This is a genomic window from Pseudomonas sp. H1_D05 (assembly GCF_054682705.1).
Genome location: NZ_CP162825.1, coordinates 502,772 through 618,114, shown reverse-complemented (window position 1 = coordinate 618,114; position 115,343 = coordinate 502,772). Strand labels below are relative to the sequence as shown.

The following is a 115,343-nucleotide window of genomic DNA, read 5'->3' as shown; positions in this document are numbered from 1 at the left end:
ATCGGTCCGGGCGAAGTGGAAAAGGTCTATGCCGAACTGCGTCGTCAGACCGGTCTCGCGGCGTCGACGATCGCTGACGTCAAACAGAAAAGCACTGAAAAGATCAACGCCATGCAGCGTCTGGTGCGGGTGTTTTCTGACGTGTTCATGCCGATTCTGCCGGCGCTGATCATTGCCGGCCTGCTGATGGGCATCAACAATCTGCTGGGTGCCAAAGGCATGTTCATCGACGGGCAGACCCTGCTCGATGCCTACCCGAAACTCGATGGGCTGTGGAGCCTGATCAATCTGATGGCCAACACCTCGTTCGTGTTTCTGCCAGCGCTGGTGGGCTGGTCGGCGGCCAAGCGCTTTGGCGGCAGCGAGATCCTCGGCATCGTCCTCGGTCTGATGCTGGTGCACCCGGATCTGCTTAACGCCTGGAACTACGGCAAGGCCGTGGCCGGGCTGGACGGGCAGCAGTTGCCGTACTTCGACATTCTCGGGTTGTTTCAGGTGGAAAAGGTCGGCTATCAGGGGCAGATCCTGCCGATTCTGCTGGCCGCTTACGTAATGAGCGTCATCGAGCAATGGCTGCGCGCGCGCGTGCCCAACGCCATTCAGTTACTCGTGGTACCGATCACCACCATCGTCGTTACCGGCGTATTGGCGCTGGCCGTGATTGGCCCGGTGACCCGCCACATCGGCATCTTCATCACCGAAGGGCTGGTCATGCTGTTTGACCTGGCACCCATGGTGGGTGGCGCGATTTTCGGTCTGCTGTATGCGCCGCTGGTGATCACCGGCATGCACCACATGTTTCTCGCGGTCGACCTGCAATTGATCTCGACCCAGGGCGGTACCTTCATCTGGCCGATGATCGTCATGTCCAACCTTGCTCAGGGCAGTGCCGCCCTGGCGGTGTTCTGGATGACCCGTAATGCACGGGACAAGAGCATGGCGTCGACTTCGGCAATCTCCGCCTACTTCGGTATCACCGAGCCAGCGATGTTCGGCGTCAACCTGCGCTACAAGTTTCCGTTTTATGCCGCGCTGACCGGTTCGGCACTGGGCTGCGTGTTCCTGTCGCTGAACAAGGTTCAGGCCTCGGCCATCGGCGTCGGTGGACTGCCGGGTTTCATCTCGATCATTCCGCAGTACATCCCGATGTTTGTGCTGGGGATGCTGATTGCCATGCTCGTGCCGTTTGTTCTGACCTGTGCATTGAGCATGAAGATTGTCCGGCCCGGTTATCGGGTTGCCTGAACAATCGCTTTCGCGAGCAGGCTCGCTCCCACAGTTGATTGCATTTCAATCTGGGCGCGAGCCGCACGGACTTATTGAAGGAGTTGTGCCATGCAAGACTGGCAGCGTTCGGTGATCTACCAGATCTATCCGAAGAGTTTTCATAGTCACGCCGGTAACCCGACGGGTGATCTGCTCGGTATCGTCGCCAAACTCGATTACCTGAAGTGGCTGGGCGTCGACTGTTTATGGATAACGCCATTTCTGCGTTCGCCGCAACGCGATAACGGCTATGACATCAGCGATTACTACGCCATCGACCCGAGCTACGGCAGCATGGCCGACTGCGAATTGCTGATCGCCGAGGCGGGCAAGCGCGGGATCAAGCTGATGCTCGACATCGTGGTCAATCACACCTCGATCGAACACGTCTGGTTTCAACAGGCGCGCAGCAGCCTCGACAATCCTTACCGTGACTTCTACATCTGGCGTGATCAGCCGAACAACTGGGAATCCAAGTTCGGCGGTTCCGCCTGGGAGTACGAAGCCCAGACCGGTCAGTATTACCTGCACCTGTTCGACCACACCCAGGCCGACCTGAATTGGGACAATCCCAAGGTGCGCGCTGAAGTGTTCCGGATGATGCAATTCTGGCGAGACAAGGGCGTCGGCGGCTTTCGCCTGGACGTGATCAATCTGATCTCCAAGCCTGCGGACTTCCCCGAAGACGACAGCGATGGCCGACGCTTTTATACCGACGGGCCGAATGTCCACGCGTACTTGCAGCAGATGCACCGCGAAGTCTTCGAAGGGCACGACCTGATCAATGTCGGCGAGATGTCATCGACCAGCCTCGAACACTGCATTCGCTATTCGAATCCGCAGTCGAAAGAGTTGTCGATGACCTTCAACTTTCATCACCTGAAAGTCGATTATCCAAACCTGCAGAAGTGGGTGCGCGCCGACTTCGATTTCCTTCAGCTAAAGAAAATTCTGTCCGACTGGCAGACCGGCATGCAGGCGGGGGGCGGCTGGAACGCGCTGTTCTGGTGCAACCACGATCAGCCGCGCGTGGTCTCGCGCTTCGGCAACGACGGCGAGTACCGCGAATGCTCGGCGAAGATGCTCGGCACCGCACTGCACTTTCTGCAGGGCACGCCGTTCGTGTATCAGGGCGAAGAGTTGGGCATGACCAATCCGGGGTTCGAATCGATCGAGCATTATCGCGATGTCGAGACGCTCAATATTTTTCGCCTCAAGCGCGAGGCTGGCAGCAGCGATGCCGACAACATGGCAGCGATTATGCAGAAATCCCGGGATAACGGGCGCACGCCGATGCACTGGGACGCCGGGCCAAACGCCGGTTTCAGCCGTGTCGAACCGTGGATCGGAGTGCCGGCCAATGCTGCGCAGATCAACGTCGCCAACCAGCTCGACGACCCGGACTCGGTGTTGCATCACTACCGCCGTCTGATCGCGCTGCGCCGCAGTGAACCGTTGATCACCGACGGGCTGTACCAGCAATTACTGCCCGAACATCCGCAGGTCTGGGCGTATGTGCGTGAAGGTGACGCCGAGCGTTTGTTGGTGGTGAACAACTTCTACGGGACAACCTGTGAAGTGGAATTACCGGCGACGGTCATCAGTGAATCGATGAGCCAGCGCCAGTTGATCAGCAACTATCCGGACGGCCCGTTGCGCAAGCGCCAGGTGACGTTGCGACCTTACGAGTCCTTCGTCCTGCACCTGATCGATCCCTGACCTTTAACTAAAAAAACAACGTTCAGAAAACACGCAGAGCACTGCGCGGGAGATTTCTGCGCGCCGAATTCATGCAACCAGACAATAAAAACAATGGGGTGGCTTATGAAAACAACAATAAATCGCAGCCTTGCAGTCGCAGGTTTTTGCCTGGCCTTACCGCCAACGTCACAAGCGCTGGAGTTTGGCGGTTACCTGCGCAGCGGTGTCGGCACGTCAGTCAACAGCAGCGGTCAGTCGTGCTTCCAGTTACCGGGTGCGCAGACCAAATATCGCTTGGGTAACGAATGCGAGCAGTACGGCGAACTCGAGTTGCGGCAGGACCTGTACACCCTCGACGACGGTTCGGTACTGAGTGTCGACGGCATGGCCTCGCTGTATAACCGCTACGACCGCAGCCCCACGTTCAAAGACGACAATGGTTCGATCCGCTTGCCGCAGGCCTACGCACAGTGGTCGGCGATGCCCGCGCTCAACGGTGGTTCATTGTGGGCCGGACGCCGTTACTACAAGCGCAATGACATCCATATTTCCGACTTCTACTACTGGAACCAGAGCGCCACGGGGGGCGGGGTCGAAGACGTGTTGATCGGCGATCTGAAATACAGCTATGCCTTCTCGCGCAAGGACAACCTGTACCAGAAGGACTACATCAATCGGCACGACTTCAACGTCGCCGGTTTCAAGACCAATCCTGGCGGTGAGCTGGAGTTCGGCTTGAGTTATATCGACAAACCCGACAGCCGCGATGCCCACCGGGGCTGGGCGATCACCACGCAACATGTGCAGACGGATTTTCTCGGCGGCAAAAACAAACTGGCGCTGCAATACGGTGAAGGGCCGGGCACCGGGCTGGGTTATACCGGCAACGTCAAACTGGACGACAGCAACAAGAGTTACCGGATCGTCGAGTTTTTCGACTGGCAAGTGACGCCGCGTTTCGGTGGCCAGATCGCGGCGGTGTACCAGAAAGACATTCGCCCGGACGGTGTCGACCAGAACTGGATCTCCCTGGGTGTGCGTCCCGCCTATGCGCTCAGCGAACACTTCAAATTGGTCACCGAACTGGGCCACGATCAAGTCGAAGCCCCGGGTGGCACGCGCAAACTGAGCAAATTCACGTTTGCCCCGACCTGGTCGCCCAAAGGCCCGGAGTTCTGGGCGCGTCCCGAGGTGCGGCTGTATTACACGTACGCCACCTGGAACGAGGCGGCCAAACGGGCGGCCAACGAACTGGCCAAAGGCTCGGCACTCTCCGACACCGGCGCCTTCGGTAGCGCTCGCCACGGTGCGAATGTCGGATTGCAGGTCGAATACTGGTGGAAATAAGCGATGCTGATGGAGCGTCGCGCTCCATGGGCACTTCAAAGAACAAAACTGCAGGTGACGTCATGGCCACACCCCAACCATTGCAATTGCTGGCTCCCTTGTCCGGTGTCCTGATCGCGCTTGAGCAGGTGCCCGATCCGGTGTTTTCCGGGCGCGTGATCGGCGACGGTCTGTGCATCGACCCGACTTCATCGACCCTGTGTGCGCCCATGGCCGGCGTCATCAGTAACGTGCAGGCCAGCGGGCATGCCGTGAGCATCACCGATGACCATGGCGTACAAGTGTTGATGCACATTGGCCTTGATACCGTGAACCTCGGCGGACAAGGCTTCACCCGCCTGGTTGAAGAGGGGCAACGGGTTGCCGCCGGACAAGCGTTGATCGAGTTCGACGCCGATTACATTGCCCGGCATGCGCGCAGCCTGATGACATTGATGCTGGTGATTAGCGGAGAACCGTTCACCTGGCGGGTCGCGTCGAGCGGATGGGTCGAAACCGGTCAGCCGTTGCTTGAGCTCGCCCGTACTCAGGCTTGTGGCGTGGATGCTGGCGCGGCAGAAGGTCAGGCCGTGTTCTCTCAAACGTTGAAACTGCCTAATCCCAACGGATTGCACGCGCGCCCGGCAGCGGTGTTTGCGCAAGCGGCAAAGGGCTTCGCGGCAAAGATTTACCTGCATAAACAGCAGGCTCAGGCCAACGCCAAATCCCTGGTGGCGATCATGGCGTTGCAGACCGCGTGCGGCGACAGCGTGCAGGTCAGCGCGGTGGGCGAAGATGCTGACGCGGCAATCGATGCGCTGACTCGATTACTGATTGAAGGCTGCGGTGAAGCGGTGACGGCGGTGGCGCCAGTCGAGCTGGTTGAAACCGAGGTTCTGACCCTGCTGCGTGGCGTCTGCGCGTCACCCGGTTCGGCGTTGGGCCAAGTGGTGCAGATCAGCGAGCCGGTGTTCGACGTCAGCGAGTTTGGCGGCGGCGCAGACGGCGAGCGCGAGGCCCTCGCCAATGCCCTGATCGAAGCTGATCTGGCCTTGCAGCATTTGCGCGACACCGCCGCTGGCGAGGCCGAGGCCGAGATCTTCAAGGCGCATCAGGAACTGCTCGAAGATCCGGGGCTGCTCGATCAGGCCCAGGCATTGATCAGCGAGGGCAAAAGCGCAGCGTTTGCCTGGCGCGCAGCCACTGAAGAAACCGCGGCGATGTTTCGCCAACTGGGCAGTGCGTTGCTGGCTGAACGGGCGGCGGACCTGACCGATGTCGGGCGCCGCGTGCTCAAGCTATTGCTGGGGATTGGCGAGCAGGCGATGGAGCTGCCGCATGGAAGCATTCTGATTGCCGATCAACTGACCCCGTCGCAGACCGCCGGCATCGATACCGGGAAGGTGCTGGGTTTTGCCACGGTCGGCGGCGGCGCAACCAGTCACGTGGCGATTCTTGCGCGCGCTTGTGGTCTGCCGTCGATCTGTGGGGTGCCGGTGCAGATGTTGGCGTTGAGCAACGGCACCCCGGTGTTGCTCGATGCCGACAAGGGCGAATTGCATGTGCGTCCCGATCCTGCGGCCGTCAGTCAATGGCAGGCGCGGCACGCGCAACAGCGTCAACGCCATGAGCATGAGTTGGCCAGTGCATCGCTCGCGGCGCGGACCCGTGACGGCCATCACGTCGAGGTGTCGGCCAACGTCGCCTCGTTAGCGGAAACCGAGCAGGCCATGGCCCTTGGCGGTGCGGGTGTCGGCCTGCTGCGTTCGGAGTTTCTCTACCTGGGCCGTAATCATGCGCCGAGCCATGACGAACAGGCTGCGACCTACAGCGCCATCGCTCGCTGCGTGGGACCTGCGCACAATCTGGTGGTGCGCACCCTTGATGTCGGTGGTGACAAACCGCTGGCCTACGTGCCGATGGACAGCGAAACCAACCCGTTCCTTGGCGTGCGCGGCATTCGTTTGTGCCTGGAGCGCCCGCAGTTATTGCGTGAGCAGTTCCGGGCCATGCTCGGCTGCTGCGAGCTGACACGTTTGCACATCATGTTGCCGATGGTCACGCAACTGTCGGAGCTGCGTCTGGCGCGGCAAATGCTCGACGAGGAAATCCTCGCGCTGGGGCTAACGCAACGGCCGAAACTGGGGATCATGATCGAGGTGCCGGCCGCGGCGCTGATGGCGGACCTGTTTGCGCCGCTGGTGGATTTTTTCTCGATCGGCACCAATGACCTGACGCAATACACCCTGGCGATGGATCGCGATCACCCGCGTCTGGCCAGTCAGGCGGACAGTTTTCATCCCTCGGTATTGCGCCTGATCGCCATGACTGTGAAGGCCGCGCACGCCCATGGCAAATGGGTCGGAGTCTGCGGGGCAATGGCCTCGGAACGTCTGGCGGTGCCGTTGTTGCTGGGGTTGGGCGTGGATGAACTGTCGGTGAGCGTGCCGATGATTGCACCGGTCAAGGCGACGGCGCGCGAACTCGAGCTGGCCGATTGTCAGATCATCGCCCAACAGGTGCTGGGGCTGGAAAGTGCCGGGCAGGTGCGCGAGGCGTTGCAGCTCTTTCACGAGGCAACCGTCGATACTTTACGGGTTCTGGAGAACTGAAGATGTTGGATAAATGGCAGAAGGCATTCTGGAAAGCCCTGACCCCGGATCTGGTGGTGGACACACCCGAAGTCCTCGCCGAGCCGAGCGCCGGATTGAGCGCCGCGATCGTCGCGGCGCTGGGCGGTGTGGATAACCTCCAGTCACAGCAACCGCTGGCGTTGACTCGGGTGCGGGTTGTATTGCGTGATGTGTCGGGTATCGATCAACAGGCGTTGAGCGTCGCCGGGGTCGCGGGCGTGATGCCCTTGGAGGACGGTGTCGTGCACCTGATTACCGGGCTGCGATCTTAAGCCGACAGCTGATGTGCGGCCTCAGGTCGCCCTTACTGTTTCTCAACCGCAGGTGTATCGTATTCGCCTTTTGCAGGCTTTCAGGGTCTGTCGCTGATACGTGAGGTAGTTGAGTTCATGTCCTTTACCCGTCGCCAAATCCTCGGTGGCCTGGCCGGTCTTGTTGTCGTTGGTGTCGGTGCGGGGGGCGCGTCGCGGTATTGGCTGGGAAAAATGGCCGACGCCGAGGCGGGCCACGACTATGAGCTGATCGCCGCACCGCTGGACGTCGAGCTGGTGCCGGGGCACAAGACCGAGGCCTGGGCATTCGGGCCGTCGGCGCCGGGTACCGAGTTGCGGGTGCGTCAGGGTGAATGGCTGCGTGTGCGTTTCATCAACCACTTGCCGGTGGCGACGACCATTCACTGGCACGGCATTCGTCTGCCGCTGGAAATGGACGGTGTGCCGTACGTGTCGCAGCTGCCGGTGTTGCCGGGCGAGTACTTCGATTACAAATTCCGCGTGCCGGATGCCGGTAGCTACTGGTATCACCCGCATGTCAGCAGCAGCGAAGAGCTCGGGCGCGGCCTGGTCGGGCCATTGATCATCGAAGAGCGCGAACCGACCGGTTTCAAGTACGAAAAGACCCTGAGCCTGAAAAACTGGCACATCGATGACGAAGGCAATTTCGTCGAATTCAGCATTCCCCGTGAAGCAGCGCGTGGCGGTACGGCGGGGCGGTTGTCGACCATCAACGGCGTGCCCTTGCCGGTCATCGACCTACCGGCCGGGCAGATCACTCGCGTGCGTTTACTCAACCTCGACAACACGCTGACTTACCGCATCAACATTCCCGGCGTCGAAGCGCAGATCTATGCGCTCGATGGCAACCCGGTCGAGCCGCGGCCTTTGGGCAAGGAATACTGGCTCGGCCCGGGCATGCGCATTTGCCTGGCAATCAAGGCGCCGGCGGCAGGCGAAGAACTGTCGCTGCGCAACGGCCCGGTGCGTCTCGGCACCCTGCGTTCGGTGGCCAACGCCGATGCCCCGACCGACTGGCCGAAAGCACTGCCCGCCAACCCGGTGGCGGAGCCAGACCTGGCCAATGCCGAGAAACTCAACTTCAATTTCGAATGGGTCGGTTCGGTGTCGGTCAACGTCGACAATGGCCGGCCGCCGAGCCTGTGGCAGATCAACGGCAAGGCCTGGGACATCACTGACAAGACCTGTGCCGACCGACCGATTGCCAGCCTGAAACTGGGGCAGAGCTACATCTTCGAATTGAAGAACATGACCCAGTATCAGCACCCGATCCACCTGCACGGCATGAGTTTCAAAGTGATCGCGTCGAACCGGCACAAGATCATTCCGTACTTCACCGACACCTATCTGCTGGGCAAGAACGAGCGCGCGCAAGTGGCGCTGGTGGCCGATAATCCGGGGGTGTGGATGTTCCACTGCCACGTGATCGACCATATGGAAACCGGCCTGATGGCCGCCATCGAGGTGAAGTGATGCGCCAGATTCGCCCTGCCGCGATCATCGACCGCAGCCGTGACCGCGATTTCATGCGCGAAGCCCTGATCCTTGCCGAACAAGGCGCAGCCCTCGGCGAAGTGCCGGTGGGTGCAGTGCTGGTGCAGGATGGAGAAATCATCGGGCGCGGCTTCAACTGCCCGATCAGCACCAGCGACCCGAGTGCTCATGCGGAGATGGTCGCCATCCGCGCGGCCGCTCAAGCGGTGGATAACTATCGGCTGCCGGGCAGCACGCTGTACGTGACGCTGGAGCCGTGCAGCATGTGCGCCGGTTTGATCGTGCATTCGCGGGTGGCGCGGGTGGTGTATGGCGCGCTGGAACCGAAAGCGGGGATTGTGCAGAGTCAGGGGCAGTTCTTCACTCAGGGCTTTTTGAATCACCGGGTGTTGTATGAGGGTGGGGTGTTGGCGGAGGAGTGTGGCGCGGTGTTGACCGAATTCTTTCGCGCCCGAAGAGCAAAAAGCCCCTCACCCTAACCCTCTCCCGGAGGGAGAGGGGACTGACCGAGTTGGATGGGCGAGGTCCGCCGACCTGAGATACCGAGTCGAACTCAAGTTTAGAAAAGCCCAAAGATCGGCCCCCTCTACCAGGGGGAGAGGGGACTGACCGAGCTGGATGGGCCAAGTCCGTCGACCTGAGATTCCGAGTCGAACTCAAGTCTTGAAAAGCTCAACGATCAGCCCCCTCTCCTTGGGGAGAGGGGGCTGACCGAGCTGGATAGGCCAAGTCCGTCGACCTGACATACCGAGTCGAACTCAAGTTTTGAAAAGCCCAATGATCAGCTCCCTCTCCCTGGGGAGAGTGCTGGGGTGAGGGGGGGCTCACCGCGGTGTTTGGGCGATTGGATTATTTACGAGCGACAATCACCGCACGCATCGGCGCCGGCAATCCTTCGATGGTTTTGCTGTGGTCCTCGGGATCAAGGAAGTCGCTCAGCGACTGATACTTCATCCACTCAGTCCCGCGCTGTTCTTCAACCGTGGTTGTGCTCACGTCCACGCAACGAATGTCGGTAAAACCTGCACGCCGTAGCCACAACTCCAGCGCCGGCACCGACGGCAGGAACCACACATTACGCATCTGCGCATAACGGTCTTCCGGCACCAGCACCTGATGCTTGTCGCCTTCGGCCACCAGCGTTTCCAGCACCAGTTCGCCGCCCTTGACCAGGCAATCCTTCAGCGCCAGCAAATGCTCGATCGGCGAGCGACGGTGGTAGAACACGCCCATGGAAAACACCGTGTCGAAGCCTTCTAGGTTTGGCGGCAGGTCTTCGAACGGAAAGGGCAGGTGCCAGGCATTGGGTTCTGACAGATAACGCTGCACGGCCTGGAACTGGCAGAAGAACAGCCAGTTCGGGTCAACACCGATCACACTGTCCGCGCCGGCACCGAGCATGCGCCACATGTAATAACCGTTGCCGCAACCGACATCGAGGATGCGTTTGCCCTTCAAGTCGAGGTGCGGAGAGACACGCGACCACTTCCAGTCCGAACGCCATTCGGTGTCGACGTGCACCCCAAACAAATCAAACGGGCCTTTGCGCCAGGGCGACAGGCCCATCAGCGCGGTACGCATCTGCGCGCGGGTTTCCTCGTCGCAGTCGGTGTCGAGTTTCAGACCGTTGAGCAGGTCGACTTCGCTCGGCTGGATTTTCGGCAGGGCATCCAGCGCACTTTGCCAGCGCTCCAGGTCGCCGTGACCTTTCTCCATTTTCTTGTCGAGTTGCGCTTGCAGGGTGTTGGCCCATTCGGCCAGTGGTGTGCCGGCCAGACGGCGGGCGAGGGGGGACAGATCAATCATGGCAAGGCAATCAACGAGGCAAAGTTAAGACACTGGAACCACGGCACGACTTTCGAGAACCCGGCGGCCAGCAGGCGTTCGCGGTGTTCTTCGAGGCTGTCGGGCTTCATGACGTTTTCGATGGCGCTGCGCTTCTGGGCGATTTCCAGTTCGCTGTAGCCGTTGGCGCGTTTGAAGGCGACATGCAGATCGGTGAGCAGCGCGTGTTCTTCGGCATCGTTGAAGCGCAGCTTCTCCGAAAGGATCAGCGCGCCGCCCGGCAGCAGCGATTGGCGAATGCGCGAGAGCAACGCCGTGCGCTGATCGGGGGCGATGAATTGCAGGGTGAAGTTCAGCGCCACCACCGAGGCTGGCTGGAAGTCGAGGGCGAGAATGTCGCCTTCGATCACTTCGACCGGCAGCAACTCCTGGAACATCGAGTCCTGACCGTTGAGGTATTCGCGGCAGCGCTCAACCATCGCTGCCGAGTTATCCACAGCGATTACCCGGCAACCGTCGGTGCGCACGTGGCGACGCAGGGCTTGAGTGACAGCGCCCAGCGATGAGCCGAGGTCGTAGAGCACGCTGTTTGGCTGAGCGAACTGCGCGGCGAGCACACCGAGGTTTTCGACGATGGTCGGGTAACCCGGCACCGAGCGCTTGATCATGTCCGGGAACACCCGCACCACGTCTTCGTTGAAGGCGAAGTCGGGTACTCTGGGCCAAAGGCTTGGCGAAAATGCGATCGGGTTCTTTGCTCACGGCGGTTCCGGCGGTGTCGGTGGAAAAGGCCGGCATTTTAGCCAAAAGGGCGCGGGGATGCTTGGGTTGTCTGATAAAGCGTGGGAAAGCGGGTTTAGAAAGGCTGAATGACCAGGTTCGCTAGGCGAGCTTGGTCATTCATTATTTAACGCTGATTACCGAGGTTGCAGTAATACGATGTAAGTAGATTTGCCGGCGATTTTCAGTTCCTGACTACGCTCGTTGACACCCTTGAAATCAAAGTCGATTTGGTAATGCAGTTTCTCGGCTGTGGCCTCAATCACCTCTACATTGAACGTTCCGCTTTTTGCCGTGTATTGAAACGAGGTTGTAAAGCCGGGGATGGTACCCGTTTCAAAATAATAGGCATCATGGAAAGGGAAGCCTGGATCAGTAACAGGATAGTTGCCCGATTTAATGGTTTTATCAAATACGAGTACCAGACCTTTTTTACTGCGATGCGAATAATCTTGAGAATTTGCACGGGTCACCAGTGCAATCTGATCACTTGCCGGATCAGCATCGAACTCCACAATCTGGCTGTCGAATTTCACTCGGCCAGACACCGTTGCAAGTGTTTCAGCACTGACGGTAATGATAGGTTCCGCAGTGTTGGAAAGTGTTGCGTTTTTACTTTTGAAAAAGCTCATGAAGTTCTTCCTTGTATTACATGGGATTGGATAACGCCAACGAATACTAGGGAGAACAAAAATCATGAACTACTGTCAGAGTTGACAGGTTTTTATAATATTTCGAGATAAAAGGGCAACTATTGGCTTATAGCGTGCGCTTGAGTTGTTCCACTCTTTCGAATGACGAGGCAGTGATGCCCCATTGGCCCAGCCAGTAGCTGAGGATGATGACATACGGTGCAGCGTGAGATGGCGATACAAACCGGTCAATGCCAATCACGCTGTCGGAGAACACAAACGCCACTGCACCGCCCGCCGCCAGCAACGCCGAGCGTTTCGGCACATCGGTGCCGAGACGAGCAAGCGCGCGCCAGAGCATCGCGCTGATTGCCGTGCCATAGACAATCACCGGCACCAGCAACGGACCTAAGCCGCTGGAAATCAGAAGTCCCAGCAATACCGCGCCAACTCCGAGGGCGAGCACCAAGGGCATCACCGCCAAACGCTTGCAGTCGCTCAGATAAGCCTTCAGGTACGCCAGATGTGCGATCAGAAATGCGCCAAGTCCAAATACAAACAAATCGCCTGGCCATGCCAGCAACACATCACCCAGCAACGAGAAAATCAGGCCGAGACTGATCCAGCGCCGATAGTCGCTGGGCGGTGCGTCATGGAGCCAGCCGAGCAGCGCCAGCACCGGCAATGGTTTGACCAACAGACACAGTAACGCCGCGTGGGTGCTGACACCGTAGAGAAACGTCACCGCGCCCATCAGCGCCAGAATCAGCCAGCCCACGATCAGTTCACCGAAATGGCGCAGTCAAAGGTTTCCACTGGCAGCACTTCCGGTGCCCATGGCTGTTGTGAGGTCAGGCGCAGACGCCCGGTGCCGGGGGCAAATGCTTGAAAGCGCCAGGTCGATACGCCCGCCGCGCCGACGACGCCGGCGTCTTCTGGATTGCTGTAGACCTCGGGGCTCAGTGCACGCAATACGCCGCCAGCCGAATCCTGAATGGCCCAGCGATAGCCGGTGGTCGGGTTGCTTGGCAGCATGATGATGAGGTTTTGCCCGTTAGTCAGCCGTACGGGGCATTCGCTTTGTTTTTCCACGGTCACGTTGTGTTTCGGTTGTGTGGCGCAGGCGGCCAGCAACGAAAGGGCGAGGGGGACAAACAGGCGAGTGGGGGACATAAGGTCAGAGGCTCCGGCGTTTACGACGAACGGCGAGCATAACTGAAGATGAGACAAAGTGTGACAACGCCAAGCCCTCACCCTAACCCTCTCCCAGAGGGAGAGGGGACTGACCGGGGGGATATTCCAGAAGTCCACCGACCTGAAATAGATCATTGAATCCATAATCGACTCGGTGTTTCAGGTCGATGTATAGCGCAAGACAACTCGGTCGGCTCCCTCTCCCTGTGGGAGAGGGCTGGGCGGGCGGCGTTCCGATGAGGGGCTGTTTGTCAGAACAGGATCTTCGCCACATCGGCAAACTTCTTCGCGAAATGCACCGTAATCCCTTCCTTCAGATAATCCGGCAATTCCTCAAAATTACCCCGGTTCGGCTCCGGCAGAATCAACTCGAAAATCTTCTGCCGGCGCGCCGCAATCACCTTCTCGCGCACCCCGCCAATCGGCAGCACATGCCCGGTCAGGGTCAATTCGCCGGTCATCGCTACACCTTTCTTCGGCGGCTGATTGCGTGCGAGCGAGAGCAGGGCGCTGGCCATGGTCACGCCGGCGCTCGGGCCGTCCTTGGGTGTCGCGCCTTCCGGTACGTGCAGGTGGACGAAGGCTTCGTCGAAGAACTTCGCGTCGCCGCCGAATTGTTTCAGGTGTGAGCTGACGTAGCTGTAGGCGATCTCGGCCGACTCCTTCATCACATCACCCAGTTGTCCGGTGAGTTTGAAGCCACGGTTAAGCGTGTGAATCCGCGTGGCTTCGATCGGCAACGTTGCGCCGCCCATGCTGGTCCATGCCAGACCGGTAATCACGCCAGTACCGGACAGCACTTGTTCGTTGCGAAACACGGGATGGCCGAGTGACGCTTCGAGGTCTTTCGGCCCGAGTTTGATCACCGCTTTCGGTTCGTCGATCAGCTTCATCACCGCTTTGCGCACCAGTTTGCCCATTTGCTTTTCCAGCTGACGCACGCCGGCTTCACGGGCGTAACCGTCGATCAAGGCTTTGAGCGCGGTGTCGCTGATGCTCAGGCTGCCCTTGGACACGCCGGCCTTTTCCAGCAGTTTCGGCCACAGGTGACGCTTGGCGATGGCGACTTTTTCTTCGGTGATGTAGCCCGACAGGCGAATCACTTCCATGCGGTCGAGCAATGGGCCGGGGATCGAATCCAGAGTGTTGGCGGTGCACACGAACAGGACTTTCGACAGGTCCATGCGCAGGTCGAGGTAGTGGTCGAGGAATTCGACGTTCTGCTCCGGGTCGAGGGTTTCCAGCAGCGCCGAAGCCGGGTCGCCCTGGTAGCTCTGGCCCATCTTGTCGATTTCATCGAGCATGATCACCGGGTTCATCACCTCGACGTCTTTCAACGCCTGCACCAGTTTGCCCGGCTGTGCGCCGATGTAGGTGCGGCGGTGGCCCTTGATCTCGGCCTCATCACGCATGCCGCCGAGGCTGAAGCGGTAGAACGGCCGGCCGAGTGATTCAGCAATGGATTTGCCGACGCTGGTTTTACCCACGCCCGGCGGGCCGACCAGCAGCACAATGGAACCGCTGATCTCACCTTTATAGGCACCGACGGCGAGGAATTCGAGGATGCGATCCTTGATGTCGTCGAGGCCGGCGTGGTGTTTGTCGAGGATTTTGCGCGCGTGCTTGAGGTCGAGTTTGTCCTCGCCGTAGACGCCCCACGGCACCGAGGTCGCCCAGTCGAGGTAGTTGCGAGTGACCGCGTATTCCGGCGAACCGGTCTCGAGGATCGACAGCTTGTTCATTTCCTCCTCGAGGCGCTTCTGCACCTGCGCCGGCAGGACTTTGCCTTCCAGGCGCTGCTCGAACTGTTCAAGGTCGGCGCTGCGGTCGTCCTTGGTCAGGCCGAGTTCCTGCTGGATGACCTTGAGTTGTTCTTTAAGGAAGAACTCGCGCTGATGCTCGCCGATCTTGCGGTTAACTTCTGCCGAAATCTCTTTTTGCAGGCGCGCGACTTCGACTTCCTTGCGCAGCATCGGCAGGACTTTTTCCATGCGCTTGAGCATCGGCACGCAGTCGAGCACTTCTTGCAGTTCGGGGCCGGTGGCTGAGGTCAGCGCGGCGGCGAAGTCGGTCAGCGGCGACGGGTCGTTGGGGCTGAAGCGGTTGAGGTAGTTCTTCAGTTCTTCGCTGTACAGCGGGTTGAGCGGCAGCAGTTCTTTGATCGCGTTGATCAGCGCCATGCCGTAAGCCTTGACCTCGTCGGTCGGCTCGGTGGGCTGGTGTGGGTATTCGACCTCCACCAGATACGGCGGGCGGTGGTGTTTCAGCCAGGTCTTGATGCGCACTCGGCTCAGGCCCTGGGCGACGAATTGCAGTTTGCCGTTCTCGCGGCTGGCGTGGTGGACTTTGACCAGGGTGCCGTATTGCGGCAGGGCGCCGGTGTCGAAGTGGCGCGGGTCTTCCTGGGGCGTGTCCATGAAGAACAAGGCCAGGGAGTGGTGTTCGGATTTGCTGACCAGTTCGAGGGTCTCGGCCCACGGCTCTTCATTGACGATGACCGGCAGGACTTGGGCCGGGAAGAACGGGCGATTGTGGATCGGGATGATGTAGACCTTGTCCGGCAGGTTCTGGCCGGGCAGGGCGAGGCCTTTGCCGGAAGAGGTGTGTTCGATGTGTTCGGCTTCGGTGTAGTCGTCGGGGTTTTCCGGGAATTCTTGCTGGTCGCTCATGGGGCACCTGCGCAATGGAGTATGGGTCTTAGATGGGGCAGGCCTTGGGTGGTTTCAATGGGGGCAGACGTTTCTGCTTGTGTGTTCAGGGTTTTGACAGGGTTTCTCTGGACCTGGCGACCTCTGTTGTTCGGCGGAACGACGCCCGCAGCCCGCTCGCACCCAATGGGCTGCGCTATTTCGGCAGGGTGCAGAACTGTGGCATTGACGATAAAAAACCACCGGGCAGTCAGCCCGGTGGTTGTTGGCAATGCGCAGTTACACCTGACGCTTATTTCACCTCGGTCATTCTCAAATCACTGACCAGCATATCGATCAAGGTCCCCAGGTATTTGAAACGCTCTTCTTTTTTCTCCCAGCGATCAATGAAAAACAAGCCGTGGTCATTGACCTGAATCGGTGTCTCAACGATGTCGTCGGACCTGGATTTATGCACCAGACGGAGCTCGCCCGTATCCGTGTTTTCGATCATGAACATCCCGGACCGGGTCAGTTTGCTGCGCTCGACGGCCGGCGTCAGGGTTGGTTTTTTCTTGCCGGCGACGGCCACGTCCAGCAGGAAATCGCTGCGCAAGGCCCGGCTATTGGTTCCGCGCTCGCTGGCCACCGCTCTCCAGGTCCCGCGATGGATATCTCTGGCCAGTTCCGGAGCGGTGTCGCGTACGTGGAGACTGACCGCCGAGAGGGTATCCGCCAGACCCGGCACACCCAGGTTGTAGTTAGTGTGGGCATTGCCGATAAGGGCTACCCACTTATGCGGCCCATGTGCCAGTTGGTCGGCTTCGATCACTTGGGTGGCGAAATAGCTGAACATCTCGTTTCGCGAGATATCTTCGTTAAACACACCCTTGAGGTGGTAAGACGCCGTGCAATCGAGGGCCCTGATACGGATGTTGTACTTCGCCGCCGCCTGGAGGACCTCTGTGTAGGTATCGTTACCTTTATAAGTGGGCATTTGGCCACGGTCCTGAACGCGCAGGTAATTCTTCAGTCTGTCCGGCATGCGCTGTGTCCGAAAAAAAGTATCCAGATCGGCCTGGTGCAAATCGGTGAACAGATGTTCCACGTAGAGCGTGTCATACCCGGCTTGCTTGAGCGCCTTCATGTACTTTTTCAGCAACGCTTTGCTCGATACGTGGCTATGGGCCTCGCCGATCAGCAGGTTCAAGCGGCCGTCGGCCACCAGCCGCAAAAACTCCTCGAACTTGATGTCTGAGGTGAGTGTCGGGAGCGCGGCCGCTTCGGGGGGCGTGTAGTGAGCAAACGTGTCCCTGGCCTTTTTCTCCAGACGCTTGCGGTTGGCGATGAACGCATCGTGCGCCTGTTGTTCTTTCGGTACGGTCGGGGTATAGCGTGAGTCCATGGCTTTGGGCTGATGCAACATCCTCGCGATATCGTTACGCATGGCGGGTGGAATATCGTATTCGCTGAAATGCTCGACAGCAGGGGCAATCGATGCTGGCCGGGAGACGGGTTGAGGCGCCTTGTACGCCGTCGGCCGTTGCACACGATAATCGCCCTTGGCGGCCGAATCCCCGGGGATTGCCCCGGCTGAATCGAGGCTGATGCGCGCCGCCTGATCCTGTGCGACATCTTCCACGCGCACGGCGACAGCCGCGTGCAGGTCGGCCAGGCCGGGGGTGTTGTCGAAGGTGCTCATGCGTGATTGTTCGGTGAGGACCACCCAGCGCTCCTCAGGCGCATCGGCGATATCGACGGCCAGCGTCTTGTGCGAATAGAAATTCCTGATGCTGTTGCTGCGAGGGGTCAATGGCGAGACGTCGTCCAGTACCATCACTCCTTCCAGTTGATAGCTGGTCGACGCATCCAGCGCATGGATTTTCAGACCCTTTTCGCGCGCTGCACGCACCAGTGCCAGATAAGAGAATGGCGCTTTTTTCTCATACCCCTGCGCAAGGTCGACGGCTTTAAGATGTTTTTCGATGTGTTTCCAGGTTCCGCCCTTATTCAGTTTTTCCAGCTTGATTTTGAAGACATCGCCCGCCAGGTATTCCACGTAAAGTCGCTTGAAGCCGTTGCTCACGAGTTCGTCCACACCCTCGATCAGCAACTGTTTGCTGGCGATCGAGCCGGGCTGGGCGCCGATCACCAGATTTTTTCCTTTGACGGCGTCGCTCGCCAGTAACTGGGCAAACGACAGGTCGTCGGCGACTGGCGGAACTTCGGCGCGGGCTGGCAACGGGGCAAGTTCGGCGAAATGCGCGGTGGCGTCGGTGCTGAGCTTTTCGACCTGCTTCAGGTAAGCGGTGCGCGCCGGGGCGTGACTTTCCACAAACCCGACAAGGTAAATTTGCGGATCGATGCCGCTGAAGTCCTGACTGTTTTCGAGGATGATCTCCCGGATTTGCGGGTTCATCACCATTTCGATGCGATCATGGTATTTGGACTCCACACCATAGACCTTGTCCGGGCCGGGTGTCTCTGGCACGGCCTCGTACTCGAGCGCACCGCCGGCCACGCCACTGCGCACCAACTTTCCGTCTGCGTTGCGCACGGTCAGGATGGTGCTCGAGGTGAGTTCGCCGGAATCCGGATGGGCTCGGTAAAGCAGAAAACGACCGCTGGAATCAGGATCTTTGTCGATATAGAACAGCTCATTTCTGTACACCACCGGACTCATTTCATTCCGCTTGGGGCCAGGTGCTACTTGATCGATCACGGTCATGACATCGCGTTGTTCGTTGCTGGCACTGACGAGGCTCTGCCGCACAGGCCGGCGCACGGGCTTGAGCGAACGCAGCGCCGGACGCAGGTCGGTCAGCACCGCGCCGGCACTGTTGAACAGATAACCGAGCAGATGCTGGAACGCTTCGCCGTGGTCACCCTGACGGTACGCATGCAGGGCGAGCATGGCGTCCTTGAAAGCCAGTAACAGGCCGGTGCTCAGGCTCAGCAGCGGGAACGGCGCCGTGGCAATGGCGGCGATCCATTCGACACTGGTCCAGACCAGACCGGCGATCATCTCGGCACGGCTGGTGGTGGTGGCGTTAACGTCGTCGATACGACGTTGCAGCCTCATGTCGTAAAGGACAGTGCGCAGGTCACTGACCGCCGCGACTGCGCGGGTCGAGTCGTAACGTGCAGGGCTGGGCGTGGTTTTATTGAGGTCTTTGGGCAGCCCTTTCTTGATGTTTTCAAGGTATGTGCGAACCCGGGTCCGGGCGCTGACGTCGACGCGCAACGTCAGGTATTCGAGCATGCCGGACTGCTGTTGAAGCAGGTAATTGAACAGCCGCGCTTCGCGGAAAGCGACGCCGTCGGGCGCCTCCGGGGTGTAGAGCAGAACCGGGTTGGCACCATGGCTGAACAGCCACGCGTCGAGCACCCATTCGCCGTCGATCATCAAACGGTGGAGTGGATAGGTCGTGCGCGTGGCGCCGGAAGTTTCAGCCATGCTGTCGATACTCTGCTCCAGCCATTGCAGATCATGGCTGGCGATATGGCCCTGCAGCTGGCATTCCAGCGCGGCGCTTTTCATCTGGCGCTGGGTAATGGCCAGGGTCGTGTTGCGCCGAAAGTCATAGCCTTCGCTCGTCGAACTTTGCAGTTCAGCCTTGACCTTGTCGATGTAGCGCTGGCCGATCCACACACCGGTGACCGAGCGCGCGACATTCTGTGCGGTCAGGTTGCTGAGGTCGATGCCCTGCGGGCCTCTGAAGCGCGCCGAGCGGGAAAATTTTTCATCGAGAAAACCGACGCCGTCGGCGTAGCCATCGCGATACAGCGTGGTGTAGTTCAGAGGTTTTGGCGTCCACGAGCGCACGATGGCGGTCGGCGAGTAAGCCCAGACGGTATCCGGATCGACATCGTTGGTGGTGCGCTTGAGCAAGCGGTTCAAGCTGATTTTGGCTTGCTCGTGCACGTAGTCATCAAACGCCGGAAAGCGGCTGCCCGACAAGGCATGCTTGTTGAACGCGCGCAAGGCGCCTTCGGCGTCTTCACTCAGGGTCGTCAGCTTTCGGCGGTTGGCAGCCGTGGTGGAGCGATACCACAGCGGTGTACAGAAATCGTAGTCGTCGATCCGTGTGGCGAGCACATGTTCAGCCATCGTGCGCAGGCAATCGGGATGACTGCCGGTGTGAGCGAACGTGACCTTTTGATGCTCCAGCGCCTCAGGTTTGAAACTCAGTCCGGCCAACACGTGGCGCAGCTTTGCGCGAAAGCGCATGGGCGCACGGCTGATCAGGTAGCCGGCCATGCTGTCGGCGGCATCGCTGTGTTTGGCCCAGCCCAGCAGGTGGGTCTGGCATTCGCGCTCACTGTCGAAGGCCTGGAATTGTTGCGTTCGCGGCGCCTGTGGTGTGCACAGCAACAGCCGTTTGAGCGCGCCGCGGTCATCGTTCTGGCGCAGCACCCACAAATCCTGCAACTGGGCGCCGTGCAGCGACAGGGTGGCGGCGCGCAGGCGCGCATCGCTACCGTCACGCAGGCGCTGGATCAGTTGCAGGTCACTGTCGAGCAAGTGCCCCTGCAGCACCGCCGTGTGAGCGAGGGCGACGATACGTTTGTCGAGCATCTGCTCAATGGCGGGTTTGATTGCGGGCCTGGCCTGCAGCTCATTTTGCAAGTGATTGAAGTCAATCCGAGGCTGCAGCTCCACGGCTTGCCTGATCAGCCACGCCGGCGTCACGTCCGCGTAGGCTGGCGGCAAAGGCGCGTCATCGTAGGTGAGGGTGGTGTACTTCAAAAACTCCGAGCCCGGTAATTCATCGCCGGTGTGCGGGCCGCGCAAGGACAGCTCGAGCAGGCTGGATTGATGCACATAAACGCCGTAGCCCGGCACTCGGCGATCGGTCGCAATGCTTAACTTTGCCGGCTCGAGGTCGTCGATTTCCAGGTCTTCGCTCAGGCGCTCCAGCCATTGCTGGCGGGCCAGTGCCGTCAGGCTGCCGGCCGGCTCCATCAAGTCGAGCAGGTCTTGTCGCGCCTGCTGATAGTTGCGCAGATGCTGCGCCAGTGCGTCTTTTTGCGCGGTGCTGGCGCTTCGAAACCAGTCCGGTGCGCTGTAGCGCAGGTGGCGCTCGAACAAGGTTTGCGCGCGTAATTCCAGACGCGGCGTGAGATCCGGTAGGGCGGCGGCAATGGCGTGGTCCAGCGCGGTGAGCAATTGCCTGGGGTCTTGCTGTGGGTTTTCGGCGAAGCTCAAGGCGCGCTCGATATCCTGCGTGCGTTTTTCGATCAGCGCGTCGTAGGTGTGTTCGAACAACGGTCTGCTGTCGATTGGCGCGAGCAGCAGCGGCCAGATCCCTGCTGCGCCGACGGCGTGATAGCGCGTCGGCAGCATGGACATGAACTCCTTGCTACCGCTGGCCTGGTTCAGCAATGTGCGCAGTTGGTTGTCGAGATCAGCAAGGGAGTTGAAGAATTCGATGCCTCTTGCGGGGGTAAACAGCAGGGCGAAACCCATGCTCTGGTCGGTCAGCAGGTCCTTGACTCGGCGAGTGTCCTTTTCCGTGACCACAAAAGCGCCAGCCAGCTCAACGGTGGTGTCTTGATAGCTGAACTGCAGCGCGTACATGGCCGGACGCAGCACCGGCACCGCATCGAGTTTTTGCAGCAGTTCGCCGGCTTGCGGGTGCAGCAAGCGGTCGGTGACGGCCTGTCTGGCTTCGTGGCCGATGGCGGTGAAGCCTGCGTCATATTTGAGGAAGGTTTTCGCCGGTTTATCGTCGATCCGGTCGCGTTGATCCATGTTGATCAGTTGAGTGGCCAGCCTGACTTTCAGGGTGGCGATCAGTTGTTTGCCTTCGTCGCTCTGCAGATCGCTGTTTTCCAGCGCCTGATACAGCTCGCGGCTGCGTTGCAGGTAGCTGGTGCGATAGGTTTTCAGTTGTTCGTCGAGGCGTTTCAGAAAGGCCTGTTCGGTACTCGGTTTTTGTTCGGGAAGCAGCGGGGTTGATGTATTGAACAGGTGATGGGCGATCGCGTTGAGATCGTTTTTGACCTCTTCGGAGGTGGGGGTTATGGCGAGGTTCATGGGCATTTTTTCCATGCTGAGGGTGAGCGGCCAGCATGGCGAGGGGCAGTGGGAGGCGGGTGGTATATATGTATAGGGGGGTTATTGGTCTGTCGATGTAGAGCTTGGGTTCGACTCGGTATTTCACGTCGGCATGCGTCTGCCCTACACCTGTGACGGAACGGCAGACGCACGTTTAACCTGACGAGTGAAATCCTGACCTGTTTGTTAGACAGGGTAAGTCAGCTCTTGGAGAAAAAAGTATCCGCTACCGGTGAGTTCACGTGTTTCATCACCGTGGCGTGCCTTACCGGAAAGTTGCAAATTATCGAGGGAGTATAAGTACAGGCCGCTATTGAGTTGACTTACAGAAATGTCGGAAGAGGATGTCACTTCATAGTCATAAAGCTGAATACCTCGTTCGGTCACGACATTTTCAAGGTAGCCAGCGATTGCAGGGTCCAGCAGCTTGCGAAGCGAGATGGAGATGGTTCGTTGGCTCGATGAACCGTGGTTATCTTCGAAAGAAAAATTGTAACCGCCGAGCTCGTTGAAAGAGGTGGAAATGCTGGTTGTCGCGAAGCTGGTCAGATTAACCGGCGTACCGCCAATGGTGCCTTTTACATTAACGTTGAGAATACCGTTTACCCAAACTGCTGGGGATGCCTTTGGATGGGTCATGGGGTGCTTCCTGTGCCTGATCTTGGTTGGAGAAGGAAGTCTGATTGAGCGGGTGAAGACAGTGAACTGTCATATCTGACAGGTTTTTATACGTGTTCGCGATGAGCCTTCTTGATAGGAGTTATATAGCAGGCACAGTGTTGATCAAGTGCGGGGCAGGCTTGCTCGCGAAAGCGCTGTGTCAGTCAGTCCAACTGCCGAATGCGCTGACACCTTCGCGAGCAGGCTCGCTCCCACAGAGGGTTAGCTGTGTGTTGGGGATTGGCGGATTTCGTGGTTATCCAGCACGCGGTTCACGGCCAGCTCGGCGAGCATGATGATTTGCTGGATGGCCAGAATCGTGCGCCGCTGCGGCAGGTCGATGTAGGCGGCGATGTCGCTGGTCATGAGGCTGGCCTGGGCCAGCGATTCGCAGGCGTGGACCAGCAGGCTTTCGCTGTCCTGTTCGGGGGCGACCTGGAACATGGTGCTGGGTTTGTGAAAGCGCAGGGTCAAGGCGTTGGGTTTGAGGTAGTGGTCGAGCGCGCGTTCGGCGGCTTCGTGGAAGCGCTTCGAGCCGGGGAATTCGTAGGGGGTGGTGTCTTCGGTTTCGGGTGGATTGGGTGTTGGCTTTTTCATGGTGAAGCTCCGAATGATAAGTGGGGCTGTCACTCTCAATCACCGCGACGCGACGGAGGGTGGCAGCTGTACGCGGGTTCGCGGACCGAGCCATTCGGCAATCTCGGCATACCCGAAGGTATCCCGCGCACAGCCACCATCAAACCAGACAACAAGCACCTGAGCGCTTCAGTTTGGGCTGGCGATTATGCATCAAATCGAATGAACTGCTCGGGCCGCGACGCCCGTTCGCTGAATTTGCAGCGACCCCACGAGCCTATCCAGCCGATTTCCGAGGCACAACCGACGCGACTTGTCGGAAAACTCCGCGCAATTTTCAACGTCTGTAGGACGAACACACTTCCCACAGATAAACACTTTTCAACCTGTGGGAGCGAGCTTGCTCGCGAAAGCGGTGTGTCAGGCACCGTAGATGTTGAATGTGCTGACGCCTTCGCGAGCAGGCTCGCTCCCACAGGGTTCTCCGGTGGGTTAAGGAATGGCGTGCACAAAAAAAGGCGATGTCCCCTGCGGGACATCGCCTTCATTTTTACCGCCGCTAAAACTTATTCCGGCAGTTTGTACGCAATCACGTAGTCACCCATCTTGGTGCCCAGCGAACCGTGACCGCCGACAACCAGCAGCACGTATTGCTTGCCGTCCTTGCCGGTGTAGGTCATCGGAGTTGCCTGGCCGCCAGCGGGCAGACGCGATTTCCACAGCTCTTTACCGCTGTTCACGTCGTACGCGCGCAGGTACTGGTCGAGGGTGCCGCTGAGGAAGCCGACGCCGCCAGCCGTGACCATCGAACCGCCCATGCTCGGCACACCCAGGGTGAAACCGATCGGGATGGGCGAGCTGTCGCGGCTGGTGCCGTTTTTACGTTTCCACACGACTTTGCCGGTGGTCAGGTCGATACCGGCAACGTAGCCCCAGGCCGGTGCCTGGCACGGTACGCCGAATGGCGACATGAACGGGTGCATGATCACCGCGTATGGCGCGCCGGTGTTTGGCTGCACACCAGCGGTTTCGCTTTCGCGTTTGCTGCCGGCGGCGACTTGCTCGCGTGGCACCATTTTCGAAACGAAGGCCATGTAGTTCGGGCTGGTGAACAGCATCTGGCGAACCGGGTCGACCGAGACGCCGCCCCAGTTGAACACGCCAACGTTACCCGGATAGATCAGGCTGCCCTGTTCCGACGGCGGGGTGTACTGGCCTTCATAACGCAGTTCCTTGAACTGGATGCGGCACAGCATCTGGTCGAACGGGCTCGCGCCCCACATGGCTTTTTCGGTCAGTTCCGGAGCCAGCAGGTTGAGGTCCGAACGGGCCTGGGTCGGTGCGGTGTGGTCGCCTTTGACGGCGCCTTGCGGGACCGGGATTTCCTTGATCGGAATGATCGGCGTGCCGTCACGACGGTCGAGGACGTACAGGCTGCCCTGTTTGGTCGGAGCGATCAGCGCCGGTTTCACGCCGTCGGCGGTTTTCATGTCGAGCAGGGTTGGCTGGCTGCCAACGTCCATGTCCCACAGGTCGTGGTGGGTGAACTGGTAGTTCCAGCGCACTTTACCGGTGGCCAGGTCCAGAGCAACTACACCGGCGCTGAATTTCTCGGCGCCCGGGGTGCGGTCAGCGCCCCACTGGTCTGGAGTCTGGTTGCCCAGTGGCAGGTAAACCATGCCGAGTTTTTCGTCGACACTGGCCAGCGACCACATGTTCGCGGAGTTGCGGCTGTAGGTTTCGCCCGGTGCCAAAGGCTCGGTGGCGTCTGGCTTGTCGCTGTCCCAGTTCCACACAAGGTGACCGTCGCGCACGTCGAAAGCGCGGATCACGCCCGATGGCTCGTTGGTCGATTCGTTGTCGGTCACGTGACCGCCCATGATCACCAGATCACGGGTAATCGCCGCTGGCGAGGTGGAGTAGTAGCCGCCAGCGGTGAATGGGCCGATGCCTTGGGTCAGGTCAACCACGCCGTTTTTGCCGAAGCCTTCGCAGATCTTGCCGGTGTCGGCGTTCAGGGCGATCAGGCGGGCATCAGCGGTGGGCAGGTAGAGACGACGCGGGCAAGCCTGCGCAACGGCTTTGCCAGCCTCGGAAATCACCGCCGAGGCAGCGTTTTCAGTTTTCGCGTAAGCGGCTTCGTCGTAGTACGACACGCCACGGCAAGTCATGTGGGCGAAGCCTTTGAAGCCGACCGGGCTCTTGATCTGTGGGTCGAAGCGCCACAGTTCTTTGCCGGTGTCCGGGTCCAGGGCCAACACTTTGCTGTGCGCGGTGCACGCATAGATCATGCCGTTGGCTTTCAGCGGAGTGTTTTCATTGGTCAGTTCGACCGGATCATCTGCCGTTGGCAGGTCGCCGGTCTGGATGCGCCAGGCTTCTTGCAGTTTGCCCACGTTGGCCGGGGTGATCTGCTTCAGCGGCGAGTAGCGGTCACCGAATTCGGTGCGGCCGTAGGCCTGCCAGTCGCCATCGGGCATGGCTGGCGCGGTGCTGGTGGTGTCCGCGGTGTCGCGGCCCAGTTCGCCGAAGGTTTCGCCCGGGTGGGTGAACAGGCTGGCCAGAGCGGTGACGCCGGCCAGCACCACAGCGACGGTCAGACCGCCAGTGCCCATCGGCGCCGGGCCGTTAAGCAGCAGCGGACGACGGAACCACGGCAGCAGCATGACGAAACCGAGGACAAACCACAGCGCCAGACGTGGCACCAGTTGCCACCAGTCCAGACCGACTTCCCACAGCGCCCAAACGGTGCTGGCAAACAAGACGATGGCGTACAGGCCCAGCGCCGCGCGACGGCGCATCAGCATCAGAATGCCGGACAGCGCGATGCCGATACCGGCCAGCAGGTAGTACAGCGAGCCGCCGAGCATGCTCAGCTTGACCCCACCGGCCAACATGGCCAGGCCCATCAGTAGAAGCAGAATGCCGAGCAGGCTCGGTAGCAGACGGCCCCGACTCGAAGCACTTTCGGTGCTCATAGTGTGATTCTCCGTGACGTTTATGTAGTCCCGCGCTGTAGTCACTTTAGATGACGATTTGGCACAGGCATGGTTCAGATAAAAACTTGTGTAGCTAACGAATTTTCCTGTGGGAGCGAGCCTGCTCGCGAAAGCGTTGTGTCAGACGACTTCTTTGGCGAAGTTGAAATTGCTTTCGCGAGCAGGCTCGCTCCCACATTGGATCTCAGTGGTGCTTTAGAACGAGGACTGGATCTTGATCCCGCCGATCAGGGCGTCGTCGACGTTGTTCACGCCACCGGGGTGGCGGATGTATTGCAGGTTCGGGCGTACGGTCAGCCAGTTGGTCACGTGCACGCCGTAATACAGCTCGGCGCTGTATTCGGTGTCTTGCGGCGGCAGGAAGGACGGATCGTCGTAGTCGTACACGGCGTTGGCGCGGTTGCTGGCTTCGGCGTTTTTGCGGAAGGCCGGGTTGACGTGCACGCGGGCGAGGGCGAAACCGATGTCATCCTTGGCGCGCGCATCGAACGGGCCTTTGTAGGTGATGCCGGCCTGCACGTAGTTGTCGATCGCGTTGGTTTTCTTGTCGTGCATCGTGCCGTTGGCGAACACGCTGAGGCCGCGCGAGTTATCGCTGGCCATGCTGGTGATTTGCTGCTGAATACCCAGCCACACGCCGTGTTTGCTCGACGCGCTGCGATAGGCTTCACCGCTCAGGGCCGCCGGTTGGCCGTGGCTGTCTTTATAGACGTCGCTGGCGTTGGCGTTGCTGTAGTAGTAACCGGCACGGTATTCACCCGGCAGGCCGTTGAGTTTCGGCGTCCACACCAGTTCGATCGGCAGGATCGCGCCCTGGGTGCCGCTGCCGCTGAGTTTGAAACCGTTGCCGCGATCGAGGTTCGACGGGTTCTGCTCGTAAGCGCCGACCTGTGCGTACAGCTCTGGGGTCAGGTGATATTTGACGCGCAGCGCCCATTGGCTGACCGGCCAGTTGTACCAGATGCCGCCGACCCAGTTGCCGACCTGCGAGCCGCAGAACGCCAGGTTCTGGAAGTCGCACGGGAAGCTGTTGAAGTCTTCGCCTTCACCGAAGCGACCGACCTTGATGTCGAGTTTCTGATCGAAGAATTTCTGCTGATACCACATCTGCGTCAGGCGCGTGGTCTGGCCACGGCCCCAGACTTCCTGGGCCGAGGTGAAGCCGCCAACGCGCGGATCGTTGATGCGGTCGTTGCTGATGTTGTTGCCGCTGCGCTTGGTGATGGTCAGTTGAAACTCGGCGTCGTCCCAGCCGAGGATCTTTTGCAAATCCAGGTGCGTGCCCAGGCCGAACTGATCGCTATAGCGTGCAGTGCGGTCGTGGTCGTAGCCGCCGTGCAGGTTGCTGCCCATTTCGCCGGTGTAGTCGAGCTTGAAGTCGTAGCCTTTTTCCGAGAGTTCGGTGCGCGTGCCGTTCCAGTCACCGAGCATGTACGGTGATTCACTGTCGAACGCGGGCGCCGCTTGAACGCAAGTGGCGAGGCCGAGGGCGGTAAAGCCGCCAAAGGTGCGCAGGGTTGAGATAGCGCTGTCTCGGGAGAAGGAAAAATCGGGCATGGCTCAGTCTTTTTTTGGTGTTTTCGGGGTGCAATTCGAGCGCTTCAATATGTCGCAGGCAGTGAAGCGATTCAGCGGAAGGGCGGCAGGATAAAGATCTGTTACAAAAAGACAAAGGCCTTTTGTGAACATGCAGCGTTTCGGATTCGGTAACAGTGCGGCAAACGGGCGCATTGTCGGCCGGGTCGTGGCCTGCGATCTTTCCAGGTTGGCCTACATTTGAAGTCAGGCCTTCCACCCGGTCAGCCCCTCGGCTAAGGTGCGCGGCTTCCGCATTTTCACTTCGCCCAAAGGCCTGGCATGAACGAACAAACTCCCGATCCGCTGCACGGCGTCACCCTTGAACAGATCCTCAATGCACTGGTGAGCCATTACGAATGGTCGGGATTGGCCGAGCGCATCGATATTCGCTGCTTCAAGAGTGATCCGAGCATCAAGTCGAGCCTGACGTTCCTGCGTAAAACGCCATGGGCGCGCGAGAAGGTCGAGCGTCTGTACGTGAAATTGATGCGCACCAAGCGACCGCTCTGAAATGCATGCCGGTTGTTGGCGCCGCCGCCTGATCACCTGCGCAGCCATATTGGGCTGGGCGGGGTTGGGCATTCAGCTTTATCTGATTTTCTTTGCGCGTTTAAGCGTCGGCGCCAGCCTGTTGGGCGGGCTGGTGAGCTTTTTCAGCTACTTCACGATTCTGACCAACACGCTGGTGGCGACGGTGCTGACCTGTGCCGTGACCGCTCGCGAATCCGCCGCGCGCCGCTGGTTTTTGCAGCCGTGGGTCAGCAGTGGCATTGCCGTGAGCATTGCTGTGGTCGGGCTTGCCTATAGCCTTTTGCTGCGGCATTTGTGGCACCCGGAAGGCTGGCAATTTATTGCTGACGAGTTGCTGCACGACGTGATGCCGCTGCTGTTTCTTGGCTATTGGTGGCTCTGCGTACCGAAAGGTACGCTGCGGTTGGGGCATCTGCCGGTGTGGCTGATCTATCCGCTGGTGTATTTCATCTACGCCTTGCTGCGCGGGCATCTGCTCGGCGCGTATGCGTATCCGTTCATTGATGTGGCGCTGTTGGGTTATCCACAGGTGCTGCTGAATGCCGGGGGGATATTGCTGGGGTTTGTGGGGATTGGCTTGCTGGTCATTGGCCTCGACCGCTGGAGGCTTGCACGAAGTTAAAGCACCTGTAGGAGTGAGCCTGCTCGCGATGGCGGTGGATCAGTTACAAATTTATTGACTGACACTCCGCTATCGCGAGCAGGCTCACTCCTACAAGGGATATCACTCTTCTTCCGATCCTGCAGCGCGCCAGTAGCCGACGGCTTTGATGAGTTGTTCATCCAGCCCATGCTCATCGATCAGCACCCGGCGAATCTGTCGCGAGACTTTCGTTTCGGTCGCGACCCACGCATACAGATTGCCTTTAGGCACCTGCAATTGCTTCACCGTCGCCAGCAGGTTGTCCTTGCTACCTTCGCGCAGTACCCAGATCACATTGACCTGCGCCGCGCTTTCGAGCACTTGCTGTTCGGCGCCGTTTTCGACTTCGATCACCACCAGCGCCTTGCGGTTGGCCGCCAGGCCTTCGAGGCGGCGGGCGATGGCGGGCAGGGCGGTTTCGTCGCCGATCAGCAAGTAGCTGTCGAAAATATCCGGGACGATCATCGAGCCGCGCGGGCCGCCGATGTGCAGGAATTGTCCTGGCTTGGCTTGCTCAGCCCAGGTCGACGCAGGGCCGTCACCGTGCAGGACAAAATCGATGTCCAGTTCCAGCGCATCGAGGTCGTAGCGACGCGGCGTGTAATCACGCATTTCCGGTTTTGGTCCATCGTCCTTGCCGGCGCCGAGCACCATGGTCTCCAGCGCGGCGGCTTGTTCGGCGTTCTGCGGGAACAACAGTTTGACGTGATCGTCAGTGCCCAGGCTGATAAACCCGGCCAGCTCCGGCCCGCCGAGGGTAATGCGGCGCATGCGCGGGGTCAGGTCGACCACACGCAACACCTCAAGCTTGCGGCGTTTGATTTCGTGCATCACACGGTGAATGGTTTGGGTATCGACTGCAGTCATTCGGCTTTCTCCGGGGCAGGTTGAACGGCAGGGCCGTCGACGATGGCTTTGGCGGTGTCGTTGAGCAGGTCACGCACGCGCAGGATTTCTGCGGCGCTCCAGCGGCCGTGGTGCATTTGCAGGGCATGGCGCAGGTTGTGCACGGCTTCGTGGATTTCCGGCGGCCGATCATGGCCACGTAGTGAGCGTTTGCTGACGTCGATGCGCATACGCACGCCGTCCAGCGCGACCGCTTGCTCACTGAGAGATAAACGACCGGCCTCGGTGACGCTGTAGCGTTTTTTACCGTCCTCGGCGTCGCCAGTGATCAGTTCGCTCTCTTCGAGAAAGGTCAGGGTCGGGTAGATCACCCCGGGACTGGGGCTGTACGCGCCGTCGAACATGCCTTCGATCTGGCGGATCAGGTCGTAGCCGTGGCACGGCTGTTCGGCCACCAGCGCCAGTAGCAGCAATTTCAGGTCACCGGGGGCGAATACCCGTGGGCCACGGCCGCCGCGCTCACGTCCGGGGCGCTTCTCGAAGCCGTCACGGCCGTCGCCGTGTTCGCGGTGGGGGGAATGATGGTCTCTCATTTCGGTCTTCTCTCGTCGTGTTTAGATACAACTTAAGATATATCTTAAGGTCTGTGCAAGACGTTTTTCCCCGCGTCGCGACCTCGGCTGACGAGCGGCAGCCCACCCGCCAATGCAAGCGATGATTTTTCAGGGGGGTGTAAGTCAGCGATAACTTGAAAGTTAAAGTCATCACTCTATTTGATGTAGAGTATATGTTCTAAATGACCCTGAGTTGCCGTACTGTCGGGGCGGAGTTGCTGTATGGTTTTTTAATTTAAACTGTCTGTAGGGGATAACTTACAGTTACTGTTTCGAATATCGTTATTTTGTTCTTTTTTCTGGCGGGTCATGGGGTTGTTTAACTACGAGGTTATCGGAAGTTGCTTGCTTACTTTCCAGAGGCAACAGTCGATGATGCCTAGGCGTTGAACGTTCAAGTTGATCTGGCTCAACTCGGGCAATGATTTACCTGAACTTTCAATGTTTATCCCCCTATCAAGAAAACAGGTACATAACGATGTTCAAGAAACTCGCAATCGCCGCTCCACTGGCTCTTCTGGCACTGGGTTCCACTGGCGCATTCGCCGCTGGTGAAGCGTCGCACTCGATCAGCCTTGTCGCGCATGTGCCGACCAACGGTTTCTATGTGGTGCCGACCGATCCGGATCTGGTCAACAAGGACCAGGACATGAGCTATCAGCCAACCACCGGCAAGATGCGCGACGTCAATGGCTTCTTCGACGTGCGCAACAATAACGGCTCGGTACACGCCAGCCTCGAGAGCCTGCCAAAACTGATCTCGGGCAGTACTTCTATCGAACTGCGCGTGCTGTTCAACAACAAGGAACTGACCCTGACTCCGCAACTGGTCGTGGGCGAAGCAGAGTCCGACGTCAACTACCGTGCGCCGCTGAACATTAGCGCGGTGGGCAACAACTTCCAGCCAGGTGATTACACCGGGGCCGTGGCGATGATCTTCGACGCCGTGACGCCATAACAGCAGTCACTTGATCGATCGATCAGGCACTAAGCCCAACTTCAATGTTGACGCTTGACCGTCGGGGCTGACGATTTGTTTGCCTCGACGGACTTCCATTGTTTGTTATCCGAGTACGCGTTCATGTTCCCGATGACACCCATCGCGGCTGCGCTTGCGCTGTTGTTTTGTGCCAGCGCAGCTGTGGCTTCCAACTCCACCGGCACCACACCACGCAGTCTGCTGGCGCAGGCCAAGGGTTTGCCGGCGGATTTCGAGGAGCATTTCTTTGATGTGCCGCTGGCGGTACGGGTCGAAGTCGATCAGCAACCACTGGGTGAGGCCATGGTGGTGTTGTCCCGCGACGATCGCCTCACCCTGCTCGAATTCACTGACACCAGCGAAAATCGTTTTGGCCCCGCCGAGCGGGAAAAATGGGCGAGCTATCTGAAACCCGGCGTGCCCTTGGGTGCGTGCAGCGGTTCCTGCCCAGACCAGTTTCTGGCGGTGCACTACAACCTGGAAAACTCGCTGGTCTCGATTCTCACCGAAAATGCCGAACGCGACGTTGAAGCCAAGCGTTACTTCGAACAGCCTGATGGTGGCAGTCATGGCTTGATGGTGCGTAACCAGCTCAACCTCAATGGCGGCCAGGATCAGGATCTCGGCGGGCGTTTCGGCCTCGAAGCCAGCTCAAGTCTGGGCAGCTGGAGTCAGACGCTGAATCTGCAAGTGGCCCGTCTCGGCGGTCCGGACGACAAGCTTTATCACGCTGTTCAAGAGCTGCACACCCAGCGCGAACTGCAAGGCAGTTTTTTCCGCCTGGGCTATTTCACCCCCAATTCCGAAGGGCTGACGCGCCAGCCGCGTACGTTCGGCAGCAGTCCCGACACCGCCGTCGGCGTGATGTACGGCAGCTCCGACAGCCTGGCCATCAACAGCCCGATGCCCAGCGTTTATCCGATCTATGTCACCGCCAACCGCCAGGGTTCCGTCGAGATCTGGCGCGATGGCCTGCTGATCAATACCCAATCGGTGCCGGCCGGTTTGCAGACCCTCGACACCCGGCCGCTGCCCGGTGGCATTTATGAGGTGGAAGTCCGGCTGATCGAAGACGGCCAGATCACCTCCACTACTCAGGAGCTGGTGTACAAGCCCAACAACTGGCGCAACCTCGACGAGCGCTGGCGCTACAACGTTTTTGCCGGCGAAGAACAGAAACTGCTGAGCAACTGGGACACCCAGGCCAGCGGCAGCCCGACCGCAGGTGCCTCGCTGAATTACCTGTTGCATCCGCGCGTCATCCTCGGGCTGTCGGCGCGGCAGATTCGCGAAAAGCTGCAATACGGCACGTCCATCGACTGGACCCTGGCCAATCACATCAGCCTCTACGCCAACGTCTACAAGACCGAGGATTACGGCACCGGTCTCGATCTGCAAAGCCTCTACAACTACGGCGCCGGCAGCCTTGTCGTCAGCCATAACCGCAGCTGGCTCGACACCACCAATACCTACGACACGTTGCCGGACGGCACCCGGGTGCGCCCGCGCAATGTGTTCATCGGCCAGACCAGCAATTCCTCGCTGGCGCTCAACCATCGCCTCAGCAGCAAGAGTTCGGTCAACGCGCGGGTCTCGCACAGCGAGGGCAATGTCGAAGGCATGGGCGTCGATCTGGGCTGGACCCAGCGCACGATGGTGCTGGGCAGCGATGCCAGTTGGCGCCTGTCGATTTTTGATCGGCCGGGCAGTTTCAGCAGCGGCGATGCGCGCAATCGCGGGGTCGACCTGAGCATCAACATGGCGCTCGGCGCCCCCGGTCAGCAGATCAGCGGCAGTATTGGCTCACGCACGGCCCGTGACGGTGCGCGTGACAACAACGCCTCGCTCGGCTGGCGCAAGGATTTCCGGGATCACGTCTTGCAGAACGTGTCGGTCACGGCACTCACCGACACCTACGGGGTGGGCGTCGCCAGCCTGGCCAACTTCCGCACCGACGCGGTCAATGGTGACGGCTTTATTCAGCGCTCCTCCTACAACGGCAATTTCACCGGCGGCCTCAACCTCGACAGCACGCTGGTGGTCGGTGCGCAGCAGATGCTCATGACCAGTCAGACCGAAGTGCGTGGCGCCGGGCTGATTGTCGATGTCGAGTCGGACATCGAGGACATCGTCCTGCGGGCCGACGATTTCAGCGGTGGCGGTGCGGCGTTAAAGCCGGGGCGCAATTTCATCCCGATCACCGCGTACCAGAACAGCTCGGTGAGTTTCGACTTCGAGGGCAACCACGTGCCGGCCGCGTCCATCGAACCGCCGCGCACCCGCTATCACCTGAACAAGGGCGGCGTGGAGTACCGCAAGGTCCGCGTGATGAAAACCATGACCGTGCTCGGCCGACTGGTGGATGGCCAGGGGCGGCCGCTCAAGGGCCACCACGTGATCAACCACGCCAGCCGTGGGGTGAGCGAAGTCGACGGGTTCTTCTCGATGGAAATGAACGCCGGCTCACCGACCCTGGAAGTGCGTCAGGGCAACCAGTTGCTCTGCCAGTTCCGCCTCAACGAGTCCGACCATCGCAGCGAAAACAATGTGCTGATGATCGGCGATCTGCGCTGCACGCCGGACACCCTCGCTGACGCCACCTCCACCGAACAGAAGGCAGGTTGATCTTATGAAAAAATTTACAGGTGGTTGTGCATTGTTGCTGGCGCTAAGCATGCCCACGGCACAGGCGATCAATCAGGAAATCCGTGCGCTGTTTCAACCCGACTCTTCGCAACCTGGCAAGAACCTGTTCGTCAACCAGACGCCCAATAGTGGCTATTGCGTGAACTTCCCTGCGCAGTGCGCCAGCAACAACATGTTCAGCATCGAGTTGCCTGTCCGCTACAGTTCCACTCGCGAGCTTTTGCCAGGCGACGATGTTTCGCTGCAGGTGCCCGCTGATTGGAAGCGGTTGACGGTGACCAATCAGGATACGCAGGAAACGGAGGTCGTAGAGTTACGTATCACCGGCATCGGCTCCCGATTTGTGCTGAGCGATACCGTGGATAACCTTACCGGAGTGGCAGCTCCCACAGGCCATGACATCCTCTGGGAGTCCCGCACGGGGTGGCTTTATGCGCCGGCGCCGTGCCAGGGTACCGGCGTGGCGGGATACAGCGAAAACACCTATCGTTTTTTCTGGCGTACGCCTGTGCAAGCGGCCTGTACCAAGACTGCCGCTTACCGCATCCCCTCGATGTACTTCGAGAAAATTGATTTTGCTTACGAGCTGAAAACTCCCAACCCGTTGAGCATGTCGAGCGGTCTGTATACGGGAGCGATCTCCTACAGCATGGGGCCCAACGGCGATTTCGATTTGGGGGCAGCGTTTCAACCAGACGACACCAACCTGACCCTCGACTTCGTACTGGACGTGCAGCACACCCTAAAAGTCGATCTCCCGCCGGGTGGCAACAAAGTGTCGCTGGAACCCGAAGGCGGATGGGCGCCGTGGATCGACAGCGGGCGCAAGCCGTCGCGGATCTTCCGCGACCAACCGTTCTTCATCTCGGCATCTTCGCGCTTCAAGGTGATGATGCTATGCAGTTCCCAGGGCGCGGCGTACTGCAACCTCGGCAGCCCTTCGGGCGATTCCGTTCAGGTCAAGGTCTCGATGTCCTTGCCTGCGGGAATCGACGGCCCCGGCGGTGGCCCCGTCAGCAAAATTCCACTGCATTTCAACAGTTGGATGGGGCCGTTCCAGCCAAACATGTACGTAGAGCGCAAGGGCGGCACGCTGCATTTCGAGCTGGACCCGTTTGCGATCGAATTCCTCCTGCGCCCCGGCAAGAACGACCGGCTGCGCGGCAACATCACCATTATCTGGGACTCGGATGCGTGAGCGCTCCAGTCCGGCCCTTTTCGATTTTCATGGAGTTGAACGCGATGAAACGTGGTTTTCTGCTGGGCGTGCTCAGCGTGTGTTGCCTGACGGCGCAGGCCGGCCCGCAAATCAACGTCGGCACCGTCTACGACTATCTCGACGCTGATAAAAGTACTTACCTGAAACGCGTATTCAACAGCGGCGATGCCACGGCCTTCGTCAAAGTCAATGTGCTGGAGATCATCTACGGCGCCGATGGTGTGCCGCAGGAAGTGCCCGTGCAAAACGCGGCCGACGGCGCTTCACGCAATGGCGTGATGGCCAGTCCGGCGCGGCTGATCGTCCCGGCGCAGGGCATGCAGGGTACGCGTTTGCTGTACATGGGCGAGCGCGATCGCGAGCGCTATTTCCGCGTGCGCTTCGTCCCGGTGGTACCGGAAAAGGAAGACGAATTCGTGGTCAGCAGCGAGGAGCGCGAAGACTACAAAAACTCGCTTTCAGCCGGGGTCAACGTAATGACCGGGTTCGGCACGATCTTCTTTGTGCGGCCGAAGGACGCGCGTTTTGCCACCGTCATCAATGACACCGAAAAACGCTATGAACTGCGTAACGATGGCAACACCGTGCTGATTGTCGATGAGTTCAAGAGCTGTTCACTGAGCAAGGAAAGTGACTGCGGCGCGACCACCAAACACCACGTGCTGGCGGGCAAGACCTTTGCCTTCGACAAGGAAAAGGGCCGCGAATACCGCTTCTTCCTGATCGAAGGCAGCGAGAAAAAAAGCATGAAGACCGCCAGTCGCTAGGTTCGTTTTCCATTGACCCATCGGGTAACCAACATGATCAAGCAATGCACCGCCGCCGCGCTGGTGGTCGCCACTGCGCTGACCGGCGCCGGGGCGTGGGCCGCGCGCGAAGAGCACACTTTCGAAGTGTCCCTGACCATTCCCAGCCGCCCGTTCTACATCATTCCGGCAGAACCGGACTGGATTCACCGGCCACAGCGGCTTGAGTGGGACTATCAGCGCTCGACCCTCAGCGGGCTGATGCGCAATTTCGATGTGCACCATGACAGCAGCGCGATCGAAGCGCGTTTGGTCTTTGACCCCTATCTGGATAATGGCCGCCCCGGCGGAGTGATCGATCTGCGGGTCTCTTTCAATGATGTCGAGCTGAGTTCGCACGCCACTCCGCGCCAGGTGCTGTCCGAGGAAGAAGCCGCCAGGAGCAAACGCGTGGCGTTGAAGATCGATCCGATCGAGCCGGAAGGGGGGTATCTCTCCGGGGATTACCAAGGCACGGTGGTGCTGATGTTCACCGCCAGGGCGCCGGGTGCAGAATGAGCGCGGTTTGGCCTGACCCAGAGCACGCAAGCCCGGTACTGCTCGAGCAATATCGGTATGCCCCCGGCATTTGTAAGCGGTCAAGTCGCCGGGCAGTGCGGCCAGTCTTTGTCGGGGCTGGCCGGGTTGTAAATCGTCGTAGTCAGAGACCGGCCCTGGCCATGGCTTCACGGGTCAGTTTTCTGGAAAGCGCTTTGCGCTCATAAGCGATTTTTTCGATCAAGGATTTGTAAAACTGCTCGCTCATGGCGTCGCCGCTGAACACTTCTGCCTGGGAAGCACCCAACAGATCGACGAGCCTTTCCATTTTTCGTATCAGCTCATTCAGGGGTGTCTGAGGGACGGAGCTGGCATACTCCGCCTGCGCGCTGCGCAGGTCTTCGAGCTGCGCTGATTTATCGTCGAACAAACGGTCATTGGCTTCGTACTCTTGCGGGTGGGTACGGTATAAATATTCCTCCCAGAAGTTTTCGGAGGTGAGGTTGATCATCCCGTTGACCAGTCCGTCACCCTGTTCGTCTTTGATGATTAACTTGTAGGCGGTCTCGATGTTTTCCGCAGAGACTCCGGAGACACGGGGGTACAGCATGCTTTCGGACTGCCAGGGCAGCCCCAGTTTCTCAGCCAGGCCTATCTCGAAAGCCAGATGGATTTCCACTTCGTCCGGCTCGGGGTTACCGGGGTCCATACGCTTTTGTTGCTTCTGATTTTTGTACTCGACCCCGGCTTCATCGGCAACCCGGTCCAGCCGGGCTGCGCTTTGTGCCAAACGGACCAGCCTGGTGTCCAGTTCGCTGGCTGAGGTCGACCCGGCATAGGCCTTCGATACCAGCACTTTCATTCCCAATGAGTTGAACAACTGGGCGCCGAGATCCCCGCAATCTTGCGGTGACACAATCTGCTTGAACAGTTTTTCTCGCAACCGGGCATCCAGTGCGGCCGCATCGACCATGTCCCAGACCCTTTGGGTCAAGCGTCTGCGACCGTGATCCGTTCTGTATTCGGCACTCTCTCGCTGCTTGCGGATCACACTGAAAAAACCGTCCGAATAGGGTTCGGCCATCAGGTCATGCCAGGAATCCTCACGATATTTGCTGAGTGATCCCGACGGACTGAAGTCAATGGAATCCTTCGGGAACAATCGCCAATAGCTCAACTCGTTTTCGGCGGCCGGAAAGGAATCCTGCACGAAAGAGAGGCCTACGGACTCTCGGTACTTGCCATAGCGTATGCGATCTTCCATGGACAAACGTTCCAGATCGAAGCGCGCTCGGCTCAGGATTTTGGCCTGAACGGATCCGGAAGTGACCTTGGGCAAGGTGTCGATTGGCGCCTCGCGCAGATCCAGAAAGAAACTTTGTGGTCGCTGTTTTTCGACACCCTCGACGTGAAACAAACCTTTCGGCCAGGTCTGGATTTTCGTTTTGGCCAGGCGCAGTTCAGTCAAGTGATCCATTTGCCCGACATCCGGTGGCTGAAGCAGGGGATTGCCGTTCAGGTCCAGCGTTCGCAGTTGATCCAGCCTGGCCAGGTCCTGGCTGGATTCGCCGGTCAGTGTAATGGCGTTATCGGCCAGATCCAGATCTCTGAGTTGGCGCATCAACCCGAGGATGGAGGGCATTTTTTTCAGCCCGCACTGGCGGGCGCTCAATTGGCGAAGGTCAGGGAAGTTACTCAGCAGAGCGCTGGGCTCCGGGGAAAGGCGCGCCCGGTCAAGTTTCAACGCGGTGATGCGATCAAAGTATTTCTTCATTTTCGGACGGCTGCGCAGGTCATTCCACCAGCGCTCGAGGTCGTGACCCAGAAACTCGGAAGACAAGTCCAGCGTATAGCCTTGCGCAGGATGCACGCTGCGCTCACCTGAAAACTCGCTTTGGCGATCAAAGCAATCAATCAGCCGTGTTGCAATAAATTGACCGCCTTCGTGCAAGTAGTCCGATGACAAGGGCATGTATTCTGATTCGGGGTCCGATTCGCGATACCTGTTACCCCAACTCGCCAGTTCTTCGTGCAATTCCTTACGATCGTTTTCAAGGCGCACGATGGCGTCGACGGGGTCGCCCTTGCGTGCCAATGCCTCGATGAACGCGGTTACTTCCCTTGCACTCATTTTGGGGTACAGGTCGCTGACTCTTTCCTCCGGTGTCGATCGACGGAAAAGCCGTGGCCAGCCGCGCACCAGGGTGGCAGTTTCAATGCTTGCCACCGGGCGAATGGGCGGTTCGGCCAGCACGGTCCGGCGCTCGGCCGCCGGCGCGGCTTTTTCCATGATCCAGCGTTTCAGTGCATGACTCTGGCCGCGTCGATGGCCCAGGACCGATTGGGTCTGTTCGGGCACCGCGCGCAGAAGCGATGTATAGAAGTCGTCGGCCTCATGCAGCTCGCGGTTGTTGCCGTCGAGCACGGCATAGCGCCCCTGTTCATCGCGGATCAGGCGTCGGACGCTGGTCGCATCCGGCGCTCCGGCACTGCAGCGCAAAGGCCCATCCCAAGTGCCGTCGCGGACTTCGATGAGCAGGTTGCTGAAGCTGTCAGTGTTGAATTTCAGAGTGTTGAGGGCCAGTCGTTCGGTGTCGACGGTGATCAGGTCATCGTGAAAAAAGCCGTCGTAGGCGCGGGCGGCGCTGGCTTCGAAATCCAGTTCCCGGGCCTGGTTTTTGAGGCGCAGAGGCAGGCGTTGTTCGTCCGCGACTCTTTGCAATTCGGCCCGGCTGGCCTGGGCCACGACTTCCTCCGCCAGCACGACCGGAAGTTTTGGAAAGGTCTGTTTGACCACGCGGATGTCGGCGTTTGCGGAGCGTTCACCGGCCAGGTAAATATGATGCGCGACGGCGCTGCGACGCTCGTCCACCGCGTCCGCGAGCCGATTGCGCAAGCGGGCGATACGTTCGTCGCGGGCGGCGGCGTGACCGGTCAGATTATTCAGATCTTCGCCACCGAGAAAGTCCACCACCCGCTCCGCCAGCCGGCCAGTATTGAGATCGGCCTGGCTGATGCGCAACGTCTCCGCCGGCGCAGCCTGCGGATTGCCGTACTTGCGCGAGTAACCACTCAGGCTGGCATCGGCAAACACCTCCAGCGCTTTGCTGTAAGGCCAGCCCGGCAAACCGGTCAACACCGGTTCCAGCCAGACGGCCTGTGGATCGATCGGGCGGCCCGCGCGGATGTCGGCAGTCGCCGTGAGTACATCGTCGTAGGCGCTGAAGCGCTTGACTGTGTCGGCCAACAGCGGCGGAGGCGGGCTGTTGTCGATATGCATCTGACGCAGGGCGTCGTGATCGGTGCCGCTGCCGATGCGGATCTGCTCAAGTTCCGCGGGCGAAAAGCGTTCGACGCTGTGGCCCAGTCGTCGCATCAGCGCGTCATTCGGCCAGTTGTGCGGGGTCTCCGCTTCATGCACCCAGGCGCCGTGGCCGTTGTGTTCGATTTTCGGTCGGTAGGCGTTGGCGCGGCTCGGGTGCTTGATACGGTGGGTGTTGGACGTCGCATCAGTCGTGGCCTTTTCGACGACATACAGCTTGCCTTCCAGCGGCAGGACGTGTTCGTTGCGGTACTGATGCAGGCCATGGCGATCGGGTTTGGCGCCGGGCGAGAGCATCAGTTCATTGCGCTCGTAGGGACTCAGGTCCGGGTGCCATAAGCTGTTTTTGCCATTGGGCAGCCTGACCGGTTTCATGCCGTCTACCAGCGACGACAGTTTGACGCGAAAGGTTTTGCCGATCTGCGCGCCGGCGGCGAAGGCGGCAAACTGAATGATGTCGGTGACCACACTGATGACATGCCCGGCAGCGTCCTGCCAAAGCCCTTCGGCCAGATCAACGATGCCTTCGATCACATCGCTGGTCAGCTGGTAGGCCGTGTAGGCCATCATCAATTCGCCCAGCCCCGGCACGAATGGTGTGGCGATCAACAGCGCCACGTTGAAAATGTCCGAAAGGATTTTCTTGAAGTTGTCCCACCACGCCCAGCGCGCCTTGCTGTCGGTGTCGGCGGTGGAGACGGCGATCTCCCGGGCGTCGTTGAGGATCTTGTTGAGCTTTTGCTGATAGGCGTGGCGCCAGTAATCGCCCTGCAATTTCACCCGACCGAACTGCAGGTTGGGATTGTCCAGCGGGTCCTTGCGCCACGGTGGTTGCTGATCGGTGGGATCCTGACGCGGGTGATACCTGACAATGAACAGGCGTTGCTCAAGCTCGGCAAAGAAATGCCCGCGCTGCTGATGGTCGACAAACTGGCTGAAGAACTGACGGTAGGTCTGTTCGGTCCACTCGCTGAATCGGTCTTCACGAAGCTGGCGCACCAACTCCTCCCGGAAGGCTTTCAGAGAGTTGTACTCCTTGACCGGGTGATCCGGGTCGTGGGGAATGTAGACGATCAGGCGTCGAACGCCGCGGCTGTCCGACGCCGCGTGCGTCAGCAGCAGAATCCCGGTCAGCCGGGTGCCTAGCAGTGACAGGTCAGCGCACTGCATCGCGCGGCCATTGAGCAGCAGTTGCGGTTTTTCCTCGGTCAGGCTCAAGAGCATTTTGTAGGCGTCGTACTGGATATCGTCCTTGATCAGGGCCAAATGTGCGGCGACGGCGAGGGCGTCCTTCTGACTCTCGTTGACCTTGTACTGCAGCACGCTCTCGGCCAGCGGTTCGCCGGGCAGCAGGTAACTTTCCAGGTGTTTTTTATACCGCGCGCCGATATCCAGATCGCGGCACAGCGCCTGAAACTGGCTGATGGGCATGGCGCTTTTGATCGGTACGACATCGAACAGACCGCGCTCATCGGGCTCGCTGATGTAGTCCGAGCCATGGCCGACCGTTTCACTGCTGGCGAAATTGTGCAGGGCGGCATCCAGCAGCGAGACGGTGCGGGTCACGACACCTGCGGAAAGGTCGATGGCGTACCACGGTTTGTCCTTGGGCAGATACAGGCGCAGAAAGGTGCTTTTGACGTCCGGCTCGATGCCGTGCCGCTCCTTGATTTTTGCCTTGAGCAGCGGCTCGGCGAAGGCATGGAGATCGATTTTCGCCAAGAGATGATCAACCTGGTTCTGCGATCCCCAGGCCTTGAGGTTGGCCGCAGCGAGTTTGTTCAGATACGCGGAAGGTGCTTTGGTGTACCAGGCTTCGTTCTTCAGTGGCGAAACTGCCAAGGCGAGGCTCCGGGTGACGGTGGCGCTTTTGAAGTTGTCGTTGACGGCGGACTTGATGAATTCGTAGTGCCGTCCTTTGTCCGCGTTTTCCGCAGGCAGGGGGGAGAGAGACATGGCCAATCATCCTTGATTGTTGAGGAGTGATCAGCCTACTCAGGGCAGGGCAAAACAAAAGTTCAAAGATCGGGAGGCAAACGGCTTTGCGCAGCGCCAATTCGACGAAAATTCGAATCTGAAAAATATATAAATACCACCCGCTGAAGCGAAAATTCGTCACCCTGATGCAGAAAAAGCCGACACGATTTGTTACCTCGCTGTAGGGCGCGGCGCTTCGAGCATCGCCACGCTGGCGGTCTGCGTCGGGTTGCACTGTGAGTCGCTGCCCGGTTGCAGATACGGCGTCAGAATCGGCGCCATGCCCTTGAGCACCTGCACTGGCAGGGCCGAGGTGAACTTGAAGTTCTCTGCCGAACGCCCCGGAACGAACGCGGTGAGGGTGCCGAAGTGGTGATCGCCGATGTAGAAAACGAACGTCGCCGTGCGGTTGATCGACTTCGAACTGAGGATGCGTCCGCCCGAACCGATGGCTTCGATCCGGTTGTCGCCGGTCCCGGTTTTGCCACCCATGGCCAGTGGGCTGCCATCAGCCAGTTTGAAACTGCCGGAAACACGTTTTGCTGTACCGGCGTCGACCACTTGCGACAGTGCCTCGCGCATGGCTGTGGCGACCTCGGACGGCATCACTCGTTTACCCACGTGCGGGTCATTGACCAGTTGCGTTTCGTAAGGCGTGCCGGCGGCGAAATGCAGGCTGTCGATGCGCAGCGTCGGCATGCGCACGCCGTCATTGAGGATAGTGCCGATCAACTCGGCCAGTGCGGCAGGGCGGTCACCGGAGCTGCCAATCGCGGTGGCCAGCGACGGCACCAGATGGTCGAACGGGTAGCCGACTTTCTGCCAGCGCTGGTGAATTTCGAGGAACGCTTCGATCTCGAGCATGGTGCGAATACGGCTGTCGCGGGCGCCCTTGTGCTTGCTCTTGAACAGCCAGCTGTAGACTTCCTGACGTTCGAAGTGACTGGCCTTGACGATCTCGCTGAAGGTCGCGTCCGGGTGGTTCAACAGGTAGCCCATCATCCACAGGTCCAGCGGATGCACCTTGGCGATGAAGCCTTGATCGGGCAAATCGTAACTGCCGGGACCATAGGAATCGTAGAGACGGATCAGGCGATCATCGGTGAGTTTTTCGGTGAGCTTGGTGCCTTTGAGGTGCGAGCGGACGAACGTATTGAAGTCTTCCTGACTGGCATCGGGCAGTAGGTAGCGATGCACGGCGGCCATGCGGATCGGCGTCGGGCGCATGCTGTCGAGGAAGGTGTCGAGACGCGCCTGTGTGTCTTTGTTCCTGTATTTTTTCCAGAACTTGAGCTGGAACGCCGTGCCTTCGCGGTCGGCGAAACTTGCCAGGTATTCCTGCCGGCGCGGATCGCGATCGTCCTTGAGCAGTTCGGCACTGCTGTTGGGCCCTGAATAAGTGACATAACGCACCACATCGCGCATCAGCCGAATGAACGGCAGGTTGATCGATTCACGCAGGGCATCGCGCAGGGTCGGTATGCGGCCGTTGTCTTCCTTGCGGAAGTTGTGGAATACATGCAGGCCGCCGCCGGTGAAAAACGCCTCGCCGGGGCTGGCCGAGTATTTGCGGTCGAGGGCTGCGCCGAGCATCTTCGACAGGTCGTGATCCTTGTTCTGGATCAGGTAATCGATGACCCACTGGCTCAAACGGTCCTGATCGGGGACTTCGACTTTCTTCAGTTCCGGCACGCCCATTGCGCCGTACTTGTCGTGCAGTTCGGCGATGATTTGCAGGTAAGTGGTGAGCACGCGCATTTTCGCGGTGGAGCCGAGTTCGAGTTTGCTGCCTTCGTTGATATCGAACGGCTGGTCGGTGCTATCGGTCTGCACCCGCACGCGGGAACCGTCCGGGGTCAGTTCGAAGAGGGTAAAGCTGTAGCGCACTTGGGTGGTGCTGGTCGGGGTCAGCAAACGTTCACCGAGCAAGCCGATTTCGGCGGCGTAGGCCGGGTCGGCGAGTTTTTTCAGGTAAGCGGTGGCCTGGGTTTGCAGGTCGCCCTGCAGGGTGCTGGTGGCCGAGAGGTCGAGGCGGTCGAGGTCGTACAGCGGCCGGTTGAGCATGCTCGCCAGACGACTGCGGGCGACGCTGATGCCTTTGTTGGTTTCGATCGGCTGAAGGGTCGGCTGGGTCTGCCAGTCGCGGTAGGTGACTTTGCTGGTCAGCGCGGCATCGGCCAGGGCGTTGTCGATCACACCGTTCTGTTTGAGCAGGCGCAAATGGCTGTCGGTGAGGTCGGCAAGCTCTTCGCGGCCCTTGGTCAGGTAATGCGAAGGGCGGCGCTGGGCGATCATCAGCGACAACATCTCGCGCAGGGCCAAACCTTTGGCAGCCATGGTCTTCGCATCGGTGGCCGGGCTGTTCAGTTGTTCGTTGGCCTGATTGAAGTCGCTGCCGTACCAGACGCGCAGGCCTTCGGCCATGCCATGCACTTCGCCATGCCCCGGCACCGCCGACAGCGGCACGCTGTTGAGGTAGTCACGCACGATGTTCTGCCGTGCCCCGAGGGTTTGCGGGCCGGGCTGATAGGCGCGCACGCTGGCCGACATCATCTGCCGCAGTTTCTCGGCACCGGACACCGTCAGGCCATCCGGGGAATGCCGGTACTTTTCCAATTGCGTCGCCAGCGTGCTGCCGCCCGCCGACTGCCCCGGCAGGTGCAGCAATTTTGCCACTTGCGACCACGCGGCCATGCCGAAGCGCGGCCAGTCCACCGCCGGGTTGGCCAGCGGCTGTTTCGGGTCGAGCAGGAAGCGGTTTTCGATGAATAGCAGGCTGCTGACCACCACCGGCGGGATGGATTCGAAACTTGAATACAGCTGTTGTGGGTAGTTGTACTTGTACAACGGTGCGGCGCGGCAATCGGTGATCGACAGTCCGGCCTGAATCTTTTCCGAATACGGCACGAACAGGCCTTTGTCGGTGTAGCTGAGCAGTGCCGGGGAAAACCGCGCCTGCTCGGTGATGACGTAGTTGCGTTTGAGCAGGCGCGGCAGGAATTCATCCAGCGAGCTGTAACCCAGGCGCAGATCGAACGGCCCATTGCCCGGATAGCGAATGGCTTCACTGGGACCGGGTTCGAGGGTGTACGTCAGCGACGCGGCGTATTGGCTGAGCTCACGCGACTGGAAGCGCGAAGTGCGCATTTCCTTGGACGCAGCCAGCCCCACGACGATCGCGATAATCACCAGCAACAACCAGAAAGCCTTCCACCCATGCCGGTTGCGGCGGGGTTTTTCAGGGACAGGCGCTTCATCCACTCGTTCAGTCGGAACCACGGCTTTACTCGAATCGGTTTGCCACAAAGCGCCCATAGTCGATTGATCCATTCACGCAGATTGATCGGACTTGTCTGAAGCTTAGACGGTGGTTGAGGCTGGTGAAAAAAATGTGCGATCGGGGGCCGGCTGGCAGCCCCGGTACGGAGAGTGCGGTGCGACGTGGCGCTTTGAGAGACCGCGAATCAAGAAAACAAATATGTAACTTTTTAGTGAAGGTTATTTATATGAATGTAAGTTGCTAAAGTCTGGTAGTACTCATGGACTTCGCCTGTTGAATGTTTTGTTGTTAACTCGGACTTCAATTTTATTTCTCTGGGATGAAGTCATGTTGGAATCTCGTGGTCAGGTTTTCAGTATTGCCGAGAATATTGATATTGTTAAGGCTGCAACGCCGTCAGCACTGTTGGGTATGTCAAAAGAAAACCTTGAGATGTTAAAGACGTTTGATGCCGATGCGCCACAATGGTTAAAGATTGCGTCGCCGAAACAACGCGAAGAAGCGCGACGCCTGATAGAAGAAAGTGTCGCGGCGCATACGTTGCTGAATAGCGCCATGGCCTCCGTGAAAACACCTCATGAATTCGCCGCGCCATTGCTGGCAAAGGCCATCAAGGAAAGCTCCGGGCTGGATCTGGACGTCAATCGGGTACAGGTGGATTTGTCCGGTAAAAGTGATTTTCACAGCTCGCAGGTTCCACCCGCTTCGCTGCTTGACGCCGCCCTGCATAACCATTCGCCTGAAAAAAAGGCTATGTTCTTTTTTAAACCGAATTGCTATGTGACAGTTTCAGGTGGAAAGACAATCGACGTCGGACTTGATGTTCATGAGTTCATCGGGTTATGCCGACAACTGGATATCGGCAAACAGTATCAGGCCTATTTGCATGATGAACTTCATTGGGCTGACGGCAATGCTCGCGACAAACTGAATAAGCTGTTCGTCAATTACCAGAAAGCAGCACTGAGGGCTGCGAGTTATATTGCCTTATGTAAGGGTGATATTCGCCCGGAACATTTTGCAGCGTTGATGTCGAGTGCAGCAGGGCAGGAACCTGTTCACGTCAACGGTAAGACGCTGTGGTATCGAAGCTTGAGTTTCAATGAGTTGCCCGTACACAGCTGTATCATTTTCGAGATCGCCGATCCGGACGATGAAAGCATTCTGGATGACCTGCTGCCGACCGTTGACGGTTTCGCCAATAACGATTTCATCGCCTACATTCCCGACGACCCCGATCATCCCGTAAAGCACTACGCCACAGTGACGGCACTCAAGGCCCGATTGACCGAACAGTTCGTGCGCCGCGCTGAAAGTGACTCACCCAAGGCGCCAACGGCCTATCAGCATTTCTTCAGCCGGTTCTTGCGTTACAGGGATCGGTCGACGTTCTACTACAGCTTTACCGAAGAGATTCCAACGGCGTCAGGCAAGCCGCGGCTATGGGATCATCAAACCCGTCGGCAAAAGCATGATCCCGATTTTCTTCTGCAGCTCAGGGTGCTGGACCCTTCAGGTGATCCCTGGGTCCAGCACTATGACATCTGGACAACATTGCAGCGGGAGTTCAACCAGCGGATTTTCAGCGATGCCCGCGACGCTGCCGTGTCCAATGCCGATGCCGATGTGCGGGATGAGCAATCCTTGCTCGCGATATTCCTCGAAGTCGGCCTGGCCGCGCTGAATGTACTGTCTTTTGCCGTACCTCCATTGGGCTTGGTCATGCTCGGAGTGTCCGCCGTGCAACTGATGGACGAAGTGCTGGAAGGGCTTGAAGATCTCAGCAAGGGCGATAGGGAAGCCGGTTGGGAACACATCACCGACGTGCTGGAAAACATCGGCATTGGTGTGGCGACGCTGCCGTTGCTGGCCGGCGTTCATTCGGAATTCACGCCGATTGAAATGCCCGGTGGACAGAAGCGTTTGTGGAAGCCTGACCTTGTACCCTATCGAAGCGATGTGTCGTTGGCAGACGTGGAACCTGATCCACAGAATCAGTTTGCGGTCGGCGCCAGACACTATGTGAAGGTCGAGGACGGCGTCTTCGAGAAAGTCATCGAGCCGGCCACCGGGCAATCGAGAATTCTGCACCCGAACAAACCGCAGGCTTATCAGCCGATTGTTGAACAAGATGGCGCTGGCGAATGGCAGCATGCCTTGCCGCCGCCTTCGACATCAGTCGAACCGCCACCGGCCGGGTTCAGTAACAGGCAATTTCGTCGCTATGCCGTCAAACCATCCGAACTCGCGCGTCTCAGCCCGGCAGGCAAAGGCATCTTGCAAAGTGCTGACGGACTGCGCCGTTATATCCGCAATATAGATGAGCGCGGCAAGGTCGCAGTGTACCGGGTCAAGAATGATTTCACCCTGAACGCGGAAAGTGTCGACGTCCTCCTCGTCGATTCGGCTTTCAACGAACTTGCGCCTCGCAGATACCGGCAAGTGGCGCCGGATCAATGGCAACCGCAGTCGCTGTTCGGCGGCAATATTACCGATGATCTGCATGAAACGGACGTTGTCAGCGGACAGCAGCCAGGTACCTCCGGCAGACCCGTTTGGCTGCGCCCGCCTTTCAGCCGCGAACTTTTGCCCAACGGCCTGTGGGAGCCTCGGATCGAAGTGGTGACGCTCAACGATGTTCGCCATCTTTCCTATGATTGGGGGCCATTTGAATTCGTCCCTTTCACGGGCAGGCCGACGAATATTCATCAGGCTCTGGCCGCCCCACAATTTGATCATCTTCCTGTCAGCACTGATCTTTTCAAGTCGCAGTTCTGGTCGGATGTCCTCAACGTAGACCCGCAAATGACCAATACCCAAGGAGGAGGGCAGATGATTTTTTCCATGCAACGGATGACCACGTCCGGCGCGGTGGACAGTGAGTTCAATGCCATCAGCGTGTGGAGCACCCCTAACGAACTGCCACATCAGAGCAATGCGTTGTTGGGGTATTGGGCTCCTCAGGGAGGATACGTGGACATACCCGTTCACCCGCGATGGGGTGAGCCCGATCATGTGTTTACGCCCGGGTTCAGCGGCTGCTCTTTTACCGTGGATCAGATGGGGGAAAATGTCCTGCGCGTCAGACACGTGGAAGCGGGCAAGGAAGCTGCTCAATACAACGATCTACCCGACCACGCACATGGTTGGGGGTTGAGTACCGCCATGGAGTTTCCGGATTACGGGTTGCGTAATGATGAAAGCGGCAACGCGTATATGATTCTGACGGGGTTCGCCTACATGAAATATGAGCGGACGACGGGTGAATGGATGCTTCACTACCAAGCCCAGTACGGTGCCCCGACCATTGCACAATATTCCGTTAAAGATCCCGGTTTTTTTGACAAGCCAACCCGACAGGCGAAAGCCTTTCCTCAGAACAAGATCATCAGAACCGGTTCCAAAGTCGTGAAAACCGTGACCGACCCAGCGCGGCAAAGCAGCGCGGCCTGATAGCGGATTCCTCTGGATAAAAAACGCACGTTGAAAAGACGATGCACCAAGGTTGTGCAATACTCGCCACCGCTTTTAGTGGCGAGTTTTCCTACAGCTACCAGTTGATCTGCTCGATCAACTGCCTTCTTTGCGGTAACTCCCCCTTAATCTTGTGATTTATAGAGTGAAATGCCCTGCCAAAGGCTTTTTATACTGCACGTCCCGCTGATCTTGCAGGCTGTCCTGCAAGACGTGTCTGCTCACAAAGCAGGCGCGGTTTCATTTCAAGCCAGGGCTTATCGGCCGACGCTTCGACACTCGGTGGTCATATCCAATAACAAGACGAGGTTGCACTCCTATGCCAGTCGGCAATCAACTGCCTCACGGCGACACCGCTCAGGGCGGTCCGCTCAAACGCGAACTCGGCGAACGGCATATTCGCCTGATGGCACTCGGTGCCTGTATCGGCGTCGGTCTGTTTTTAGGTTCCGCCAAGGCCATCGAAATGGCCGGCCCGGCGATCATGCTGTCGTACATTCTGGGTGGTCTGGCGATCCTGGTGATCATGCGCGCTCTCGGCGAAATGGCCGTGCACAATCCGGTCGCCGGCTCGTTCAGCCGTTACGCGCAAGACTACCTCGGCCCGTTGGCGGGCTTCCTCACGGGCTGGAATTACTGGTTCCTGTGGCTGGTGACCTGCGTCGCGGAAATCACCGCGGTGGCCGTGTACATGGGCATCTGGTTTCCCGATGTACCGCGCTGGATCTGGGCCCTCGCGGCACTGATCAGCATGGGTTCGGTCAACCTGATCGCGGTAAAGGCCTTCGGTGAGTTCGAATTCTGGTTCGCCCTGATCAAGATCGTCACCATCATTGCGATGGTGATCGGCGGCGTCGGCATCATCGCCTTCGGGTTCGGCAATGATGGCGTGGCACTGGGGATTTCCAACCTGTGGGCCCACGGCGGCTTCATGCCCAACGGCGTGACCGGCGTGCTGATGTCCCTGCAAATGGTCATGTTCGCCTACCTCGGCGTGGAGATGATCGGCCTGACCGCCGGTGAAGCGAAGAACCCGCAGAAGACCATTCCCGATGCGATCGGCTCGGTGTTCTGGCGGATTCTGCTGTTCTACGTCGGCGCACTGTTCGTGATTCTGTCGATCTACCCGTGGAACGAAATCGGCACCCAGGGCAGTCCGTTCGTGATGACTTTCGAGCGTCTGGGCATCAAGACTGCCGCCGGCATCATCAACTTCGTGGTGATCACCGCAGCGTTGTCGTCGTGCAACGGCGGTATCTTCAGCACCGGACGCATGCTCTACAGCCTGGCGCAGAACGGCCAGGCACCGGCCGGTTTTGCCAAGACTTCGAATAACGGTGTACCGCGTCGTGCGCTGTTGCTGTCGATCGGTGCGTTGTTGCTGGGCGTGCTGCTCAACTATCTGGTGCCGGAAAAAGTCTTTGTCTGGGTGACCTCGATTGCCACCTTCGGCGCGATCTGGACCTGGGTGATGATCCTGCTGGCGCAACTGAAATTCCGCAGAGGCCTGAGCGCCAGCGAACGTGCCGGCCTCAAGTACAAGATGTGGCTGTACCCGGTCAGCTCGTACTTTGCGCTAGCGTTTCTGGTGCTGGTGGTCGGCCTGATGGCGTACTTCCCGGACACGCGCGTGGCGCTGTATGTGGGGCCTGCGTTCCTGGTGCTGCTGACGGTGTTGTTCTACGTGTTCAAGCTGCAACCGAGCAACGTAGCGCAAGGTGCTGCGCGTTCGGCTTCGTAAGTTTTAGCGTCTGCATCAACCAAGCCCCGGTCGCGAGACCGGGGCTTTTTTGTTGGCACTGTCGTAGCCCGGCGATACATAACCGCCATGGGGTGAAGTGCTGACCATTCGTCGTAATCGACCCTTGACCTGTAATTTCTGACAGTAGACCGCCAGCGCGTGATGACCTAGGTTGGCTGTTCGCCAAAAACGGCTTTGGCAAGGAACCGAGATGAAAGGATTCTATGCATTGAGTGTGATCGGCCTCGCCGATGGACTGATTCACTGGCAAATATTTTTTGTCCTGTGCACCGCCGCGGGGCTGACTCAAGCCGCGAGTAATTTCGCCGCGTTTTGCGTGGCCGCGGCGTTCTCGTTTTACGTGAATGTGCTGTATACCTTTGAGCGCAATACGTCGATGCTTGGTTATCTTTTGTTTATCGGCGGGATGGGCGGGGTGAGTTTTGCCATCGGTTTGCTTGCCGATGCGCAGCACTGGCATGGATTGGCCACAGTGGCGTCGTTCACACTGTTCAATCTGTCGTCGGGCTACCTGTTTTTCCGGTTTGTCTTGTTGCGCCAAAATCAGCAGTAACGCGCCAGTCCGTTGCGCAGACTGGCGCATTGGCCGTTACGCCGCCACCACTTCCTGCGGCTCAAAACTGTCCGCCCGTGCCATCTGCCACATCCGCGAGTAAAACTCGCCATTCACTTCCCCGGTGAGCAATTCCCCCGGTTTCAGAAACACATGCAACTGCGAGAACAACTTGATCTCGGTCGCCGACATGCGCCGCACCAAGTGCTTGGCCGACAGTTGCGACGGATGTTCCAGCCCAGCTGCGGCCAGCATTTCCGCCAGTGCCTTGAGGGTATTGCGGTGGAAGTTGAACACGCGCTGCGCCTTGTCCGGGACGACGAGGGCGCGCTGGCGCAGGGCGTCCTGGGTGGCGACGCCGGTCGGACATTTGTTGGTGTGGCAGCTCTGCGATTGAATGCAACCGATGGCGAACATGAAGCCGCGCGCGGAGTTGGCCCAGTCGGCGCCGATGGCCAGCACGCTGGCGATGTCGAAGGCGCTGACGATCTTGCCGCTGGCGCCGAGTTTGATCTTGTCGCGCAGGTTCAGACCGACCAGGGTGTTGTGGACAAACAGCAGGCCCTCGCGCATCGGTACGCCGATGTGGTCGGTGAACTCGACCGGTGCGGCGCCGGTGCCACCTTCCTTGCCGTCGACGACGATGAAGTCCGGGAGGATGCCGGTTTCCAGTATGGCTTTGGCGATGCCCATGAACTCCCACGGATGGCCGAGGCAGAACTTGAAGCCTACCGGTTTGCCACCGGACAGTTCACGCAGTTGCTGGATGAACTGCATCATTTCGATCGGCGTGGAAAACGCGCTGTGACGTGACGGCGAGACGCAATCTTCGCCCATCAGGATGCCGCGTGTTTCGGCGATTTCCTTGGTGACTTTGTGTTTGGGCAGGATGCCGCCGTGGCCGGGTTTCGCGCCTTGGCTCATCTTGATTTCGATCATCCGCACTTGCGGGTTCTGTGCCTGGGTGGCGAAGCGTTCCGGGTCGAAACGGCCGTCGCTGGTGCGGCAGCCGAAGTAGCCACTGCCCAGCTCCCAGGTCAGGTCGCCGCCGTGTTCGCGGTGATACGGGCTGATGCTGCCTTCACCGGTGTCGTGGGCGAAGTTGCCGAGTTTCGCGCCTTGGTTCAACGCGCGAATGGCATTGGCGCTGAGCGAACCGAAGCTCATCGCCGAGATGTTGAATACCGAGGCCGAGTACGGCTGACTGCACTGCGGGCCACCGACGGTGACGCGGAAACTGCTCGGGTCGCTCAGCGGTGCCGGACGCATCGAGTGGCCGATGAATTCGAAACCGGATTGATAGACATCGATCAGCGTGCCGAACGGCTTGTCGGCGGTTTCGTTTTTCGCTCGCGAATAGACCAGCGAACGCTGGGCGCGGGAGAAGGGCAGGGCATCGCTGTCGGACTCCAGCAGGTACTGGCGGATCTCCGGGCGGATGCCTTCAACCAGATAGCGGATATTGCCAAGGATCGGGTAGTTGCGCCGTACCGCGTGCGGGCTTTGCAACAGGTCGAACAGACCGATCAGGCTCAGCACGCCGGTGACGGCGGTGATTGGCCACAGCCAGTCATGTTCGAGGAAAGGCAGGCTGGCGAGGGTGAAAATCACGCAGACGGCAAAGAAGGCGTAGCGGCTCAGGAGTGACAGGCTCATACGGTTTCCTTGGTTCGGACTCGGAATAATCAGCGCCGCAGTTCCTTGTGGGAGCGAGCTTGCTCGCGAATGCGGTGGATCAGCCAACATGAATGTTGGATGTGATGGCCCCTTCGCGAGCAAGCTCGCTCCCACAAAAAAGCTTAAATCGCGCTGTTTCAGGCGTTTTGCGCCTGAAGAAAAATCGAAAACAGCTCGGACTGGGATTTGATTCCCAGCTTGCTGTACATGTGTTTCTTATGGACTTTCACGGTTTCTACGGAGATTTCCAGCTTACGGGCGATTTCTTTACTGGAGCAACCGCTGAGCATCAAACGCCCGACATCCAGTTCCCGGGCAGTCAACTGCGCGCCCTTGAGTTGCTGCACCGACGCCTCCAGTTGCACCCGCCAGTCAGCCCGGGCAGGGGCGGCGAGGGCCACGGTTTCGTTGATCTCGTAGGGCAGGCGCTGGCGCAACAGGCCCAGCACCCAAGGCTGAATCAATGACAGCAGGGCAATCTGTTCGCCAGTGAAACGTTTTTCACTGCCCAGCGACAGGCACAACGTGCGCTCACCTTCGAGCTGACAATTGAACTGGATTTCATCGGCCACGACATTCAGACGAAAGTATCGCTGGTAATACTCGGTCAGTTCGAAATGCTCCGGCGCCACTTCCGAGAGGCGATACAGACCGGTGCGGGTTTGCTCGCGACAGGCGATGTAGAACGGGTCGAGCAGGTACAGACCACGCAGATAATCCTGAAACAACTGATCGGGGCTGCCATCTTCGCCGGGGCATTCGGCGAAGACCTGTGGGTGTTGATCGGCACTGAACAGCAGCGCCACCCAGCTATCGAACGGCACGTATTGGTCGAGCAGTCGCACCAGTTGCGCCCAGAAGTTCGGCTTGTCGAGCGCATCGATCAGTTGCCCGACGGCGCGGTGCCAGGTGATGTCGTCAAACGAAAGTGTCATCGATCTACCCCTATCGGGTTACCCCGGCCGCGTAATTCCCTGGCCGGCTGCTTGCTGCGCATACTGGCCCACAGACAGCCACCGGGCAATCTTTCAGCGCCCGCCGCTTATCACAAGGAATTCCCATGAAAGTCGAACTCGCGCAATTGGCAGGCCGTGACAATGCCACGGCCTACAACCTCGAACGCGCACTGGCAGCGATTGCCGCGTGTGCGGCCGACACGCAATTGATCGTGTTCCCGGAGACCCACCTGATGGGCTTCCCGACAGCCGAAACCGTGGCGCAAACCGCCGAACCGCTCGACGGCCCGACCGTCAGCGCGGTGCGGGCCGCGGCGCGTGAACGCGACATCGCCGTGGTGATCGGCATGGCCGAGAACGACAACGGTCGCTTCTACAACACCACGTTGCTGATCACCCCTGAAGGCATTGCCCTGAAATACCGCAAGACTCATCTGTGGGCGTCGGATCGCGGCGTGTTCGAGGCCGGCGACCGTTACGCCACCTGCGAGTGGAACGGTGTGCGCGTTGGCCTGCTGATCTGCTACGACATCGAGTTTCCGGAGTCGGCCCGTGCCTTGGCGCAACTGGGTGCCGAGTTGCTGATCGTGACTAACGGCAACATGGACCCGTACGCGCCGACTCACCGCACCGCGATCATGGCCCGTGCCCAGGAGAATCAGGCCTTTGCGTTGATGGTCAATCGCGTCGAGGCGGGGGATGACGGTTTGATGTTTGCCGGTGGCAGTGCGCTGGTCGATCCGCTGGGGACGTTGTTGTTCGAGGCCGGGCGTGAGGAAGGGACGTTCTGCGTTGAACTGGATTTCGCGCGGTTGGAGATTGCGCGCAGGGATTACCGCTATCTGGATGATCAGCGCTTGAAGTTGCCGGGGGAGGTGCTGGAGCACGGTGATGGTGTTCGCGAGTTGTTGATTCCACGCCGTTGACCGCTGCCCTCACCCTAGCCCTCTCCCGGAGGGAGAGGGGACTGATCGAGTTGATTGCTCGAGTTACGCCGACCAGGAGCAACGGGTCGAACTCAGGTTTTACCCGATCGTTCCCACGCTCTGCGTGGGAATGCAGCCCGGGACGCTCCGCGTCCCAAGAGCGGACGCAGAGCGTCCATTGAGGCATTCCCACGCAGAGCGTGGGAACGATCAGCCACACCCGAAAACATTCGCCGAACCCGGCTCTGCCATAAATCCAATAACATTCGGAGTAAGTCGCCCATGGCTCGTTTGCAACGCACCCTTTCATTAGGGTCGGTGGTGCTGTTCGGCATCGCCTACATGACGCCGATCATTGTCCTCGGCACCTTCGGCATCCTCGCCCAGTCCACCGCCGGCATGGTGCCCGCCGCGTATCTGGCGGCGCTGGTGGCGATGTTCTTCACCGCCATGAGTTACGGGCGCATGGCCGCTGCATTCCCGTCGATCCCGCAATGGATCTGGGTGCTGGGCTTTATCGGCATCACCAGCGCGATCAACATCATTGGCCTGAAACTGGCCAACGGCATCAACGCCTTGCTGATGCTGGTGCAGTTCCTCGTGCTGATCGCTTTCGTCGCGCTGTGCGTGCACTACATCGGTGGCGATGCGAGCACGCCGTTGTGGTCGATCAAGCCGTTCTTCAACGGCGACATGCAGATGCCGCTGATCATGAGCGGCGCGGCCATCGCCTGCTACTCGTTCCTCGGCTTCGATGCGGTCAGCACGCTGACCGAAGAAACCCGCGATCCACGCCGCACCATCCCGCGCGCTGCTCTGCCCGTTGATCGGGCTGGTGGCGGACTTGTGGCTGATGGTCAGCCTCGATCACCTGGCGGTGTACCTGGGCTTGAGCTGGCTGGCGATCGGCGTAGTTTACCTGGCAGTACTCACCGGTGGTTTCCGTCGCCAGCCACCGGAAATGGACTTTCAGCAAGCGACCTGAGGCGTCTTCAGGCCGCGGGCCGGTTCTGGCGCATCGGCAACTCGATGCGAAAGGTCGTGCCCACCCCGGGTTCGCTGCGTACCGAAATGTCGCCACCGTGCTTTTTCACAATGCCGTAGGACAGGGACAGGCCCAGCCCGGTGCCCTGGCCGACGGGTTTGGTGGTGAAGAACGGATCGAAGATTTTCTGCAGGATGTCCGGCGCAATCCCCGCGCCGGTGTCGGCGACTTCCACCCACGCCGTGTCTTGTTGTTGCCCGGTGCGCAAGGTGATGGTGCCGCGTTCGGGGCCCATGGCCTGCGCCGCATTGACCACCAGGTTCATGATCACCTGATTGATTTGCGACGGCAGGCATTCGATGTCCGGCAGGGGCTGGTACTCCTTGATCAGGTCGGCCTTGTACTTGAGTTCACTGGCGACAATGTTCAGCGTCGACTCGATGCCTTGTTGCAGATTGGCCCACTGCCATTGCTGCTGGCTATCGACCCGGGAGAAATCCTTCAGGTCCTTGACGATCTGCCCGACCCGGCCAATGCCTTCCTTGGATTCGCGGATCAGCACCGGAATGTCTTCGAGGAGAAAATCCAGATCGGCGTCTTTGCGCAATTGCTCAAGCCGCGCCACGGATTCAGGATCTGGCGTTGGCCCAAGCGTCTGCCAGGCATCGAGTACGCTGAGCAATTGTTTGAAGTAGCCGTCGAGGGTGCCGAGGTTGGAGGAGATGAAGCCGATCGGGTTGTTGATTTCATGGGCCACGCCCGCCGCCATTTGCCCCAATGAGGCGAGCTTTTCCGACTGTACCAATTGACTTTCCAGTTGCTTGCGCTCGTCGATTTCCCGCTGCAGGTCTTCGCTGGCCTGCTTGAACTGGGCCGTGCGCTGATCGACCAGATGTTCCAGGTGATGCATTTGCAATGACGCGCGTTCGGTCATCTGCCACTTGGTCAGCAGGGTGTTGGCCATCTGCTGCACTTCGATGTTGTCGAAGGGCTTCTTCAGAATCAGCAAGCGGTCATGCGCCTGCAGACGCTCCAGCAGTTCATCCCAGGAATAATCCGAGTAGGCGGTGCAGACCACCACTTGCAACTGCGGATCCTGCTGCCACAGATGCTCGATGGTTTTCGCGCCGTCCCAGCCGTCGGGCATGCGCATGTCGACAAAGGCCAGCGCATAGGGGCGTTGTTCCGCCAAGGCCTGGTTCAGCTTGCCCAAGCCTTCCTCGCCGCCATAGGCCGAGTCCAGCTCGAACGGCGGACGTTCGGCGCGCACCTGAGCGCCAAACAGTGCTGCTTCCATCTCGTCCAGTTCCACTGACTGCGCCGCCGGCGGCGCGAGAATCTTACGAAAGTCTTCATGGATCGACGGCATGTCGTCGATCAGCAGAATGCGGCGGTTCGACAGCTCGCTCATGCGCTCTCCGTGACGCTGATCAGGGGGATCTGCAACGTGAACAATGCACCCTGGCCCGGGCCGTCGCTGTGCGCGGTGAGGTGGCCGTTCATCTCGATGGCGGCCAGGGCGCAGCTGTGCAGACCGAAACCGTGGCCTTCCTTGCGGGTGGTGAAACCGTGGGCAAAGATTCGCGTCATGTTTTCCGGCGAAATGCCTTCGCCGTCATCCTTGACGCTGATTTCAAGGAAGGTGTCATCGACAATTTTGACCGCCAGGGTCATGGTCCGGGGGCGGTTGCTGAGGTCGGACATGGCGTATTTGGCGTTGCTGATGAGGTTGATCAGGATCAGCAGCAAACGGTGTTTGTCGCCCATCACCTGCGGCACGTCAGCGTACTCCCGGACCACCGTGACGTGGTGCCGGGTGAGTGCCCCGGCGTTCATGCGCAACGCGTCTTCGAGCAATTCGTTGATGAACAGCGGTTCGGTCATGCTGTTGGCGCCGGCATAGGATTGCTGGGTGGCGACGATGTCTTTGATGTGGTCGACGCTTTTGTTCATCTGGTTCAACTCGTCGAGCATTTCCTGCTGTTCCTGGGTAATGGCGACCACCAATTGGTTGAGGTAGCCGGGGAGCAATTTGCCCTTGGCGTCTTCGCTGAGGAACACGCCGAGGTCATCCGGGTGTTCGTTGATCAGTTGCATGGCCTTGCCCAGGCCTTGGGCCTTGCTGTTGCGCAGCTTGCGCGTGATCAGGTCGCTGGAAATGTTCACGCTGTTGAGCACGTTGCCGACGTTGTGCAACACATTGGTGGCGATTTCCGCCATGCCGGCCTGACGTGCCGCGTCGAGCAGTTCGCTCTGGGCGTCCCGCAGTTCCCGGGTGCGTTCTTCGACTCTTTGTTCCAGTGCATCGTTGGCCGTTTGCAGGGCGTTATTGACCCGATTGATTTCGGCGAAACTACCGATCAAACGAATGGCCAGCCACACCAGTGACAACACCAGCAAGACCGAAAACAACAGCAGGTAGAAGTGGTATTGCCGGTCGACCCGATCGGCGCTTTGCTGGTCGTGATCGAGCATGGTGGTGATGTTGTCGAGGCGCTCGGCCACGGGGATGTTTTCGATGCTTTCGAGCAACTGATTGACCACTGGCTGCTCGCGCGCAATCAGCGAGATATGGCTGCTCAGGATTCTGATCGGTGTCTGAAACGCGAGCGGCAGGCGTTGTGCATTGACCTTCAGCTTGTTCAGACCGACCTCGATGTCGGCGGCCCGGTCGTCGGAGGTGACCTGGGCGAATTCGAGGGCGCTGAGCAGCAGGTCGTAGGTGTCGGTGGTGATGTTTTGCAGCTGCAATTTATCGAAGTCCGACAGGCTGGCCAGTTGCTGTTGGATGTCGTCTTCAGCGGTGGGCAAAAAAGCCAGGGAGTTGCGTAACAGTGCGTTGTGCGATTTGAACTGTTCGACCAGACGGGTCTTTTCCTGCATCGCCTGCAGGAAGCTTTCGTGAGCATCGTTCCATTGCGTCGAGTCGTTGCGCCCATGCCCGGATTCGATCGCGTCGAAGCGCGCCCAGAGCCGGTTCATCTCATTCATCGGTGACACCAGTGGATCGTAGTTGTGGGTCAGTGCCACCCTGGCCTTGAGGATCTCGTTCTCCCACTGCGAATTCTGCTGTTTGATCTGCCGGATCAGATCCCGCGATTCGGTGTACGTCATGCTCTGGTCAGAGCTGGATTTGAAGTACAGGAACAACAGGATCGAGGCCAGCGCCAGGGCCACCAGGGTCAGCAACAACAGGCTGCGTCGCCGCGAGATGTTGATCATGGCTGGACCTCCCTTTGGCCGGTCAGGGTTGTGAGGAACAGCATGATCAGCCGTTTGTCCTCAGCGCTCGGCATCCGCCCCAACTGGTACTGGAACATCACATCCACAGCGCGTTCGAGGGTGGGGGCCGATCCGTCGTGAAAGTACGGCGCGGTGATCGCGACATTGCGCAGGCTCGGCACTTTGAACACGGCCCGGTCTGCTTCATCGGCGGTGACGTTGAAGCGGCCCTGGTCGGCCACGGTCGGGTTGCCGCGATCGGCAATGTAATCGCCGAACACGCCGAATTTCTGGAACATGTTGCCGCCGATGTTGACCCCCTGATGGCAGGCAATGCAGCCGTACTCCTTGAAGCGCTGGTAACCGTACTTTTCCTCCAGAGTGAGGATGTCGGTGTTGCCGAGCAGGTATTGATCGAAGCGTGAGTTGGGCGTCAGCAAGGTGCGTTCAAAACTGGCCAGCGCCTGCTGGACGTTGGCCTGGGTCACGCCGTCCGGGTAGGTGGCGGCGAAATCACGACGATAGTCGGGGTCGTTGCCGATGCGTTCGATCACGGTGCGCCAGTCGCTGCCCATTTCATGGGGGCTGGTGATGACGACGTTGCTCTGTTCCTCCAGCGTTTCGACGCGGCCATCCCAGAACTGGCGGAAATTGAGGGCCGCGTTGAACACGGTCGGTGTGTTGACGGCCACCGGTTTGCCGTCGAAGCCCAGCGACAAGGCGCGGCTGTCGGCACCGTTCTTGTCGAGTTGATGGCAGCTGGCGCAGGACAGCGTGTTGTTGATCGACAAACGTGGTTCGTGGAATAGCCGTCGACCGAGTTCCACGCGCCGGGGATCCTGCTGCGGCACCGCGGGCAGCGGTTTGAGCGGCTCGTCCAGCGGCTCGGCACTGGCGCCGATACAGACTCCGCACAGCAGCAACGCGATGCCGTAATGGAAAAGGCTCATCGGCAATTGTCTCCCTGACTCCAGGCTGGTTTCACAGTGATCATGCAATCGTCCAGGGCGCGGGTTGCGTACCGGCCAGCAACCGCGCAAATGCGTCTGCGGGCAGGGCTTCGCTGAAAAAGTAGCCCTGGCCTTCTTCGCAGTGATGGGCCTTGAGAAAGGCCAGTTGCTCAGCGGTTTCGATGCCTTCGGCGATGACGTCCAGTTCCAGACTCTTGCCCAGGTTGATGATCGCGCTCACCAGCGCGGCATCGTTGCGGTCGTTGCACAGGTTGCGAATGAACGATTGGTCGATCTTCAGCACATCGATGGGAAATCGCCGCAAGTAGCTCAGGCTGGAATAGCCGGTGCCGAAGTCATCGATGGCCAGACGCGTGCCCAGCGTTTTCAGGCGCTTGAGCGCCGTCATCGTCGCCTCGACGTTTTGCATCAGCACGCCTTCGGTGATTTCCAGCTCCAGCCATTCGGGGGCCAGACCTGTCTGTTCAAGTACGCGCTCGATGCCGGCAACGAAGTCACGCTGGCGAAAATCGATGGGTGACGTGTTGACCGACATGCGGATCGGCGGCAGTCCGGCCAGTTGCCAGGCACGGGTCTGACGACAAGCTTCAGCCAGCACCCATTTGCTCAACGGCACGATCAGGCCGCTGTCCTCGGCCACCGGGATGAAGTCCGACGGATAGACCCAGCCATGCCCGGGTTTCTGCCAGCGCAGCAGTGCTTCGGCACCCACCACTTTGGCACTGCGCAGGTCGATTTTCGGCTGGTAGTGCAGGACGAACTCATGCGCCTGCAGGGCGCGGCGAATGCCCGACTCGATGCTGTGCTGTTCCCGGGCGTGCTGGTTCATGGCTTCGATAAAAAAGCCGATGTTGTCAGGCCCCTGTTCCTTGACGTTGCGCATCGCGGTCTCGGCTTTCTTGATCAGCTCGGTGGCTTCGAGGCCGTCTTCGGGGTAGACGCTGATGCCGAGGCTGGCGGTGACGCTGACGTCGTGGCCGGCAATCGTCTGCGGCAGGCGAATGGCGGCGAGGAGTTTTTCCGCGATGCCGTGGGTTTGCTGAGGGTGGTTGATGTCGCCGAGGATCACCACGAACTCATCGGAACCGTAGCGAAACACCGAGTCCGAATCGCGCACGCAGGACAACAGTTGCCGGGCGACCCGTTTGAGCATCTCGTCACCCGCCGGATGGCCCAGCGCATTGTTGATGCGCTTGAAGCGATCCAGACCGAGAAACATCACCACCAATTGTTTGTCATGCCGTCGGCACACGGCCATGGCCTGACTCAGGCGATCACCGAGCAAGGTGCTGTTGGGCAGTTCCGTGAGGCTGTCGTATTGCAGCAGGTGCGAGACCTTGAGCAGTTCGTGCACCCGCGCTTCGATGGTCCGCTCAAGGCTGAGCATCTTCAGCGCCGCGTCCTGCGCCAGTTGCCATTTCCAGGTCAGGGCGTTGGCCATCTGACGGATTTCCAGGCTGTCGAACGGCTTTTTCAGGATCAGCAACTGATCGCCGAACTCCAGCCGTTCGGCCATCGCTTCCCAGCTGTAGTCGCTGTACGCCGTGCACAAGGCGATTTGCAGGTTTGGGTCGACCCGCCACAGTTGCTCGATGGTTTCCAGGCCATCCCAGCCGGGCGGCATGCGCATGTCGATAAAGGCGAGGGCGTAGGGATTGCCACTGGCCAGTGCGCGGTTGACCAGCGCCAGCGCTTCCTGGCCCTGATAGGCGGAGTCGAGCTGGAAGCTCAGGTGTGGCGTCTGCTGGGTGCCGAACAGCGTCTGCTCCAGTTGCTGCAAATCGACGGCGTCCGCCACCTGCGGGGCGAGGATCTTGCGAAAGTCATCGTGGATCGCCGGCGTGTCGTCGATGATCAGGATGCGCCGGTTGGTCTGCGGAAAAGGCGTTTTCATGCCTCGTCCTCCTTTGGCGTCAGCCGGCAACTGTCCTTGAGCAAATGCCCGGCTTGTTCGGCGCTGACCGCTGCGCTGAAATACATGCCCCGGGCGCTGGGCAGCGGGGGCGCGGAGGGCGGCGTGCACGGTTGATCCGACGACGGCTGGCCTTCAGCAATGATGTCGATGTCCAGATCCCGGGCGAAGTTGACCATCGCGCGCAGGGCGTTGGCACTGGCAACATCGTGGGCGGCACTGTCGACGAAACTCTGCGCCAGTTTGAGGTGATTGACCCGGTAGGTTTTCAGGTAGTCGAACGAGGAGTATTCGGTGCCGAAATCATCGATGGCGATGCTCACGCCCAGTTCACGCAGGCGCGGCAACGCGTCGTTGTGCGTCCACTTGGTCTGGGCCAGTGTGGCCTCGGTGACATCGAAACGCAGGTCCCAAGGGGCGAGTTCCCAACGGGCGGTGGTGCGCAGCACGTTGTAGATCAGCTCGGGGCCGCTCTTGAGTTGGGCCAGCGAAAGTTTGATCGCCATTACGGGCGGCGCGACGCCTTCGTTACGCCACAGATGCATCTGGTGGCAGGCGTGATCCAGCACCCAGCGCCCGAGCGGAATGATTGCGCCGGTTTTCTCTGCAATCGGCACGAAGTCGCAGGCCTGCAGCAGGCCGCGACGAGGATGCTGCCAGAGGACTTGTGCCTCCATGCCGAGAATCCTGCCGCTGTGCAGATCGACCTCCGGCGCATAGCGCAGCATCAGCTCATTGCCCTCAAGGGCGGTCATCAATTCGCTGACGAGGGTCATGCGTTCGGCCACTTCCCGAGAGATTTCCTCGGAGTGGAAGTGGTACTGATTGCGGCCCATTTCCTTGGCGCGGTACAGCGCCATGTCGGCTTGCCCGAGCAGCGCGTCGGCATCGAGACTGAGGTCGCTGTAACTGCTGATGCCGATGCTCACCGAAATATGCAGCGCATTACCGGCCAGGTGGTAGGGCGCCAGCAGCGTGTCGCGAATCTTGGCGGCCATCGCGGCCGATTGGGTCGGGTCGCTGACGTCCAGTTGCAGGATCGCGAATTCGTCGCCGCCCAGGCGCGCCACTACGTCACTTTCGCGGACACTGGACTTGATGCGCCGGGCGACTTCCTGCAACAGCAGATCGCCCACCGGGTGGCCGAAGGTGTCATTGATCCGCTTGAAATGGTCGAGGTCCAGGTAGAACACCGCGAACGGCATGGCGCCTCGTCGTGCGGCGGCGAACGCTTGATGCAGGCGCTCGATCAGCGTGGCGCGATTGGCCAGCCCCGTGAGGCCATCGGAGCGGGCGAGCAAGGCCAGCTTGTCCTCGGCCAGGCGGCGCTCGGTGATGTCGAGGATGATGCCTTCGACTTCCAGTAGACGGCCGTCATCATCGCGCACCGGGATGTAGCGGTTCTCCACCCAGCGCCAGGTGCCCTGGCCGGTGCGCATGCGGAACTCGATGGACGCGCCCGACGCATGCCGATCCAGCACCCGGGCCATGGCCGCATCGACGTTCGCCTGATCGTCCGGATGAATCAGCGCCTGCGCCCAGTCGGGCGAACCCACCAGGTCGGCGGCGACATGGCCGTAACGGGTGATGTTGTGGGAGATGTACATCAGCGCAAACGAGGGTTCGCCGCGCAAACGGTAAAGAATGGTCGGGCTGTTCTGCACGATCACATTGGCGTCGGACAGCTCCCGGGTGCGCTCCTGCACCGCTTGCTCCAACAGGCTCATCTTCAGCTCGGCGTCTTCGGTCATCTGCCATTTGACCGTGAGGGCGCTGGCCATCTGGCGGATCTCGATGGCGTCGAAGGGCTTTTTCAGGATCAGCAAGCGGTCGTTCAGCGCCAGACGCCGGTCGATGTCTTCCCAGGAATAATCGGAATAGGCCGTGCACAGCGCAACTTGCAGCTTGGGGTCGACCTGCCACAGCCGTTCAATGGTCTCCAGACCATCCCAGCCCGGTGGCATGCGCATGTCGATGAAGGCCATGGCGTAGGGGCGGTTTTCTGCCAGCGCGGCCTCGAGTTTTTCCAGGGCTTCGCGGCCCTGAAACGCCGAATCCAGTTCGAAATGTTGGGTTTGCGGTGCGGACGGCGTGCCGAACAGCAGGCTCTCGGTTTCGCCCAAGCCATCGTCACCGGGGATGATCGGGCTGAGAATCTTGGCGAAATCGCCATGGATCGCCGGGCTGTCGTCAACGATCAGCACGCGGCGATTGATGTGCACGGTTGGCGCTGTCATGCCGCGCCACCCGTGGGGAGGCATGCTGTGGTGATCCGGGGCATCCTTTTCCCTCGCCATTTGCCTGTTTGTATCAGCCGATGGAGTCTTGCGCTGTCTTCAGCATAGTCGGCTCCCCGGTACTGCGCTTTCGGCCCCGGACAAAGATCGGCGTGAATGCCGGCCAAAATCATCTAGCCTTGGACTCAGGCGCGGACCGGCGAAGTGTTGGCTCGGTGCGTCGTAATTTCCCTGTTTGCTTGAGGCCATGCCATGGAAGAGCCATCCGCGCCGCTGCCGGCGCATCGACCCACAGTGCTGCTGGTCGATGACGAGGAGTCGATCCTCAACAGCCTGCGCCGCCTGTTACGCGGCCAACCCTACGATCTTCTGTTGGCCACCAGCGGCGCTCAGGCGCTGGAGATCCTCGCGCAGCAGCCGGTGAACCTGGTGATGAGCGATGCGCGGATGCCGGGCATGGACGGTGCGTCGTTGCTGGCGCATGTCCGTGAACGTTTTCCGGCGACGGCGCGGATCATGCTCACCGGCTATGCCGACCCGGCGGCGATCATCAAAGCCATCAATGACGGGCAGATTCACCGGTACATCAGCAAACCGTGGAATGACGAAGAGCTGCTGCTGATTCTGCGCCAGTCCCTCGAACACCAGCATTCCGAGCAGGAGCGCCAACGGCTGGAGCGCTTGACCCGGGTGCAAAACGACCAGCTCAAACTGCTTAACAGCACTTTGGAAAAACATGTCGCAGCGCGCACCGCCGAACTGCAGCAGACCGCCGACATGCTCGATCTGGCGTACGAAGAGCTCAAGCACAGCTACGTTACCGGCACCGAAGTGTTCTCGCTGCTGGCCAATCTGCGCTTGCCACCTGCCAAACAGACCAACCGGCAGATCATTGAACTGGTGCGCAGCTACTGCAAACAGCATGGGCTGGACGAGGCCACCAGCCGTGATCTGACCATGGCGGCGGCGCTGTACAACATTGGCAAACTGAGCTGGACCGACGCGATGATGACCACGCCCTCGGATCTGCTGCGCCATACCGAACGCGAGCGCTATCGCAGCTATCCGAAGCAGAGCGAATCGTTGCTCATGACCCTGGACCCGATGAAGGATGCGGCGCGTCTGATCCTGCATCATCAGGAGCGCTGGGACGGCAGCGGCTTTCCCGACCGGCTCAAGGGCGAGGGCATTCCGTTCGGCTCACGCTTGCTGAAACTGGCAGTGGATTTCGTCGAGTTGCAGCGCGGTCTGATCCTCGAGCGGCAGATGAACAGCGATGAAGCGCTGCTGTACCTGCGCCAGTACGCCGGACGTTTGTACGATCCCGATCTGGTCGAGGATTTCATTCAGGTGTGTGCCGCGTTCCTCAGCGACGTGACGCTGGCGGATCCGTCGGTCAAGGTGCTGTCCACTCGGGATCTGGCGGCGGGGATGATTCTGGCGCGCAACCTCAATGCCGATAACGGCATGCTGCTGCTCAATGCCGGCAAGGTGCTCAACGCGCTGTTGGTGGAAAAGCTGATTGCGTTTGAAGCCATGGAGGGCGGCAAGTACACGATTTTCGTCAAGGTGCCGGAGGAGGTTGAAGCCACGCTCAAGGCGCAGGGGGAATGATCGGTGAGGTGACGTCATTGGGCCGGGCATGGGATCCTTGCGGTTTTTCCAGTGCCGGTGGCTGATCCATGACTTCTGCATCCGTTGTCTCTGCAAACCTCATTCGTATAGCCGCCGCGCTGTTGCTCAATCCCGCAGGCCAGACTCTGTTGGTGCGCAAGCGCGGCACCACGGCGTTCATGCAACCGGGCGGCAAGATCGAGGCGCACGAGTTGCCGGTGCACGCGCTGGCCCGCGAGCTGGAAGAAGAGCTGGGCTTGCAGATCGATCCGGCGCAGGCGGCTTTTCTCGGCCAGTTCTCGGCGCCTGCGGCCAACGAGCCGGGGTGTGTCGTGCAGGCCGAGATCTTTCAACTGACGATCGAGGCCGACGTCACACCGGCGGCGGAAATCGAAGAAGTGATCTGGGTCGATCCGGCCACTGATCCTGCTGTGGTTCTGGCGCCATTGACACGTGACGTGATCCTGCCGTTTTATCGCAAATCGCTGAGCGCAATCGCCTGATCATCCACGCAAAGGACTTTGCCATGATCCCGCTTCAAGACTTGCTGATCTTCGCCGCTGCCGCATTGCTGATGGTGCTGACGCCGGGGCCGAACATGATCTATCTGATTTCGCGTTCGATCTGTCAGGGACGCAAGGCCGGGGTCACGTCGTTGCTCGGTGTGGTCAGTGGATTCTTTGTGCATATGTTCGCCGCGGCTGCGGGATTGACTGCGGTGTTTCTGGCAGTGCCGATGGCCTATGAAGTGCTGAAGTGGGCCGGTGCGCTGTACCTGCTGTGGCTGGGCTGGCAAGCAGTGAAACCCGGTGCGCGCTCACCGTTCGAGGCGCAGCAATTGCCGCCGGACTCGTCGCGAAAGCTGATCACCATGGGCTTTCTCACCAGCGCGCTGAACCCGAAAATCGCCGTGTTCTACCTCTCGGTGTTTCCGCAGTTCATCTCCCCTGAACACGGCTCGGTGTTCACCCAAAGCATCATTCTCGGCCTGACCCAGATCAGCGTCAGTTTCTGCGTCAATTTGCTGATCGCGCTGTTCGCCGCGGGCATCGCTTCGTGGTTTGTGCGTAACCCGACGTGGCTGGCGCTGCAGCGTTATTTCATGGGCTTCGTCCTCGGCGGCCTCGCTGTGCGGCTGATGCTTGAGCAACGCAGGACGGCGTGAACATGTGGATCGAACGGCTGGACGCCAGTCATGCCCTGGCTTACCGCGAACTGATGCTCGAAGCCTATGACCGCCATCCGCAGGCGTTCACCTCCAGCGTTCGCGAACGCGCGGTGATGCCATTGAGCTGGTGGGAGGGGCGTCTGACCAGCAAGCTCGATGTGGTGCTTGGCGCGTTTGAAGCCGGCGCGCTGGCCGGCATCGTCGGCCTGGCCCTCGAACCGCGCGAGAAGGCTCGCCACAAGGCCACGTTGTTCGGCATGTACGTCTCGGCGGATTTTCGTCAGCACGGTCTGGGCCATGAACTGGTACAGGCGGCCATTACCGAAGCGCAAAACCACCCGGCACTGAAACTGCTCCAGCTTACCGTTACCGCCGGCAATGACGCCGCGTTCAATCTCTACCAGCGCTGCGGCTTTATCCAGTTCGGCCTCGAACCGTTGGCGGTGCGGGTGGGCGAAGACTACTTCGACAAGATCCACATGTGGCGTCAACTCTGATATTGCGCTGATCCCTGTGGGAGCGAGCCTGCTCGCGAAGGCAATCTGACAGTCACTATTTGTGTGTCTGATACATCGCTTTCGCGAGCAAGCTCGCTCCCACAAGTGACTCAGCGAACCGCGCTGACACCGTCCAGGGTCGAGAACGACGTGTCCTTCGCCGTCAGGAGAAAATCCCGCATGTACGGTGCATCGAGCATGTCGGTGCGAATCGCCGCGTACAACGTTGCGAACAGGCCTTTTTCCCCCAGCCGTTTACCCTTCACGTAACCGCGCGAGCTGTATTCGTGCAGCGCCCAGTGCGGCATGCCGCAAACACCACGACCACTGGCGACCAGTTGCATCATCATCACCGTCAGTTCCGAAGTGCGCACCTGCGCCGGCTCGATGTCGGCCGGCTCCAGGAAGCGTGTGAAGATGTCGAGACGGTCGCGTTCCACCGGGTAGGTGATCAGCGTTTCCGTCAGCAAGTCTTCGGGGACGATGTACGGCTTGCTCGCCAGCGCATGCTGATTGGCCACGGCAAGCATGGCTTCGTAGGTGAACAGCGGTACATAGGTGATGCCGGCGATTTCCAGTGGATCGGAAGTCACCACCAGATCCAGATCGCCACGCGCCAACGCCGGCAGCGGTGCGAAGGCGAAACCCGAAGCGAGGTCGAGTTCGACTTCCGGCCAGGCATCGCGGAACTGGTCGATGGTCGGCATCAGCCACTGAAAGCAGCTGTGGCATTCGATGGCCATGTGCAAACGCCCGGCCGTACCACCGGCGAGACGACCTATATCCCGCTCGGCGGCGCGCAACAGTGGCAGGGTTGCGTCAGCCAGTTGCAGCAAGCGCAAACCGGCGCTGGTGAATCGTACCGGTTTGGTCTTGCGCACGAACAAAGCCATGCCCAGGCGTTCCTCAAGCTCCTTGAACTGGTGGGACAGCGCCGACTGCGTCAGGTGCAAACGGTCGGCGGCATCGACCAGGCTGTCGGCTTCACGCAAGGCGTGCAGGGTTTTCAGGTGACGGATTTCAAGCACCGAAGGCTCCATGAGGAAAACTTGTGATAAGCGCAAAGAGGGTGAGTTTGTCTCATGATGATAGCGCTGTCGACATCGACGCGTTCTTTTACGGCAGAACCGCCGAGTGATGGCTCAGCAGTTCTTCCTATGACTACAGTGTCTTATGCTCAGAGTCCCTCGAAATGCCGCAGGACAATGGACTGTGCAGTGATTCTGGAATCAAGCAGGGTCGGGTCGTCAGCGTGAGTCAGCTTGCGATGCGCCGGCAGTTTCAGGTGGGCTCTTTCGAATTGGCGCAAGGGGCGGGTCGCCGAACGGTAATGGAAATGCACGTACCAGAGTAATTGCGCGGGCTCCTGTGTGAGGTTCCAGACCTCATATTCCTGCAGGTAGTTGGGGCGCCCCTGATGATCCGCCAGTTTTCGGATCGCAAGGGGTTTGCGGATCTCCACCGCGTTCTGTCCGATGAGGTCATCAAGCATGCCGTCGGTGGGCTTTTGACTGGTCATCGAGCGTTGGGTGCGCAAGGCGCGACCTTCGACGATCAGCTCGGCGGCCTGATCGCGCAATTGCTGGATGATCGGCTGCTCTGCCGATTTGGCAGCGATACCGTCGGCACGGGTGGTGAGTTCACTCGCATGACTGTCCATCATGTGCTGCAGGTCGACGGGCAGCATGCCGCGATTGGCGTTGCTCTGCACCGTGGTGCGGTAAGTGGCCACGTTCTCCAGACGTTGCTGTGCCTCGCTTATCAGGGTGGCCAGACTCAGCTCGGCGGGGGAGGGAACTGCCAGGTTTTGCGGGTTGGTCAGGCGCACGACGCCATCGGCGCCATGTTCCCAGATTTCTTCATAGCCTCCAATCCCGGTACTTCTGTATTGACGGGCGTTGGTCAGGCTATCCCATTGCTCCACGCCATGGCGCAATTGGTTGTCATCAGTGATGAACACGCGCTGCAGGGGTTGCCCCGCGACCCTCGGCTCGGGTGGCCTGTTGATAGCGGCACGCGCTCGATCCGCCAGGCGATCAACGCCTTCCAGCAAGGGCTCGACTACGTCCAGATGAAAGAATTGCGGATAGCTGGCGGTCCATACCGCCATCTCGCGCCGATACTCGACGCAAGTGTCGATGCTTTCCTGAAGAATGCGATTACGTTGGGCGGTCGTGTTCTGCATATTCGGCAAGTCGTACTGGCGGTACAGATGCAGATCGATTCTGTTGCGCAGGGACTCTGCCATCGTCACAAAATAGCGCCACGAGGCATCGTCGGGGCTGCCGGCTTTTCTGACGATTTCCAGGCGTTGGGAGGTTTTCAGGTACAGCAGGATGGGTTCACTGTGACGGCTGTTAGTGTTATCGACCAGCGCCGACATTTTCGGCCGGTCTTTAGCCAGCATGCGTCCATACCAGTGATTGACCTGGTCCCTGAGTTCGCCCAACTGATCGAGCTGGTTGACGATCTCGACACGAAACCTGTGTATGTTTTCAATGTGTTTCAAACGTTCAGCCACAGCATCACCCGGCAGCGCATTGTGCAGCTGCTTCAATCGGTTGATTGCTCGTGTCATGCCATGAATTTTATGCGACAGGTGAAAGGCGCGCCGCTGGTAACGATCAGTCAACAGCCATGCGGTCTTGCTTTGCATTTTGGCGACAGTCCTGTGTTTTCTGCCTTGGGTCAGCGCAGTCAACTCGGTCAACGCCTCATAACGTTGCCTGGCCAGTTGGATATCGCCAATGCATGCGGCTTCGGCCGTTGGCAACATGGTCAGGCGTTGCGCTTCCGTGGCTTCGGCGTAGGCATTGATCACCTGGTCACTTTTCGCTCCCCTGAGTTGCAATTGGCGGCCCAAATTGTTTGCGGTGGCGGCCAGTTGATGGTGGCGGCGGAAGTTTCGATCTACCAGCCAGCGCGGCAGGCGTTGCCGCATCACCGACGGCCAGTAAGGGTCGAGTGTATCGACCAGGCGCCCGCCGACATTGCCACCCCCCACCACGCCACCTTCAAGGGCTGTGCCATAGACGCCAAACCAGGTATCCCATTGCCCGCTTTCATCCAGTGCGATCGGCTGCTTGTAGGTTTTTCGCGAGTTGCCGGACAGACGCCAGCTGCGCGAATCCCGGCTCAGCTCCACTTGGTAGACGCGGCCCTGACGTTCGATGAAGTCGCCGTCGGCAAGCCGGTAGATCCCGCGGTAGAGGCCGTGGCTGGCCGGTTCTGTGCCGCCCAGGGAAATCGGTTTTTCATAGTCGTAATCCTTGAAGCGCGCCAGCACATGTCGTGCGTGGCGCTGCGACTTGACCTGCAGTGTCGCCACATCGCGCACCACCGCGTGCAGCTGACGCGCCCGAGTCAACGCGCGGGTCGTCCGGGAGAGCGTCGAGGCCGCGGCTTCACCCGGGAGCAGATCCATGAAGGCGTCGATCAGCGACAGCAGCATTGACTCGATTTCCACCAGACCGTCAGCCACGTCACCACGCAAGAACGCGGCGGCTGCCTGATTGGCAGCGGTCCAGGCCTGATAGAGGGCCAGCACACTGCCGACGAAGGGCACCATGCCCAAGGCCATTTTGATGTAGTTGAAGGCGCGCGGGCCTTTCAGGGCGTAGCGCTCGAAGAACAGTTCATCGTTGGAGCGCGACGTGCCGCGATGGGCCTCGATCAAGCGTCCCATGTGCGCATCGAGCAGGTGTGCGGCCAGCGAGGTACTGGCCGGCCAGCGCACACCGACTTCGATGATCGCATCGAAGTTTTTTTCCACGGCCTGACCGATTCGGTTGACATGGGCCCTGACGTTACCTTGCAACGTTCTGTGCGCCAGGTACTCGATCCACTTGTCACTTGCGCACAAGGTGAACAGCCCTTTGCGCGCCGCTTCGAGCGTGTCGTAGCGGCGCAAGAACTGCCCGTCGTGGCTGTCCGGCAGGTACAGCAGGGTGACGCCGCTGATCTGCTCTTCGATGAAGCTGACGCCGGACAGGGTCACCGGGCCTTCGCCGGGAGTGTCCTTGCCGCCGACTTTCAGCGACACCGGCAACAGCACAAGACGCTTGCCGCTGGCTTGCCACGCTTGTGGGGTGTCGGCGTCGATGGCGATGTTCAGCAGTGCCGCTTCATCAGCGCTGAGGTGTTTTTGCAGGCGTGCATTTTCGCTCTGTATTTTCAGCATCAGGCGCCACGGCTCGATCAGGCTTTCCCGGCGATGTTGTTTGACGAATGCTGACTCGCTGGCGGCGCCCTGAAAGGCGTCACGGATCTTCTGCTCATAGGCTTTGGGCAGGTCCAGCTCCGGCAGAACCTTGCGCAGATAGGTCAGGTTGATGCCGTTGAGCAGGCGCGTCCGATCCTTTTTATGCGTCGCGGTGATCTCCAGACGCAAGAAGATCAAGCGTTGTGACAGCGAGTCATTGAGTACCGATTGCACGTTATCGATATTGAGCTGGGCCAGGTCCTCCAGTGACATTTTGCTGCGTGCTTTGCTGGGCACAATGGTCGTGATCTTTCTGACGCCACCCGGCCCCGACTCCGGGACCTGTTCGGTTTTGGTCGAGTCGGGCAGTTCGACTTGTATGGAAAAGTCGCCCTCAAGGGAAAAGTCCCTGCGCAATCGGGCGTGCAGATGACGGCGGGTGAAGTCATCACGAGGTTCCAGCGCAAGGGTCATGAGGGCGTGGCTTTGACGCATCGCCGCGACGTACGCCTCGATGTTCTGTTTCAGCGCGCTACGCTCGTTTTCCTTGAGTTTGACCAGCCAGCCCGGCAGGTTGCCGGCGAGGGTGCCGCTGCGTTGCTGTTCCTGCAGATGAGTGAAAGCCAGGTGTCTGGCGGCGTGCAGCGGAACCTGAAGATTGGCCAGGCAGCCCTGGCGCAGAACCTCCAGCGCGTCAGCCTGTTCGGGTTTGCCGCGCAGGGGTGTGGCTTTCGCTTCGAAGTCGCTCACCAGCGCGTTGAGGCAATAAAGCAACGGGTCGGTGGTGATCGGACTCAGTTGCAGGGCCAGGTCGTTGTCGTCCTCGAGAATCCTGAACACCTCGCGCGCCAGTGTCCGGCGATCGGCAAAGCGTTGCAGGCCACCGCCATTGCCCGGCCAGTAGAGCATCAGACTGGAAGTGTCCGAGAGTGCCGCCTGGCGTCCGATGACGAGTGCGCCCTTGAGCACTTCGCTTTGCGTTGTCGTGACCCCGTCCTTGGTTTCGCTCAGTGACAAGGTCAGGCTGGCCGCCGTGATATCCGTGTCGCGCTCGGCCGCGACGGGGGTGTCCAGCACGGCCTTGAGCAGATCGTGTTCGGCGCTGTTAAGTTGGCCAAGGGTTGCTTGCAGTCTGCCTTCGGCATACAGGCCGTCCCGGTGTGCCTGACGCAGGGCACTGAGCGCGGTGTTGAAGGTATTCGTGTCGAGGGCCGTTTCGCGGTAGAGCAGGGTTGTGGCAGTGGTCGCGCCAGTTTCTTCGGCGGCTTCCAGCGCTTTGAGGGCGTCCTGGCATTCTCGGTATCGAGAGCCGTCGCTGTCATTGGCCTGCAAGCGCTCAAACGCCTCGCGTTGGCGTTTGAGCGCCGCGTGGCGCACCGCCAGTGGAATCCCGGCGGACAGGCTGCCGAACAGCGGTGTTTCGTCGGTCTCGACATCGCTGGCGGAGTTGAGCGGTTTTGGCGGCGCCGCCACGATGATCGCGCTGCTGCGCTGATGATCAATCAGGTCGACATGCACCAGTGAGCGCGCGCCATGCGCCCTGAGCCCGGGATGGCCTTTGTTGGTATTGCTTAAGGCGTCGAGTTGCGCGTGGTGACGGTCGGCGAACAGATCGCTGGCGCCAGTGACCATCGGGTCAAGCGCTGCGCTGTAGTCAACGCGAAGGATTTCCTTGGGCAGTCCGGTGGGGATCTGTACCTGATGGGTCAGCCACGTCTGCATGTCTGCGCGGGTGGTGAAGGCCTGGATCGATGTGGCGTTTCCGGGCAGATAAAGCAAAGGCGCCGCCGTGGCCAAATCGCCGACGCTGACGGCCCATGCACCGGGGAGTTTGATTTTGCTGTCGTTGCTCAGCACCAGGGCCAACTTTTCCGTGTGCACAGGTTGACCCTCGATTGTCAGCGCGCCAGCACCTGAATCAATGATCAGTTGCAGCGTTTTGAGTTGCGCCGGGGTAATCGTCTGATGGGCGAGAGCCATCTGCGCAGTGGCTTCGAAATGCTCGCGGTAAAGCTGCGTGGCGCGGGTACGTCGTGACACCGGTGTGCGCGGCGCTCGCGCGTCCCAGAATTCTGCCCAGCGAATCTCGTGGCTTTGGCGTGGGTCGAGGGCTTTGAGTTTTTCCAGGAGCTGCAGGGGCTTCAGGTTGGATAACAGATGGCCCGCGCGGATACCGGTGAGGACACAACGCTGATCCAGATCGGTTTCCAGTGTCGGGTGTTGAACGACAAAGGCACAGGCGTCGGTGAGGCTGACGATGTGCTCCGGCTGGTCAGCGGTGGCCGCAAAGCGCAGGCCGGTCTTTTCGCCGTCCAGTTGCAGTTGTTGGCGCAGCAATTCATTAACGCTGTCGCGCAGGGCCGGGCTGGCGGCAAACAAATCGCGCAAACCCTCGCTGCTGGCGCGCCAGCGTTGGCAAGCCTGCAGCAGCAGGCTGTCATCAATCGTTTTCGGTAGCTGTTCGACGGCCTCGGGCAACGGTGACGGTGCGGGGAGCTCATCCAGAATAAGACGCTCGAGCATGGTGGCGTGACTCGCATTGGCGGGGCGGGGAATCCGTCCCTGAGCGGGTCATTCAAGAGAAATCGCGCAAGGCGATGGCGGTACATAGATATTGTTTGCAACCACCGCCCATGACCACTCGGCACTCTTCATCAAACTGTCATCGAAGTGTGGCAGCGCGCTTGAACAAACTTCATCAGACTCGCGCTCTACTGGGGTTCTGCGTTTCGGTGTTTTTCATGGTCAAGGGTTTTGTATCGGTCGCGGCTGTTCTGGTCGCGATTTTTTTCGGATCGTCGTCTTGGGCGGCGGCGCGTTGCGACGTCAATGTGCCGACCGAGCACGCTGATCTGCAGCAGGTGAGCCTGGCTTACCAGAGCATTGGTCGCGCGTCGGATCCGGCGTTGTTGCTGGTCATGGGCTTGGGTGGACAGTTGATCCACTGGCCGGACGAAGTAGTGGTTGCGCTGTGTCAGCAGGGTTTTCGGGTGATTCGCTATGACAACCGCGACGTCGGTCTGTCGACCTGGCGGCAGGCGCCGGCTGACGCCAATCTGACCTTCGAAGTGCTGCGCTACAAGCTCGGTCTGCCGGTGGCGGCGCCTTACAGCCTGACCGACATGGCAGACGACGCGCTGGGCTTGATGGACGCGTTGCATGTCGAGCAATTCCACGTGCTGGGCGCGAGCATGGGCGGGATGATTGCCCAGCACATGGCGGCGATGGCACCGCAGCGGGTCGAGAGTCTGACATTGATCATGACCACCTCGGGCGCCGAAGGTCTGCCGGCACCCAGCGCGGCGCTGGTGCAGTTGTTGTCGCGTCGCGGCGCACCGAATCGACAGGTGGCGCTGGAACAGCAGGCTGATCTGCTGGCCGCGCTGGGCAGCCCGGCGGTCACCGATGATCGCCAGGTCTTGCTGCATCAGGCTGCGCTGTCGTATGACCGCGCGTTCAATCCCGAAGGCGTGAAGCGGCAGATCATGGCGATTCTTGCCGAGCCGAGCCGGGTGGCATTGCTCAATCAATTGCGGGTACCGACGCTGGTGGTGCATGGCACGGCGGATCCGTTGTTGCCGGTGATGCACGGGGTTCATCTGGCGGCGCATATTCGCGGCAGCCAGTTGAAACTGATTCCGGGGTTGGCGCATCGCTTTCAAGAGGCGTTCAAGGAGCCGTTGCTGGCGGCGGTGCTGCCGTATTTGCAGGCGCATCGTGAAGACACTTCGCATTGGGCACAGATTGAGCCGGTGGTGGGCGGGAATCTGCTGTAACCAAAAGTGGGCGGTGTTGGTTATGGCCTCTTCGCGAGCAAGCTCGCTCCCACAGGGGAATGCGATCTAAATGTGGGAGCGAGCTTGCTCGCGAAGGGGGCACCGCAAAATCCGGCCGGGGTGTATCGTGCAAATTTTCCCGCACGATTTCCCCCCGCGAGGTGTGTGATGAGTTCTGCCTTGAAAATCGATTTTGTCAGCGACGTCTCCTGCCCCTGGTGTGTCGTCGGTTTGCGTGGCCTGTTACAGGCACTCGAGATCCTGCGCAACGAAGTGCAGGCCGAGATCCGTTTCCAACCGTTCGAACTCAATCCGAAAATGGGCGCAGACGGGCAGAACATCGCTGAGCACATTCAAGAGAAGTACGGCTCGACCCCGGAGCAATCGCAGAAAAATCGCGAAGCCATTCGTGCCCGTGGCGCTGAACTCGGGTTTGCGTTTCGCACTGACGGCAACAGCCGTATCTACAACACTTTTGATGCGCACCGCTTGCTGCACTGGGCCGGTCTCGAAGGAGTGCAACTGCTGTTGAAAGAGGCGCTGTTCAAGGCGTATTTCAGCGATGGCGGCAATCCGTCGGATCATCGGCAACTGGTGCAGATTGCGGAAAGTGTCGGGATGGATCGTCAGCGGGCCGAGGCGATTCTGGCGTCCGATGAGTTTGCCGATGAGGTGCGTGAAGAAGAGCAATTGTGGTTGCAGCGCGGGGTGAGTTCGGTGCCGACTGTGGTGTTCAACGGTCAGTATGCGGTGACCGGCGGGCAACCGGTGGAGACGTTTGTCGGGGCAATCCGGCAGATCATGGCTGAGTCCAAGGGCGGCACTGTCAGTTGATATCGGTGGGAGCCAAAAACCCCTCACCCTAACCCTCCCGAAACGTCGGACCGCCCAGAGGGAGAGGGGACTGATTGGGGGATGCTGGAGTTGTACACCGACCTAAACGTGCTGTACCGAATCCATAATCAACTGGATCTTTCAGGTCAATGTCAGACGCAAGACACCTCGGTCGGCCCCCTCTCCCTCCGGGAGAGGGCTGGGGTGAGGGTGGCTTTTAACCTTAGCTGTGTAGCCGAACCCAAACAGTCACCAAAACAGTGGCAGCCATCAACCAGGCCACCGCCGCCACCGCCAGCGATGCCTCCAGCCGCAACCGATCCACCATCACATACAACGTCGCCAGATACACAAAGTACGGAATGATCGACCACATGCCGAACACGATCGTGGTCTTCAGATCCTCAACCGAACGCCCCTTGCCGACGATGTAATGCGCAATCAGCGCAAACGTCGGAAACAGCGGCACCAATCCGGCGATGTAGTAGTTTTTGGTTTTCGACAGCGCCGCGATGATCAGTACTACCGCGGCGCCCAACAGGGCTTTGAAAAACAGATCCACATCGTTCTCGCTTAATGGCTCAACCCGTACTTTTTCACTTTGTCGAACAGCGTGGTCTTGGCCATGCCCAATTCCAGGCTGGCCTGAGTCAGGTTACCGCCGCTGCGTTGCAGGGCGTCGCTGAGCAGGTTGCGCTCGAACGCTTCCACCGCTTCGGCAAACGCCAGGCCTTGTCCGCCACTGCTGGCGCCGGACTTTTTGAACGCCGGCAGGCCGAGGGCAAAACGTTCGGCGACGTTGCGCAGTTCGCGCACATTGCCTGGCCAATCGTGGCTCATCAGGTTCGACAGGGTCTGGTTGTCCAGTTCTGGCAGCACGCGGTCAAAACGCAGGGCCGACTGCTGGGTGAAGTGTTCGAACAGTTGCAGGATGTCTTCGCGGCGTTCGCGCAGTGGTGGCAGCTCCAGCGTTACCACGTTGAGGCGGTAGTACAGGTCGCTGCGGAACTCGCCAGCCTTGCTCGCTTCGTCGAGGTCGGATTTGGTTGCTGCGATCACCCGGCAATCCACGGCCACGCTCTGGTTCGAGCCGAGACGTTCGAGGGTGCGTTCCTGCAGTACGCGCAGCAGTTTGATCTGCAATGGCAGCGGCATGCTTTCCACTTCGTCGAGGAACAGCGTGCCGCCGTCGGCGTGTTCGATCTTGCCGATACGGCGTTTGCCTGCACCGGTAAAGGCGTTGGCCTCGTGGCCGAAAATCTCGCTTTCAAAAAGGTTTTCCGGCAGCCCGCCGCAGTTCAACGCGACGAATTGCTTGCTGTGGCGACGACTGAAATCGTGCAGGCAGCGGGCGACCAGTTCCTTACCGGTGCCGGTCTCGCCTTCGATCAGCACGTTGGCCGAAGTGTCGGCGACGTTGGCAATCAGTTCGCGCAGGTTCTGCATCGCCGGCGAGCGGCCAATGATCCGCCCCTCAAGGGAGTCGCGCTCGGCCAGTTGCCGGCGCAGCGATGAGACCTCGCGGGCGAGGCTGCGTTGCTCCAGCGCACGCCGTGCGACATCGACCAGGCGCTCCGGCGAGAACGGTTTTTCCATGAAGTCGTAGGCGCCTTTCTGCATCGCGCCGACGGCCATGGAAATGTCGCCGTGGCCGGTGATCAACACCACCGGCAGGCTGCGATCACGTTGCTTGAGGCGGGTCAGCAGTTCGAGGCCATCGATGCCCGGCAGGCGAATGTCGCTGATGACGATGCCGGCAAAGTTGTCGCCGACGCGCTCCAGCGCTTCTTCTGCACTGCCGACGCCGACACAGGGAATGTCTTCGAGGGTCAGCGCCTGTTGGCAGCCGAGCAGCACATGGGGGTCGTCTTCGACGATCAGCACACTAAGGTCGTGGTTCATATTGGCTCGGCAGGAGTAGGGCTTACCAACGGTAAACTGAGGACGAAGGTGGTGCCACCGCTGGCCGGGTGTTCGACACCCAGATGCCCGCCGGTGGCGGCGGCGAGGCTGGCGGAAAGGGTCAGGCCAAGGCCCAGGCCTTGTTCGCCGGGTTTGGTGGTGAAGAACGGTTCGAATAGATGCTTGCGCGCTTCAGCGTCGATGCCGTGACCGTTGTCACGTACACGCAGGCGATATTTGGCGTTGAATTCTTCACCCTCCAGCCACAGTTCGGGCAGGGGTTGCGCCTGCATGGCGTCGAGGGCATTGCCGATCAGGTTGACCAGAATCTGTTCGAGGCGGGTCTGGTCGATCTGCACCTGGACATCGATGAACTGGCGGTGAATGTTGACCGCCGAACTCTCCAGGCGTGCCCCGAGCAATTGCAGCGCGGCCTCCACGGCTTTGCCGAGGCTGGCCTGGCCCTGGTTGTCACCGCGCCGGGCGAACGAACGCAGGCTGGCGGTGATCCGGCCCATGCGGTCGATCAGCTCGTTGATGGTTTTCAGATTGGTGCTGGCGACATCCAGTTGGCCCCGTTCGAGGAAGCGCACGGTGTTGCCCGATAGCGTACGCATCGCCGCCAGCGGCTGGTTCAATTCGTGAGCGATGCTGGTCGACATCTGACCGATGGCAGCGAGCTTGCCGGCCTGCACCAGTTCATCCTGCGCACGGCGCAACGTCTCTTCGGCCTGACGCCGTTCGCGGATCTGGCTCTTCAGGCGCTCGTTGCTGGCGCGCAGATCAGTGGTGCGTTCGGTAATCCGACGCTCCAGTTGATTGTTGGCTTCCTGCAAGGCTTCGCGGGCGGCGAGACGGGTGGCGATGACCTTGCGCCGCTCGTTCCAGGCGATCAACAGGAATGCCACCAGCGCAAACGCGACGGCGACCAGAATTCCTTGGTTGATGGCTTCGCGGCGCAGGTCCTGCAACGGCGTGAGCAGGGTGAAATTCCACGGTGTGTCGCTCAGTGGCCGGGTCTGTGCCAGATAGCTGATGTCGTCATCGTCGGAGCGCACTTCGCTGTTGGCGGGGAAGGTCAGTTTTTCCACGCCTTCGGACAGGGTTTCCCGGGCCAGCGGTTGCAGTTCGTTGAGCGGGAACCAGTAGTACTGCAGGCTGCGGGCGAGTTTTTCTTTGGTTTCGTCGGTGAGCGGGATCACTGACTTGAGGCGTCGGGCCGGATCGCTGGAGAGAATGATGATGCCGTTCTCATCGCTGACAAAGGCTTCTAGGCGTGCGCGTTGCCAGCGTTCTTCCATGGCTTCCAGGCGCACTTTGACCACGGCGACGCCGATGATTTTGCCATGCTCTTCGAGGCCGTGGGCGAGGTAATAGCCGGGCTCGCCGTTGGTGCTGCCGATGCCGTAGAAACGCCCCGGCTCGCCGCGTACGGCTTTCTGGAAATAGGCGCGGAAGGACAGGTCTTCACCGAGATAACTGTCGACATCGCGCCAGTTGCTGGTGGCCATGACACGGCCGGTGGTGTCCATCACGTAGATGGCCCGACTGCGACTGCGCCGGTTCAGGCCTTCAAGGTAATCGTTGACCGTTCGCCGGTGTTCCGGGGTCGGATCGGCCAGCAACTGCGACACACTGGTTTCGAGTTCCAGCAGGCTGGGCAGGTAGGTGTATTTGCTGATTTCGCTTTCGACGGCGCGGGCGTTCAGTTCGAGCTGACGCTGACCGTTTTCACTGAGGCTGCGAATGCCAAAATGCTCACTGGTCCAGAAGCCGGCGTAACCCAGCCCGATCATCAGGATGATGACCAGCGGCGGCAGAAACAGATGGCGAATCAGACGAGGCTTCACGGCAAGTGATGGCGGCGCGGCGCGATAGAGATTGGGGTCGCATTTCATCACAGTTGCCTTGGGTCAACCACCACACTTGCAGGCTCACCGCTGTCCCTGTGGGAGCGAGCTTGCTCGCGAAGAGGCCGGATCAGTCAACATCAATGTTGAATGTCAGTCCGCTTTCGCGAGCAAGCTCGCTCTCACAGGGATAAGTGTGATGGCGCAAGTACTCGGTTTTAGTGCTGCAGGATTTTCTCGAGGAAGTGCTGCGCGCGTTCGGAGCGGGCGCTGATGTCGCCGAAGAATTCCTCTTTCGGGCAGTCTTCGATGATCTTGCCGGCGTCCATGAAGATCACCCGGTCAGCCACTTTGCGCGCAAAGCCCATTTCGTGGGTTACGCACATCATGGTCATGCCTTCGTGGGCCAGTTGCACCATCACGTCGAGCACTTCGTTGACCATCTCCGGGTCGAGCGCCGAGGTCGGTTCGTCGAACAGCATGACGATCGGGTCCATCGCCAGCGCACGGGCAATCGCCACACGCTGTTGCTGACCACCGGACAATTGCCCCGGATGTTTGTGGGCGTGAGCGGACAAGCCGACGCGCTCGAGCAGTTGCAGGCCTTTCTTGGTCGCTTCTTCCTTGCTGCGGCCCAACACCTTGATCTGCGCGATGGTCAGGTTTTCGGTGATGGTCAGGTGCGGGAACAGTTCGAAATGCTGGAACACCATGCCCACGCGCGAGCGCAGTTTCGGCAGGTTGGTCTTCGAGTCGGCAATCGAGGTGCCGTCGACGACGATGTCGCCTTTCTGGAACGGCTCCAGCGCGTTGACGCATTTGATCAGGGTCGATTTGCCGGAACCCGACGGGCCGCAGACCACGATCACTTCGCCTTTTTTGACCTCGGTGCTGCAATCAGTCAGCACCTGGAAGTCCCCATACCACTTGTTGATGTTCTTGATAGAGATCATACGGCGAACCTTTTTGCAGACGCTTGACCAGCAGCGAGGCGGAAAAGCTGATGATGAAGTAGACGACACCGGCGAAGATCAGGAACTCGTTGGACCGGCCAATGATGTCACCGCTGGAGCGGGCGGAGTTAAGGAAGTCCACCAGGCCCACGGTGTAAACCAGCGAGGTGTCCTGAAACAGGATGATCGACTGTTGCAACAGCAACGGGGTCATCTTGCGGAACGCCTGGGGCAGGATGATCAGACGCATGGTCTGGCCATAGGTCATGCCCATCGCTTGCGCGGCGGCCATCTGGCCTTTGGGGATCGACTGCACACCGGCGCGGACGATCTCGCAGAAGTACGCGGCTTCGAACATCATGAAGGCCACGACGCAGGAGGTGAACGCACCGATCGGCGTGTCTTCACCGGTGATCCAGCGCAGCACGAACGGCACCGCCAGGTAGAACCAGGTGATCACCAGCAGGAGCGGGATCGAACGGAAGTAGTTCACATAAGCGCCGGCCACCCGCGACAGCAGTTTGCTCGACGACAGGCGCATCAGTGCGAGGATGGTCCCCAGCACGATGCCGCCGACCACGCCCATGACCATCAACTGCAAGGTCATGACCATGCCGTTCCACAGGCCCGGAATGGCGGGGATGATGCCGCTGAAATCGAAGTCCATTATTTACCCCCCCACGGAGATCAGGCCGGGCACTGCGACTTTCTTCTCGACCATGCGCATCAGCAACATCAGGCTCATGTTCAGGGTGAAGTAGATCAGCGTGGCCAGGGTGAAGGCTTCAAACAGGTTGGCCGAGAACTCAGCGGTCTGTTTGGTTTGCGCCAGCAGTTCCATCAAACCGATCAGGGACGCCACGGAGGAGTTCTTGAAGACGTTGAGGAATTCCGAGGTAAGCGGCGGAATGATGATCCGGTAGGCCTGGGGCAGCAGCACGTTCCAGTAGATCTGCGGCAGTTTGAAGCCCATGGCGCGAGCAGCGGATTCCTGGCCGCGTGGCAGCGCCTGAATGCCAGTACGCACTTGCTCGCAGACACGGGCGGCGGTGAACAGGCCCAGGCACACGACAACGCTCAGGTAAGCCGAGGTGGTCGGGTTGAGGTCCTGTTTGTACCAGTCCTGCAGGTTTTGCGGCAGCAGGTCGGGCACCAGGAAGTACCAGATGAACAGTTGCACCAGCAGCGGCACGTTACGGAAAAGCTCGACGTAGCAGGTGGCGATGCCCGATACGATACGGTTTGGCACCGTGCGCATGACCCCCAGAATGGAGCCCAGCAGCAAGGCGATGATCCATGCCACGATGGCGATGGCAATGGTCCAGCCCAGGCCGGAGATGTACCAGTCGAGATAAGTCTCGCTGCCAACGCCGGTGGACTTGAAGAACACGCCCCAGTCCCAGTTGTAATTCATTAGGGTCTCCCCTCGAGATCGATCGATGTACAAGCACCCGCTTGGGGAAGATCCTTTCCCGCCTGACGTTGAACGTCAGGCACACGCGATCGGCTCGGAAACCGCCAGGTCGAGTGTTCCACAGTGAAGCCAGCAGGTAGTAACAAACGCCTGAGGGAGGGTCGCCCCCTCAGGAGACAAGGTTAGTCAGGAATCAGATTTTTACGTCAGGCGCCGGCTTGTCGCTCGGGTTGGCGATCAGATCTTTGACCTTGTCGCTCATCGGGAACTTCAGGTTCAGGTTTTTTGGCGGGATCGGGCTTTCGAACCACTTGCTGTAGATCTTGTTGATCTCGCCGGACTTGTACAGGCCGACAATGGCGTCATCGACCGCCTTCTTGAAGGCCGGGTCGTCTTTGCGAACCATGCACGCATAGGCTTCGAAGGACTGTGGCGTACCGGTGATGACCCAGTCTTCCGGCTTCTTCGCCTTGGCTTCTTCGCCGGCCAGCAGGGCGTCGTCCATCATGAAGGCTACGGCGCGGCCGCTTTCCAGCATGTTGAAGGATTCGCCGTGGTCCTTGGCGGAGATGATGTTCATGCCCATCTGCTTGTCGGCGTTCATCGCTTTGATGATGCGCTCGGACGTGGTGCCCGCGGTGGTCACGACGTTTTTGCCTTTGAGGTCGGCAAAGTCAGCGTAGGAAGGCTTGCCATCCTTGTCTTTCTTGACCAGCAGACGGGTGCCGATTTCGAAGATGTTGACGGTGAAGTCGACTTGCTGGGCGCGCTCGGCGTTGTTGGTGGTGGAACCACACTCGATATCCGCGGTGCCGTTCTGGATCAGCGGGATACGGGTTTGCGAGGTTACCAGATTGTATTTGACCTGCAGGTCTGGCTTGTTCAGGTCTTTTTTCAGGGCTTCAACGATGGCCACTTGAATGTCGTGGGAGTAGCCCACTGGTTTGCCGGAAGCATCCGCGATGTAGGAAAACGGAATGGAGCTGTCGCGGTGAGCGAGCGTGATGGTGCCCGAATCGTTGATTTTCTTCAGGGTGCCGGTGAGTTCGGCGGCGAAAACTGGCGTGCTGATCAGAGCGGCCGCAATGGCTGCGCCCAGGATATGGGGAACGATGCGCATCAAATTTTCCTCGAATTGTTTTTTTTATGGAGCCAGTTCGTCGGCCCTTTTGTGCTTCGAATGCCTGACGGCTCCTGAAGTGTTGGCACAACAAGCATTCGTCGAGAGAGTGTAGAGCATGACTCGTGCCAGACCAGGGTGATGTACTTAACTTTATGATTTATAACGTTATTAAAGTTTTGTGATGGTTTGTTTTGGCGTAACTGATCCGGTTTACCGAATCGACCGGGAAGTCGCGTTCGGAAAGCCGAACGATCAAAAGCCCCTCACCCTAGCCCTTTCCCGGAGGGAGAGGGGGACTGAACGCGGTGGATGGTCGATTTATGCCGACGTGAGATATCGAGTCGAACTCAAGTTTCGAACCCCATGAAGATCGGCTCCCTTTCCCCCTCTACCCCTTGGGGGAGAGGGCTGGGGTGAGGGGGAAGGATCTGACTGACACAATCAGGTTCAACAGAATCCACAAAACAAAAAGCCCCTGAATCTCTCAATTCAGGGGCTTTTCGTTTAAACAAAGTTCACATCACGCCGCTTCGATCTTGCTACGGTTCTGCTCAACCTTACCCAGATACGCCGCAAGCTTCTCCTGCTCGGCCGGAGTGGTAAACAGCCCCAGCTTGCTACGACGCCACAGAATGTCATGCGCCGTGGTTGCCCACTCTTCGCTGCACAGGTAATCGACTTCGCGGGTGTAGAGCCCGCCGCCGATGTGTTCGCCCATGTCCGCGAGGCTTTCCACACCTTCAAGCATGCGCCAGGTCCGGCTGCCGTAGGTGGTGGCCCAGCGGCGGGCGATCTCGGTCGGCACGAAGTCGAACTTGTCGCGGATCTGCGCGCACAAGGCTTGTGGGGTGGTCATGTCCTCACCGCCGGGCAGGGTAGCGGTGGCGGTCCAACTCGGGCGCATCTGGGTGAAGAACGGCATCAACTGCGCCATCGCCGACTCGGCGAGTTTGCGGTAAGTGGTCAGCTTGCCGCCGAACACCGACAATAGCGGTGCCTCTTCAGTGCTGCCCGACAAGGCCAGGGTGTAATCACGGGTGACGGCCGACGGGTTGTCGGATTCGTCGTTGCACAGTGGGCGTACGCCCGAGTAGCTGTGCTGGATGTCGTCACGGCTGATCTGCTGCTTGAAGTGGGCGTTGACCACTTTCAACAGGTAGTCGGTTTCGGCGTCGGTGATTGCCACTTTCGCCGGATCGCCGGTGTACTCACGATCGGTGGTGCCGATCAGGGTGAAGTGGTTCAAGTACGGAATGGTGAAGACGATGCGCTGATCTTCGTTTTGCAGAATGTGCGCGTGATCGCCTTCATACAACTTCGGCACGATGATGTGGCTGCCCTGGATCAAACGGATGCCGTACGGCGATTCCATCTTCAGGTCGTCACGAATGAACTTGGCAACCCACGGGCCGGCGGCGTTCACCAGCGCTTTGGCGGTGATCGAAAACAGACTGCCGTCGGCACGTTCCAGATGCAGGTGCCACAGACCTTTGGTGCGACGGGCGCTGACGCACCGGGTCTGGGTGTGCACGTGAGCGCCTTTTTCGCGGGCGGCCATGGCGTTGAGTACCACGAGGCGGGCGTCATCGACCCAGCAGTCGGAGTATTCGAAGCCTTTCTTGATTTCGCTTTTCAGTGCGCTGTCGGCACCAAACTTGAGGCTTTTCGAACCTGGCAGTTTTTCGCGCTTGCCGAGGTTGTCATACAGGAACAGGCCAGCGCGGATCATCCATGCCGGGCGCAGGTGTGGACGGTGCGGCAACACGAAGCGCATCGGTTTGACGATATGCGGCGCCTTGGCCAGCAACACTTCGCGCTCAGCCAGCGCTTCACGCACCAGACGGAATTCGTAATGTTCGAGGTAGCGCAGGCCGCCGTGGATCAGCTTGCTGCTGGCCGACGAGGTGTGGCTAGCCAGATCGTCTTTTTCGCAAAGGAACACCGAAAGCCCGCGACCGGCGGCATCCGCTGCGATCCCCACGCCATTGATCCCGCCGCCAATGACGGCGATGTCGTAGATCTCGGAGATTGGGGGCGTACGCAAGGTAGAGGTGGACATCGGCTGGCCTCGGGTTCTTTTGATTTTCTATATTGGAAATCGAACATGAATGTTCATTTGCGAAAATGGTAGCCCATAAACACCCGCGCAGCCAGTCACGTTCGATTGAAAAAACTCATCGAAGGGCAGTTAAAAGAAAATTTTCGAACATTTACGGGCAGATCGTTCCCATGCGCAGCAAAGGAATGCATCCATCGACGCTCTGCGTCGGCTTTGAGGTGGGACGCAGAGCGTCCCGGGCTGCATTCCCACGCGGAGCGTGGGAACGAGTAACTAGACGACTTCCAGGCGAATCTTGTGCTGACTCAACAACTGCGCCAGCGCCGGCACCGGCTGCTGATCCGTTACCAGGCAATCGATCAGGCTGATCGGCCCCAACCGAATCATCGCGTTACGCCCGAACTTGCTGGAGTCCGCCGCCAGAATCACCTGCCGCGCATTGGCAATGATCGCCTGCGACACCCGCACTTCCTGATAATCGAAATCCAGCAAGCTGCCGTCTTCATCAATACCGCTGATTCCGACCAGGGCGAAATCAACTTTGAACTGATTGATGAAATCCACGCTCGCCTGACCGACCACGCCGCCATCACGGCGCACATTGCCGCCGGTCAGCAGCACATCGAAATCATCCTTGGCACTGAGCATCGACGCCACATGCAGGTTGTTGGTGATGATCTTCAGATGATTGTGGTTGAGCAGGGCGCGGGCAATCGATTCGGTGGTGGTGCCGATGTTGATGAACAGCGAGGCGTGATCGGGGATCTGGGCGGCGATGGCTTCACCGATGCGTTGTTTTTCATCGCGCATCTGGTCGGCGCGCATCGCATAGGCAGTGTTTTCGACGCTGGAATCATAAGCCGCACCGCCATGGTAGCGACGCAACAGATTGGCTTCCGCGAGCTGATTGATGTCGCGGCGGATGGTTTGCGGGGTAACAACGAACAGCGTGGCCATTTCCTCGATGCTCACATAGCCGCGTTCGCGGACCAGCTCGAGGATTTGCTGCTGACGGGGAGGCAGATTCATGGGGCTTCCTTTGGGCTGCCGTGCAAAATTTGCCCATGATGACGCAGGAATCCGCTCCCGACCAGTTTCCAAACAACGTGGAAGCTACTGCGCTCGGCCATCCTGCGTTAAAAACAGGCTCGGACTGCTCATTTACAAGCCCGTAAACTCCGCGTCCTCGCCTGTTTTTGCCTTGGCTTGCCTTCGCTCGCTACGCTTTCACGCTGTTTGGACCGCTTTAGCCAGTCCTAAGGTTGGCTTATTCAGCGTCTTCACGCGCCCAGTCACGGGTGCGGCTGACGGCTTTTTTCCAGCCTTTGTACAGCTTCTCTTTCTCGGTTTCGTCCAGGCTCGGCTCGAACTCACGCTCGATCACCGCTTTACCACGCAGTTCGTCCAGGCTGCCCCAGAAACCGCACGCCAGACCGGCCAGATACGCGGCGCCAAGTGCCGTGGTTTCGCGCATTTGCGGACGCTCGACCTGCGTGCCGAGGATGTCGGCCTGGAACTGCATGAGGAAGTTGTTCGCCACCGCGCCGCCGTCCACGCGCAGGGCTTTGAGGCGTTCGCCGGAGTCTTGCTGCATGGCGTCGAGCACGTCGCGAGTCTGGTAAGCAATCGACTCCAGTGCGGCGCGGATGATGTGATCCACGCGCACGCCGCGAGTCAGGCCGAACAGCGCGCCACGGGCATATGGGTCCCAGTACGGCGCGCCCAGACCGGTGAAGGCCGGCACCAGGTACACGCCGTTGCTGTCCTTCACTTTATTGGCGAAGTATTCGGTGTCGTGGGCGTCGTTGATGATTTTCAGTTCATCGCGCAGCCACTGCACGGTCGAACCGCCGTTGAACACCGCGCCTTCCAGCGCATAAGCCACTTCGCCACGCGGGCCGCAAGCGATGGTGGTGAGCATGCCGTGCTGGGATTTCACCGCTTTGTCGCCGGTGTTCATCAGCAGGAAGCAGCCGGTGCCGTAGGTGTTTTTCGCTTGACCCGGCTCCACGCACATCTGCCCGAACAACGCGGCTTGCTGGTCACCGGCGATACCACCGATGGCAATGCCGCTCTTGGTGCGACCGTAGATTTCCGAAGAAGCCTTCACTTCCGGAAGCATCTCGCGCGGGATGTCGAGGATTTCCAGCATCTTCGAATCCCATTCCAGCGAATGGATATTGAAGAGCATGGTGCGCGAGGCGTTGGTGTAGTCGGTGACATGCACCTTGCCGCCGGTGAATTTCCAGATCAGCCAGCTATCGACGGTGCCGAACAGCAGTTCGCCGTTGCGCGCTCGTTCGCGGCTGCCTTCGACGTTGTCGAGGATCCACTTCAGTTTGGTGCCGGAGAAGTACGGGTCGGTGACCAGACCGGTGTTGTCGCGGATGTAGTCTTCGTGGCCATCGCGCTTGAGCTGCTGGCAGATCTCGGTGCTGCGGCGGCACTGCCAGACGATGGCGTTGTACACCGGGCGGCCGGTGGTCTTGTCCCAGACCACGGTGGTTTCACGCTGGTTGGTGATGCCGATGGCAGCCACCTGATCGTGATGCAGGCCAGCCTGGGCCAGGGCTTCAACCATCACCGCGCTCTGGGTGGCGAAGATTTCCATCGGGTCGTGTTCAACCCAACCGGCTTGCGGGTAATGCTGGGCGAATTCGCGCTGCGCGGTGCAGACCACGTTCGCGTCGCGGTCGAAAATGATCGCGCGGGAGCTGGTCGTACCCTGATCGAGGGCAATGATGTAGTTCTTATTCTGAATGTCGGTCATGTCGATTGCCTTGGACGAAATAAGGGAGAGTGGGCCGTGGCGCAGGCTCTATAGGGCAGGAGCCGGCGCCGACTGTTTCAAGAAGTTCTTGGTTTGCCGTCAATGGCCGGTTCTGCATCCTTTGTAGCAGGTGTGGCGCCGGTCAGGTGACGGGCGATGAGCCCGCGATACCCGGCAGCGCCGAGGCAGGCACCGACAATCGGTGCAAAAATCGGAATCAGGAAATACGGAATATCACGGCCGCCAGTGAAGGAAATTTCACCCCAGCCGGCGAAGAAAGTCATCAGTTTCGGACCGAAGTCACGCGCCGGGTTCATGGCGAAACCGGTCAACGGCCCCATCGAACTGCCGATAACGGCAATCAGCAAGCCGATCAGCAGCGGCGCCAGCGGGCCTTTCGGCAGGCCGTTGTTGTCATCGGTCAGGGACATGATCACGCCCATCAGGATCGCCGTGATGATCATCTCGACCAGGAATGCCTGGGCGGTGGACAGCACCGGGTTCGGGAAGGTCGAGAACACCGAGGCCAACTCAAGGCTGGCGGTCGAGCCACGGACCATTTGGTGAGTTTGTTCGTAATCGAAGAAAAGATTGCTGTACAGCGTGTAAACCAGCAGCGCGCCGCAGAAGGCGCCGGCGATCTGGGCAAGAATATAGAACGGCAGTTTGCGCTTTTCGAAGTCGGCGAAGATTGCCAGGGCGATGCTCACGGCCGGGTTCAGGTGCGCGCCGGAAACTCCGGCGGTGAGGTAGATCGCCATGCTCACGCCGACGCCCCAGATGATGCTGATTTCCCACAGGCCGAAGCTGGCACCCGCGACTTTGAGCGCGGCGACACAGCCGGTGCCGAAAAAGATCAGAAGAGCAGTACCCAGAAACTCGGCCATGCATTGGCTCGAGAGCGATGGTTGCTGTAAAGCAGTTGTCATTGAAAACCTCGTTTTTGTTGTTGTCTGGCGCGTTTGCCAACAGGGCAAGGCGCGATTTTCCCCGAGTAGGAATCCCCATTCCGTTCCGGTTTACTGCTGGGTGTCGCTGTGACGACAATTCTTACATTATTCAGATTCGAAAAAATATAGACAAGAAACAAACCTGTCAAAGGTCGAAAGTGAACCGTCGGTCACAATAAAACTATTCGCTGGGTGAATGATCCTTTGTGGCCCAGGTGCGACAACGTGCGCTGAATGTCTGCGAGCCGCGGGAATCGTGGCTTGGGATAGAGCCTTTTGGAGGCTGATCACCTAGAATCCGGCGGAGGTTTTTTTGCCATTGCCGAGCCTGGAGCTGCCATGACCCCTGCGTTGGACTTGTTGAAAAAAGTTCGTGCCGAACATCGCGTGCACAGTTACGAACATGACCCGAAGGCCGCGTCCTATGGCCTTGAGGCCGCAGAGAAGCTGGCACTTGAACCGGCACAGGTGTTTAAAACCCTGCTCGCGGCCAGTGAAAAAGGCGAGTTGCTGGTGGCGGTGGTGCCGGTCGTCGGAAGCCTCGACCTCAAAGGTCTGGCCCATGCCGCTGGCGTAAAAAAAGTCGAGATGGCTGACCCGGCAGCCGCTCAGCGCTCCACCGGGTATCTGTTGGGCGGCATCAGTCCGTTGGGACAGAAGAAGCGCCTGCGTACCTTTATCGACAACTCGGCTCAGGGTTTTGCGACTATTTATGTCAGCGCCGGCCGGCGTGGCCTGGAAGTGGAACTGGCGCCCGCAGTGCTCGCCGAACACACCCAGGCCAAATTTGCCGACATCGGCCGTCCTTAGTCATTAATGCTGTATGTAAAAAAATGACGGGTTCTGTCACTGGCGCTGATCACGGCGTGGCTGCATCCTCTGCCGACTGACTCAGGGAGAAAGTTATGCAGCTCGAGTTTCATCAGGTCGACGCGTTCAGTGATCGGCCGTTCAGTGGTAATCCGGCGATGGTTTATCGGTTGGAGACGTGGCTCGCGGATGAGCTGATGCAGAAGATCGCCGCCGAACACAATCTGGCGGAAACCGCATTTCTGGTGCGCGAAGGTCAGGCCTGGCATATCCGCTGGTTTACCCCGACCACTGAAGTGCCGTTGTGCGGGCACGCCACGTTGGCGAGTGCTTATGTGCTGTTCGAGATCTACAAGGAGAGCGCCGAGCGTATCGACTTTACCTGCCAGTCCGGGCCGTTGAGTGTCAGCCGTGAAGAGGGCCGTTTGTGGCTGGACTTCCCGTCGATCGTGCCCTCGGAAATTGGCGTGACGCTGGATGTCGAGCGAGCGCTGGGGGTCGAGGCGGTGGATGTGCTCGGCTCCAACGAACTGTTTGTGGTGCTGGAGTCGGAGCAGGCGGTGCTTGATTGCAAGCCGGACATGGTCGCGCTGGCCAAATTGCCGTGGCTGGGCGCGATCGTCACCGCGCGCGGCAATCAGCACGACTTCGTCTCGCGCTATTTTGCGCCGGCGATTGGAATCAATGAGGATCCGGTGACCGGGTCGACGCATTGCAGCCTGATCCCGTATTGGTCCAAGCGTCTGGGCAAGTCGAGCCTGACCGCCTGCCAGCGCTCGGCGCGGGGCGGGGAGTTGTTCTGTCGATTGGAAGGAGAGCGGGTGAAGATCGGCGGTAATGCGACGCTGGTTGCCAGCGGCACATTGTTGTTGGGCTAGCCCAAAAACACCTGTGGGAGCGAGCCTGCTCGCGAATACGGTCGGTCAGTCAAATCATCTGTGACTGATACATCGCATTCGCGAGCAGGCTCGCTCCCACAGTTTTGATCCGGGCCGGATCAGAGTGCGGCGCTGTAGCGGCGGACGCCGTTTTCCACTGCCGGGATCTGTGCGGCGGTGCTGCCGGAAGCCTGGAACAAGACCAGATGCTCAGCGGCAACCCGAATCCCCACCTCCGCACCCACCTGATGATCCGCATGGCTGGGGAAAATCGATTCCAGCTGCGCACCCGTTGGCAATTGCAGGCGATACAGCGTCGAAGCGCCAAGGAACGTCTTGCCGACAATCCGCGCTTTCAACCCACTGTCCGGTGCATAAACAATGTCATCCGGGCGCAGCAGCACATCCACCGCGCCGCCAATCGGCCACGTATAGGCTCGATTGCCACGCAGTTCACCCAGTTCGGTCTGCACCGATTCCGGGCTGCCGAGCTGACCACGAATGAAGTAACCCTGACCGATGAAGCTGGCCACATAAGGCGTTGCCGGTTCGTGATACAGGTTGTACGGCGTGTCCCACTGCTCCAGTCGACCTTCCTTGAACACGCCAACGTGATCGCTGACGGCAAAAGCCTCTTCCTGGTCGTGGGTCACCAGAATTGCGCTGGTGCCACGCGCCTTGAGGATGTCGCGCACTTCATGGCTGAGCTTGCGCCGCAGTTCGCCATCGAGGTTGGAAAACGGCTCATCAAGCAGCAGCAATTGCGGCTCTGGCGCCAACGCACGGGCGAGGGCGACGCGCTGTTGCTGGCCGCCCGACAGCTCGTGCGGGAAGCGCTTGCCGAGGTTTTTCAGGTTGACCAGTTCGAGCAGCTCTTCGGTGACGCGTTCCTTGTTAGGGTGCTTGCGAATGCCAAAGGCAATGTTGTCGGCGACGCTCAGGTGCGGGAACAGTGCGTAGTCCTGGAACACCATGCCGATCCGGCGTTTTTCCGGGGCGAGAGTGAAGCCGGCGCTGGAAATGGTTTCGCCACCGAGGGTGATTTCCCCTTCGTGCACTGGCTCGAATCCGGCAATGGCACGCAGGGTGGTGGTCTTGCCGCAGCCGGACGAGCCGAGCAGGCAGCCGATGTCGCCGGCGTTGAGGTGCAGATTGAGGTTCTGCACCACACGTTGATCTTGATAGCCGCAAGCGAGGTTGCGCAGGTTCAGCAGTAATTCATGACTCATGCGTGGTGATATGCCGGTTCAACGAGGAACTCGAGCAGGGCCTTCTGTGCGTGGAGACGGTTTTCTGCCTGATCCCGGGCGACGGAGCGCGGGTCATCAAGCAGGTCGAGGCTGATTTCTTCGCCACGGTGCGCCGGCAGGCAATGCATGAACAGCACGTCCTCGGCAGCGAGGTCGAGCAGGGCGCGGTTGACCTGAAACGGCGCGAACAGCTTGAGGCGCTTGGCAGTTTCCTCTTCCTGACCCATCGAAGTCCAGACGTCGGTGCTCACCAGATGCGCGCCGCGCACGGCGTCTTGCGGGTCGCGGACGATGGTCACGCGATCGCCGGCTCTGGCGACGAACTCAGGATTTGGCTCGTAGCCTTCCGGGCAGGCAACGCGCAACTGGAAGTCGAACTGGATCGCCGCTTCTATATAGCTGTTGCACATGTTGTTGCCGTCGCCGATCCAGGCGACCGTTTTGCCCTGGATCGAGCCACGGTGTTCAAGGAACGTCTGCATGTCGGCCAGCAACTGGCACGGGTGCAGGTCATCGGACAGGCCGTTGATCACTGGCACGCGCGAGTTGGCGGCGAATTCGGTCAGGGTGCTGTGGGCAAAGGTTCGGATCATCACCGCATCGAGCATGCTCGACATGACGATGGCGCAGTCGCCGATCGGCTCGCCACGGCCCAGTTGGGTATCGCGCGGCGACAGGAAGATTGCCTGGCCGCCGAGCTGGATCATGCCGGCCTCGAACGAGATCCGGGTGCGGGTCGAGGATTTTTCGAAGATCATCCCCAGCACGCGGTTTTTCAGAGGCTCGAACAGTACGCCGCGGTTACGCAGGTCCTTGAGCTCAACGCCTCGACGGATCACGCTGACCAGCTCTTCGGGCGTGCAATCCATCAGGGAGAGAAAGTGCCTTGCGCTCATCATTGACTACCTTTTGCTACAAACCGCAGATGCTCAAAGCCTTGTTTAACGGAACAACGGGCGAGACCTGCGGCGTAAGCCGCACGGGGCGACGAAATAGGGGAAGGCGCGATATTGACACTAAATGTCGCGTTTTTCCAATAGGCTACGGTTTTTGCGGGATTCGGAGGGCGCACTGAATGTTGCAGTCGCGCATTTGAAGCCGGGTTCAGGACAGCAGCGAGCCTCTTTGTACACTGGCCTTGCAGGGCTTGGCAATGCGGCGTGGCGGGGATCGCGTCGCTTGGGTCGGTTTACGACCGTGGCGCCATGCCATCACTTGGTCGGATGCTCAGGCTGAAACATTTGCTAAAGCAAAGTGCTGGGTTATAAATAAGTTTCGAGCGACGCAGGAAGCCTCCGCATGGAATCGAAAGAAAAACTGTTAATGGAACTGCTGGGCCACACGGCTCGCTCACTGACCCATCTCACCGCCTCAGTCACTTCAATGTCATTCGAACTGCTGCGCAGCGAAGACGAAGTGGTGAAGAGCGCCGGCCGCCACATGATCGATCGCATGGCGACCATCAGTGCCGGGCTCGACGAACACTGGCGATTGATCGGCGAGCTCACCGGCGTACATGTCGCCCACGAGCAGATTGAAACCATTCAGGAGATTCAGCTGGCCGCACCGCCTCAGCTGCCGTCGAACTGATCATGGCGGTTTATCGGCTCGCCTGATAACCGCCGATTCACAGGACGAACGTCGCTGGCGCAGGATCGGCGCCGGGGCCATAGTTTTGTTCCCGCGGGCGTGAATGCCTGCCCAGAACAAGACAGAGACTGGCCATGACCAAGACTCTCCATCACCGTGCCTGCCATCTGTGTGAAGCCATTTGCGGGCTGACCATCGAAACCACCGAAACCGATGGCAACGTCGCGATCACATCAATCAAGGGTGACGCGCTCGACACGTTTAGTCGTGGACACATCTGCCCCAAAGCTGTGGCCCTGCAAGATATCCAGAACGATCCTGATCGCCTGCGCCAGCCAATGCGCCGTGTGGGCAGCGAATGGCTACCGATAGAGTGGGACGAGGCTTTTGCGCTGGTGGCCGAGAAGCTGGCGGCCATTCAGGAACGTCATGGCCAGAACGCCGTGGCGGTCTATCAAGGCAACCCGAGCGTGCATAACTACGGGCTGATGACCCACAGCAATTATTTCCTGGGGTTGCTGAAGACGCGCAATCGCTACTCGGCGACCTCGGTCGATCAGTTGCCGCATCACCTGAGCAGTTATCTGATGTACGGCCATGGGTTGCTGTTGCCGATTCCAGATATCGATCACACCGACTTCATGCTGATTCTCGGCGGTAATCCGCTGGCGTCCAACGGCAGCATCATGACCGTGCCGGATGTCGAGAAGCGTTTGAAAGCGATTCAGGCGCGCGGCGGCAAAGTGGTGGTTGTCGATCCACGGCGCAGCGAGACGGCGGCCATGGCTGATCAGCATTTGTTCGTGCGTCCGGGGGGCGATGCAGCGTTGTTGTTTGGTGTGCTGAACACCCTGTTTAGCGAAGGCTTGACCAGCGAAAGTCATTTGCCGGTCGATGGGCTGGATGACGTGCGCGCCGCTGTCGCTGCGTTTACCGCTGAAGCCATGAGCCCGTTGTGTGCGGTTCCTGCCGAGCAGATCCGCCAACTGGCCCGGGATTTCGCCGCCGCGCCGAGTGCCGTGTGCTACGGGCGCATGGGCGTTTCGACACAGGCCTTCGGCACCTTGTGCCACTGGGTGGTGCAATTGATCAACCTGGTCACCGGTAATCTTGATCGCGTCGGCGGTGCACTGTGCACTGAGCCCGCAGTGGATCTGGTGGCGTCGACTTCGGGCGGGCATTTCAACAAATGGCAGAGTCGCGTTTCCGGGCGTCCCGAGTACGGCGGCGAGCTACCGGTCTCGGCCCTGGCCGAAGAGATGCTTACCGAAGGTGAGGGCCAGATTCGTGCGCTGATCACCGTCGCTGGCAACCCGGTGTTGTCGACGCCGAACGGGCGGCAACTGGAGCAGGCGCTGGATGGCCTGGAGTTCATGGTCAGCGTCGACCTGTACATCAACGAAACCACGCGCTATGCCGACCTGATTCTGCCGTCAACCTCGGCGCTGGAAAACGATCACTACGACACGACGTTCAACCTGTTCGCGGTGCGCAACGTCACCCGCTTCAACCGCGCGATCCTCGCCAAACCCGAGGGCGCCTTGCATGACTGGGAGATCTTCGTGGGCCTGGCCAAGGCCTTTGCCGAGAAGACTGGCAAGGAACTGAAACCGACCATGCCACCGGCGAAGATGATCGATATGGGCCTGCGCATGGGCCTGTACGGTGACGCGTCCGAACAGAAGCTTTCGTTGGCGACGTTGTTCGATCATCCCCACGGGATTGATCTGGGCGCGTTGAAGCCGAACCTGGCTGCGCGCCTGAAAACGCCGAATCAGCGCGTGCAGGCTGCTCCGCCAGAGATCCTTGCTGACCTCGCACGCTTTGCCGCATTGCAGGCGCCGGCCGCCGATGAGCTGTTGATGATTGGCCGTCGTCATGTGCGCAGCAATAACTCGTGGATGCACAACTATCACCGTCTGGTGAAGGGCAAGCCACGCCATCAACTGCTGATGCACCCGGATGATCTCGCCAGCCGTGGGCTTAACGATGGTCAGTTGGTTCGCGTCAGCTCGCGGGTGGGGCAGATCGAGGTCGAGGTGCTCGGCAGTCTGGACATGATGAAAGGCGTGGTCAGCCTGCCGCATGGTTGGGGGCATGCGCGGCCGGGCGTGCAAATGGCGATTGCCAGCAGTCAGCCTGGGTCGAGCGCAAACGATCTGACCGATGAATGCCAGCTAGATGAGCTGTCGGGTAACGCCGCACTTAATGGTGTGCCGGTGACGGTGGCGGCGGCCTGAATGTGACCGTCGGGGAGACCGAGCATGGCGCTCGGGATTCCGTTACAATGCGTCACCGTGCCGACCCATGAGTCGGAAAGTTCAGCCGAGGTGCTCCATGGATATCATCGAAACGATTAAAGAGCAGATTGCCAACAACACCATTCTGCTTTACATGAAAGGCTCGCCGAATGCCCCACAGTGTGGCTTCTCTGCGAAAGCTGCGCAGGCTGTGATGGCTTGTGGCGAAAAGTTTGCGTACGTGGACATCCTGCAGAACCCGGAAATCCGCGCCAACCTGCCGAAGTACGCCAACTGGCCGACTTTCCCGCAACTGTGGGTCGGCGGTGAACTGGTCGGCGGTAGCGACATCATGACCGAGATGGCTGCAGACGGTTCGCTGCAAAGCACCATCAAGGCGGCTGTTGAAGCGGCAGCGGCGAACAAGTCCGAAGCCTGATCGGCCAGGTTTCATGCGACAGCTGCTGCTTGTGTAGGAGCTGTCGAGTGAAACGAGGCTGCGATCTTTTGATCTTCAGCCAATAAAAAGCCCCGCCACTCGAAAGAGGGCGGGGCTTTTTAGTGCGTTCGAAAAGTTACTGCAAGTTGCCGGTGCAACCTGAAAAGATCGCAGCCTTCGGCAGCTCCTACTCTTCGCCCATCTGCGATTGCAGATAGTTCTCAAGACCGACTTTGTCGATCAGGCCCAGTTGGGTTTCCAGCCAGTCGATATGTTCTTCTTCGGATTCGAGAATGTCTTCGAGCAGTTCACGGCTGCCGAAATCGCCAACGGTTTCGCAATGGGCGATTGCGGTCTTCAGGTCAGCATGGCCGGTCTTCTCGATACGCAGGTCGCACTCCAGCATTTCCTTGGTGTGCTCGCCGATGTGCAGCTTGCCCAGGTCCTGCACGTTCGGCAGGCCTTCGAGGAACAGGATGCGCTTGATCAGCTTGTCCGCGTGTTTCATCTCGTCGATGGATTCTTTGTATTCATGCTTGCCGAGCTTGTTCAGGCCCCAATCTTCATACATGCGTGCATGCAGGAAGTACTGATTGATCGCGACCAGCTCATTGGCAAGGATCTTGTTGAGATGCTGGATGACTGTAATGTCGCCTTTCATGATCGGAGTCCTGCCCTGTATTAGCTGTATATACGGCGGAGTTTGAGCTTCGTACTTATAAGTGTCAAACCTAAGTTATTGAATAATATATGAAAATTAATCGGAATAAGAATGTTTGTGTTCCGCGTCTGGGTGCTAAGCAGTTGATTTACAGGCATAAAAAAACCGGACATAAGTCCGGTTCTTTGAAATGGGGGGCAATCAAGCGGCGGTAAATTCTACGGGGTAGGGGATCGCAGCCTGAGCGGTTTGCAGCTTGGTCAGGGTTTCGCGAACGACTTCCTTGGCAAGGCACGCGCATTTGCCGCATTGGCTGGCGACGCCGGTGGCCTGGCGGACTTCTTTATAGCTGCAGCAACCTTCATAGATCGCATCGCGGATCTGTCCGTCGGTGACGCCAGTGCAGAGACAAACATACATAAGTGAGAACCGTCGCTGGTTGTGACTCAATTGCGATGGATCTTAATGTTAACGAGAATGATTGTCAAAGTGCTTTCGGAAGGCTTTTGCTGATTCTCAGCCGTGACTGACGAACGGTATTTGCTGGCGTTTTGCCTGGCCCCGTAAATGCAGTGCCGTTCTGCGCCTGCTTTGAAAAACCGTTAAGGACAGGCCAAATTCGCAGTGTATGATGGTCGGCCCTTGCGAAGGGGGTTCGTGTCACAGGGCTGTCGCCTGAGGGTGGCAGGCTGGCGCGGACCCTGAACTTCAAGTTTTTACACCAGGAGATATCAATGAGCGTACTCGTAGGCAAACAAGCCCCTGACTTCACCGTCCCGGCCGTACTCGGCAATGGCGAGATCGTTGACAGCTTCACCCTGTCCTCGGCCATCAAAGGCAAATACGGCCTGGTGTTCTTCTACCCACTGGACTTCACCTTCGTCTGCCCGTCCGAGCTGATCGCTCTGGACAACCGCATGGCCGACTTCAAGGCTCGCAATGTTGAAGTGATCGCTGTGTCGATCGACTCGCACTTCACTCACAACGCATGGCGCAACACCCCAGTAAACAATGGCGGCATCGGCCAGGTGAAATACACCATGGCTGCCGACATGAAGCACGACATCGCCAAGGCTTACGACGTTGAATCCGAAGGCGGCGTGGCTTTCCGTGGCGCGTTCCTGATCGACGACAAAGGCGTTGTCCGTTCGCAGATCATCAACGACCTGCCGCTGGGCCGTAACATGGAAGAGCTGATCCGTCTGGTCGACGCTCTGCAATTCCACGAAGAGCACGGCGAAGTCTGCCCTGCCAACTGGAAAAAAGGCGACAAAGGCATGAACGCTTCGCCAGAAGGCGTTGCGGCTTACCTGACCGAGAACGCTGCAGCCCTGTAAGGCGCAACGTCGAGGTACAAAAAACCGGCCCACGTGGCCGGTTTTTTTATGCGGAGAATTAATTGAAACAGCCTCTCGGCATCATTTGTTTCAAATGTTCGGAAAAAATACTGGATGAGTGAACAGTGGCTGGATAGGGTTGTGCTCGAGCGATAACGGGGTACGAAGGCGACTGCCTTGTCCTGAATCGCGCCTCACTTCAGTAAGGACGGTGCAATGGATTGCATGATGCAGAAGGGGATTCAAATGCCGAGTAGCTTGGACGTTGCGGATTATTTCCTCTGCCTGGAAGGGCATGAGGGCGAGATATCCAACCTCAAGATTCAAAAAATGGTTTATTACGCTCAAGGGTTCAGTCTGGCCGTCCTTGGTGAGGCTCTCTTCCCTGAAAAGCTGGAGGCGTGGATGCACGGGCCGGTGGTTCCGGATCTGTATCGAAGATTCAGCCAATTTGGATCGAGTGCCATTCCTCCTCCAAGTGATTTCAATCCAGATCTTTTCAGTGCCAAACAACAAAGTCTGCTCAACGAAGTATTCGACGTTTATGGCCAGTTTTCGGCGTGGAAACTACGTCAGTTGACGCATGAAGAAGCCCCTTGGCGTAGAAACTTCAAGGAAGGGGAGTTCAGCCGAGAAATTCCCGCCTGTGAGATGGAGGAGTATTTCCGGGAGCATTTGGTGAACTGAAATGGCCAAGTTCAAACGCAGGGAGCGCGATGCGGCAATTACAGTAACGGCACGGACGTCCACTATCGAAATAGATTCATCGGAAGCGCGACCTCCGGTTTTCTCATTTGAGTATTTGCAGAATGGCTGGTGCATTCAAGATTGCGAGGCCGTCGAACGGTCGAAAATGCTTGAGCGTCTGAGGATTCTGGGAAGAATGCCGTGGAGAGAATTGCGCAGAGAGCATAGGCATCGATATGGCTGTGAAACAATTGAGAGAAACAGTCTGAAAGTGGGAATTCCTGCTTTTTTGACAGGTGATGTCAGATTGCTTGTGTTTCGGGCTTTTGAACGTGTAGCGATGGTGGGATACAAGAGCCATCGGATTTTTTATGTCGTGTGGATTGATCGAGAATTTAAGCTCTATAAGCATTAAACAAAAAAACCGGCCCACGTGGCCGGTTTTTTTATGCGCGGGATTCACCCGACAACCCTCAATCAGTCGTCGAAATCTTCCCAGCCGCCCATCTGTTTCCAGCGGTTGACGATGCCGCAGAACAGCTCAGCGGTTTTCTCGGTGTCATAACGCGCCGAGTGCGCCTCGCGGCCGTCGAAATCGATGTCGGCGGCCTGGCAGGCTTTCGCCAGTACGGTTTGACCGTATGCCAGACCAGCCAGCGTCGCGGTGTCGAAGCTGGAGAATGGGTGGAACGGGTTGCGTTTCATGTCCAGACGCGCAACGGCTGCGTTCAGGAAGCCAAGATCGAAGCTGCTGTTGTGCCCGACCAGAATCGCGCGCTTGCAGCCATTGGCCTTCAGCGCCTTGCGAATGCCACGGAAGATGTCGGTCAGCGCGGTCTCTTCGCTGACAGCCATGCGCAGTGGATGGTCCAGCTTGATTCCGGTGAACTCCAGCGCCGCTGCTTCGATGTTGGCGCCTTCGAACGGCTCAACGCGGAAGAAGTAGGTGTGATCCGGGTATACAAAACCCTTTTCATCCATGGCGATGGTGGTCGCAGCAATCTCCAGCAACGCATCGGTGGCCGAGTTGAAGCCGCCGGTTTCTACGTCAACGACAACCGGCAGGTAGCCGCGAAAGCGTGCTGCCATCGGGTGGCGGGAACCGCCACCACCACTTTGACCGTCCAGTTCGTCGTCGAAATGGTCTTCACTCACGCGTGTTCCTCCAGCAGGCGCCAGCGCAGTTTTTCACCGGCGCGCAGCGGGATAACGGTCAGCTCGCCAAACGGCAGGCTGGTCGGGGCGGTCCATTCTTCACGAACCAGGGTGATGCGATCGGTGTTCGCCGGCAGGCCGTAGAAACGCGGGCCGTTGAGGCTGGCGAAGGCTTCGAGTTTGTCCAGCGCATTACGCTGTTCGAAGGCTTCGGCGTACATCTCGATGGCGGCGTACGCGGTGTAGCAGCCGGCACAGCCGCAAGCGGCTTCCTTGGCGTGCTGGGCGTGCGGCGCCGAGTCCGTGCCGAGGAAGAACTTCGCGCTGCCACTGGTGGCGGCGTCGAGCAGGGCTTCCTGGTGCGTATTGCGCTTGAGGATCGGCAGGCAATAGAAGTGCGGCCGAATCCCGCCCACCAGCATGTGGTTGCGGTTGTACAGCAGGTGATGCGCGGTGATGGTCGCGCCTACGTTGGCCGAAGCCTCGTTGACGAACTGCACGGCGTCACCGGTGGTGATGTGTTCAAACACCACTTTCAGCGTCGGGAAGCGCTCGACCACGCGGCGCATGTGCTCGTCGATGAAGATCTTTTCGCGGTCGAACACATCGACGTCGCCACGGGTGACTTCACCGTGGATCAGCAACGGCATGCCGACTTCGGCCATGGCTTCCAGTGCCGGGAAGATCTTGTCGATGCTGGTTACCCCGGAATCGGAGTTGGTGGTCGCGCCGGCCGGGTACAGCTTGGCTGCGTGCACAAAACCACTCGCCTTGGCTTCACGAATTTCTTCGGGCTGGGTGCGGTCGGTGAGGTACAGCACCATCAGCGGTTCGAAGCGACTGCCGGCCGGGCGGGCAGCGAGAATCCGCTGGCGATAGCCGTCGGCTTCGGCGGCGTTGCGCACCGGTGGTACCAGGTTGGGCATGATGATGGCGCGGCCAAAAGTGCGCGCAACATCGGCAACGGTATTGGTCAACACGGCACCATCGCGAAGATGAATGTGCCAGTCGTCGGGACGCAGCAGGGTCAGGCGGTCGGACATGAGGGGATTCCAGGCGGGTCAAACTGAGGCGAATGCTACCGGAAAAGACTCTTGCAGGCACTCGCTATCAAGTTTTGCCGGAACCTTCCGATATCCCGTAGGTATGCCGTAAACATAGTGTGAATCGGTCTTTGTGTTTCAGAAGCCAATGGAGCCTCCCGTGCGCCAGCGTTATTTAGCCTTGCTCAGTGTGTTTGCCAGCCTTCCGGCGATGGCGCTCACGTACCAGACCCGTCTGGAGAACATTGAGTGGACGGTCGCCGGCGACAAGTTCGAATGTCGTCTGACCCAACCGATCACTGATTTCGGCTCGGGTGAGTTCGTGCGCAAGGCCGGCGAGCAGGCGATATTCCGTCTGAACGCCTACAACGCCATGCTCGGCGGCGGCTCTGCAACGTTGCTGGCAGCGGCTGCGCCTTGGCAGCCGGGCCGTGGTGACATCAATCTGGGCTCTGTAAGGCTCGGCAGCGGCAACGTTTTGTTCAGCAGTTCGCAGTCCCAGGCCGGCGGTTTGATCAGTGGCCTGCTGGACGGTCGCAGCCCGGTCGTACGGCGCGCTTCAGGCGATGGCCGTGTCTCTGAAGTACGCCTGTTGCCGGTCAAGTTCAGCAAAGCCTTCAATGATTACCAGACATGTGTGGCGAAATTGCTGCCGCAGAATTTCGACCAGATCAAACAGTCGCAGATCGGCTTCCCCGGCGAAGGCGTTGACCTGGATCCTGCCGCTAAAGCCAAGCTGCAAGTGATGCTCGAATACATGAAGGCCGATCCGACGGTCAATCACATCGAACTCGACGGCCATTCCGACAACAGCGGTAATCGCCTGACCAACCGTGAACTGTCGCGCCGCCGCGCGCTGGCGGTGGTCGACTTCTTCAAGGCCAACGGCATTCAGGAATCGCAGATCACCGTGCGTTTCCATGGCGAGCAATATCCCATTGTGCCGAACACCAACGCGGCCAATCGCGCGAAGAACCGTCGGGTCAATGTCAAACTGGCGCGCGTGGCGCCGGTCGCGGCTCCGGCACCGCAAGCGAGCACGCCAGCCAATACTGCGGCGACTTCCTGACCCGCCGGTCATCGTCGCGCTCTCGACAGATTCTGTCGCTTTGTCGTCTTAAGCTGTCGCGCCTCTGTAAATTATCGCGTTTGGGCGGTAGACTCCTCGGCTTTCCGTAGAACCCCGTGGAGTGATGGCATGGCGGACGTAAACAAGGTCGTTCTGGCGTATTCCGGCGGCCTGGACACTTCGGTGATCCTCAAGTGGCTGCAGGATACTTATAACTGTGAAGTGGTGACCTTCACCGCTGATCTCGGTCAAGGCGAAGAGGTCGAGCCGGCCCGCGCCAAGGCTCAGGCCATGGGCGTCAAAGAAATCTACATCGACGACCTGCGCGAAGAGTTCGTGCGTGATTTCGTGTTCCCGATGTTCCGCGCCAACACCGTTTACGAAGGCGAGTACCTGCTGGGTACTTCCATCGCGCGTCCGCTGATCGCCAAACGTCTGATCGAAATCGCCAACGAAACCGGCGCTGACGCCATTTCCCATGGCGCCACCGGCAAGGGTAACGACCAGGTGCGTTTCGAACTGGGTGCCTACGCGCTCAAACCAGGCGTGAAAGTGATCGCGCCTTGGCGCGAGTGGGACCTGCTGTCCCGCGAGAAGCTGATGGACTACGCCGAGAAGCACGCGATCCCGATCGAGCGTCACGGCAAGAAGAAGTCCCCGTACTCGATGGACGCCAACCTGCTGCACATCTCCTATGAAGGCGGCGTGCTGGAAGACACCTGGACCGAGCACGAAGAAGACATGTGGAAATGGACCGTCTCCCCGGAGAACGCTCCTGACAAAGCGCAATACCTGGAACTGACCTACCGCAACGGCGACATCGTTGCACTGGACGGCGTCGAAATGACTCCGGCCACCGTGCTGGCGACGCTGAACAAGATCGGTGGCGCTCACGGTATCGGCCGTCTCGACATTGTCGAAAACCGTTACGTCGGCATGAAGTCCCGTGGCTGCTACGAAACCCCGGGCGGCACTATCATGCTGCGCGCTCACCGCGCCATCGAATCGATCACCCTGGACCGCGAAGTCGCTCACCTCAAAGACGAGCTGATGCCGAAATACGCCAGCCTGATCTACACCGGTTACTGGTGGAGCCCAGAGCGTCTGATGCTGCAGCAGATGATCGACGCTTCGCAGGTCAACGTGAACGGCGTTGTGCGCCTGAAGTTGTACAAAGGCAACGTGATCGTTACCGGCCGCAAGTCCGACGATTCGCTGTTCGATTCCAACATCGCGACCTTCGAAGAAGACGGCGGTGCTTACAACCAGGCTGATGCCGCGGGCTTCATCAAGCTCAACGCGCTGCGCATGCGCATTGCTGCCAACAAGGGCCGCAAGCTGTTCTAAGCGTTCTGGTCTGAAGCGTAATGAAAAGGGCGGCCTTGTCATCGAGACAAGGCCGCCCTTTTTGCATGATTCTTTGTTTGCGTCTGATTGAAGCCTGTTCCTGATCTTGGCATCTGTGGCTACGACTCATCTTTCATGCCCGTCCCAGCAACGTTACCGCCTGTGTGCAAAGGTTATAAACAATACAAATCGTTTTGCCTGAGCCTTTCCTGACGTGCCTGATCTTCAGCAATGAATGCTGCGTCAGTAAAACATCCGATACATGATTGGAAAGAAACACCACCACCCGGGGAGTTTTCCGGTCCAGGTTCCGGATGTTTTCCAGAATCGTGGCTAACTCTCTCGATGCATCGACACCCCGAACGTCGATGAGGTGCAGGTCACTGACCCACGCGGGCAACTGAATGTTGTGCTGAACAATCAGGTTCGGTTTTGAGTTGATGGCCGATGGCGGGTCAGGCGCGTTGTGGACTTTGCACGCGTCCTTGCATTCGGTTGGGCCTGACTCGCTTGGCACGATACAACTTGATAGTCCAAATGCCCCTTGCGTGGCTGGCTCCAAGGGCGGTGTATTTCGTTTGTTCTCGCGATCGTTGTTATCGATTACTTTAAGAAAGTTTTTGTCCTTGCCGAAGTCCGAGGGTGAGTAGAGGGAACGGTAGTTAAAGTTTAAAGTTATAAAAAATAGAAACAGCAAGTAGAACGGAAAGCTGATCAGAAACCATACGTAGATCTCTCTGTCCTTGTTGTCTAGAAAAGGCAGCGAAATGGCGGCTGATGTTTCCGAAATAGCTGCAAATATGGCAATTACCGTCATTGGGTTAGTGATTTTGTTTTTTATTTTCAGCATGCTTGTACTCTTGTGTTTGATCTGTCTCGTTGGTGGTAAGTATGTGTGGATTGAGTAGCTTGGTAATCGGCTTTCAAATACTTGTATTTATAGCAAAAGTATTGTGTTAGGTATAAATATCTTGTTTCAAGTGTTTATAGCGGGTTTGAAGTTGTGAGGTTGGTGTGTCGGCTGTTGCATGGTGTTTCGGGTTGATAATCAAAGTTCTCGGCCGAGCGCAGATTTGCACGTGTCATGGCCGTTCGGGCATAGTGAAACTCAGCGACAAGGCATGATTTCTGTGTCGTTAGTCGTAGTCTGTAACTAGTTAGAAGCGAAATATTTCCGTGAGTGGAGAAGGAAATAACGTCGGATGTTTACTGGGGGTAGCGGCTTTTTGTAGGAATAGTCCGCAATGACTGTAGGGTATGTCTCTCGATGCAGGTGCGTGTTAACACTGGCATGCCATAGAGCAAGTGACTGGGCTATTGTGCGTGTTCTAAAAATTCGAACAGCGAAACTGGACTTGCCCATGAATAAAGTGCTGATCGTGGATGATCACCCTGTCATTCGTCTTGCGGTACGTATGCTGATGGAACGTCATGGCTACGAAGTCATCGCAGAAACTGATAACGGTGTGGATGCGTTACAACTTGCTCGAGAACAAATGCCGGATATTGTCATTCTGGATATTGGAATACCAAAGCTTGATGGTCTGGAAGTTATCGCGCGCCTGACTACGACGGCCATGCCTATTAAAGTTCTGGTGTTGACCTCCCAGGCTCCCGGGCACTTTTCAATGCGCTGTATGCAGTCGGGAGCGGCCGGCTATGTCTGTAAACAACAGGACCTGACCGAGTTGCTCAGTGCGATCAAGGCGGTATTGTCGGGCTATAGTTATTTTCCCAATCAGGCTTTGCATACAGTCCGCACCAGTCTGGGCAATGCCAGTGAAGCCGACATGGTGGATCGTCTGTCCGGTCGGGAAATGATGGTGTTGCAGCAGTTGGCGCGAGGCAAGACAAACAAGGAAATTGCCGATGGCATGTTTTTGAGCAACAAAACCGTAAGCACCTACAAGACGCGCTTGTTGTTGAAGCTCAATGCGCGATCCCTGGTTGATCTGATCGAGTTGGCGCAGCGTAATGGTCTGGTCTGAATGTATCGATGGCTGACAGGGTGATGGGCCGGTCGAACTCAGCTAGCCGCAGAAAGTGAAAAGCCTCCATTTCGGGAGGCTTTCAAATATCAGTCATCAAAATCGTAATCGGCCAATTGCTTTTGCAGTCGGCGCTCCTCAAGCAGGTTATCGATCGTACGGCGCTTGCTGAGATTGGTCTTGGCGACTTCGACCACAGGTTCGGTGTCCTCAGTTTCCGCAGCGATATCATCATCTACATCAAGTGGCTCTTTGTCGCTACTCATCAGCTAACTCCCGGCTAAGAATGCCTTTGGCGCTCCTTATATCGATATTCCTGCGGCGGGTAAAAAAGATTTTTTCAATCGACTTATCAATTATTCCAATAGCCGGTCAATCGTCCGAAGTTTTGTCCTTGTACTCGCACAGGTCTTCGATCCGGCAACTGCCGCAGCGTGGCTTGCGGGCCAGACACACATAACGGCCATGAAGTATCAGCCAGTGATGAGAGTCGAGAAGGAATTCTTTGGGTACAAACTTCATCAGCTTCTTTTCCACTTCGACCACGTTTTTACCCGGTGCAATGCCGGTGCGGTTGCTGACCCGAAAGATATGAGTGTCGACGGCCATGGTCAGTTGGCGGAAAGCCGTGTTGAGTACGACGTTGGCAGTCTTGCGGCCCACTCCCGGCAGGGCTTCGAGCTCTTCACGGGTTTGCGGGACTTCGCTGCCATGGCGTTCGACCAGCAAGCGGCAGGTTTCGATGACGTTCTTGGCCTTGCTGTTGTAAAGGCCGATCGTCTTGATGTATTCGGATAGCCCCTCGACGCCCAAAGCGTGGATCGCCGCTGGCGTGTTGGCAACCGGGAACAGCTTTGCCGTGGCCTTGTTGACCCCGACGTCTGTCGATTGCGCCGAAAGAATCACCGCGATCAACAACTCGAACGGCGAGGAGTAGGCCAGTTCGGTCTTCGGTTCCGGGTTGTCTTCGTGCAGGCGGCGGAAAATCTCCAGGCGTTTTACTGCATTCATGAGCGATGTGTTTCCTTGGATATCGAGTTCGGGCGAACTATCGCCTGACGCGCCGCCAGCAGCAGCGCCAACAAAATAAAAGCACCGGGGATCAACGTGATCAGGTGCAGCCCTTCGCCAAATACAACAAGACCTGGCCAGTGTTCGAACAGTCCCCGGCCGAGACTGCCGTGACCGACGAGTTCACGCAGCCCGGCGAGCCCGAGCAGCAATCCGCCGAACATGCCGCAGAGTTTGAGCCGCTCGATCCACGACTGCCGCCAGAAACCGTTGTGCTCCAGCACCACGCATTGCAAGGCGATCAGGCCGACATAGAGGCCGAAGGTTTGCTGCCAGGGCAGAAACCAGCGTTGCGCCAAAAGATCTGCGCAACTGGTGAGGGTCGCGGCGAGCAACACGCTGGCGAGCAACACGCTTTTTTCTGTGAGCCGTGGTCGCAAAGCAGCCATGCACAGGCCATACAAGCCTGCGACAGTAACGAACATCAATAATGTCCCCACACCACCTGCCAGTGAGTCACTGGTGCCAAGCAGCAATGTCAGCATCAAAGTGTTCGAGAGGACTGCTGATCGGTTCATGTTCCGCTCCCCAGCAGCGCGGCCCGATGTTCATCGAAGTAGCGCAGGGCATCATGGATCGCGCTGATGGCTGCGCGCGAGGTGATGGTCGCGCCAGCTATTTGATCAAATTGTCCCTGATCCTTTTTCAGCGCCCATCCCGCATCTGTCGGCTCCTTGCTCGATGTGCCGATAAACGACTGTAGCCAGGTATTCGGCCAGTCACCCAAGTGCCCGCCGAGTCCTGGCGTTTCGCTTTGTTTAAGGGTTTTTACACCGAGCAATTTGCCGTTGGTATCGATGGCGATCAACAGTTCGATGGCGCCCGCATAACCCTGGGTCTGACTGTGTAGCAAGATTGCGACGGTCTGGCCGCGTTTGGTCGCGCGATAGCCACCCGTCAAGGTGCTATGGCTCAAGTTCAAGTCTGCCAAGGCCAAAGGCTGCTCGAGCGGTTGATTGTCGTAGGCATCGAGTGGAAGCAAATCCAGCAGTTTGCGGCTTTCGATCCAGTGCTGCTCGCTGGCAATTTGCGCTGCAGTACTACGGTATACAACATAAGTCGCAGCGACGCCGATGACCGCCAACAGCAGCACAATAGACGCGCTGGCCGTGCGATTCATGGGCGCACCTCTGACTGGCGGCTCGCGGCAAATCGCTCCAGCGCAGGCACGCAAAAGTTCATCAGCAGCACTGCGAACGCCACGCCATCCGGGTATCCACCCCAGGTTCGAATCACGTAAGTCAGCAGCCCGACACTGCCTCCGAACAGCAGACGGGCAAGCGCGCTCTTAGCGCCAGAGACCGGTTCAGTGATGATAAAGAACGCCCCCAGCATGGTCGCGCCACTGAGCAGGTGAAACAGCGGTGACCCATGCGAGTCCGACCCGGAACCGTTCCAGCACAGCAGACTGATGACAAACAGGCTGGCGAGCATGCCCACTGGCGCATGCCAGCTGAAAACGCGGCGCTGCAGCAGAAACACCCCACCGGCGAGGAACGCCAGATTCACCCATTCCACACCGTGTCCGCCCCATCGACCGAAGCCTGGATTGCTGGTGAACAACTCGTCCATGGTCAGGCTTTTATTGATGCGTAGGCTGTCCAGTACGGTGGCCTGGACCCAAGCATCCGGCGCCTGACCTGCGCCGAACACTTGTTGAAACGTTGCCGTCAGATCCAGGCCATGAGCCGGCCAATGGGTCATCGGTTGCGGGAACATCACCATGGCCAGGGCAAACCCGAGCATTGCTGGATTGAACGGGTTTTTGCCGACGCCGCCGTACACGTGCTTGCCGAACAGCAGACCCGCAGCCATGGCCGTTACCGTCAGCCACCAGGGGCAATAAGGTGGCAGGGCAGCAGCCAGCAATGTCGCACTGACCAGCGCGCTGCCGTCGCTCAGCGCAGGCTGCAGGGGCTGTCGACGCAGGTGCAGGACCGCTGCTTCGACAATCAATGCTGTGGTGGCCGCCAGAATCAGATTGATCAACATCCCCCAACCGTACAGCCAGAACAGTGCGAGCAGCCCCGGCAAAGCGGCCAGCAGCACCAGCTTCATTGCCTGTTGCAGGCGATTGTCCGGTGCCTCAAGGGGCAACATGATCTTGCACCTGGCGCTCGGCGTCTTGCAGACGGGCGCGGGCCTTGGCGAGGATTTCGGTGGGCGTGTCGGCGCGCCGTTCGAGTTTGTTGAGGTCGGCGCGGGCGTAGGCCAATTCGGTTTTCAACTGGCGAAGCTGGCTGTCGACCGGGCGTTTTTCGACGCGCACCAGGTCAGGCAACGGCTGATCGCTTGTAGCTTCGGCTGCGTGCAGGGCCTGTTCGGCATCGCGCAGTGCTTGTTCCAGCGCGGCGATCTGTTCGGGCGCCGCTTCGGCGGTTTGGGCTTTTTTCAGTTCGGCACGACGCATTGCCAACTGGATTTTTGCCCGTTTCAAGTCGGCATCTTTCGCCGGGACCGTGACTGCCGGGGCAGGCGGGGCGCTGCTTTCAAGTATCGCCAAGGCCTCCTCAGCCGCGTCGAACTGCTGCTGCAACACGATCAATTGTGCCTGCTGCTCGAACGTCGGCGGATGACCGAAGGCTTTCAACGTTTTGTGCAGTTGCGCGCGGCTCATCGCTACATCGATTTTGGCTTTCTTCAGCGCCGCGTCTACGGTGGCGGCTTTCTGCGCACGCACGCGTTCCAGTGCCGCCTGCACCGGATCGGTCGCGGTCCCTTGAGGCTGCGCCGCCCGTTTCGCCCGCGCTTCACGCTCAGCCTGTTTCTGTTGTTCTTCGCGGTGCAAGCGATCGTTTCGGCGCTCGAAGCGTTGACGCGCGTGATCGCGTTTGGCCGCGCGCGCGCGCTGCTCGTCGAGACTGACGGCGAGGCCGCCCACCACCGGCAACGTGCCCGGCGACAATGGATGCATTTCGATGCAATCCACCGGGCACGGTGCGACACACAGATCGCAACCAGTGCACTCGTCGACGATGACCGTGTGCATCAGTTTCGCCGCGCCGACGATCGCGTCGATCGGGCAGGCCTGAATGCACTTGGTGCAGCCAATGCATTCGGCTTCACGGATAAACGCCACTTGCGGCGGTGCCGAGCCGCGACTGATGTCCAGTTCCAGCACCGGCACTTTCAACAGTTCAGCCAGCGCCGCGATGGTTTCGTCACCGCCCGGCGGGCACTTGTTGATCGGCTCGCCCTCGGCGATGCCTTGTGCGTACGGTTTGCATCCGGGATGGCCGCACTTGCCGCATTGGGTCTGCGGCAGGAGGGCATCGATGCGTTGAATCAGACTCATGTTTTGATCAGTCCACTGAATCCGAGAAAAATCACTGCGATCAGTCCGGCGCCGATCAGATCAATCGGCAGGCCACGAAAGGGCAGGGGGATATCGTTGTCGCCCGTGCGCTCGCGCAAATCGCTGAAGAGGCTCAGCACCAGCCAGAAACCCAGCCCGGCGCCAAGACTTAGCGCTATTGCCTGCGGCAGGCCTTGATCGTTTTGCGCGTTGATCAGTGCCAGCCCGAGCACTCCGGCATTGCCCAGCAACAATGGCCATAGCCCGTCGAAAGGCAGACCGGGAAAGCCGCCGGACAACAGTTTCAGCAGCGGTGCGATCAGCAACACACTCAATGGCAGAAACACGAACAGCCGCAGTGCTTCAAGGTGAAGCGGCACCAGTAGCCAATGCCAGATCCCGTAACCGGTTACACCCACAACCAACATCAGGCACAACGTCGCCAGTCCCAGCGCATGCACCTGGCGACGACTGCCCGCCAGCAGCGGATCGACGCCCAGGGGCCAGTGCAACACGAAGTTGTTAAGCAGCGCAGCACTGATAAGCGTAAGCACGAGTTCGGTCATGGTTCTGCCAGAGAAACGGGCGGCTATCTCATAAGGTTAGGCATTATCCGGCAGCCACGCAGGGTGGGCCAGATATGAAAAATCCCACCGGCATGCGGGGCACGCCGGTGGGATCGATTTGTTGCAGAGCCTTACTTGATGCGTTGACCCGGCTTGGCGCCGCTGTCCGGGCTCAGCAGGTAGATTTCTTCACCGCCAGGACCGGCGGCCATCACCATGCCTTCGGAGATGCCGAACTTCATTTTCCGTGGCTTGAGGTTGGCGATCATCATGGTCAGGCGCCCGTCGAGTTTCGACGGATCCGGGTACGCGCTCTTGATCCCGGAGAACACGTTGCGTTGCTCGTCACCGATGTCCAGGGTCAGGCGCAGCAGCTTGTCAGCACCTTCGACGTGTTCGGCTTTGACGATCAGTGCGACGCGCAGGTCGATCGCGGCAAAGGCGTCGAAGTCGATTTCCGGCGACAGCGGATCCTTGGCCAGTTCGCCATTGCCGGCCGGGGCGGCGGCGCCGGTGTCGGTCTGGCTGGCGGTCAGGTCTTCTTTCGAGGCATCGCTCATGGCTTGCACTTTTACCGGGTCGATGCGGGTCATCAACGGTTTGAATTCGTTCAACTGGTGGTTGGCCAGCAGCGTGGTATGGTCGTTCCAGGTCAGCGGGGCGACGTTGAGGAACGCCTCGGCATCGGCGGCCAGCAGCGGCAACACCGGTTTGAGGAAGATTACCAGTTGGCGGAACAGGTTGATGCCGGTGGCGCAGATCGCCTGGACTTCATCCTGCTTGCCTTCCTGTTTATTCAACGACCACGGGGCCTTGTCGGCGATCCAGGCGTTGGCGCGGTCGGCCAAGGCCATGGTTTCACGCATGGCACGGGCAAAGTCGCGGGCTTCATAAGCATCGGCAATGCTTGGCGCTGCAGCGAGGAAAGCCTCGGTCAGCTCTGGCGCAGCGTTTTGGTCGACCAGCAGGCCCGCGTTGCCTTTTTGAATGAAACCGGCGCAACGGCTGGCAATGTTGACCACTTTGCCGACCAGGTCGGAGTTGACCTTCTGCACGAAGTCTTCGAGGTTCAGGTCGAGGTCATCGACGCCACGGCCCAGCTTGGCCGCGTAGTAGTAGCGCAGGTATTCCGGCGACAGGTGATCCAGATACGTACGGGCCTTGATGAAGGTGCCGCGCGACTTGGACATTTTCTGGCCGTTGACGGTCAGGTAGCCGTGCACGTTGATGCCGGTCGGCTTGCGGTAGCCGGCGCCTTCAAGCATCGCTGGCCAGAACAGCGCGTGGAAGTTGACGATGTCCTTGCCGATGAAGTGGTACAGCTCGGCGGTGGAATCCTTGGCCCAGAACGCGTCGAAATCCAGCTCCGGCGTGCGGTCGCAAAGGTTCTTGAAGCTGGCCATGTAACCGATCGGCGCGTCCAGCCACACGTAGAAATACTTGCCCGGCTCGCCCGGAATCTCGAAACCGAAGTACGGCGCATCGCGGGAGATGTCCCACTGCTGCAGGCCGGCGTCCAGCCATTCGGCGATCTTGTTGGCCACGGCGTCTTGCAGTGTGCCGCTGCGGGTCCAGGTCTGCAGCATTTGCTGAAAGTCTGGCAGTTTGAAGAAGAAATGCTGGGAATCCTTGAGCACCGGCGTGGCGCCAGAGATCGCCGACTTCGGATCCTTCAGATCGGTTGGAGCGTAGGTTGCACCGCATTTCTCGCAGTTGTCGCCGTACTGGTCTTCAGTGCCGCATTTCGGGCAGGTGCCCTTGATGAAGCGGTCGGCCAGGAACATTTTCTTTTCCGGGTCGAAATACTGGGTGATCGAGCGTTGGGCAATGTGCCCGGCGTCACGCAGCTTGATGTAGATCTGACTCGACAGCTCACGGTTTTCTTCGGCGTGAGTGGAGTGGAAGTTGTCGAAATCGACCAGGAACTCGGCAAAGTCGGCGCTGTGTTCAGCCTGTACATTGGCGATCAGTTGTTCCGGGGTGATGCCTTCCTTTTCCGCGCGCAGCATGATCGCCGAACCGTGGGCGTCGTCGGCGCAGACATAAATGCACTGGTTGCCGCGATGCTTCTGGAAGCGCACCCACATATCGGTCTGGATATATTCCAGCATATGGCCAAGGTGAATCGAACCGTTGGCGTAGGGCAGGGCGCTGGTGACGAGGATCTTGCGTGGTTCGGACATGTGGGGCTTCGCTACTTGATGAAACGGAGGTCGGCCACTATAAAGCGCTGGCGCATATTTTTCACCCTGTGCGCCTGTTTCATTGGATGAGCAGACGGAAAAAATCCCAGCCTGCGGCAGCTCCTGCAGATGTACGTCGATCTCCTGCAGGAGCTGCCGAAGGCTGCGATCTTTTTCAGGTACGATACCCGGCATCTATTCCCAGTCTTGTTATCGGAGTTGCCCATGAGCGCCGTCACTCGCGCAGCGGTGGAAGCCGTCCTCAGCCAATACACCGACCCCTACCTTAACCAGGATCCGGTCAGCGCCGGTTGCGTGAAGCACATCGAGATCGTCGGTGATCGCGTCAACGTGCAGCTGGAAATCGGTTACGCCGCCGGCCTGTTCAAGAGCGGCTGGGCGCAACTGCTGCAACTGGCCATTGAAAACCTCGACGGCGTGGTGATCGCCAAGGTTGAAGTGAACAGCGTGATCGCCGCGCACAAGGCGCAGGCGCAGATTCCCGGGCTGGCCAACGTCAAGAACGTGGTCGCCGTAGCGTCCGGCAAGGGCGGCGTGGGCAAATCGACCACCGCCGCCAACCTCGCCCTGGCCCTGGCCCGTGAAGGCGCCAAGGTCGGCATTCTCGACGCCGATATCTACGGCCCGAGCCAAGGCATCATGTTCGGCATTCCCGAGCGCACCCGTCCGGAGGTCAAGGACCAGAAGTGGTTTGTGCCGCTCAAGGCGCACGGCGTGGAAGTCATGTCGATGGCGTTCCTGACCGACGACAACACGCCGATGGTCTGGCGTGGGCCGATGGTTTCCGGGGCGTTGCTGCAACTGGTCACGCAAACCGCGTGGGGCGATCTGGATTATCTGGTCATCGACATGCCGCCCGGCACTGGCGATATCCAGCTGACCCTGGCGCAGAAAGTCCCGGTGGCTGGCGCGGTCATCGTCACCACACCACAGGATCTGGCCTTGCTCGACGCGCGCAAAGGCGTGGAAATGTTCCGCAAGGTCAACATTCCGGTGCTGGGCGTGGTGGAAAACATGGCCGTGCACATCTGCTCGAACTGCGGGCATGCCGAGCATCTGTTCGGTGAGGGCGGTGGTGAGAAACTGGCGACCCAGTACGGCGTCGAACTGCTGGCTTCACTGCCGCTGTCGATGCTGATTCGCGAGCAGGCCGATGGCGGCAAGCCAACGGTGATTGCCGAGCCGGACAGCCAGATTGCCATGGTCTATCAGGAACTGGCCCGCCATGTCGGCGCGCGGATTGTGTTGCAGGAAGCGGCGACGCCGGCGATGCCGAATATCACCATCAGCGACGATTGATGCATCCGCAACACCGATAACCTTGTAGGAGTGAGCCTGCTCGCGATAGCGGAATAACATTCAACAGATTTGTTGAATGAATGACCGCAATCGCGAGCAGGCTCACTCCTACATTTGTTTTGTGTTGGCAGTTAGATGCGCAGCCCGCCATCCATCTCCAGAATCCGCCCGGTGTAGTAGTCGTTTTCGAAGATGTACGCCGCCGAATGGGCAATCTCTTCCGGCTTGCCCATGCGCTTGAGCGGAATCCCCGAAGTCATCTTCTCCAGCGCTTCCGGCTTCATGCCCAGGGTCATCTCGGTTTCAATGAAGCCCGGGGCAATCCCCGCCACACGAATGCCATATCGCGCCAGTTCTTTCGCCCATGTCACCGTCGCCGCCGCTACACCGGCCTTGGCCGCCGAATAGTTGGTCTGGCCAACGTTGCCTGCACGCGAGATCGACGAGATATTGATGATCGCGCCGCTGTTCTTCAGCTCGACCATTTTTGCCGCCACTTCACGGGTGCAGAGGAACACGCCGGTCAGGTTGACGTCGATGACGGCCTGCCACTGTGCCAGGCTCATCTTGGTCATTTCGCCGTCCTTGACCTTGAGCAGCAGGCCATCACGGAGGATCCCGGCGTTGTTGATCAGGCCGTGGATCGCGCCGAAGTCGGCGGCGACCTGGGCGACCATGTGTTCGACCTGCTCTTCATTGGCGACGTTGCACAGATAGCTGCGCGCCTCGACGCCCTTGGCTTTGCAGGCCGCGACCGCGTCGTCGAGTTTTTCCTGATTGAGGTCGACCAGCGCAAGCTTGGCGCCTTTGCCGGCGAAATACTCGGCCATCGAGCGGCCCAAACCCTGGCAACCGCCAGTGATAATGATTACTTTGTCGTTGAGTTGCATTCGCATGCCCCGATAGCAGGTCTGAGTAGTTTTTTGTTTTCAGCGACTCCCGATCTGCACCGGCCGTGGCAGGGTTGCACATGAGAATTGCCCGCTGGCGTGACTGGGACTTGATCCCGGACGCCCGTCCGTTTTTTCGACGGATACTATTTAAGGAGTCATAAATTGAGCGTTGAAGTGGCGAAGAATGCCCGAGAATTGCTTCTCAAGGAATACCGTGGAGTGCTGTCGACCCACTCCAAATCGATGCCCGGTTTTCCTTTTGGCTCCGTGGTGCCGTACTGCCTGGACGAGCAGGGTCGGCCGCTGATCCTGATCAGCCGCATCGCCCAGCACACCCACAACCTCCAAAAAGACCCGAAATGCTCGATGCTCGTCGGCGAGCGCGAGGCAGATGATGTGCAAGCCGTTGGTCGCCTGACCTATCTGGCGGAGGCGCAAAAGCTCGAAGACGTTGCCGCGATCGAAGCCGCCGCCGAGCGTTACTACCGTTATTTCCCCGATTCGCAGAACTATCACAAGGCCCATGATTTTGACTTCTGGGTGCTGAACCCGGTACGTCACCGCTACATCGGCGGTTTCGGCGCGATTCACTGGGTCGATCAACTGACCCTGGCCAATCCGTTTGCCGGCAAGGCTGAAATCAGCATGGTCGAACACATGAACAGCGACCACGCCAAAGCCATCGCGCACTACGTCGACCTGGCCGGTCTGCCGAAAACCGTGCCGGCGCAACTGGCCGGGATCGACACCGAGGGCATGCACCTGCGCATCGGTCAGGCGTTGTTCTGGC

The 115,343-nt window shown here is 59.2% G+C and carries 87 protein-coding genes and 2 pseudogenes (2 of these 89 running past the window's edge); 38 read left to right on the top strand and 51 right to left on the bottom strand.

Features of this window, described 5'->3' with window-relative positions:
* The 7 genes from treP to tadA form a co-directional block, all read left to right on the top strand.
* Positions 1-1,245, top strand: partial view of a PTS system trehalose-specific EIIBC component gene (gene treP / locus AB4O11_RS02740; RefSeq protein ID WP_093430634.1) — the 3' portion only. 198 nt of this gene lie to the left of the window's left edge; 1,245 of the gene's 1,443 nt are visible here — the last part of the coding sequence; its start codon lies off the left edge, out of view; its stop codon occupies positions 1,243-1,245.
* Between the two features lie 90 nt (positions 1,246-1,335).
* Complete coding sequence (treC, locus tag AB4O11_RS02735) at positions 1,336-2,985, top strand: alpha,alpha-phosphotrehalase (RefSeq protein WP_320336380.1); 1,650 nt, start codon at positions 1,336-1,338, stop codon at positions 2,983-2,985.
* Positions 2,986-3,090: 105 nt separating this feature from the next.
* Positions 3,091-4,314, top strand: coding sequence for a maltoporin (locus tag AB4O11_RS02730; protein WP_116255140.1), 1,224 nt, complete (start codon positions 3,091-3,093; stop codon positions 4,312-4,314).
* A gap of 62 nt (positions 4,315-4,376) precedes the next feature.
* A complete protein-coding gene (ptsP, locus tag AB4O11_RS02725; protein WP_460130080.1) occupies positions 4,377-6,905 on the top strand; it encodes a phosphoenolpyruvate--protein phosphotransferase in 2,529 nt (842 codons plus the stop codon).
* A 2-nt stretch (positions 6,906-6,907) separates the two neighbouring features.
* A complete protein-coding gene (locus AB4O11_RS02720) occupies positions 6,908-7,198 on the top strand; it encodes a PTS transporter subunit EIIB (protein ID WP_093430631.1) in 291 nt (96 codons plus the stop codon).
* 117 nt (positions 7,199-7,315) lie between these two features.
* Positions 7,316-8,692: a multicopper oxidase family protein gene (locus tag AB4O11_RS02715; protein ID WP_257356050.1), complete on the top strand. Its 1,377-nt coding sequence runs from the start codon at positions 7,316-7,318 to the stop codon at positions 8,690-8,692.
* The gene (gene tadA, locus AB4O11_RS02710) at positions 8,692-9,192 is read left to right on the top strand and encodes a tRNA adenosine(34) deaminase TadA (RefSeq protein WP_460130077.1); all 501 of its coding nucleotides are present in this window, start codon (positions 8,692-8,694) and stop codon (positions 9,190-9,192) included. Before AB4O11_RS02715 ends, tadA begins: the two co-directional genes overlap by 1 nt.
* Positions 9,193-9,562: 370 nt before the next feature.
* On the opposite strand, the gene cmoB is transcribed toward tadA, so the two are convergent.
* The 11 genes and pseudogenes from cmoB to AB4O11_RS02655 all read right to left on the bottom strand — a co-directional run bounded on the left by cmoB (position 9,563) and on the right by AB4O11_RS02655 (position 27,584).
* Positions 9,563-10,519, bottom strand: a complete 957-nt coding sequence (gene cmoB / locus AB4O11_RS02705) for a tRNA 5-methoxyuridine(34)/uridine 5-oxyacetic acid(34) synthase CmoB (protein ID WP_460130075.1) — start codon at positions 10,517-10,519, stop codon at positions 9,563-9,565.
* A pseudogene (cmoA, locus tag AB4O11_RS02700) lies at positions 10,516-11,296 on the bottom strand (carboxy-S-adenosyl-L-methionine synthase CmoA). Before cmoA ends, cmoB begins: the two are co-directional and overlap by 4 nt.
* Before the next feature lie 119 nt (positions 11,297-11,415).
* A complete protein-coding gene (locus AB4O11_RS02695) occupies positions 11,416-11,910 on the bottom strand; it encodes a hypothetical protein (RefSeq protein WP_460092167.1) in 495 nt (164 codons plus the stop codon).
* A gap of 127 nt (positions 11,911-12,037) precedes the next feature.
* Positions 12,038-12,688 (bottom strand): lysoplasmalogenase, encoded by a 651-nt coding sequence (locus AB4O11_RS02690; RefSeq protein WP_460130073.1) that lies wholly within the window; start codon positions 12,686-12,688, stop codon positions 12,038-12,040.
* 2 nt (positions 12,689-12,690) lie between these two features.
* Positions 12,691-13,083: a protease inhibitor I42 family protein gene (locus AB4O11_RS02685; protein WP_093430626.1), complete on the bottom strand. Its 393-nt coding sequence runs from the start codon at positions 13,081-13,083 to the stop codon at positions 12,691-12,693.
* Between the two features lie 272 nt (positions 13,084-13,355).
* The gene (gene lon / locus AB4O11_RS02680) at positions 13,356-15,773 is read right to left on the bottom strand and encodes an endopeptidase La (protein WP_093430625.1); all 2,418 of its coding nucleotides are present in this window, start codon (positions 15,771-15,773) and stop codon (positions 13,356-13,358) included.
* A gap of 271 nt (positions 15,774-16,044) precedes the next feature.
* The gene (locus AB4O11_RS02675; RefSeq protein WP_460130071.1) at positions 16,045-21,771 is read right to left on the bottom strand and encodes a membrane-targeted effector domain-containing toxin; all 5,727 of its coding nucleotides are present in this window, start codon (positions 21,769-21,771) and stop codon (positions 16,045-16,047) included.
* Between the two features lie 207 nt (positions 21,772-21,978).
* Positions 21,979-22,431, bottom strand: a complete 453-nt coding sequence (locus AB4O11_RS02670; protein WP_460092160.1) for a hypothetical protein — start codon at positions 22,429-22,431, stop codon at positions 21,979-21,981.
* Between the two features lie 243 nt (positions 22,432-22,674).
* On the bottom strand, positions 22,675-23,049 hold the full coding sequence (locus AB4O11_RS02665) for a DUF6124 family protein (protein WP_093430622.1): 375 nt from the start codon (positions 23,047-23,049) through the stop codon (positions 22,675-22,677).
* 545 nt (positions 23,050-23,594) lie between these two features.
* Entirely contained in the window at positions 23,595-26,006 is a 2,412-nt protein-coding gene (locus AB4O11_RS02660; RefSeq protein WP_093430620.1) for a glucose/quinate/shikimate family membrane-bound PQQ-dependent dehydrogenase, read from the bottom strand.
* Positions 26,007-26,222: 216 nt separating this feature from the next.
* Positions 26,223-27,584, bottom strand: a complete 1,362-nt coding sequence (locus AB4O11_RS02655) for a carbohydrate porin (protein ID WP_460130068.1) — start codon at positions 27,582-27,584, stop codon at positions 26,223-26,225.
* Positions 27,585-27,884: 300 nt separating this feature from the next.
* On the opposite strand from AB4O11_RS02655, the gene AB4O11_RS02650 reads away from it, so the two are divergent.
* On the top strand, positions 27,885-28,115 hold the full coding sequence (locus tag AB4O11_RS02650; protein WP_007916799.1) for a VF530 family protein: 231 nt from the start codon (positions 27,885-27,887) through the stop codon (positions 28,113-28,115).
* 1 nt (position 28,116) lies between these two features.
* The gene (locus AB4O11_RS02645; RefSeq protein WP_460130066.1) at positions 28,117-28,758 is read left to right on the top strand and encodes a Pr6Pr family membrane protein; all 642 of its coding nucleotides are present in this window, start codon (positions 28,117-28,119) and stop codon (positions 28,756-28,758) included.
* 102 nt (positions 28,759-28,860) lie between these two features.
* On the opposite strand, the gene AB4O11_RS02640 is transcribed toward AB4O11_RS02645, so the two are convergent.
* A complete protein-coding gene (locus AB4O11_RS02640) occupies positions 28,861-29,646 on the bottom strand; it encodes a siderophore-interacting protein (RefSeq protein ID WP_460130065.1) in 786 nt (261 codons plus the stop codon).
* Complete coding sequence (locus tag AB4O11_RS02635; RefSeq protein ID WP_460130063.1) at positions 29,643-30,218, bottom strand: PadR family transcriptional regulator; 576 nt, start codon at positions 30,216-30,218, stop codon at positions 29,643-29,645. The genes AB4O11_RS02640 and AB4O11_RS02635 overlap by 4 nt, the downstream gene beginning before the upstream one ends.
* 499 nt (positions 30,219-30,717) lie before the next feature.
* Here AB4O11_RS02635 and AB4O11_RS02630 point away from each other — a divergent pair, with 499 nt between their 5' ends.
* From AB4O11_RS02630 to AB4O11_RS02610, 5 genes are all read left to right on the top strand, one after another.
* Positions 30,718-31,197, top strand: a complete 480-nt coding sequence (locus AB4O11_RS02630) for a CS1 type fimbrial major subunit (RefSeq protein WP_099757076.1) — start codon at positions 30,718-30,720, stop codon at positions 31,195-31,197.
* Between the two features lie 123 nt (positions 31,198-31,320).
* Positions 31,321-33,843 carry a CS1-pili formation C-terminal domain-containing protein gene (locus AB4O11_RS02625; protein WP_460130061.1) on the top strand — a complete coding sequence of 841 codons (2,523 nt, stop codon included), beginning with the start codon at positions 31,321-31,323 and terminating at the stop codon, positions 33,841-33,843.
* A 4-nt stretch (positions 33,844-33,847) separates the two neighbouring features.
* Complete coding sequence (locus AB4O11_RS02620; protein WP_460130059.1) at positions 33,848-35,062, top strand: hypothetical protein; 1,215 nt, start codon at positions 33,848-33,850, stop codon at positions 35,060-35,062.
* A 44-nt stretch (positions 35,063-35,106) separates the two neighbouring features.
* Positions 35,107-35,850: a pilus assembly protein gene (locus tag AB4O11_RS02615; protein ID WP_093430612.1), complete on the top strand. Its 744-nt coding sequence runs from the start codon at positions 35,107-35,109 to the stop codon at positions 35,848-35,850.
* A 33-nt stretch (positions 35,851-35,883) separates the two neighbouring features.
* Positions 35,884-36,387 (top strand): CS1 type fimbrial major subunit, encoded by a 504-nt coding sequence (locus AB4O11_RS02610; protein ID WP_186622944.1) that lies wholly within the window; start codon positions 35,884-35,886, stop codon positions 36,385-36,387.
* A 142-nt stretch (positions 36,388-36,529) separates the two neighbouring features.
* Here the strand turns inward: AB4O11_RS02610 and AB4O11_RS02605 are convergent, their stop codons facing one another.
* Together AB4O11_RS02605 and AB4O11_RS02600 are read right to left on the bottom strand one after the other, a co-directional pair.
* Positions 36,530-41,644: a dermonecrotic toxin domain-containing protein gene (locus tag AB4O11_RS02605; protein WP_460130056.1), complete on the bottom strand. Its 5,115-nt coding sequence runs from the start codon at positions 41,642-41,644 to the stop codon at positions 36,530-36,532.
* A gap of 192 nt (positions 41,645-41,836) precedes the next feature.
* The gene (locus AB4O11_RS02600) at positions 41,837-44,980 is read right to left on the bottom strand and encodes a transglycosylase domain-containing protein (RefSeq protein ID WP_320336394.1); all 3,144 of its coding nucleotides are present in this window, start codon (positions 44,978-44,980) and stop codon (positions 41,837-41,839) included.
* A gap of 292 nt (positions 44,981-45,272) precedes the next feature.
* Between AB4O11_RS02600 and AB4O11_RS02595 the strand changes: the two genes are divergently transcribed.
* From AB4O11_RS02595 to AB4O11_RS02585, 3 genes are all read left to right on the top strand, one after another.
* Positions 45,273-48,398 (top strand): dermonecrotic toxin domain-containing protein, encoded by a 3,126-nt coding sequence (locus tag AB4O11_RS02595; RefSeq protein WP_460130054.1) that lies wholly within the window; start codon positions 45,273-45,275, stop codon positions 48,396-48,398.
* Positions 48,399-48,738: 340 nt separating this feature from the next.
* Positions 48,739-50,160: an amino acid permease gene (locus AB4O11_RS02590; protein WP_099757072.1), complete on the top strand. Its 1,422-nt coding sequence runs from the start codon at positions 48,739-48,741 to the stop codon at positions 50,158-50,160.
* 211 nt (positions 50,161-50,371) lie between these two features.
* Positions 50,372-50,734, top strand: coding sequence for a GtrA family protein (locus AB4O11_RS02585; RefSeq protein WP_460131042.1), 363 nt, complete (start codon positions 50,372-50,374; stop codon positions 50,732-50,734).
* A gap of 36 nt (positions 50,735-50,770) precedes the next feature.
* Here AB4O11_RS02585 and AB4O11_RS02580 read toward each other — a convergent pair whose 3' ends face one another.
* Together AB4O11_RS02580 and AB4O11_RS02575 are read right to left on the bottom strand one after the other, a co-directional pair.
* The gene (locus tag AB4O11_RS02580; RefSeq protein ID WP_320336397.1) at positions 50,771-52,390 is read right to left on the bottom strand and encodes an FMN-binding glutamate synthase family protein; all 1,620 of its coding nucleotides are present in this window, start codon (positions 52,388-52,390) and stop codon (positions 50,771-50,773) included.
* Between the two features lie 158 nt (positions 52,391-52,548).
* Positions 52,549-53,346: a helix-turn-helix transcriptional regulator gene (locus AB4O11_RS02575; RefSeq protein ID WP_460130052.1), complete on the bottom strand. Its 798-nt coding sequence runs from the start codon at positions 53,344-53,346 to the stop codon at positions 52,549-52,551.
* A 125-nt stretch (positions 53,347-53,471) separates the two neighbouring features.
* Between AB4O11_RS02575 and AB4O11_RS02570 the strand changes: the two genes are divergently transcribed.
* Positions 53,472-54,293 carry a carbon-nitrogen hydrolase family protein gene (locus AB4O11_RS02570; RefSeq protein ID WP_460130050.1) on the top strand — a complete coding sequence of 274 codons (822 nt, stop codon included), beginning with the start codon at positions 53,472-53,474 and terminating at the stop codon, positions 54,291-54,293.
* 282 nt (positions 54,294-54,575) lie between these two features.
* Positions 54,576-55,133 (top strand): annotated as a pseudogene (locus AB4O11_RS02565) (APC family permease); the annotation flags it as partial.
* Positions 55,134-55,285: 152 nt separating this feature from the next.
* Here the strand turns inward: AB4O11_RS02565 and AB4O11_RS02560 are convergent.
* From AB4O11_RS02560 to AB4O11_RS02540, 5 genes are read right to left on the bottom strand one after another with little or no spacing between them, the layout of a single operon-like run.
* The gene (locus tag AB4O11_RS02560) at positions 55,286-56,689 is read right to left on the bottom strand and encodes an ATP-binding protein (protein WP_460130048.1); all 1,404 of its coding nucleotides are present in this window, start codon (positions 56,687-56,689) and stop codon (positions 55,286-55,288) included.
* The gene (locus AB4O11_RS02555) at positions 56,686-58,500 is read right to left on the bottom strand and encodes a DAHL domain-containing protein (RefSeq protein ID WP_414927011.1); all 1,815 of its coding nucleotides are present in this window, start codon (positions 58,498-58,500) and stop codon (positions 56,686-56,688) included. Before AB4O11_RS02555 ends, AB4O11_RS02560 begins: the two co-directional genes overlap by 4 nt.
* Complete coding sequence (locus AB4O11_RS02550) at positions 58,497-59,450, bottom strand: cytochrome-c peroxidase (protein ID WP_099757066.1); 954 nt, start codon at positions 59,448-59,450, stop codon at positions 58,497-58,499. Before AB4O11_RS02550 ends, AB4O11_RS02555 begins: the two co-directional genes overlap by 4 nt.
* Positions 59,451-59,490: 40 nt before the next feature.
* Positions 59,491-61,365 (bottom strand): putative bifunctional diguanylate cyclase/phosphodiesterase, encoded by a 1,875-nt coding sequence (locus AB4O11_RS02545; protein WP_460130046.1) that lies wholly within the window; start codon positions 61,363-61,365, stop codon positions 59,491-59,493.
* Positions 61,362-63,620, bottom strand: a complete 2,259-nt coding sequence (locus tag AB4O11_RS02540; RefSeq protein WP_460130044.1) for an EAL domain-containing protein — start codon at positions 63,618-63,620, stop codon at positions 61,362-61,364. Before AB4O11_RS02540 ends, AB4O11_RS02545 begins: the two co-directional genes overlap by 4 nt.
* A gap of 252 nt (positions 63,621-63,872) precedes the next feature.
* Here AB4O11_RS02540 and AB4O11_RS02535 point away from each other — a divergent pair, with 252 nt between their 5' ends.
* From AB4O11_RS02535 to AB4O11_RS02520, 4 genes are all read left to right on the top strand, one after another.
* Positions 63,873-65,234, top strand: a complete 1,362-nt coding sequence (locus AB4O11_RS02535; RefSeq protein ID WP_093430597.1) for a response regulator c-di-GMP phosphodiesterase, NosR family — start codon at positions 63,873-63,875, stop codon at positions 65,232-65,234.
* A gap of 68 nt (positions 65,235-65,302) precedes the next feature.
* Positions 65,303-65,737, top strand: a complete 435-nt coding sequence (locus AB4O11_RS02530; RefSeq protein ID WP_093430596.1) for an NUDIX hydrolase — start codon at positions 65,303-65,305, stop codon at positions 65,735-65,737.
* Between the two features lie 23 nt (positions 65,738-65,760).
* Complete coding sequence (locus AB4O11_RS02525) at positions 65,761-66,399, top strand: LysE family translocator (protein ID WP_460130042.1); 639 nt, start codon at positions 65,761-65,763, stop codon at positions 66,397-66,399.
* A 2-nt stretch (positions 66,400-66,401) separates the two neighbouring features.
* Entirely contained in the window at positions 66,402-66,899 is a 498-nt protein-coding gene (locus AB4O11_RS02520; protein ID WP_099757062.1) for a GNAT family N-acetyltransferase, read from the top strand.
* 110 nt (positions 66,900-67,009) lie between these two features.
* Here the strand turns inward: AB4O11_RS02520 and metR are convergent, their stop codons facing one another.
* Entirely contained in the window at positions 67,010-67,927 is a 918-nt protein-coding gene (gene metR, locus AB4O11_RS02515; protein WP_007916739.1) for a transcriptional regulator MetR, read from the bottom strand.
* A 149-nt stretch (positions 67,928-68,076) separates the two neighbouring features.
* A complete protein-coding gene (locus tag AB4O11_RS02510; protein WP_460130040.1) occupies positions 68,077-73,623 on the bottom strand; it encodes a dermonecrotic toxin domain-containing protein in 5,547 nt (1,848 codons plus the stop codon).
* Between the two features lie 218 nt (positions 73,624-73,841).
* Here AB4O11_RS02510 and AB4O11_RS02505 point away from each other — a divergent pair, with 218 nt between their 5' ends.
* Complete coding sequence (locus tag AB4O11_RS02505; protein ID WP_093430592.1) at positions 73,842-74,876, top strand: alpha/beta fold hydrolase; 1,035 nt, start codon at positions 73,842-73,844, stop codon at positions 74,874-74,876.
* Between the two features lie 168 nt (positions 74,877-75,044).
* Positions 75,045-75,710, top strand: coding sequence for a DsbA family oxidoreductase (locus AB4O11_RS02500; RefSeq protein WP_460130038.1), 666 nt, complete (start codon positions 75,045-75,047; stop codon positions 75,708-75,710).
* A gap of 223 nt (positions 75,711-75,933) precedes the next feature.
* Here the strand turns inward: AB4O11_RS02500 and AB4O11_RS02495 are convergent, their stop codons facing one another.
* The 11 genes from AB4O11_RS02495 to AB4O11_RS02445 form a co-directional block, all read right to left on the bottom strand.
* Complete coding sequence (locus AB4O11_RS02495) at positions 75,934-76,272, bottom strand: GlpM family protein (protein ID WP_186622895.1); 339 nt, start codon at positions 76,270-76,272, stop codon at positions 75,934-75,936.
* Between the two features lie 11 nt (positions 76,273-76,283).
* Entirely contained in the window at positions 76,284-77,564 is a 1,281-nt protein-coding gene (gene aauR / locus AB4O11_RS02490; RefSeq protein ID WP_460131038.1) for a two-component response regulator AauR, read from the bottom strand.
* Between the two features lie 44 nt (positions 77,565-77,608).
* Positions 77,609-79,510, bottom strand: a complete 1,902-nt coding sequence (aauS, locus tag AB4O11_RS02485; protein ID WP_093430589.1) for a two-component sensor histidine kinase AauS — start codon at positions 79,508-79,510, stop codon at positions 77,609-77,611.
* A 170-nt stretch (positions 79,511-79,680) separates the two neighbouring features.
* Positions 79,681-80,415, bottom strand: a complete 735-nt coding sequence (locus AB4O11_RS02480) for an amino acid ABC transporter ATP-binding protein (protein WP_007963947.1) — start codon at positions 80,413-80,415, stop codon at positions 79,681-79,683.
* On the bottom strand, positions 80,360-81,082 hold the full coding sequence (locus AB4O11_RS02475) for an amino acid ABC transporter permease (RefSeq protein WP_460130035.1): 723 nt from the start codon (positions 81,080-81,082) through the stop codon (positions 80,360-80,362). The genes AB4O11_RS02480 and AB4O11_RS02475 overlap by 56 nt, the downstream gene beginning before the upstream one ends.
* A 3-nt stretch (positions 81,083-81,085) precedes the next feature.
* A complete protein-coding gene (locus tag AB4O11_RS02470) occupies positions 81,086-81,829 on the bottom strand; it encodes an amino acid ABC transporter permease (RefSeq protein ID WP_460130034.1) in 744 nt (247 codons plus the stop codon).
* A gap of 193 nt (positions 81,830-82,022) precedes the next feature.
* Complete coding sequence (locus tag AB4O11_RS02465; RefSeq protein ID WP_093430588.1) at positions 82,023-82,949, bottom strand: glutamate/aspartate ABC transporter substrate-binding protein; 927 nt, start codon at positions 82,947-82,949, stop codon at positions 82,023-82,025.
* A 523-nt stretch (positions 82,950-83,472) separates the two neighbouring features.
* Complete coding sequence (gene glpD, locus AB4O11_RS02460) at positions 83,473-85,011, bottom strand: glycerol-3-phosphate dehydrogenase (RefSeq protein ID WP_093430587.1); 1,539 nt, start codon at positions 85,009-85,011, stop codon at positions 83,473-83,475.
* A 273-nt stretch (positions 85,012-85,284) separates the two neighbouring features.
* Positions 85,285-86,040, bottom strand: coding sequence for a DeoR/GlpR family transcriptional regulator (locus AB4O11_RS02455; RefSeq protein WP_007916700.1), 756 nt, complete (start codon positions 86,038-86,040; stop codon positions 85,285-85,287).
* Between the two features lie 238 nt (positions 86,041-86,278).
* On the bottom strand, positions 86,279-87,781 hold the full coding sequence (glpK, locus tag AB4O11_RS02450) for a glycerol kinase GlpK (protein WP_093430586.1): 1,503 nt from the start codon (positions 87,779-87,781) through the stop codon (positions 86,279-86,281).
* Between the two features lie 77 nt (positions 87,782-87,858).
* Complete coding sequence (locus tag AB4O11_RS02445; protein ID WP_064118990.1) at positions 87,859-88,710, bottom strand: MIP/aquaporin family protein; 852 nt, start codon at positions 88,708-88,710, stop codon at positions 87,859-87,861.
* A 360-nt stretch (positions 88,711-89,070) separates the two neighbouring features.
* On the opposite strand from AB4O11_RS02445, the gene ybaK reads away from it, so the two are divergent.
* Entirely contained in the window at positions 89,071-89,541 is a 471-nt protein-coding gene (ybaK, locus tag AB4O11_RS02440) for a Cys-tRNA(Pro) deacylase (protein WP_090285884.1), read from the top strand.
* A 95-nt stretch (positions 89,542-89,636) separates the two neighbouring features.
* Positions 89,637-90,419 carry a PhzF family phenazine biosynthesis protein gene (locus AB4O11_RS02435; protein ID WP_460130031.1) on the top strand — a complete coding sequence of 261 codons (783 nt, stop codon included), beginning with the start codon at positions 89,637-89,639 and terminating at the stop codon, positions 90,417-90,419.
* Between the two features lie 119 nt (positions 90,420-90,538).
* Here AB4O11_RS02435 and AB4O11_RS02430 read toward each other — a convergent pair whose 3' ends face one another.
* Positions 90,539-91,648, bottom strand: coding sequence for an ABC transporter ATP-binding protein (locus AB4O11_RS02430; RefSeq protein ID WP_093430583.1), 1,110 nt, complete (start codon positions 91,646-91,648; stop codon positions 90,539-90,541).
* The gene (gene argF / locus AB4O11_RS02425; protein WP_460130029.1) at positions 91,645-92,565 is read right to left on the bottom strand and encodes an ornithine carbamoyltransferase; all 921 of its coding nucleotides are present in this window, start codon (positions 92,563-92,565) and stop codon (positions 91,645-91,647) included. The genes AB4O11_RS02430 and argF overlap by 4 nt, the downstream gene beginning before the upstream one ends.
* 403 nt (positions 92,566-92,968) lie before the next feature.
* Between argF and AB4O11_RS02420 the strand changes: the two genes are divergently transcribed.
* The 3 genes from AB4O11_RS02420 (at position 92,969) to grxD (ending at position 95,938) form a co-directional block, all read left to right on the top strand.
* The gene (locus AB4O11_RS02420; protein ID WP_016986650.1) at positions 92,969-93,259 is read left to right on the top strand and encodes a hypothetical protein; all 291 of its coding nucleotides are present in this window, start codon (positions 92,969-92,971) and stop codon (positions 93,257-93,259) included.
* A 134-nt stretch (positions 93,260-93,393) separates the two neighbouring features.
* Positions 93,394-95,499, top strand: coding sequence for a molybdopterin oxidoreductase family protein (locus AB4O11_RS02415; RefSeq protein ID WP_414927003.1), 2,106 nt, complete (start codon positions 93,394-93,396; stop codon positions 95,497-95,499).
* A gap of 97 nt (positions 95,500-95,596) precedes the next feature.
* Positions 95,597-95,938 (top strand): Grx4 family monothiol glutaredoxin, encoded by a 342-nt coding sequence (grxD, locus tag AB4O11_RS02410; protein WP_016773402.1) that lies wholly within the window; start codon positions 95,597-95,599, stop codon positions 95,936-95,938.
* A 187-nt stretch (positions 95,939-96,125) separates the two neighbouring features.
* Here the strand turns inward: grxD and bfr are convergent, their stop codons facing one another.
* Both bfr and AB4O11_RS02400 read right to left on the bottom strand, forming a co-directional pair.
* A complete protein-coding gene (gene bfr, locus AB4O11_RS02405; RefSeq protein ID WP_007916671.1) occupies positions 96,126-96,599 on the bottom strand; it encodes a bacterioferritin in 474 nt (157 codons plus the stop codon).
* A gap of 201 nt (positions 96,600-96,800) precedes the next feature.
* Positions 96,801-97,019, bottom strand: coding sequence for a bacterioferritin-associated ferredoxin (locus AB4O11_RS02400; protein ID WP_093430580.1), 219 nt, complete (start codon positions 97,017-97,019; stop codon positions 96,801-96,803).
* A gap of 314 nt (positions 97,020-97,333) precedes the next feature.
* Between AB4O11_RS02400 and AB4O11_RS02395 the strand changes: the two genes are divergently transcribed.
* The 3 genes from AB4O11_RS02395 (at position 97,334) to AB4O11_RS02385 (ending at position 99,038) form a co-directional block, all read left to right on the top strand.
* The gene (locus AB4O11_RS02395) at positions 97,334-97,936 is read left to right on the top strand and encodes a peroxiredoxin (RefSeq protein ID WP_003227723.1); all 603 of its coding nucleotides are present in this window, start codon (positions 97,334-97,336) and stop codon (positions 97,934-97,936) included.
* A 216-nt stretch (positions 97,937-98,152) separates the two neighbouring features.
* On the top strand, positions 98,153-98,623 hold the full coding sequence (locus tag AB4O11_RS02390; RefSeq protein ID WP_093430579.1) for a Panacea domain-containing protein: 471 nt from the start codon (positions 98,153-98,155) through the stop codon (positions 98,621-98,623).
* 1 nt (position 98,624) lies between these two features.
* Entirely contained in the window at positions 98,625-99,038 is a 414-nt protein-coding gene (locus tag AB4O11_RS02385; protein ID WP_093430578.1) for a hypothetical protein, read from the top strand.
* A 62-nt stretch (positions 99,039-99,100) separates the two neighbouring features.
* Here AB4O11_RS02385 and rnt read toward each other — a convergent pair whose 3' ends face one another.
* Together rnt and pyrC are read right to left on the bottom strand one after the other, a co-directional pair.
* Positions 99,101-99,778 (bottom strand): ribonuclease T, encoded by a 678-nt coding sequence (gene rnt, locus AB4O11_RS02380; RefSeq protein ID WP_007916667.1) that lies wholly within the window; start codon positions 99,776-99,778, stop codon positions 99,101-99,103.
* On the bottom strand, positions 99,775-100,821 hold the full coding sequence (gene pyrC / locus AB4O11_RS02375; protein ID WP_093430577.1) for a dihydroorotase: 1,047 nt from the start codon (positions 100,819-100,821) through the stop codon (positions 99,775-99,777). The genes rnt and pyrC overlap by 4 nt, the downstream gene beginning before the upstream one ends.
* 160 nt (positions 100,822-100,981) lie before the next feature.
* Here pyrC and AB4O11_RS02370 point away from each other — a divergent pair, with 160 nt between their 5' ends.
* On the top strand, positions 100,982-101,890 hold the full coding sequence (locus AB4O11_RS02370; RefSeq protein ID WP_186622884.1) for a flagellar protein MotY: 909 nt from the start codon (positions 100,982-100,984) through the stop codon (positions 101,888-101,890).
* Between the two features lie 129 nt (positions 101,891-102,019).
* Entirely contained in the window at positions 102,020-103,237 is a 1,218-nt protein-coding gene (locus AB4O11_RS02365) for an argininosuccinate synthase (protein ID WP_007916658.1), read from the top strand.
* 133 nt (positions 103,238-103,370) lie between these two features.
* Here the strand turns inward: AB4O11_RS02365 and AB4O11_RS02360 are convergent, their stop codons facing one another.
* Positions 103,371-104,087, bottom strand: a complete 717-nt coding sequence (locus AB4O11_RS02360) for a hypothetical protein (RefSeq protein WP_460092103.1) — start codon at positions 104,085-104,087, stop codon at positions 103,371-103,373.
* Between the two features lie 511 nt (positions 104,088-104,598).
* Here AB4O11_RS02360 and AB4O11_RS02355 point away from each other — a divergent pair.
* Positions 104,599-105,225 (top strand): response regulator transcription factor, encoded by a 627-nt coding sequence (locus AB4O11_RS02355; protein ID WP_064119001.1) that lies wholly within the window; start codon positions 104,599-104,601, stop codon positions 105,223-105,225.
* 89 nt (positions 105,226-105,314) lie between these two features.
* On the opposite strand, the gene AB4O11_RS02350 is transcribed toward AB4O11_RS02355, so the two are convergent.
* The 8 genes from AB4O11_RS02350 to metG all read right to left on the bottom strand — a co-directional run bounded on the left by AB4O11_RS02350 (position 105,315) and on the right by metG (position 112,340).
* A complete protein-coding gene (locus AB4O11_RS02350; RefSeq protein WP_093430574.1) occupies positions 105,315-105,491 on the bottom strand; it encodes a PA3496 family putative envelope integrity protein in 177 nt (58 codons plus the stop codon).
* Between the two features lie 106 nt (positions 105,492-105,597).
* Entirely contained in the window at positions 105,598-106,236 is a 639-nt protein-coding gene (gene nth, locus AB4O11_RS02345) for an endonuclease III (protein ID WP_093430573.1), read from the bottom strand.
* A complete protein-coding gene (locus tag AB4O11_RS02340) occupies positions 106,233-106,814 on the bottom strand; it encodes an Rnf-Nqr domain containing protein (protein ID WP_093430572.1) in 582 nt (193 codons plus the stop codon). The genes nth and AB4O11_RS02340 overlap by 4 nt, the downstream gene beginning before the upstream one ends.
* A complete protein-coding gene (locus tag AB4O11_RS02335) occupies positions 106,811-107,416 on the bottom strand; it encodes an RnfABCDGE type electron transport complex subunit G (protein WP_099757050.1) in 606 nt (201 codons plus the stop codon). Before AB4O11_RS02335 ends, AB4O11_RS02340 begins: the two co-directional genes overlap by 4 nt.
* Complete coding sequence (locus AB4O11_RS02330; RefSeq protein ID WP_460130025.1) at positions 107,413-108,396, bottom strand: RnfABCDGE type electron transport complex subunit D; 984 nt, start codon at positions 108,394-108,396, stop codon at positions 107,413-107,415. Before AB4O11_RS02330 ends, AB4O11_RS02335 begins: the two co-directional genes overlap by 4 nt.
* Positions 108,383-109,591: an electron transport complex subunit RsxB gene (rsxB, locus tag AB4O11_RS02325; protein ID WP_460092096.1), complete on the bottom strand. Its 1,209-nt coding sequence runs from the start codon at positions 109,589-109,591 to the stop codon at positions 108,383-108,385. The genes AB4O11_RS02330 and rsxB overlap by 14 nt, the downstream gene beginning before the upstream one ends.
* Positions 109,588-110,157 carry an electron transport complex protein RnfA gene (locus AB4O11_RS02320; protein WP_460130022.1) on the bottom strand — a complete coding sequence of 190 codons (570 nt, stop codon included), beginning with the start codon at positions 110,155-110,157 and terminating at the stop codon, positions 109,588-109,590. Before AB4O11_RS02320 ends, rsxB begins: the two co-directional genes overlap by 4 nt.
* 131 nt (positions 110,158-110,288) lie before the next feature.
* Complete coding sequence (gene metG, locus AB4O11_RS02315) at positions 110,289-112,340, bottom strand: methionine--tRNA ligase (RefSeq protein WP_186622865.1); 2,052 nt, start codon at positions 112,338-112,340, stop codon at positions 110,289-110,291.
* A 225-nt stretch (positions 112,341-112,565) separates the two neighbouring features.
* Here metG and apbC point away from each other — a divergent pair, with 225 nt between their 5' ends.
* Entirely contained in the window at positions 112,566-113,660 is a 1,095-nt protein-coding gene (gene apbC, locus AB4O11_RS02310; protein WP_095123282.1) for an iron-sulfur cluster carrier protein ApbC, read from the top strand.
* A gap of 131 nt (positions 113,661-113,791) precedes the next feature.
* On the opposite strand, the gene AB4O11_RS02305 is transcribed toward apbC, so the two are convergent.
* Positions 113,792-114,550 carry an SDR family oxidoreductase gene (locus AB4O11_RS02305; RefSeq protein ID WP_053123391.1) on the bottom strand — a complete coding sequence of 253 codons (759 nt, stop codon included), beginning with the start codon at positions 114,548-114,550 and terminating at the stop codon, positions 113,792-113,794.
* A gap of 165 nt (positions 114,551-114,715) precedes the next feature.
* Between AB4O11_RS02305 and AB4O11_RS02300 the strand changes: the two genes are divergently transcribed.
* Positions 114,716-115,343: the 5' portion of a HugZ family pyridoxamine 5'-phosphate oxidase gene (locus AB4O11_RS02300; protein WP_257356014.1), read on the top strand. 104 nt of this gene lie beyond the right edge of the window; the window shows 628 of its 732 coding nt (coding positions 1-628); it begins with the start codon at positions 114,716-114,718; the stop codon falls past the right edge of the window.

Excerpts from the sequence above, each read along its gene's own strand:
- treC (WP_320336380.1), top strand. The coding sequence starts at position 1,336 with ATGCAAGACTGGCAGCGTTCGGTGATCTACCAGATCTATCCGAAGAGT.
- AB4O11_RS02730 (WP_116255140.1), top strand. The coding sequence starts at position 3,091 with ATGAAAACAACAATAAATCGCAGCCTTGCAGTCGCAGGTTTTTGCCTG.
- ptsP (WP_460130080.1), top strand. The coding sequence starts at position 4,377 with ATGGCCACACCCCAACCATTGCAATTGCTGGCTCCCTTGTCCGGTGTC.
- AB4O11_RS02720 (WP_093430631.1), top strand. The coding sequence starts at position 6,908 with ATGTTGGATAAATGGCAGAAGGCATTCTGGAAAGCCCTGACCCCGGAT.
- AB4O11_RS02715 (WP_257356050.1), top strand. The coding sequence starts at position 7,316 with ATGTCCTTTACCCGTCGCCAAATCCTCGGTGGCCTGGCCGGTCTTGTT.
- tadA (WP_460130077.1), top strand. The coding sequence starts at position 8,692 with ATGCGCCAGATTCGCCCTGCCGCGATCATCGACCGCAGCCGTGACCGC.
- cmoB (WP_460130075.1), bottom strand. The coding sequence starts at position 10,519 with ATGATTGATCTGTCCCCCCTCGCCCGCCGTCTGGCCGGCACACCACTG.
- AB4O11_RS02695 (WP_460092167.1), bottom strand. The coding sequence starts at position 11,910 with ATGAGCTTTTTCAAAAGTAAAAACGCAACACTTTCCAACACTGCGGAA.
- AB4O11_RS02685 (WP_093430626.1), bottom strand. The coding sequence starts at position 13,083 with ATGTCCCCCACTCGCCTGTTTGTCCCCCTCGCCCTTTCGTTGCTGGCC.
- lon (WP_093430625.1), bottom strand. The coding sequence starts at position 15,773 with ATGAGCGACCAGCAAGAATTCCCGGAAAACCCCGACGACTACACCGAA.
- AB4O11_RS02675 (WP_460130071.1), bottom strand. The coding sequence starts at position 21,771 with ATGAACCTCGCCATAACCCCCACCTCCGAAGAGGTCAAAAACGATCTC.
- AB4O11_RS02670 (WP_460092160.1), bottom strand. The coding sequence starts at position 22,431 with ATGACCCATCCAAAGGCATCCCCAGCAGTTTGGGTAAACGGTATTCTC.
- AB4O11_RS02665 (WP_093430622.1), bottom strand. The coding sequence starts at position 23,049 with ATGAAAAAGCCAACACCCAATCCACCCGAAACCGAAGACACCACCCCC.
- AB4O11_RS02660 (WP_093430620.1), bottom strand. The coding sequence starts at position 26,006 with ATGAGCACCGAAAGTGCTTCGAGTCGGGGCCGTCTGCTACCGAGCCTG.
- AB4O11_RS02655 (WP_460130068.1), bottom strand. The coding sequence starts at position 27,584 with ATGCCCGATTTTTCCTTCTCCCGAGACAGCGCTATCTCAACCCTGCGC.
- AB4O11_RS02650 (WP_007916799.1), top strand. The coding sequence starts at position 27,885 with ATGAACGAACAAACTCCCGATCCGCTGCACGGCGTCACCCTTGAACAG.
- AB4O11_RS02645 (WP_460130066.1), top strand. The coding sequence starts at position 28,117 with ATGCATGCCGGTTGTTGGCGCCGCCGCCTGATCACCTGCGCAGCCATA.
- AB4O11_RS02640 (WP_460130065.1), bottom strand. The coding sequence starts at position 29,646 with ATGACTGCAGTCGATACCCAAACCATTCACCGTGTGATGCACGAAATC.
- AB4O11_RS02635 (WP_460130063.1), bottom strand. The coding sequence starts at position 30,218 with ATGAGAGACCATCATTCCCCCCACCGCGAACACGGCGACGGCCGTGAC.
- AB4O11_RS02630 (WP_099757076.1), top strand. The coding sequence starts at position 30,718 with ATGTTCAAGAAACTCGCAATCGCCGCTCCACTGGCTCTTCTGGCACTG.
- AB4O11_RS02625 (WP_460130061.1), top strand. The coding sequence starts at position 31,321 with ATGTTCCCGATGACACCCATCGCGGCTGCGCTTGCGCTGTTGTTTTGT.
- AB4O11_RS02620 (WP_460130059.1), top strand. The coding sequence starts at position 33,848 with ATGAAAAAATTTACAGGTGGTTGTGCATTGTTGCTGGCGCTAAGCATG.
- AB4O11_RS02615 (WP_093430612.1), top strand. The coding sequence starts at position 35,107 with ATGAAACGTGGTTTTCTGCTGGGCGTGCTCAGCGTGTGTTGCCTGACG.
- AB4O11_RS02610 (WP_186622944.1), top strand. The coding sequence starts at position 35,884 with ATGATCAAGCAATGCACCGCCGCCGCGCTGGTGGTCGCCACTGCGCTG.
- AB4O11_RS02605 (WP_460130056.1), bottom strand. The coding sequence starts at position 41,644 with ATGTCTCTCTCCCCCCTGCCTGCGGAAAACGCGGACAAAGGACGGCAC.
- AB4O11_RS02600 (WP_320336394.1), bottom strand. The coding sequence starts at position 44,980 with ATGGGCGCTTTGTGGCAAACCGATTCGAGTAAAGCCGTGGTTCCGACT.
- AB4O11_RS02595 (WP_460130054.1), top strand. The coding sequence starts at position 45,273 with ATGTTGGAATCTCGTGGTCAGGTTTTCAGTATTGCCGAGAATATTGAT.
- AB4O11_RS02590 (WP_099757072.1), top strand. The coding sequence starts at position 48,739 with ATGCCAGTCGGCAATCAACTGCCTCACGGCGACACCGCTCAGGGCGGT.
- AB4O11_RS02585 (WP_460131042.1), top strand. The coding sequence starts at position 50,372 with ATGAAAGGATTCTATGCATTGAGTGTGATCGGCCTCGCCGATGGACTG.
- AB4O11_RS02580 (WP_320336397.1), bottom strand. The coding sequence starts at position 52,390 with ATGAGCCTGTCACTCCTGAGCCGCTACGCCTTCTTTGCCGTCTGCGTG.
- AB4O11_RS02575 (WP_460130052.1), bottom strand. The coding sequence starts at position 53,346 with ATGACACTTTCGTTTGACGACATCACCTGGCACCGCGCCGTCGGGCAA.
- AB4O11_RS02570 (WP_460130050.1), top strand. The coding sequence starts at position 53,472 with ATGAAAGTCGAACTCGCGCAATTGGCAGGCCGTGACAATGCCACGGCC.
- AB4O11_RS02560 (WP_460130048.1), bottom strand. The coding sequence starts at position 56,689 with ATGAGCGAGCTGTCGAACCGCCGCATTCTGCTGATCGACGACATGCCG.
- AB4O11_RS02555 (WP_414927011.1), bottom strand. The coding sequence starts at position 58,500 with ATGATCAACATCTCGCGGCGACGCAGCCTGTTGTTGCTGACCCTGGTG.
- AB4O11_RS02550 (WP_099757066.1), bottom strand. The coding sequence starts at position 59,450 with ATGAGCCTTTTCCATTACGGCATCGCGTTGCTGCTGTGCGGAGTCTGT.
- AB4O11_RS02545 (WP_460130046.1), bottom strand. The coding sequence starts at position 61,365 with ATGAAAACGCCTTTTCCGCAGACCAACCGGCGCATCCTGATCATCGAC.
- AB4O11_RS02540 (WP_460130044.1), bottom strand. The coding sequence starts at position 63,620 with ATGACAGCGCCAACCGTGCACATCAATCGCCGCGTGCTGATCGTTGAC.
- AB4O11_RS02535 (WP_093430597.1), top strand. The coding sequence starts at position 63,873 with ATGGAAGAGCCATCCGCGCCGCTGCCGGCGCATCGACCCACAGTGCTG.
- AB4O11_RS02530 (WP_093430596.1), top strand. The coding sequence starts at position 65,303 with ATGACTTCTGCATCCGTTGTCTCTGCAAACCTCATTCGTATAGCCGCC.
- AB4O11_RS02525 (WP_460130042.1), top strand. The coding sequence starts at position 65,761 with ATGATCCCGCTTCAAGACTTGCTGATCTTCGCCGCTGCCGCATTGCTG.
- AB4O11_RS02520 (WP_099757062.1), top strand. The coding sequence starts at position 66,402 with ATGTGGATCGAACGGCTGGACGCCAGTCATGCCCTGGCTTACCGCGAA.
- AB4O11_RS02510 (WP_460130040.1), bottom strand. The coding sequence starts at position 73,623 with ATGCTCGAGCGTCTTATTCTGGATGAGCTCCCCGCACCGTCACCGTTG.
- AB4O11_RS02505 (WP_093430592.1), top strand. The coding sequence starts at position 73,842 with ATGGTCAAGGGTTTTGTATCGGTCGCGGCTGTTCTGGTCGCGATTTTT.
- AB4O11_RS02500 (WP_460130038.1), top strand. The coding sequence starts at position 75,045 with ATGAGTTCTGCCTTGAAAATCGATTTTGTCAGCGACGTCTCCTGCCCC.
- aauS (WP_093430589.1), bottom strand. The coding sequence starts at position 79,510 with ATGAAATGCGACCCCAATCTCTATCGCGCCGCGCCGCCATCACTTGCC.
- AB4O11_RS02480 (WP_007963947.1), bottom strand. The coding sequence starts at position 80,415 with ATGATCTCTATCAAGAACATCAACAAGTGGTATGGGGACTTCCAGGTG.
- AB4O11_RS02475 (WP_460130035.1), bottom strand. The coding sequence starts at position 81,082 with ATGGACTTCGATTTCAGCGGCATCATCCCCGCCATTCCGGGCCTGTGG.
- AB4O11_RS02470 (WP_460130034.1), bottom strand. The coding sequence starts at position 81,829 with ATGAATTACAACTGGGACTGGGGCGTGTTCTTCAAGTCCACCGGCGTT.
- AB4O11_RS02465 (WP_093430588.1), bottom strand. The coding sequence starts at position 82,949 with ATGCGCATCGTTCCCCATATCCTGGGCGCAGCCATTGCGGCCGCTCTG.
- glpD (WP_093430587.1), bottom strand. The coding sequence starts at position 85,011 with ATGTCCACCTCTACCTTGCGTACGCCCCCAATCTCCGAGATCTACGAC.
- AB4O11_RS02455 (WP_007916700.1), bottom strand. The coding sequence starts at position 86,040 with ATGAATCTGCCTCCCCGTCAGCAGCAAATCCTCGAGCTGGTCCGCGAA.
- glpK (WP_093430586.1), bottom strand. The coding sequence starts at position 87,781 with ATGACCGACATTCAGAATAAGAACTACATCATTGCCCTCGATCAGGGT.
- AB4O11_RS02445 (WP_064118990.1), bottom strand. The coding sequence starts at position 88,710 with ATGACAACTGCTTTACAGCAACCATCGCTCTCGAGCCAATGCATGGCC.
- ybaK (WP_090285884.1), top strand. The coding sequence starts at position 89,071 with ATGACCCCTGCGTTGGACTTGTTGAAAAAAGTTCGTGCCGAACATCGC.
- AB4O11_RS02435 (WP_460130031.1), top strand. The coding sequence starts at position 89,637 with ATGCAGCTCGAGTTTCATCAGGTCGACGCGTTCAGTGATCGGCCGTTC.
- AB4O11_RS02430 (WP_093430583.1), bottom strand. The coding sequence starts at position 91,648 with ATGAGTCATGAATTACTGCTGAACCTGCGCAACCTCGCTTGCGGCTAT.
- argF (WP_460130029.1), bottom strand. The coding sequence starts at position 92,565 with ATGAGCGCAAGGCACTTTCTCTCCCTGATGGATTGCACGCCCGAAGAG.
- AB4O11_RS02420 (WP_016986650.1), top strand. The coding sequence starts at position 92,969 with ATGGAATCGAAAGAAAAACTGTTAATGGAACTGCTGGGCCACACGGCT.
- AB4O11_RS02415 (WP_414927003.1), top strand. The coding sequence starts at position 93,394 with ATGACCAAGACTCTCCATCACCGTGCCTGCCATCTGTGTGAAGCCATT.
- grxD (WP_016773402.1), top strand. The coding sequence starts at position 95,597 with ATGGATATCATCGAAACGATTAAAGAGCAGATTGCCAACAACACCATT.
- bfr (WP_007916671.1), bottom strand. The coding sequence starts at position 96,599 with ATGAAAGGCGACATTACAGTCATCCAGCATCTCAACAAGATCCTTGCC.
- AB4O11_RS02400 (WP_093430580.1), bottom strand. The coding sequence starts at position 97,019 with ATGTATGTTTGTCTCTGCACTGGCGTCACCGACGGACAGATCCGCGAT.
- AB4O11_RS02395 (WP_003227723.1), top strand. The coding sequence starts at position 97,334 with ATGAGCGTACTCGTAGGCAAACAAGCCCCTGACTTCACCGTCCCGGCC.
- AB4O11_RS02390 (WP_093430579.1), top strand. The coding sequence starts at position 98,153 with ATGGATTGCATGATGCAGAAGGGGATTCAAATGCCGAGTAGCTTGGAC.
- AB4O11_RS02385 (WP_093430578.1), top strand. The coding sequence starts at position 98,625 with ATGGCCAAGTTCAAACGCAGGGAGCGCGATGCGGCAATTACAGTAACG.
- pyrC (WP_093430577.1), bottom strand. The coding sequence starts at position 100,821 with ATGTCCGACCGCCTGACCCTGCTGCGTCCCGACGACTGGCACATTCAT.
- AB4O11_RS02365 (WP_007916658.1), top strand. The coding sequence starts at position 102,020 with ATGGCGGACGTAAACAAGGTCGTTCTGGCGTATTCCGGCGGCCTGGAC.
- AB4O11_RS02360 (WP_460092103.1), bottom strand. The coding sequence starts at position 104,087 with ATGCTGAAAATAAAAAACAAAATCACTAACCCAATGACGGTAATTGCC.
- AB4O11_RS02355 (WP_064119001.1), top strand. The coding sequence starts at position 104,599 with ATGAATAAAGTGCTGATCGTGGATGATCACCCTGTCATTCGTCTTGCG.
- AB4O11_RS02350 (WP_093430574.1), bottom strand. The coding sequence starts at position 105,491 with ATGAGTAGCGACAAAGAGCCACTTGATGTAGATGATGATATCGCTGCG.
- nth (WP_093430573.1), bottom strand. The coding sequence starts at position 106,236 with ATGAATGCAGTAAAACGCCTGGAGATTTTCCGCCGCCTGCACGAAGAC.
- AB4O11_RS02340 (WP_093430572.1), bottom strand. The coding sequence starts at position 106,814 with ATGAACCGATCAGCAGTCCTCTCGAACACTTTGATGCTGACATTGCTG.
- AB4O11_RS02335 (WP_099757050.1), bottom strand. The coding sequence starts at position 107,416 with ATGAATCGCACGGCCAGCGCGTCTATTGTGCTGCTGTTGGCGGTCATC.
- AB4O11_RS02330 (WP_460130025.1), bottom strand. The coding sequence starts at position 108,396 with ATGTTGCCCCTTGAGGCACCGGACAATCGCCTGCAACAGGCAATGAAG.
- rsxB (WP_460092096.1), bottom strand. The coding sequence starts at position 109,591 with ATGAGTCTGATTCAACGCATCGATGCCCTCCTGCCGCAGACCCAATGC.
- AB4O11_RS02320 (WP_460130022.1), bottom strand. The coding sequence starts at position 110,157 with ATGACCGAACTCGTGCTTACGCTTATCAGTGCTGCGCTGCTTAACAAC.
- metG (WP_186622865.1), bottom strand. The coding sequence starts at position 112,340 with ATGTCCGAACCACGCAAGATCCTCGTCACCAGCGCCCTGCCCTACGCC.
- apbC (WP_095123282.1), top strand. The coding sequence starts at position 112,566 with ATGAGCGCCGTCACTCGCGCAGCGGTGGAAGCCGTCCTCAGCCAATAC.
- AB4O11_RS02305 (WP_053123391.1), bottom strand. The coding sequence starts at position 114,550 with ATGCAACTCAACGACAAAGTAATCATTATCACTGGCGGTTGCCAGGGT.